The organism is Afipia broomeae ATCC 49717 (assembly GCF_000314675.2).
GTDB classification, from domain to species: domain Bacteria; phylum Pseudomonadota; class Alphaproteobacteria; order Rhizobiales; family Xanthobacteraceae; genus Afipia; species Afipia broomeae.
In genome coordinates, this window is the sequence record NZ_KB375284.1 from 113839 (window position 1) to 228162 (window position 114324).

Annotated in this window: 107 protein-coding genes (2 of these 107 cut by a window edge); 54 read left to right on the forward strand and 53 right to left on the reverse strand. The window is 62.0% G+C overall.

The genetic code is table 11. The annotated features are described in order from the left end of the window. Both infA and HMPREF9695_RS20070 read left to right on the forward strand, forming a co-directional pair. Positions 1-36: the 3' portion of a translation initiation factor IF-1 gene (gene infA, locus HMPREF9695_RS20065; protein ID WP_006022729.1), read on the forward strand. Its footprint begins 252 nt before the window's first position; the window shows 36 of its 288 coding nt (coding positions 253-288); the start codon falls outside the window, past its left edge; the stop codon is at positions 34-36. Between the two features lie 276 nt (positions 37-312). Further along, positions 313-525 carry a cold-shock protein gene (locus HMPREF9695_RS20070; protein WP_002714433.1) on the forward strand — a complete coding sequence of 71 codons (213 nt, stop codon included), beginning with the start codon at positions 313-315 and terminating at the stop codon, positions 523-525. Positions 526-638: 113 nt separating this feature from the next. On the opposite strand, the gene HMPREF9695_RS20075 is transcribed toward HMPREF9695_RS20070, so the two are convergent. From HMPREF9695_RS20075 to HMPREF9695_RS20085, 3 genes are all read right to left on the reverse strand, one after another. Then, complete coding sequence (locus HMPREF9695_RS20075; RefSeq protein ID WP_006022730.1) at positions 639-1241, reverse strand: TadE/TadG family type IV pilus assembly protein; 603 nt, start codon at positions 1239-1241, stop codon at positions 639-641. A 13-nt stretch (positions 1242-1254) separates the two neighbouring features. Next, positions 1255-1812: a TadE/TadG family type IV pilus assembly protein gene (locus HMPREF9695_RS20080; RefSeq protein WP_006022731.1), complete on the reverse strand. Its 558-nt coding sequence runs from the start codon at positions 1810-1812 to the stop codon at positions 1255-1257. A 137-nt stretch (positions 1813-1949) separates the two neighbouring features. Next, positions 1950-2444 carry a pilus assembly protein N-terminal domain-containing protein gene (locus HMPREF9695_RS20085; RefSeq protein ID WP_006022732.1) on the reverse strand — a complete coding sequence of 165 codons (495 nt, stop codon included), beginning with the start codon at positions 2442-2444 and terminating at the stop codon, positions 1950-1952. Positions 2445-2790: 346 nt separating this feature from the next. On the opposite strand from HMPREF9695_RS20085, the gene HMPREF9695_RS20090 reads away from it, so the two are divergent. From HMPREF9695_RS20090 to HMPREF9695_RS20130, 9 genes are all read left to right on the forward strand, one after another. Continuing rightward, positions 2791-2955: a Flp family type IVb pilin gene (locus HMPREF9695_RS20090; RefSeq protein WP_006022733.1), complete on the forward strand. Its 165-nt coding sequence runs from the start codon at positions 2791-2793 to the stop codon at positions 2953-2955. Between the two features lie 399 nt (positions 2956-3354). Beyond that, positions 3355-3879: an A24 family peptidase gene (locus HMPREF9695_RS20095; protein WP_006022734.1), complete on the forward strand. Its 525-nt coding sequence runs from the start codon at positions 3355-3357 to the stop codon at positions 3877-3879. Between the two features lie 202 nt (positions 3880-4081). Then, positions 4082-4867, forward strand: a complete 786-nt coding sequence (gene cpaB, locus HMPREF9695_RS20100) for a Flp pilus assembly protein CpaB (protein WP_006022735.1) — start codon at positions 4082-4084, stop codon at positions 4865-4867. A gap of 17 nt (positions 4868-4884) precedes the next feature. Next, on the forward strand, positions 4885-6378 hold the full coding sequence (locus HMPREF9695_RS20105; protein ID WP_006022736.1) for a type II and III secretion system protein family protein: 1494 nt from the start codon (positions 4885-4887) through the stop codon (positions 6376-6378). A gap of 21 nt (positions 6379-6399) precedes the next feature. Continuing rightward, the gene (locus HMPREF9695_RS20110; RefSeq protein WP_006022737.1) at positions 6400-7137 is read left to right on the forward strand and encodes a CpaD family pilus assembly protein; all 738 of its coding nucleotides are present in this window, start codon (positions 6400-6402) and stop codon (positions 7135-7137) included. Further along, on the forward strand, positions 7134-8396 hold the full coding sequence (locus HMPREF9695_RS20115) for a CpaE/TadZ family protein (protein ID WP_006022738.1): 1263 nt from the start codon (positions 7134-7136) through the stop codon (positions 8394-8396). The genes HMPREF9695_RS20110 and HMPREF9695_RS20115 overlap by 4 nt, the downstream gene beginning before the upstream one ends. Positions 8397-8417: 21 nt before the next feature. Beyond that, a complete protein-coding gene (locus HMPREF9695_RS20120; RefSeq protein ID WP_006022739.1) occupies positions 8418-9872 on the forward strand; it encodes a TadA family conjugal transfer-associated ATPase in 1455 nt (484 codons plus the stop codon). A gap of 8 nt (positions 9873-9880) precedes the next feature. Beyond that, complete coding sequence (locus tag HMPREF9695_RS20125) at positions 9881-10852, forward strand: type II secretion system F family protein (RefSeq protein WP_006022740.1); 972 nt, start codon at positions 9881-9883, stop codon at positions 10850-10852. A 9-nt stretch (positions 10853-10861) separates the two neighbouring features. Next, positions 10862-11839: a type II secretion system F family protein gene (locus HMPREF9695_RS20130; RefSeq protein ID WP_006022741.1), complete on the forward strand. Its 978-nt coding sequence runs from the start codon at positions 10862-10864 to the stop codon at positions 11837-11839. A gap of 65 nt (positions 11840-11904) precedes the next feature. Here HMPREF9695_RS20130 and HMPREF9695_RS20135 read toward each other — a convergent pair whose 3' ends face one another. Continuing rightward, on the reverse strand, positions 11905-12711 hold the full coding sequence (locus HMPREF9695_RS20135) for a tetratricopeptide repeat protein (protein WP_006022742.1): 807 nt from the start codon (positions 12709-12711) through the stop codon (positions 11905-11907). 215 nt (positions 12712-12926) lie between these two features. On the opposite strand from HMPREF9695_RS20135, the gene HMPREF9695_RS20140 reads away from it, so the two are divergent. Together HMPREF9695_RS20140 and HMPREF9695_RS20145 are read left to right on the forward strand one after the other, a co-directional pair. Next, the gene (locus tag HMPREF9695_RS20140; RefSeq protein WP_006022743.1) at positions 12927-14303 is read left to right on the forward strand and encodes a leucyl aminopeptidase family protein; all 1377 of its coding nucleotides are present in this window, start codon (positions 12927-12929) and stop codon (positions 14301-14303) included. Beyond that, positions 14296-15153: a C40 family peptidase gene (locus tag HMPREF9695_RS20145; protein ID WP_006022744.1), complete on the forward strand. Its 858-nt coding sequence runs from the start codon at positions 14296-14298 to the stop codon at positions 15151-15153. Before HMPREF9695_RS20140 ends, HMPREF9695_RS20145 begins: the two co-directional genes overlap by 8 nt. A 4-nt stretch (positions 15154-15157) precedes the next feature. Here the strand turns inward: HMPREF9695_RS20145 and HMPREF9695_RS20150 are convergent, their stop codons facing one another. From HMPREF9695_RS20150 to HMPREF9695_RS20170, 5 genes are read right to left on the reverse strand one after another with little or no spacing between them, the layout of a single operon-like run. After that, complete coding sequence (locus HMPREF9695_RS20150) at positions 15158-16795, reverse strand: ABC transporter ATP-binding protein (protein ID WP_208856412.1); 1638 nt, start codon at positions 16793-16795, stop codon at positions 15158-15160. 6 nt (positions 16796-16801) lie between these two features. Continuing rightward, the gene (locus HMPREF9695_RS20155) at positions 16802-17980 is read right to left on the reverse strand and encodes an ABC transporter permease (protein ID WP_006022746.1); all 1179 of its coding nucleotides are present in this window, start codon (positions 17978-17980) and stop codon (positions 16802-16804) included. Then, a complete protein-coding gene (locus tag HMPREF9695_RS20160; RefSeq protein WP_006022747.1) occupies positions 17977-19086 on the reverse strand; it encodes a microcin C ABC transporter permease YejB in 1110 nt (369 codons plus the stop codon). Before HMPREF9695_RS20160 ends, HMPREF9695_RS20155 begins: the two co-directional genes overlap by 4 nt. A 3-nt stretch (positions 19087-19089) precedes the next feature. Next, entirely contained in the window at positions 19090-20985 is a 1896-nt protein-coding gene (locus HMPREF9695_RS20165; RefSeq protein ID WP_041712980.1) for an extracellular solute-binding protein, read from the reverse strand. Further along, positions 20982-22865: an extracellular solute-binding protein gene (locus tag HMPREF9695_RS20170; protein ID WP_006022749.1), complete on the reverse strand. Its 1884-nt coding sequence runs from the start codon at positions 22863-22865 to the stop codon at positions 20982-20984. Before HMPREF9695_RS20170 ends, HMPREF9695_RS20165 begins: the two co-directional genes overlap by 4 nt. A gap of 1 nt (position 22866) precedes the next feature. Here HMPREF9695_RS20170 and HMPREF9695_RS26465 point away from each other — a divergent pair, with 1 nt between their 5' ends. Further along, entirely contained in the window at positions 22867-23040 is a 174-nt protein-coding gene (locus HMPREF9695_RS26465) for a hypothetical protein (protein WP_167540062.1), read from the forward strand. A 27-nt stretch (positions 23041-23067) separates the two neighbouring features. Here HMPREF9695_RS26465 and HMPREF9695_RS20175 read toward each other — a convergent pair whose 3' ends face one another. Next, positions 23068-23616, reverse strand: a complete 549-nt coding sequence (locus HMPREF9695_RS20175) for a c-type cytochrome (protein WP_006022750.1) — start codon at positions 23614-23616, stop codon at positions 23068-23070. A gap of 211 nt (positions 23617-23827) precedes the next feature. Between HMPREF9695_RS20175 and HMPREF9695_RS20180 the strand changes: the two genes are divergently transcribed. From HMPREF9695_RS20180 to HMPREF9695_RS20190, 3 genes are all read left to right on the forward strand, one after another. Then, a complete protein-coding gene (locus HMPREF9695_RS20180; protein WP_006022751.1) occupies positions 23828-24574 on the forward strand; it encodes a 3-deoxy-manno-octulosonate cytidylyltransferase in 747 nt (248 codons plus the stop codon). Next, complete coding sequence (locus tag HMPREF9695_RS20185; RefSeq protein WP_006022752.1) at positions 24571-25434, forward strand: prephenate dehydratase; 864 nt, start codon at positions 24571-24573, stop codon at positions 25432-25434. The genes HMPREF9695_RS20180 and HMPREF9695_RS20185 overlap by 4 nt, the downstream gene beginning before the upstream one ends. 77 nt (positions 25435-25511) lie before the next feature. Next, positions 25512-26138, forward strand: a complete 627-nt coding sequence (locus HMPREF9695_RS20190; RefSeq protein WP_006022753.1) for a glutathione S-transferase family protein — start codon at positions 25512-25514, stop codon at positions 26136-26138. A gap of 25 nt (positions 26139-26163) precedes the next feature. Here HMPREF9695_RS20190 and HMPREF9695_RS20195 read toward each other — a convergent pair whose 3' ends face one another. Next, a complete protein-coding gene (locus tag HMPREF9695_RS20195) occupies positions 26164-27183 on the reverse strand; it encodes an LLM class flavin-dependent oxidoreductase (RefSeq protein WP_006022754.1) in 1020 nt (339 codons plus the stop codon). Between the two features lie 434 nt (positions 27184-27617). Here HMPREF9695_RS20195 and metF point away from each other — a divergent pair, with 434 nt between their 5' ends. The 3 genes from metF (at position 27618) to HMPREF9695_RS20210 (ending at position 33112) form a co-directional block, all read left to right on the forward strand. Further along, positions 27618-28529 (forward strand): methylenetetrahydrofolate reductase [NAD(P)H], encoded by a 912-nt coding sequence (gene metF, locus HMPREF9695_RS20200; RefSeq protein WP_006022755.1) that lies wholly within the window; start codon positions 27618-27620, stop codon positions 28527-28529. Between the two features lie 4 nt (positions 28530-28533). After that, on the forward strand, positions 28534-32388 hold the full coding sequence (gene metH, locus HMPREF9695_RS20205) for a methionine synthase (protein WP_006022756.1): 3855 nt from the start codon (positions 28534-28536) through the stop codon (positions 32386-32388). A 175-nt stretch (positions 32389-32563) separates the two neighbouring features. After that, a complete protein-coding gene (locus HMPREF9695_RS20210; protein WP_006022757.1) occupies positions 32564-33112 on the forward strand; it encodes a hypothetical protein in 549 nt (182 codons plus the stop codon). 69 nt (positions 33113-33181) lie between these two features. On the opposite strand, the gene HMPREF9695_RS20215 is transcribed toward HMPREF9695_RS20210, so the two are convergent. The 8 genes from HMPREF9695_RS20215 to HMPREF9695_RS20250 form a co-directional block, all read right to left on the reverse strand. Continuing rightward, a complete protein-coding gene (locus HMPREF9695_RS20215; protein ID WP_006022758.1) occupies positions 33182-33808 on the reverse strand; it encodes a glutathione S-transferase family protein in 627 nt (208 codons plus the stop codon). A 23-nt stretch (positions 33809-33831) separates the two neighbouring features. Next, positions 33832-35340, reverse strand: a complete 1509-nt coding sequence (gene glpK, locus HMPREF9695_RS20220; RefSeq protein ID WP_006022759.1) for a glycerol kinase GlpK — start codon at positions 35338-35340, stop codon at positions 33832-33834. Between the two features lie 239 nt (positions 35341-35579). Continuing rightward, positions 35580-36353: an SDR family NAD(P)-dependent oxidoreductase gene (locus tag HMPREF9695_RS20225; RefSeq protein ID WP_006022760.1), complete on the reverse strand. Its 774-nt coding sequence runs from the start codon at positions 36351-36353 to the stop codon at positions 35580-35582. A 182-nt stretch (positions 36354-36535) separates the two neighbouring features. After that, a complete protein-coding gene (gene pimD / locus HMPREF9695_RS20230; RefSeq protein ID WP_006022761.1) occupies positions 36536-37678 on the reverse strand; it encodes a pimeloyl-CoA dehydrogenase small subunit in 1143 nt (380 codons plus the stop codon). Between the two features lie 145 nt (positions 37679-37823). Next, the gene (gene pimC, locus HMPREF9695_RS20235; RefSeq protein WP_006022762.1) at positions 37824-39011 is read right to left on the reverse strand and encodes a pimeloyl-CoA dehydrogenase large subunit; all 1188 of its coding nucleotides are present in this window, start codon (positions 39009-39011) and stop codon (positions 37824-37826) included. Positions 39012-39078: 67 nt separating this feature from the next. Continuing rightward, the gene (locus HMPREF9695_RS20240) at positions 39079-40263 is read right to left on the reverse strand and encodes an acetyl-CoA C-acyltransferase (protein ID WP_006022763.1); all 1185 of its coding nucleotides are present in this window, start codon (positions 40261-40263) and stop codon (positions 39079-39081) included. Then, a complete protein-coding gene (gene pimA, locus HMPREF9695_RS20245; protein ID WP_006022764.1) occupies positions 40260-41942 on the reverse strand; it encodes a dicarboxylate--CoA ligase PimA in 1683 nt (560 codons plus the stop codon). Before pimA ends, HMPREF9695_RS20240 begins: the two co-directional genes overlap by 4 nt. A gap of 178 nt (positions 41943-42120) precedes the next feature. Further along, positions 42121-44211, reverse strand: coding sequence for a 3-hydroxyacyl-CoA dehydrogenase NAD-binding domain-containing protein (locus tag HMPREF9695_RS20250; RefSeq protein ID WP_006022765.1), 2091 nt, complete (start codon positions 44209-44211; stop codon positions 42121-42123). Between the two features lie 126 nt (positions 44212-44337). Between HMPREF9695_RS20250 and HMPREF9695_RS20255 the strand changes: the two genes are divergently transcribed. From HMPREF9695_RS20255 to HMPREF9695_RS20300, 9 genes are all read left to right on the forward strand, one after another. Then, the gene (locus HMPREF9695_RS20255) at positions 44338-45219 is read left to right on the forward strand and encodes an IclR family transcriptional regulator (RefSeq protein ID WP_041712982.1); all 882 of its coding nucleotides are present in this window, start codon (positions 44338-44340) and stop codon (positions 45217-45219) included. Positions 45220-45527: 308 nt separating this feature from the next. Continuing rightward, the gene (locus HMPREF9695_RS20260; RefSeq protein WP_006022767.1) at positions 45528-46325 is read left to right on the forward strand and encodes an ABC transporter ATP-binding protein; all 798 of its coding nucleotides are present in this window, start codon (positions 45528-45530) and stop codon (positions 46323-46325) included. Next, positions 46322-47035 (forward strand): ABC transporter ATP-binding protein, encoded by a 714-nt coding sequence (locus HMPREF9695_RS20265; protein ID WP_006022768.1) that lies wholly within the window; start codon positions 46322-46324, stop codon positions 47033-47035. Before HMPREF9695_RS20260 ends, HMPREF9695_RS20265 begins: the two co-directional genes overlap by 4 nt. 10 nt (positions 47036-47045) lie before the next feature. Then, complete coding sequence (locus HMPREF9695_RS20270; RefSeq protein ID WP_006022769.1) at positions 47046-47924, forward strand: branched-chain amino acid ABC transporter permease; 879 nt, start codon at positions 47046-47048, stop codon at positions 47922-47924. Between the two features lie 2 nt (positions 47925-47926). Next, positions 47927-48943, forward strand: coding sequence for a branched-chain amino acid ABC transporter permease (locus HMPREF9695_RS20275; protein WP_006022770.1), 1017 nt, complete (start codon positions 47927-47929; stop codon positions 48941-48943). 216 nt (positions 48944-49159) lie between these two features. Continuing rightward, a complete protein-coding gene (locus HMPREF9695_RS20280; protein ID WP_006022771.1) occupies positions 49160-50389 on the forward strand; it encodes an ABC transporter substrate-binding protein in 1230 nt (409 codons plus the stop codon). Positions 50390-50561: 172 nt separating this feature from the next. Beyond that, positions 50562-51791 (forward strand): ABC transporter substrate-binding protein, encoded by a 1230-nt coding sequence (locus HMPREF9695_RS20285; protein ID WP_006022772.1) that lies wholly within the window; start codon positions 50562-50564, stop codon positions 51789-51791. Between the two features lie 219 nt (positions 51792-52010). Continuing rightward, complete coding sequence (locus tag HMPREF9695_RS20295) at positions 52011-53240, forward strand: ABC transporter substrate-binding protein (RefSeq protein WP_006022773.1); 1230 nt, start codon at positions 52011-52013, stop codon at positions 53238-53240. 168 nt (positions 53241-53408) lie between these two features. Then, entirely contained in the window at positions 53409-54692 is a 1284-nt protein-coding gene (locus tag HMPREF9695_RS20300) for a glycerate kinase type-2 family protein (protein WP_041713219.1), read from the forward strand. Positions 54693-54815: 123 nt separating this feature from the next. Here the strand turns inward: HMPREF9695_RS20300 and HMPREF9695_RS20305 are convergent, their stop codons facing one another. Beyond that, complete coding sequence (locus HMPREF9695_RS20305; RefSeq protein ID WP_006022775.1) at positions 54816-55337, reverse strand: MarR family winged helix-turn-helix transcriptional regulator; 522 nt, start codon at positions 55335-55337, stop codon at positions 54816-54818. Between the two features lie 186 nt (positions 55338-55523). Between HMPREF9695_RS20305 and HMPREF9695_RS20310 the strand changes: the two genes are divergently transcribed. The 4 genes from HMPREF9695_RS20310 (at position 55524) to HMPREF9695_RS20325 (ending at position 60351) form a co-directional block, all read left to right on the forward strand. After that, positions 55524-56564 (forward strand): branched-chain amino acid ABC transporter permease, encoded by a 1041-nt coding sequence (locus HMPREF9695_RS20310; protein WP_006022776.1) that lies wholly within the window; start codon positions 55524-55526, stop codon positions 56562-56564. A 3-nt stretch (positions 56565-56567) separates the two neighbouring features. Further along, positions 56568-58340, forward strand: coding sequence for a branched-chain amino acid ABC transporter ATP-binding protein/permease (locus HMPREF9695_RS20315; protein WP_006022777.1), 1773 nt, complete (start codon positions 56568-56570; stop codon positions 58338-58340). Next, on the forward strand, positions 58337-59068 hold the full coding sequence (locus tag HMPREF9695_RS20320; RefSeq protein WP_006022778.1) for an ABC transporter ATP-binding protein: 732 nt from the start codon (positions 58337-58339) through the stop codon (positions 59066-59068). The genes HMPREF9695_RS20315 and HMPREF9695_RS20320 overlap by 4 nt, the downstream gene beginning before the upstream one ends. 275 nt (positions 59069-59343) lie before the next feature. Beyond that, positions 59344-60351: an adenylate/guanylate cyclase domain-containing protein gene (locus tag HMPREF9695_RS20325; protein WP_006022779.1), complete on the forward strand. Its 1008-nt coding sequence runs from the start codon at positions 59344-59346 to the stop codon at positions 60349-60351. Positions 60352-60542: 191 nt separating this feature from the next. Here the strand turns inward: HMPREF9695_RS20325 and HMPREF9695_RS20330 are convergent, their stop codons facing one another. Beyond that, positions 60543-61688 (reverse strand): ABC transporter substrate-binding protein, encoded by a 1146-nt coding sequence (locus tag HMPREF9695_RS20330; RefSeq protein WP_006022780.1) that lies wholly within the window; start codon positions 61686-61688, stop codon positions 60543-60545. A gap of 257 nt (positions 61689-61945) precedes the next feature. Here HMPREF9695_RS20330 and pobA point away from each other — a divergent pair, with 257 nt between their 5' ends. Then, the gene (pobA, locus tag HMPREF9695_RS20335) at positions 61946-63115 is read left to right on the forward strand and encodes a 4-hydroxybenzoate 3-monooxygenase (protein WP_006022781.1); all 1170 of its coding nucleotides are present in this window, start codon (positions 61946-61948) and stop codon (positions 63113-63115) included. A gap of 269 nt (positions 63116-63384) precedes the next feature. Beyond that, a complete protein-coding gene (locus tag HMPREF9695_RS20340; protein ID WP_006022782.1) occupies positions 63385-63813 on the forward strand; it encodes a PaaI family thioesterase in 429 nt (142 codons plus the stop codon). 146 nt (positions 63814-63959) lie between these two features. Here HMPREF9695_RS20340 and HMPREF9695_RS20345 read toward each other — a convergent pair whose 3' ends face one another. Further along, on the reverse strand, positions 63960-64859 hold the full coding sequence (locus HMPREF9695_RS20345; RefSeq protein WP_041712987.1) for a LysR family transcriptional regulator: 900 nt from the start codon (positions 64857-64859) through the stop codon (positions 63960-63962). Positions 64860-64983: 124 nt separating this feature from the next. On the opposite strand from HMPREF9695_RS20345, the gene HMPREF9695_RS20350 reads away from it, so the two are divergent. Further along, positions 64984-65535 (forward strand): carboxymuconolactone decarboxylase family protein, encoded by a 552-nt coding sequence (locus tag HMPREF9695_RS20350; RefSeq protein WP_006022784.1) that lies wholly within the window; start codon positions 64984-64986, stop codon positions 65533-65535. A gap of 78 nt (positions 65536-65613) precedes the next feature. Then, a complete protein-coding gene (locus HMPREF9695_RS20355) occupies positions 65614-66237 on the forward strand; it encodes a pyridoxamine 5'-phosphate oxidase family protein (RefSeq protein WP_006022785.1) in 624 nt (207 codons plus the stop codon). 90 nt (positions 66238-66327) lie between these two features. Here the strand turns inward: HMPREF9695_RS20355 and HMPREF9695_RS20360 are convergent, their stop codons facing one another. After that, positions 66328-67056: a glutathione S-transferase family protein gene (locus HMPREF9695_RS20360; protein WP_006022786.1), complete on the reverse strand. Its 729-nt coding sequence runs from the start codon at positions 67054-67056 to the stop codon at positions 66328-66330. Between the two features lie 104 nt (positions 67057-67160). Here HMPREF9695_RS20360 and HMPREF9695_RS20365 point away from each other — a divergent pair, with 104 nt between their 5' ends. The 3 genes from HMPREF9695_RS20365 to HMPREF9695_RS20375 all read left to right on the forward strand — a co-directional run bounded on the left by HMPREF9695_RS20365 (position 67161) and on the right by HMPREF9695_RS20375 (position 68441). Next, positions 67161-67862: a helix-turn-helix transcriptional regulator gene (locus HMPREF9695_RS20365; protein ID WP_006022787.1), complete on the forward strand. Its 702-nt coding sequence runs from the start codon at positions 67161-67163 to the stop codon at positions 67860-67862. 4 nt (positions 67863-67866) lie between these two features. Next, positions 67867-68190 carry a YkgJ family cysteine cluster protein gene (locus HMPREF9695_RS20370; protein ID WP_006022788.1) on the forward strand — a complete coding sequence of 108 codons (324 nt, stop codon included), beginning with the start codon at positions 67867-67869 and terminating at the stop codon, positions 68188-68190. Positions 68191-68258: 68 nt separating this feature from the next. After that, a complete protein-coding gene (locus tag HMPREF9695_RS20375) occupies positions 68259-68441 on the forward strand; it encodes a hypothetical protein (RefSeq protein ID WP_006022789.1) in 183 nt (60 codons plus the stop codon). 77 nt (positions 68442-68518) lie between these two features. On the opposite strand, the gene HMPREF9695_RS20380 is transcribed toward HMPREF9695_RS20375, so the two are convergent. From HMPREF9695_RS20380 to HMPREF9695_RS20425, 10 genes are all read right to left on the reverse strand, one after another. Then, on the reverse strand, positions 68519-68923 hold the full coding sequence (locus tag HMPREF9695_RS20380; protein ID WP_006022790.1) for a hypothetical protein: 405 nt from the start codon (positions 68921-68923) through the stop codon (positions 68519-68521). A gap of 377 nt (positions 68924-69300) precedes the next feature. Continuing rightward, positions 69301-70182, reverse strand: a complete 882-nt coding sequence (locus tag HMPREF9695_RS20385; protein ID WP_006022791.1) for a haloalkane dehalogenase — start codon at positions 70180-70182, stop codon at positions 69301-69303. A gap of 9 nt (positions 70183-70191) precedes the next feature. Next, complete coding sequence (locus tag HMPREF9695_RS20390; protein ID WP_006022792.1) at positions 70192-70611, reverse strand: nuclear transport factor 2 family protein; 420 nt, start codon at positions 70609-70611, stop codon at positions 70192-70194. Between the two features lie 109 nt (positions 70612-70720). Continuing rightward, the gene (locus HMPREF9695_RS20395; RefSeq protein WP_006022793.1) at positions 70721-71413 is read right to left on the reverse strand and encodes a nitroreductase; all 693 of its coding nucleotides are present in this window, start codon (positions 71411-71413) and stop codon (positions 70721-70723) included. 5 nt (positions 71414-71418) lie between these two features. Continuing rightward, a complete protein-coding gene (locus tag HMPREF9695_RS20400) occupies positions 71419-72663 on the reverse strand; it encodes an acyl-CoA dehydrogenase (RefSeq protein WP_006022794.1) in 1245 nt (414 codons plus the stop codon). A 14-nt stretch (positions 72664-72677) separates the two neighbouring features. Beyond that, a complete protein-coding gene (locus HMPREF9695_RS20405) occupies positions 72678-73805 on the reverse strand; it encodes an acyl-CoA dehydrogenase family protein (protein WP_006022795.1) in 1128 nt (375 codons plus the stop codon). A 124-nt stretch (positions 73806-73929) separates the two neighbouring features. Further along, entirely contained in the window at positions 73930-75834 is a 1905-nt protein-coding gene (locus HMPREF9695_RS20410; RefSeq protein ID WP_006022796.1) for an AMP-binding protein, read from the reverse strand. A gap of 180 nt (positions 75835-76014) precedes the next feature. Further along, positions 76015-76773 (reverse strand): SDR family NAD(P)-dependent oxidoreductase, encoded by a 759-nt coding sequence (locus HMPREF9695_RS20415; protein WP_006022797.1) that lies wholly within the window; start codon positions 76771-76773, stop codon positions 76015-76017. Between the two features lie 43 nt (positions 76774-76816). Then, the gene (locus tag HMPREF9695_RS20420; protein WP_006022798.1) at positions 76817-77941 is read right to left on the reverse strand and encodes a CaiB/BaiF CoA transferase family protein; all 1125 of its coding nucleotides are present in this window, start codon (positions 77939-77941) and stop codon (positions 76817-76819) included. Positions 77942-78039: 98 nt separating this feature from the next. Beyond that, complete coding sequence (locus HMPREF9695_RS20425; protein WP_006022799.1) at positions 78040-78765, reverse strand: TetR family transcriptional regulator; 726 nt, start codon at positions 78763-78765, stop codon at positions 78040-78042. Between the two features lie 139 nt (positions 78766-78904). Here HMPREF9695_RS20425 and HMPREF9695_RS20430 point away from each other — a divergent pair, with 139 nt between their 5' ends. Both HMPREF9695_RS20430 and HMPREF9695_RS20435 read left to right on the forward strand, forming a co-directional pair. Further along, positions 78905-80077 (forward strand): acetyl-CoA C-acetyltransferase, encoded by a 1173-nt coding sequence (locus HMPREF9695_RS20430; RefSeq protein WP_006022800.1) that lies wholly within the window; start codon positions 78905-78907, stop codon positions 80075-80077. Positions 80078-80270: 193 nt separating this feature from the next. After that, positions 80271-81824, forward strand: a complete 1554-nt coding sequence (locus HMPREF9695_RS20435; protein ID WP_006022801.1) for an acyl-CoA synthetase — start codon at positions 80271-80273, stop codon at positions 81822-81824. Between the two features lie 134 nt (positions 81825-81958). Here HMPREF9695_RS20435 and HMPREF9695_RS20440 read toward each other — a convergent pair whose 3' ends face one another. After that, entirely contained in the window at positions 81959-82588 is a 630-nt protein-coding gene (locus HMPREF9695_RS20440) for a hypothetical protein (protein WP_006022802.1), read from the reverse strand. A 107-nt stretch (positions 82589-82695) separates the two neighbouring features. After that, positions 82696-83157, reverse strand: a complete 462-nt coding sequence (locus HMPREF9695_RS20445; protein ID WP_006022803.1) for an Lrp/AsnC ligand binding domain-containing protein — start codon at positions 83155-83157, stop codon at positions 82696-82698. A gap of 110 nt (positions 83158-83267) precedes the next feature. On the opposite strand from HMPREF9695_RS20445, the gene putA reads away from it, so the two are divergent. Further along, entirely contained in the window at positions 83268-86279 is a 3012-nt protein-coding gene (putA, locus tag HMPREF9695_RS20450) for a bifunctional proline dehydrogenase/L-glutamate gamma-semialdehyde dehydrogenase PutA (protein ID WP_006022804.1), read from the forward strand. Positions 86280-86383: 104 nt separating this feature from the next. Here the strand turns inward: putA and HMPREF9695_RS20455 are convergent, their stop codons facing one another. Genes HMPREF9695_RS20455 through HMPREF9695_RS20465 form a run of 3 tightly spaced genes read right to left on the reverse strand, consistent with a single transcriptional unit; the run spans position 86384 to position 88435 of the window. After that, positions 86384-86881 carry a TPM domain-containing protein gene (locus tag HMPREF9695_RS20455; protein WP_006022805.1) on the reverse strand — a complete coding sequence of 166 codons (498 nt, stop codon included), beginning with the start codon at positions 86879-86881 and terminating at the stop codon, positions 86384-86386. A 14-nt stretch (positions 86882-86895) separates the two neighbouring features. After that, positions 86896-87774, reverse strand: coding sequence for a TPM domain-containing protein (locus tag HMPREF9695_RS20460; protein ID WP_006022806.1), 879 nt, complete (start codon positions 87772-87774; stop codon positions 86896-86898). A 28-nt stretch (positions 87775-87802) separates the two neighbouring features. Continuing rightward, complete coding sequence (locus tag HMPREF9695_RS20465; protein WP_006022807.1) at positions 87803-88435, reverse strand: LemA family protein; 633 nt, start codon at positions 88433-88435, stop codon at positions 87803-87805. Between the two features lie 308 nt (positions 88436-88743). Here HMPREF9695_RS20465 and HMPREF9695_RS20470 point away from each other — a divergent pair, with 308 nt between their 5' ends. Further along, the gene (locus tag HMPREF9695_RS20470; RefSeq protein WP_006022808.1) at positions 88744-89595 is read left to right on the forward strand and encodes an enoyl-CoA hydratase; all 852 of its coding nucleotides are present in this window, start codon (positions 88744-88746) and stop codon (positions 89593-89595) included. 12 nt (positions 89596-89607) lie between these two features. Here the strand turns inward: HMPREF9695_RS20470 and HMPREF9695_RS20475 are convergent, their stop codons facing one another. After that, positions 89608-91488 carry an ABC transporter ATP-binding protein/permease gene (locus HMPREF9695_RS20475; RefSeq protein WP_006022809.1) on the reverse strand — a complete coding sequence of 627 codons (1881 nt, stop codon included), beginning with the start codon at positions 91486-91488 and terminating at the stop codon, positions 89608-89610. Positions 91489-91649: 161 nt separating this feature from the next. Between HMPREF9695_RS20475 and rpmE the strand changes: the two genes are divergently transcribed. Further along, entirely contained in the window at positions 91650-91877 is a 228-nt protein-coding gene (rpmE, locus tag HMPREF9695_RS20480) for a 50S ribosomal protein L31 (protein ID WP_002717151.1), read from the forward strand. 77 nt (positions 91878-91954) lie between these two features. On the opposite strand, the gene rcdA is transcribed toward rpmE, so the two are convergent. Beyond that, the gene (gene rcdA / locus HMPREF9695_RS20485) at positions 91955-92464 is read right to left on the reverse strand and encodes a protease adaptor protein RcdA (protein WP_006022811.1); all 510 of its coding nucleotides are present in this window, start codon (positions 92462-92464) and stop codon (positions 91955-91957) included. 355 nt (positions 92465-92819) lie between these two features. After that, on the reverse strand, positions 92820-93011 hold the full coding sequence (locus HMPREF9695_RS20490; protein WP_006022812.1) for a DUF1192 domain-containing protein: 192 nt from the start codon (positions 93009-93011) through the stop codon (positions 92820-92822). A 73-nt stretch (positions 93012-93084) separates the two neighbouring features. Here HMPREF9695_RS20490 and HMPREF9695_RS20495 point away from each other — a divergent pair, with 73 nt between their 5' ends. Then, positions 93085-94083: an NAD(P)H-quinone oxidoreductase gene (locus tag HMPREF9695_RS20495; RefSeq protein WP_006022813.1), complete on the forward strand. Its 999-nt coding sequence runs from the start codon at positions 93085-93087 to the stop codon at positions 94081-94083. Positions 94084-94226: 143 nt separating this feature from the next. Next, positions 94227-97211: a sensor domain-containing phosphodiesterase gene (locus tag HMPREF9695_RS20500; RefSeq protein WP_167540067.1), complete on the forward strand. Its 2985-nt coding sequence runs from the start codon at positions 94227-94229 to the stop codon at positions 97209-97211. Positions 97212-97225: 14 nt separating this feature from the next. Here the strand turns inward: HMPREF9695_RS20500 and HMPREF9695_RS20505 are convergent, their stop codons facing one another. After that, on the reverse strand, positions 97226-97813 hold the full coding sequence (locus tag HMPREF9695_RS20505) for a YqgE/AlgH family protein (protein WP_245258809.1): 588 nt from the start codon (positions 97811-97813) through the stop codon (positions 97226-97228). Between the two features lie 223 nt (positions 97814-98036). Here HMPREF9695_RS20505 and HMPREF9695_RS20510 point away from each other — a divergent pair, with 223 nt between their 5' ends. Together HMPREF9695_RS20510 and HMPREF9695_RS20515 are read left to right on the forward strand one after the other, a co-directional pair. After that, positions 98037-98903 (forward strand): protein-disulfide reductase DsbD domain-containing protein, encoded by an 867-nt coding sequence (locus tag HMPREF9695_RS20510; RefSeq protein WP_006022816.1) that lies wholly within the window; start codon positions 98037-98039, stop codon positions 98901-98903. Positions 98904-99019: 116 nt separating this feature from the next. Then, positions 99020-99505, forward strand: coding sequence for a peroxiredoxin (locus HMPREF9695_RS20515; protein ID WP_006022817.1), 486 nt, complete (start codon positions 99020-99022; stop codon positions 99503-99505). Positions 99506-99676: 171 nt separating this feature from the next. On the opposite strand, the gene rnhA is transcribed toward HMPREF9695_RS20515, so the two are convergent. The 3 genes from rnhA to ispH all read right to left on the reverse strand — a co-directional run bounded on the left by rnhA (position 99677) and on the right by ispH (position 102245). Continuing rightward, positions 99677-100126, reverse strand: coding sequence for a ribonuclease HI (gene rnhA, locus HMPREF9695_RS20520; protein ID WP_006022818.1), 450 nt, complete (start codon positions 100124-100126; stop codon positions 99677-99679). Next, on the reverse strand, positions 100123-101103 hold the full coding sequence (locus HMPREF9695_RS20525; RefSeq protein WP_006022819.1) for a homoserine kinase: 981 nt from the start codon (positions 101101-101103) through the stop codon (positions 100123-100125). The genes rnhA and HMPREF9695_RS20525 overlap by 4 nt, the downstream gene beginning before the upstream one ends. 170 nt (positions 101104-101273) lie before the next feature. Next, positions 101274-102245: a 4-hydroxy-3-methylbut-2-enyl diphosphate reductase gene (gene ispH, locus HMPREF9695_RS20530; protein WP_006022820.1), complete on the reverse strand. Its 972-nt coding sequence runs from the start codon at positions 102243-102245 to the stop codon at positions 101274-101276. A gap of 196 nt (positions 102246-102441) precedes the next feature. On the opposite strand from ispH, the gene HMPREF9695_RS20535 reads away from it, so the two are divergent. The 3 genes from HMPREF9695_RS20535 to HMPREF9695_RS20545 all read left to right on the forward strand — a co-directional run bounded on the left by HMPREF9695_RS20535 (position 102442) and on the right by HMPREF9695_RS20545 (position 105101). Continuing rightward, positions 102442-103143, forward strand: a complete 702-nt coding sequence (locus HMPREF9695_RS20535; protein ID WP_006022821.1) for a DUF1013 domain-containing protein — start codon at positions 102442-102444, stop codon at positions 103141-103143. Positions 103144-103265: 122 nt separating this feature from the next. Continuing rightward, positions 103266-103529: a hypothetical protein gene (locus HMPREF9695_RS20540; protein ID WP_006022822.1), complete on the forward strand. Its 264-nt coding sequence runs from the start codon at positions 103266-103268 to the stop codon at positions 103527-103529. A gap of 612 nt (positions 103530-104141) precedes the next feature. After that, the gene (locus HMPREF9695_RS20545; RefSeq protein ID WP_006022823.1) at positions 104142-105101 is read left to right on the forward strand and encodes a radical SAM protein; all 960 of its coding nucleotides are present in this window, start codon (positions 104142-104144) and stop codon (positions 105099-105101) included. A 35-nt stretch (positions 105102-105136) separates the two neighbouring features. On the opposite strand, the gene HMPREF9695_RS20550 is transcribed toward HMPREF9695_RS20545, so the two are convergent. The 8 genes from HMPREF9695_RS20550 to HMPREF9695_RS20585 form a co-directional block, all read right to left on the reverse strand. Beyond that, entirely contained in the window at positions 105137-105805 is a 669-nt protein-coding gene (locus tag HMPREF9695_RS20550; protein WP_006022824.1) for a DsbA family protein, read from the reverse strand. Between the two features lie 26 nt (positions 105806-105831). Beyond that, entirely contained in the window at positions 105832-106044 is a 213-nt protein-coding gene (locus tag HMPREF9695_RS20555; RefSeq protein WP_006022825.1) for an alkylphosphonate utilization protein, read from the reverse strand. A 90-nt stretch (positions 106045-106134) separates the two neighbouring features. Next, positions 106135-106401, reverse strand: a complete 267-nt coding sequence (locus tag HMPREF9695_RS20560) for a hypothetical protein (protein ID WP_006022826.1) — start codon at positions 106399-106401, stop codon at positions 106135-106137. Between the two features lie 116 nt (positions 106402-106517). Then, a complete protein-coding gene (locus HMPREF9695_RS20565) occupies positions 106518-106724 on the reverse strand; it encodes a DUF6494 family protein (RefSeq protein ID WP_006022827.1) in 207 nt (68 codons plus the stop codon). A gap of 12 nt (positions 106725-106736) precedes the next feature. After that, positions 106737-108647 (reverse strand): propionyl-CoA synthetase, encoded by a 1911-nt coding sequence (locus tag HMPREF9695_RS20570; RefSeq protein ID WP_006022828.1) that lies wholly within the window; start codon positions 108645-108647, stop codon positions 106737-106739. A 127-nt stretch (positions 108648-108774) separates the two neighbouring features. Further along, entirely contained in the window at positions 108775-109464 is a 690-nt protein-coding gene (locus HMPREF9695_RS20575; RefSeq protein WP_006022829.1) for a DUF1850 domain-containing protein, read from the reverse strand. Positions 109465-109486: 22 nt separating this feature from the next. Beyond that, entirely contained in the window at positions 109487-111601 is a 2115-nt protein-coding gene (locus tag HMPREF9695_RS20580; RefSeq protein ID WP_006022830.1) for a TRAP transporter permease, read from the reverse strand. Positions 111602-111805: 204 nt separating this feature from the next. Next, positions 111806-112753, reverse strand: a complete 948-nt coding sequence (locus tag HMPREF9695_RS20585; protein WP_006022831.1) for a TAXI family TRAP transporter solute-binding subunit — start codon at positions 112751-112753, stop codon at positions 111806-111808. Positions 112754-113072: 319 nt separating this feature from the next. On the opposite strand from HMPREF9695_RS20585, the gene HMPREF9695_RS20590 reads away from it, so the two are divergent. Together HMPREF9695_RS20590 and HMPREF9695_RS20595 are read left to right on the forward strand one after the other, a co-directional pair. Continuing rightward, positions 113073-114074: a Bug family tripartite tricarboxylate transporter substrate binding protein gene (locus HMPREF9695_RS20590; protein WP_006022832.1), complete on the forward strand. Its 1002-nt coding sequence runs from the start codon at positions 113073-113075 to the stop codon at positions 114072-114074. Positions 114075-114317: 243 nt separating this feature from the next. Continuing rightward, positions 114318-114324, forward strand: the start of a protein-coding gene (locus HMPREF9695_RS20595) for a hypothetical protein (protein WP_006022833.1). Its footprint extends 428 nt past the window's final position; only the first 7 of its 435 coding nucleotides appear in the window; the start codon lies at positions 114318-114320; the stop codon falls past the right edge of the window.

Here is a 114324-nt window from a genome sequence, read left to right on the forward strand (position 1 = left end):
GGCACCCCCCCACGCGGACAGTTTCGCCGCAGATAAGCGGGTTTCTCCGCATCATACGGATCGCGCATGGCACGCGTCATGCGCGATCTCCTGCTTCTGGAGCACGCTGGACGGGCATCAAAAATCCGCACCCGTCAGGATTGTTTCGGGGCCCATTTTCACGTAATATTGAGATATCGATCTTCGGCCGGACGACATAGCTATCCACCGGTACAGCCGGTTTAGACGCTGACGACCTCATCCAAATTTCGATCTCACCAGCCCATTTAGACGTGGGCTTTGACTATATCTATCTTGAGAAGGACTACCTGCGTGAGCATGGGAACAGTGAAGTGGTTCAACGCGACTAAGGGTTACGGTTTCATTCAGCCTGACGATGGCGGAAACGACGTGTTCGTTCACATCAGCGCCGTCGAGCGCGCTGGTCTGGGAACGCTGCGTGAGGGCCAGAAGATCAGCTACGAAATCGTTGCCGATCGCCGTTCGGGCAAGTCGTCGGCCGACAATCTCCGCGCCGCCGGCTAACTGAATTTCTGCGGCTCACGCTGCGGGAGTTTCGGATAACGAGAACCAGAACATCCAAAGGCCGTGCGGTTCGCACGGCCTTTTTGTTTTACGTTGTTGGAAGGCGTTTGCGGTCAGCTTGTATAGGTGACCGTGTCGGACTGGCGAGGCCGGGTGTAGCAGTTCTCAGACAGCGGCACGGTGGTCTGGATGATGTATCCGGTGATCGGTGTGAAGGTGTAAGTCACCTCGCTCCAGATCAACTGCGTGTTCGCGACAAGAAGATCGGCCGGGATCGTTGTGATGACTGTATCCTTGGGATAGCCGGTCGTGACCGTGACAGAGCTGGCGCCGCTGACAGCGCCGGAGTAACTCCAGACCACCTTCGCATTCTTCGATGCATCGATGCTGACCGCGGAGATTCTCTGGGTCATCGTCGCCGGCGTGACGGCATAGGGCGTCATGATGGCGCTGCCCATCTTGAAGAAGTTCGAGATGTCCGTGGACGAAACTTTTGTGCCCTGCGAGACAAGGTCGGACAACGTGCGCGCGGTCAGCGTTACCTTGCGATCTACGGCCACGCCGCTTGAAACGTCGATCATTCCGAACAGCAGCGTCAGCATCAGCGGCACAATAAAGACGAATTCGACCGCAGCCACGCCGCGCTTGTCCTTGCCGAACCGGAATACAAGCTGCCGGCCGCTGCGGACGTATTTGAAAAGCGAAATCAGCTTCATGATCGTTCGTCCATCAAGGTTCGACGCGGAACGCAGCAGTCGCTGCCAGGAGGCGTTTGCTGTTGGACGTGTTGCGTCCGATATTCGCGATGTTGTAGCCGAGCCCGGTCACGAACATCGGCCACTGATAAAAGGCGCGAACGACAACCGTGGCCGCGCTACCGGCGGGCGCCGTCTGATAGGTGAAGTTGTTGACGAAATTTCCCGATCCATCGATCGGGTCGGTGATGTTGACTGTCGTGCCCTCGGCGTATGATTTCACATCGACGTAAACGTCGGTGCAGGTAAACATTATACTGACGCGGTTGCAGAGATCCTGCTTGAACTGGGCCTGGGTCATGCCGGCATCCTGCGCCTGGTGCGTCAACATCAGGCGCGCCGAATCCTGCGTGCCTGTCTCCAGAATCTGCGCAGCGAAAAACACCAGCGCCGTCTCAATGACAGCGAACAGCAACACGAAGAAGATCGGTGCGACGAACGCGAATTCGACGGCGGCGGAGGCTCGCCGGTCGCGGCGAAACCGGCGCAGTGCCTTGTTTATTGCGTTCATGGATGTCGCGGGCGGGCGCATCGGGCTATCCTCGGCATGCAGCGGGAAATAACTACCGCCGAGAATAGACGACAGAGATTGTCGAATGCTTGCTCCTGATCAGAACAACATGCGGCGCGGAGTTAACCGGTTGTTAACGAATCAGCCGGTGCCTGGTCTCAGGGGCGCGCGCCGGCGGTGGTGGCCTGGTTGTTCAGGACGTTGGTCTGGCCGAGAGCGGTCTCGAAGTAAGACCGCCCGTCGCCGAGGGTCACACGCCGCTGGCAGTCGGGCGTGCAACTGTAAGACTCACGCTCCAGACCGCGGTAGACAGTGACCATCTTGTCCGCAGGGCCTTCAACCTGGATGGAACGGCTGGCCAGAACCTCACCGGCACGATCCATGGCGATCATGTTGGTTGAGCCGTAACCCTTGCCGGTCACAACCACCATCCCGCCGGGCTGAACGTTAACGTCCGCGATCAGGGGGTTTCCGACCACGATGGTCGCAACCTTCTCGGGCAGCTTCACCACCTTTGCCTGATCGACGAAGACCGCAACGGATTCATCGCCGGTTCCGGCGAACGTCGCGATCGGACACATCAGGAAACCGGCAACGAGAAAGCGCAGCGCTACGGCTTTATGCGCGTAACGGTGCGAGACATTGATCGACATACTTTACTCCGGGGCGTGTACAAGCCGGCAAAAGCGATACGCAGCGGTGCCGGCGCCCGACATGGCAAATCTGACGTTAATTGATGAATGAACTGCAAACAGCGCATGAATGAAGATCGCGTGCCTTTACCGCGCCGGGCACTTAACAACGGGAAATCACCGCAATTTGCCCAGTGCCGTTAAACCGGCATTTACCGTCAGCAAGAAGATGCGGATACCTCAGGCTTTCAGCAATCGAATTAACTGCGTTGCAATTCCTGCTGCGTAGGTTGACGCCATGGTCACGGTGGTTTCCGCCCCCGCAACGGCCAGAGTTCTACAGCCACGTGTACAAATGGAGTTATAGATGACCAAGCTCGTTGCTCGCTTCGTCAAGGACGAATCCGGCGCCACCGCGATTGAGTATGGCCTGATTGCTGCGGGCATTGCGCTCGCAATCATCGCCGCCGTGAACGGCCTCGGCACCACCCTGAACACGAAGTTCACCAACATCAACGCCTCGATCAAGTAATTGATCGCGTCGGGATGAAGAAAAGGCTTCGGGAAACCGAAGCCTTTTTTGTGCCCGGATCATTCCGACGGAAGTCCAGTAAAGCGTATGAAGCCGTCTCCCGCCGAGAAACGCACTAATTTCGGGCACCTCTTCATGTCGCTTTCCCGCGATGAGCCGACCCGGCTGGTTTGTGGGGCCCTGGTCCTTGCCTTGTTCGCGGTTCTGTTCCGGATCGCCAGCATCTGGCCCGGCGCGTTTTAATATTGTTCATTTCTGCCGGTTAGCCTGCGGTGTCGCTCAATCGGACCGAGAGGAGCGGATTTGACATTCGCCTCCCATCCGGCCGCGAGTTCGCGATGCAATGTTAGAATCGGACCACCAATTCCCGCGGCTCAATCTGTCAGACCCGGCAAACCCATGATCCTTGATCTCGCGCGCGTCTTCCTGTTTCCCGCATTGATGGCCTTCGCCGCGGCAAGCGATCTCTTCACAATGACGATCCCCAACCGGATTTCGCTGCTGCTGGTGGCGGGCTTCTTTGTTCTGGCCGGTTTCAGCGGCATGCCGCTGTCCGAGATCGGCATGCATGTGGCGGCGGGCCTGACAGTGCTGGTCATCGCCTTCGCCTGCTTCGCTTTCGGCTGGATGGGGGGCGGCGACGCCAAGGTCGCAGCCGCAGCCGGGCTCTGGTTCGGGTTTCCGCCGCTTGCCAGCTATCTGGTCTATGCCTCCCTGTTCGGCGGCGCGCTGACGCTCCTGATGCTTCAGTTCCGGCAATGGCCGCTGCCGTACTCGCTCATTTCGCAGGAATGGCTGCAACGGCTCCACCGCAAGGACAGCGGCATCCCGTACGGCATCGCCCTCGCCCTCGGCGCGCTGATGATCTATCCCGAGACCGAATGGATGAAAGCCGTCGACCTCACCCGCTTCATCGGCCACTGAACCTTCGCCGTTCAGACTCGGCAAATCCGTTTCCGCCACACAACATGCTGGTGACACTTGCGGACTTGAGAGCCGCAGCACGTCGGCAACGTCTCATTAACGCGATTTAGATACGCCTCATTAACCATGCTTTGACGTTTAGCTGGTCAAATCCGACCACAGCGACAGGTCCGTCGCGGCGTGATGTGGAAAGTGAAAGCGTATGAATACCGCGCGGATTGTCGTCCTGGCCATTGCCGTCTGCGCCGGCGGCGCTGCTGCATATCTTGCAAGCGGCTCCGATCCGAAGCCGGTCGCAGCGCCAACGACAATGGACACCACCGACGTTCTGGTTGCCCGCATCGACATTCCGCTCGGTCAGACCGTCACGCCTAACGATATCGCATGGCAGGGCTGGCCTTCCGCGACGGCAAGCTCCAGCTTCATCCGCCGCAACGACCAGCCCGAGGCAATGACCCAGATCGTGGGATCGATTGCACGTTCGCCGTTCCTTGCGGGCGAACCGATCCGCGAAACCAAGCTCGTCAAGGGCAACGGCTCCGGCTTCATGGCGGCCATCCTGCCGAGCGGCATGCGCGCGATTTCAACGGAAATTTCGCCGGAAACCGGCGCCGGGGGCTTTATCCTGCCCAACGACAAGGTCGACGTCATTCTCACCAAGCGCGAGAGAGTCGCCAGCCGCAGTGGCACAAACGACGTCATCAACTCTGAAATCATCCTGAGCAACATCCGCGTTCTCGCCATCGACCAGACAGTCGGAGAAAAGGACGGACAGAAGGTCGTGGTCGGCAAGACCACCACCCTCGAGTTGAAACCCGATCAGGCCGAAACGCTGGCGCGTGCGCGCCAGGCGGGCACCTTGTCGCTCGCGTTGCGCAGCCTGGTCGACGCCAACCGCAACGACATCAACATCGACGACGGCACCAAGAGCGACAGCGTCAATGTCGTTCGCTACGGCGTCACCACGACAATGACGACACGGAAGTGATCGAGAGGACGGATACGATGAGGCGAGAGGGACATCAGGCACCTGTACGGACCTTCATGGTGCGTGCCCTGTCGTTTGCCGCGGTTTCCGCGCTGACGCTGAATCCGGCCCTGTCGCCGGTGATCGCGAGCGACTACCGCACGCCGGCAGCCGCGGCTGTCGCGTCGAATGGCGGCCAGTTGAATGCGCGCTTCCTGCCGCTCGGCATCGGAAAGTCCGTCGTTATCGACCTGCCGCGCGACATCAAGGACGTTCTGGTTGCGGACCCCAAGATCGCCAACGCCGTGGTCCGATCAGCGCAGCGCGCCTACATCATCGGCGCCGCCGTCGGTCAGACCAACATCGTTTTCTTCGACACGTCGGGTCAGCAGATTGCCGCTTACGATATCGCGGTGACGCGCGATCTCAACGGTGTCCGCGCCGCACTGAAACAATCGTTCCCGCTGTCCGATATCCGGATTGAAGGCGTCGGCGACGGCGTCGTGCTGTCGGGTTCGGCAGCCAGCCCTGTCGAGGCGCAGCAGGCGCAGGAAATGGCGGCACGTCTGGCCGGCGGCCCGGACAAGGTCGTGAACAGCATCGCGGTTCGCGGGCGCGATCAGGTGATGCTCAAGGTCACCGTGGCTGAAGTTCAGCGCGACATCATCAAGCAGTTAGGCGTCGATCTCAGCGCCACGATGAACTACGGCACCGCGGTCGTGAACTTCAACAACACCAATCCGTTCACCGCATACGGCCGCCCGCTGGTCGCCGGCAACAGTCTGGTTGGCGCGGCCGGTTCGGCGACAAATCTGCTTGGACAGCGCGTTCCGGCTGTCACCGCGACGCTGCGCGCAATGGAAAGCGCCGGCGTCGTCCGCACGCTGGCGGAACCGAACCTCACCGCGATTTCCGGCGAATCGGCGACCTTTGTCGCGGGCGGCGAATTCCCGCTTCCCAAGGGTTATACCTGCGACCCAGTCTCGCGGGCCTGTACCACTCAGATCGATTTCAAGAAGTTCGGTATTACCCTGAACTTCACGCCGATCGTGCTGTCCGAAGGCCGGATCAGCCTGCGCGTACTGACCGAAGTCTCCGAACTGTCGCCCGACAACTCGATCACCCTCGATCAGTCGGGAAACACCCTGACCATTCCGTCGGTCAAAACCCGCCGCGCCGAAACCACGCTTGAAATTCCGTCGGGCGGCTCGATGGCGATGGCCGGCCTGATCCAGGAACAGACCAAGCAATCCATCAACGGGCTGCCCGGACTGGCGCAGTTGCCGGTGCTCGGAACGCTGTTCCGCAGCCGCGACTACGTCAACCGCAACACCGAACTGATGGTGCTGGTGACGCCCTTCGTAGTCCGCGCGGTCGCGCAGAAGGATCTGTCGCGTCCTGACGACGGCTTCGCCGACGCTGCGGACCCGCAGTCGGACCTTCTCGGCAACATCAACCGCATCTACGGCGTTCCCGGACGCGCGGAGCCCGGCCGCAAGTATCGCGGCACTTACGGCTTCATCACCGACTGAGATGGGACAAGGATAGTAACGATGACGATGCGAGTACCCAATCTCAAGCACAGCCTGCGCGTCGCGGTCGCCCTTCTCGGGGCGTCTGCCGCGTTGGGAGCCTGCACGCACACCGATCAGGATACGCCGACGAGCAGCATCCCGAACGATTACCGCCAGCGCCATCCCATCGTGGTTCAGGAAGCGAACCGCACGACCGAAGTCTTCGTCGGCACCGGCCGCGGCGGCCTCACGGCTGCGCAGCGCTCGGATATTGCCGGTGTCGCCGAGACCTGGCTACGCGAAGGCACCGGCGGCATCATCATCGATATGCCGGCGAATACGCCGAACGCACGCGTGGCGAACGATTCCTTGCGTGAGATCCAGGGCATCCTGGCTGCCGCCGGTGTGCCGCCGCGCGGCATCACCGTCAGGAGTTATCGTCCGGCCGATCCCCGGCAGTTTGCGACAATCCGGGTCAACTATCCACGGATCGTCGCGGATGCCGGTCCGTGCGGCGTTTGGCCGGAAGACCTCGGCCCTTCCATCAAGAACAAGAGCTATTACGAAAACCGGCCGTACTACAATCTGGGCTGCGCAAGTCAGCGCAATCTTGCAGCGATGGTCGACAATCCGTCCGATCTCGTTCAGCCGCGCGCCGAAACGCCGGCCTATACACCTCGTCGCAACGTCGCCTTCGACAAGTACCGCAAGGGTAACACGACGACGACCGCATATCCTGAAGCCGAGAAGGCCAAACTGAGCGAAGTGGGCAAATGATTAGTTACGCGCGCCAGGATCAGGAGGACGGGGCGGCCTCGACCGCCGCCGAGGAGCATATCGCGCCAGCGCCGCGCGTGTCCGTCCAGGCCTTCTGCGAAACTGTTGAAACCGCGGCAGCCGTACAGGCTGCCGGCGAAGACCGGCGGCTGGACAAGGCGCATCTCAAGATTCAGATGGGCGGCATGGCGGCTGCCATTGAGGCGTACCGCACCGCGCCGACTCCCAACGTGATCCTGCTCGAGACCGAGGGTCGCAACGACATCCTTTCGGGCCTCGATCAACTTGCAACGGTTTGCGACGCCGGTACGCGGGTGATCGTGATCGGCAAAGTCAACGACGTCGTTCTCTACCGTGAACTCGTCCGCCGCGGCATCAGCGACTATGTCATCGCACCGGTTGCGCCGCTCGATGTCGTCCGCTCGATCTGCGGCCTGTTTTCGGTTCCGGAAGCCAAGGCCGTCGGACGGATCATTGCCGTGGTCGGCGCCAAGGGCGGCGTGGGCGCATCCACCGTGGCGCATAACGTTGCGTGGGCGATCGCACGCGATCTGGCGCTGGATTCGGTGGTCGCCGATCTCGATCTGGCCTTCGGCACCGCGGGCCTCGATTACAATCAGGACCCGCCCCAGGGGATCGCCGACGCCGTATTTTCTCCCGACCGCATCGATACGGCTTTTGTGGACCGGCTGCTCTCCAAGTGCACCGACCATCTCAGCCTGCTCGCCGCGCCTGCGACCCTCGACCGGGTGTACGATTTCGGGGCAGACGCGTTCGATTCGATCTTCGATACGCTGCGCACGACGATGCCCTGCATCGTTCTCGACGTTCCGCATCAGTGGTCCGGATGGACGAAGCGCGCGCTGGTCGGCGCCGACGATATCCTGATCGTCGCGACCCCCGATCTCGCCAATCTGCGCAACACCAAGAACATGTTCGATACGTTGAAGGCTGCGCGGCCTAACGACAGGGCACCTCTGTACTGCATCAATCAGGCCGGTGTTCCCAAACGGCCCGAGATCAACACCAGCGAATTCGCGAAGGCTATCGAAAGCCCGCCGATCGTGACCATTCCGTTTGAGCCGCAAATCTTCGGCGCAGCTGCGAACAATGGACAGATGATCGCGGAAATCGCCGCCAATCATCGCACATCCGAGATGTTCTTGCAGATCGCGCAGCGCCTGACCGGCCGTGGCGAAGCCAAGAAGCCGCGCAATTCGTTTCTGGCACCTCTGCTCGGAAAGCTCCGGGCCAAATAGACTTTCGCGTGGAGTACCGTCGTGTTTGGTAAGCGTAGCGGATCAGAAGCCGATGGCCGGGGGACTCAGCCCGCGGACCGTGGGCATGTGACAACACCGGCCGCCGCAAAGCCGGCGGTGGCGAACGTCACATCACCGCCGCTGTCGCCTGCCCGCACCTCCACACCCGCTCCTGTCGTCGAAGCACGGCGCTCGGATACCTACTATCAGGTCAAGGCCACGATCTTCGGGGCGCTGATCGAGGCCATCGACCTCGCACAGCTCGCAAAGCTCGACGTCGAGTCCGCGCGCGAGGAAATCCGCGACATCGTCAACGAGATCATCGCGATCAAGAACATCGTGATGTCGATCGCCGAGCAGGAAGAACTGCTCGACGACATCTGTAACGACGTTCTCGGTTACGGCCCGCTCGAGCCGCTGCTCGCCCGCGACGACATCGCCGACATCATGGTGAATGGCGCCGGCACTGTCTTTATCGAAGTCGGCGGCAAGATCCAGAAGACCGGCATCCGCTTCCGTGACAACCAGCAGCTTCTCAACATCTGCCAGCGCATCGTCAGCCAGGTCGGCCGCCGCGTCGACGAATCCTCGCCGATATGCGACGCCCGTCTCGCCGACGGGTCGCGCGTCAACGCGATCGTGCCGCCGCTGGCCATCGACGGCCCCGCGCTCACCATTCGTAAGTTCAAGAAGGACAAGCTGACGCTTGATCAACTGGTCAAATTCGGCGCGATCACGCCCGAAGGCGCTCAGATCCTGCAGATCATCGGCCGGGTGCGCTGCAACGTGCTGATCTCCGGCGGCACCGGCTCAGGTAAAACCACGCTGCTGAACTGTCTAACCAACTACATCGACGAGGACGAGCGCGTCATCACCTGCGAAGACGCAGCAGAACTTCAATTGCAGCAGCCGCATGTCGTGCGCCTCGAAACGCGTCCGCCGAACATCGAAGGCGAAGGCCAGGTCACCATGCGCGACCTCGTCAAGAACTGCCTGCGTATGCGGCCGGAACGTATCATCGTCGGCGAAGTCCGCGGACCCGAGGCGTTCGACCTGTTGCAGGCGATGAACACCGGCCACGACGGATCGATGGGAACGCTGCACGCCAACAATCCCCGCGAAGCCCTGTCGCGCTGCGAATCCATGATCACCATGGGCGGTTACTCTCTGCCGTCGCGCACCATCCGCGAGATGATCTGCGCCTCGATCGACGTGATTGTACAGGCAGCCCGCCTGCGCGACGGCTCGCGCCGTATCACCCACATCACCGAAGTGATGGGGATGGAAGGCGACACCATCATCACCCAGGACATCTTCCTCTACGACCTGATGGGCGAAGATCTGAACGGCAACATTATCGGCCGACATCGCTCGACCGGCATCGGACGTCCGAAGTTCTGGGAGCGTGCCCGCTACTACAATGAGGAAAAGCGGCTCGCCGCGGCGCTCGATGCCGCCGAAGTTGCAGAGGTATAGGAGCGCCCATGAACATGCAGGCGCTGGCACTGGCTTTCCTCTCCGCCGTCACGGTGGGCGGTCTCGCATGGGTTTTCATCTATCCGCTACTCTCCGGCGAGAAGCAGACCGAGAAGCGCGTCCAGTCCTTTGCGCGCGCCGAACCTGCATTGCGCATCGACGACCGGTCGCGCACGCGTCGCGTAGCTGTCGAAGACTCGATCAAGGAGCTTGAACAGCGGCTCGCCGAGTCCAAGAAGATTTCGATCGAGAACCGGATCTCCCAGGCGGGCATGAGCTGGACCAAGCAGCAGTTCATGATCGGCTCGGGGGTTCTCGGCGCGGCCGCTCTGATCGGGTCCTATATTGCCGGCGCGCCCCCACTCGCATCGCTTGGGTTTGGCTTGGGCGCAGGCTTCGGATTGCCGCGCTGGGTGCTGGGCTTTCTCAAGAAGCGCCGTGAAACCAAGTTTCTCGATGCCCTGCCGGACGCCGTCGACGTCATCGTCCGGGGCATCAAGGCCGGCCTTCCGCTGTTCGATTCGATCAAGGTGGTTGCCGCCGATGCGCCGGAGCCGCTGCGCAGCGAATTCAATGCGATCATCGAAACCCAGACCATCGGCATGCCGCTTGGCGACGCCTGCCAGCGTCTTTACGACAGAATGCCGCTGCCGGAAGCCAACTTCTTCGGCATCGTGATCGCGATTCAAACCAAGTCGGGCGGCAACCTGTCGGAGGCTCTCGGCAATCTCTCGAAGGTGCTTCGCGATCGCAAGAAGATGAAGGCCAAGATTCAGGCGATGTCGATGGAAGCCAAGGCCTCGGCCGGCATCATCGGCTCGCTGCCGCCGCTCGTGATGCTCATGGTCTACATCATGACGCCCGAATACATCTCACTGCTCTGGACCCATCCGACCGGACGGCTGATGCTGGCGGGCTGCGTGCTCTGGATGTCGACCGGCATCTTGGTCATGAAAAAAATGATCAACTTCGATTTCTGACGAGGAACCATGGTCGATCTTCTCATCGAAAAGTTCCACGACGCCAGGTTCATGACGATGCTGATGGCGGCGATCGCCGCCGCAGCAGCAGCCTACGCAGTTGTGGCGCCGATGTTCGCCGGCGACGGACTGGCCAAGCGCATGAAAGCCGTCGCCAGCGAACGCGAGCGGATGCGCCAGCGCGAACGCGACCGGCTCAACCGCAACGAGAAAGTTTCGCTGCGCCAGACGCCGAAACAGGTCGTCCAGCGGGTGGTCGACGATTTCAACCTCGGCAAGTGGGTGGCTCAGGAGGAAGCACGCGACAAGCTGGTGATGGCCGGCTATCGCGGTCAGGCGCCTTACGTCACGTTTCTCTTCTTCCGCCTTGTCATGCCGATCGTGTTCCTGATCTGCGCCATTCTCTATGTGTTCGTGATCTCGAACATGCAGCAGCCGACGGCGATGAAAATCGGCATGTGCCTGGGCGCGACATGGCTTGGCATGCAGGCGCCCATGCTGTTCCTGAAGAACGCCATTACCAAGCGCCAGTTGTCGATCCGGCGCGCATTTCCGGATGCGCTCGACCTGCTGCTGATCTGCATCGAATCCGGCATGTCGATCGAAGCGGCATTTCGCCGGGTGAGCCAGGAGATCGGCAGCCAGTCGATCGCGCTGGCGGAGGAATTCTCGCTGACGACCGCTGAGCTCTCATATCTCCAGGACCGCAAGATGGCCTACGAGAACCTCGCCAAGCGGACCGGAACCGAGGGCGTGAAGTCCGTCTGTCTGGCCCTGCAACAGTCGGAGCGCTATGGCACGCCGCTGGGACAGACGCTGCGCGTGATGGCTCAGGAAAATCGCGACATGCGCATGAATGAGGCCGAGAAGAAGGCGGCCGCCTTGCCGCCGAAACTGACCGTGCCGATGATCGTGTTCTTCCTGCCCGTGCTGTTCGTGGTCATTCTCGGCCCGACCGGCATCAAGGTCTCGGAATACATGAAGTGATGTGAGCGGCGCCGGTCAGGCGCCGCGGCATCGTTCAGCCTCAAGACACAGAAATAAACCGTGACTTATGAACGGCTGGGCTCTGCCACGGCCGTTGTGCGCGGACCTCGTCCGCCGCCATCGCGGCTGAGCATCTGCTTCAGATAGGCGACATTGGCTTCCGCCTCTTCAGCGGGAAGGTCTGCCTTCACGATGGTTTCGGCTTCCGCGAATCGTCCCTGAAGCCCGACCACCAGTCCGAGATTCTGGCGAACGCGGGAATCCGCCGAGCCGCGATTATAGGCCCTGCGCAGCACCGACTCGGCCTTGGGCAGATCCTTGGACAGAACATAGGACATGCCGAGATTCGACAGCACCGATGGCTCTTCCGGGGCAATCTTGAGCGCGCTCGCGTAATAGCGGCGAGCCTCCTCGTGATTGCCGAGCTGATCGAGCGTCGTTCCCTGCACCGACAGAATGCGCCAGTCAGGATTTGCCGGCGTATGGGCACGGGTCAGGATGTCGAACGCCTGCTGGAAATTTCCGTTGTCCGCCAGCGCGCGGCCATAGGCTGCCAGCAACGATTTGTTCCCGGGGTTGGCGATGGTCGCCTGCTCCAGCACGGCAACGGCCTGCTGGCGCTGCCCGTTCAACCGCAGGGACTGGCCATATTGAAGCGCGGCCGCGGCGTCGCGCGGATTGGCACGGTAGCGTTCGCCGTAAGCCTCGATCTCATCGCGCGAAGCAACACCCGGCCCTGCTTCGGCACGGGCATTGAGCGATCCGGTAATATCGGGCGAGCGCGCGGTCTGGCAGCCGCCAAGGCTGGCCGCGAGGAGCGCTGCGACCGCGGCGGACCCAAAGTACCTGGCGAAACGGGATGGATTACGCATGACGCTTGGACTCGCTATCGAGGTTTGGCGAAGCCGGATGACGCCAGCAATAGACTGTTAACCCTAATGGCTGGTTAATTCCCCCGAGCGGCGACGGTGCCCGCCCCTGCGCCTCCCGATCGGAAAGACATGTAAAAACACGATCTTGGGCCTGCTGCGCAGTGCGGCCGCGCTGCTATAGTGAGCATCTGTCACGCACCCTGTCCGGGAATTCCATGCATCCAGCCTTCCAGAACGCCTCATCCGCCGTCCCCATTACCTTTGCCACCAAATCGACCTGGGACACCGTCAGCGCTACCCTTCCCGCCGCGGCCCGGCGGTTCGCAGCGGCCAATGCCTTCACCGCAAAGCCCGGCCAGTATCTCGCGCTCCCGGCGGAGGATGGATCGCTCGCCCATGTCGTGTTCGGCATCGAGGATACCTCCAGCGAGTGGCGCGATCTTTTCCGGCCGGGACAATTGCCCGGCCTGCTGCCCGCGGGCACCTACAGTTTTACGAATCAGCCGCACGACACCCGGCTTGCAGCGCTTGCCTTTGCGCTCGGCAGCTACCGGTTCAATCGCTATCGCAAGAACGACGTGCCCGGCGCACGGCTCGTCCCGCCCGACGGCCTCGACATGGTTGAACTGACGCGCATGGCGGACGCCGCGGCACTGGCGCGCGACCTCATTAACACGCCCGCCAACGACATGGGGCCGGACGAACTCGCGCAAGCCGCACAGGCGCTCGCCGAAAAGTTCGGCGCGGCCTATAGCTGCATTATCGGCGACGACCTGCTGAAACAGAATTTCCCGCTGATCCATGCGGTCGGCATGGCCTCGACCCGCGCGCCGCGCCTGATCGACATCACGTGGGGCGACGCATCGCATCCGAAAGTGACGCTGGTCGGCAAGGGCGTCTGCTTCGACACCGGTGGGCTCGATCTCAAGCCGTCGAGCGGCATGCTGATCATGAAGAAGGATATGGGCGGCGCAGCCAACGTGCTCGCGCTCGCTCAGATGATCATGGATGCGAAACTCAAGGTTCGCCTGCGTGTTCTGATTCCTGCTGTCGAGAATTCTGTCGCGGGGAATGCCTTTCGCCCGCTCGATATTTTTCCCTCGCGCAAGGGCGTTAATGTCGAGATCGGCAACACCGATGCGGAGGGACGCCTCGTGCTCGCCGACGCACTGGCGCTGGCTGACGAGGAGAAGCCCGATCTGCTGATTGATCTTGGCACACTGACCGGTGCTGCGCGCGTCGCGCTGGGGCCTGACCTGCCGCCGTTCTACACAAACGACGAAACGCTCGCAGCCGACGTCGCGCGCCATGCCCGCACCGAGAACGATCCGCTGTGGCGGATGCCGCTGTGGATGCCGTACGATTCGTGGCTGGATTCCAAGACCGCCAATCTCAACAATGCGCCGGGCGGCGCATTCGCAGGGTCGATCACCTGCGCGCTGTTCCTGAAGCGCTTTGTTGAGAGCGCGACGAGCTGGCTTCACGTCGATATCTACGGCTGGACGCCCTCGGCGAAGCCCGCCCGTCCCGAAGGCGGCGAATGCCAGGCCGCGCGCGCGATCTACAAATTGTTGAGCGAGCGGTATGGCTGATCTCCCCCGCGACCCCAGGCTCACACCCGCACGGCCTGATCTTGCCGCGAAGCATCTCGAAGGCAAGGTGACGGCGGCGCGATTCGCCGAAGGGATCGAGCTTGAAGTCTTCGATCCCGTTGCGCCGGTCCGGCGCGAACCCTCGCACGACGCAGCATTGGACACCGAGGCGCTGAAGGGCGAGCGCGTCGTCATCTACGATCGCGATGCGGAAGGATGGGTGTGGGGCCAGCTCAAGGCCGACGGCTACGTCGGATGGCTCCCCGACAATGCACTGGTTCAGACGCGCTCGACACCGACGCACAAAGTCACGGCGCTGCGCACCTTCGCGTTTCCGGGACCTTCGATCAAGCTGCCGCCGGTAGAAAGCCTGCCGCTCGGCGCACTTATCGAAGTCGTGAAGACCGAGGGCGGCTTCGTCATCACCAGCCAGCGGCATTATCTGCCTGCGCAGCATGTGGCGCCGCTTAACACCAATGAGACGGATTTCGTTGCCATTGCGGAACGCTTCGTCGGCACGCCCTATCTGTGGGGCGGCAGGACAAGCCTCGGCATCGATTGTTCGGGACTGGTGCAGACCTCGCTCGCCGCCGCCGGCATCGCCGCGCCGCGCGACAGCGACATGCAGGAAGGCGCTCTGGGAACGGCGTTGCCACCGTCGCAGTGGCATGATCTCAAACGCGGCGATCTGATCTTCTGGAAGGGCCATGTCGCAATCGTGCGCGATGGCAGCACCATCGTCCACGCCAACGCGCACCACATGGCGACAGCCATCGAGCCGACAGACGCAGCCATCGTGCGCATCAAGGCCGCAGGCAGTGACGTGACCAGCGTTAAGCGGCTGCGTTGAAGACTTATAGATCCGGCACGATGTTCGGCGCGGCTTCGATATTGAACGCCGCCGCGAACAGCGCGCGCGTATAATCGGATTTCGGATTCTTGAAGATATCCGCCGCGGCACCTTCTTCCACCACCTTGCCGTGACGCATCACGATCAGGTTGCTCGCCAGTGAAGCCACCACGCGCAGGTCATGCGAAATGAACATGTAGGTCAGGTCGCGCTTGCGTTGCAGCTCGCGGAGCAGATCGACCATCTGCGCCTGAAACAGCATGTCGAGGGCGCTGGTCGGCTCGTCCAGCACCACGAAGTTCGGCTCCAGCACCACGGCGCGTGCGATACTGATGCGCTGACGCTGGCCGCCGGAGAATTCATGCGGATAACGGAAGCGCGTCGCGGGATCGAGGCCGACATCCTTCAGCGCCTTGATCACCCGCGCCTCGCGTTCGGTCTCGCTCAGCGACGGCTGATGCACGCCCAAGCCCTCAGCAACGATGTCGCCGACCGACATGCGCGGGCTGAGCGCCCCGAACGGGTCCTGAAACACGATCTGCATGTCACGCCGGACCGGGCGCATCTCCTTGAACTTCAGGCCCTGAATATCCTTGCCGAGAAACACGATCGGCCCGTTCGATGAAATCAGGCGCAGCAACGCGAGGCCGAGCGTGGTCTTGCCCGAACCGGACTCGCCGACCACGCCGAGCGTTTCACCCTTGCGCACCCTGACACTGACGCCATCGACCGCCTTGATGTGGCCGACGGTCTTGCGCAGCAGGCCGCGCTTGATCGGAAACCAGACCTTCAAGTCATCGGACGACATCACCACCGGAGATTCCGGCCGCGGCGGCGCGGGATCAGGCTTCGGCTCCGCCGCCAGCAGCGCCTTGGTGTAAGGATGCTGGGCCGCGGTGAAGACCTGTTCCACCGGCCCCTGCTCGACAATCTTGCCGTTGTTCATGACACAGACCACATCGGCGATGCGCCGCACGATGCCGAGGTCGTGGGTGATGAACAGCATGCTCATGCCGAGGCGCTCGCGGATATCGGCGAGTAGCTTGAGAATTTGCGCCTGCACAGTGACGTCAAGGGCCGTGGTCGGCTCGTCGGCGATCAAAAGGTCAGGCTCGTTTGCCAGTGCCATCGCTATCATCACGCGCTGGCGCTGTCCGCCAGACAACTGATGCGGATAGCTGGCGAGGCGCGTTTCCGGTTCCGGAATGCCGACCTGCGTGAGGAGCTCAAGTGTTCGTGCCCGTGCCGCCGCGCCGCGGACGCCGCTGTGCAGATAGATCACTTCGCTGATCTGCGCCTCGATGGTGTGCAGCGGATTAAGGGACGTCATCGGCTCCTGGAAAATGATCGAGATGTCGTTGCCGCGGATGCCGCGAATCTCGTTCTCGCTCATCTCGAGCAGGTCCTGCCCCTTGAAGCGGATGCTTCCGCTCGGATGATGCGCCGTGGGATACGGCAGCAACTTCAGCACAGACAGCGCGCTGACGGATTTGCCCGAACCGGATTCCCCGACCAGCGCCACGCACTGTCCGCGCTCGATCGAGAACGAAATCTTGTCGACTGCAATACTTTCATTGCCGCCCTGACGGAACGCCACAGACAGGTCGCGGACATCGAGAAGAGGCTGGTTGATGGAATCCAACATGGCCTACCTGAACGTCTTGCGCGGGTCGAAGGCGTCGCGAACGCCCTCGCCGATGAAAATCAGAAGCGACAGCATGATCGCGACCGAGAAAAAGCCGGTGAAGCCGAGCCACGGCGCCTGCACATTCGATTTGCCCTGCGACAACAATTCGCCGAGCGACGGCGAACCCGGCGGCAGACCGAAGCCGAGGAAATCCAGCGCCGTCAGCGTCATCACTGACGACGAGACGATAAACGGCAGGAACGTCATGGTCGCCACCATGGCGTTCGGCAACAGATGCCGGAACATGATGGTGGCATTCGAGACACCCAGTGCCCTTGCCGCCTGAATGTACTCGAAGTTGCGCCCGCGCAGGAACTCCGCGCGCACGAGGCCCACCAGCGACACCCAGGAGAACAGCAAAAGAATTCCGAGCAACACGAAGAAGCCGGGCACCAGCACCGATGACAGGATCAAGAGCAGATACAGCGACGGAATCGCGGTCCACACTTCGATGAAGCGCTGGAAACCAAGATCGACCCATCCGCCGAAATAGCCCTGCACACCGCCGGCCGCGATGCCGATCACGGAGGAAATGATCGTCAGCGTGAGGCCGAACAGCACCGAAATCCGGAAGCCGTAGATCAGGCGCGCCACCACATCGCGGCCCTGATCGTCGGTGCCGAGCCAGTTATACTCAAGGTCGCGGCAACCGCGCAGGCCCTTCTTCTCGACCACCGCCTTGCATTGAGCCTCGGTGAGCATCCATGTCGGCTTCGACGGCGCCGGCGTCGGCAGATCGAGATTATGCGTGCTGTAGGAATAGCGGATCAACGGCCAGATCACCGTGCCGTTCTTTTCCTTGATCAGTTTCTGCAGATACGGATCGCGGTAGTCGGCAGCCGTCTCAAAGTCCCCGCCGAATGCGGTTTCGGGATAGGTCACGAAGGCCGGGAAATACAGTTTGCCGTCGAACTTGATCAGGAACGGGCGATCGTTGGCGATCAGTTCTGCGAACAGCGAGACAAGAAACAACAGTGCGAAAATCCAGAACGACCAGTAGCCGCGCCGGTTGGACTTGAAATTGCGCCAGCGGCGCTGGTTGAGCGGCGATATGCCGAGCGGGTGGCGCGACGGCGGCACGGCTTCCCCCATCGGCGACAAGGCCGTGGTCTCGACGGGCGGGACGGGGGCGATCGTCATACCTCGCGCGCCTCGAAATCGATCCGGGGGTCGATCCACATATAGGCAAGATCAGAGATCAGATTCACCACAAGACCGACCAGAGAGAAAATGAACAGCGTACCGAACACCACCGGATAATCGCGGTTCAACACGCTCTCGAAACCAAGCAACCCGAGGCCATCGAGCGAGAAGATCGTCTCGATCAGCAGCGAGCCGGAGAAAAACGCGTGAATGAACGCACTCGGAAAGCCGGCGATTACGATCAACATGGCATTGCGGAAGATGTGGCCGTAAAGCACCTGCGTTTCGCTGCACCCTTTGGCGCGCGCGGTCATCACATACTGCTTGCGGATCTCATCGAGAAACGAGTTCTTGGTCAGCAGTGTCATGGTCGCGAAAGCGCCGAGCGCCATCGAAACCAGCGGCAGCGTGATGTGCCAGAAATAATCGGTGATCTTCTGGTACCACGGGAATTGCGACCAGCCGTCCGAGGTCAGCCCGCGCAGCGGGAAGATGTCGAAGAACGATCCGCCTGCGAACAGGATGATCAGCAGAATTGCGAACAGGAAGCCCGGGATCGCGAAGCCTATGATAATGATGCCCGATGTCCAGGTATCGAATTTCGAGCCGTCCCGAATGGCTTTGCGGATTCCGAGCGGAATCGAGATCAGATAGGTCAGCAGCGTCATCCAGATGCCGAGAGACATCGAAACCGGCAGTTTCTCCTTGATGAGCTGGATCACACTGACGTCACGAAAGTAGCTCTTGCCGAAATCGAAACGCGCGAAATTCCACAGCATCAGCGCGAAGCGTTCCGGCGCAGGCTTGTCGAACCCGAACTGCTTTTCGAGACTCTTGACGAAATCCGGATCGAGCCCCTGCGCACCGCGATACTTTGAAGACACCGCATCAGCCGACGCCCCGGCCTGCGGCCGCGAGGCGAAATCGCCGCCGGACGATCCCGAAATGCGCGAGCTGGCTCCGGTGTCCGAGCCGGAAAGCTGAGCGATCACCCGCTCAACGGGGCCGCCGGGGGCGAACTGCACCACAACGAAAGACACGAACAGGATTCCCAGCAGTGTGGGAACCATCAGCAGAATGCGGCGGGCAATATACGCGGTCATGGATTACTTCGCCTGCACGGGCTTGGCCTGCTCGGGCTTCTTGGCTTTTGCCTCATCGAACCACCACAGGTCAGGCGCGCCGACGCCAGTGGCGTAACGCGGAATGTTCGGAGGATGGGCGAAGACATCCCAATAGGCAATGCGATGGCTGGCGGAATACCATTGCGGCACCCAGTAGCGTCCGGCGCGGAACACGCGGTCGAACGCGCGGCAGGCGATGCGCAATTCGTCGCGATTCTCGGCCGCGATGATGCGCTCGATCAGCGCATCGATGGCGGGATTCTTGATGCCCGACAGATTCTGCGATCCCTTGACGTCGGCGACCTGTGACGAAAAGAACGTCCGCATCGCATCACCCGGCGTCGATGACATACTGAAGCGCTGTATCGCGACATCGAAATCGAAATCATCGACCCGTGCACGGAACTGCACCGGATCGACCAGCCGCACGCTGGCGTCGATGCCGAGGACGCCGAGGTTCTTGATGTAGGGCGCGTGGTGCGCCTGAAACGCAGGCTCTTCGAGCAGAAACTCGACCCGGAAAGCATCGCCATTCGGCAGCCGGCGCTTGCCGTCCTTGATGACGCATCCGGCGTCCTGCAACAGCTGCGACGCCTTGCGCAGCAGGGTCCGATCCTGCCCCGATCCGTCGGTGATCGGGGGCAGGAACGGCGCGCCGAACACCTCGTCAGGCACCTGACCGCGGAACGGCTCAAGCAGTTTGAGCTCTTCCGGCGGCGGCGGCCCCTCCGCCATCAGGTCAGAGTTCTGGAACGGCGAGACAGTGCGCACATAGGCGCCGTACATGATGGTCTTGTTGGTCCATTCGAAATCGAACGCCTGGATCATGGCTTCCCGAACGCGCGGGTCCTTGAACTGCGCGCGGCGCGTGTTCAGGAACCAGCCCTGCGCGCCCGACGGTGTGTCGTCCGGCAGCAGCTCCTGCTTGACGCGGCCGTCCTTGATGGCGGGGAAATCGTAGCGCGTGTTCCAGATGCGTGCCGTGAATTCCTCGCGATAAAGATAATTCCGGCCGGTGAAGCCTTCGAACGCGACATCGCGGTCGCGGTAGAACTCGTAGCGCACGGCGTCGAAGTTGAAGGCGCCGCGCGACACCGGCAGATCCTTCGCCCACCAGTCCTTGACGCGCTCGTATTCGATATAACGTCCCACCTCGAAGCGGCCGACCTTGTAAGGCCCGGAGCCGAGCGGAATATCGAGAGTGGATTCGTCGAACGCTTTCCTGTCGTAGTACGCCTTCGAGAAGATCGGCAATCCCGCGGCATATAGCGGCACATCGCGGCCGCGCTTTGCCGCGAATGTGACCGTCAGCGTGGCGTCGTCGCCAGCTTCCGCTTTGATCATGTCGCGGAGCTGCTGCTGAATGATCGGATGACCTTTCTCCTTGAGGATCGTCAGGGAGAACGCGGCGTCCTTCGCGGTGATTTTGCTGCCGTCGTGGAATCGCGCCTCAGGCCGCAGCGTGAACCGATATGTCAGCTTGTCCGGCGAAATCCGCACCGACCGCGCGACCAAGCCGTACATTGCGTCCGGCTCGTCGCTGGCGCGTACCATCAGCGCCGCGAAGGTCTGATCCATGCCGATCGCGCCATCCCCCTTGAGGATAAAGCTGTTCAGCGAGTTGAACGTAAAGAACGACTGATTGTAGGCGCGCGACGACGGAACGGTCGAGAACACGCCGCCCTTCGGTGCGCCGACATTGACGTAATCGAAGTTCTTGAAGTCCGCCGGATATTTCAGATCGCCGAAGGCCGACATGCCGTGGCTATCGGGGGCGGCCTCGATGCCGGATTGAGCCATGGCCGACAGCGGCGACCACGCCGCAGCCATCGCGCTGCCGCCAAGGACCAGAACCCGCCGCCGCGAAAGGCCGCTCAAGAACGCTTGCCGATCTTGTCGGCCTTCTCTTTGTCGAACCACCAAAGCGCCGGCAGACCGGAGCGGCCGTATTTCGGAAGCTCCGCGTGGCTGAAGCGATCCCAGCGCGCATAGCGCGAGAACCCGTAGGTGAATTGCGGCACGACATAATAGTGCCAGAGCAGCACACGATCGAGCGCCTTGGTCGCCGCAACCAGCGTCTCACGGTCCTTCGCGAAAATGATCTTGTCGATCAGCCTGTCGACGACAGGATTCTTGATGCCGACGGTGTTGCGCGAGCCGGGAATGTCGGCCGCCTGCGAGCCCCAAAAATCGCGTTGCTCGTTGCCCGGCGAGAGCGATTGCCCCCAGATGTCCGAGATGATGTCGTAGTCGAAATTCCGCACGCGGTTCTGATACTGCGCGTCATCGACTGTACGCACATTCACGGTGATGCCGAGCCGCTCCAGCGACGGCTTGTAGAACAGCACGATGCGCTCGAACGATGGATTATCCAGCAGAAATTCGACCGCGACCGGCGTACCGTCTTTTTTGACCAGCTTGCCCTCGCGGACTTCATAGCCGGCTTCGCGCAGAAGCCTTGTAGCGTTGCGAAGATTATCGCGCACCTTCTCCGGATCGCCGCCCACCGGATTTTCGTAAGGCTTGGCGATCACTTCCGGCGGAATGTCGCCGTAGACCTCCTTGAGAATTTCAAATTCTCTCTGAACCGGAACGCCGGAGCTGGCGAGTTCAGTGCCTTCGAAGTAGCTGTTGATGCGTTTGTACTGGCCGTAGAACAATTGCTTGTTCATTTCCTCGAAATCGAACGCATAATTGAAGGCGCGGCGCACGCGCTTGTCCGCGAACAGTTCACGGCGGATGTTGAACGCAAAACCCTGCATCCGCCCGGAATCGTTGATCGGAAATTCTTCAAGGACCACGCGCTTCTCGGTCACGGCGGGAAAATTATAGGCCGTTGCCCAGCTCTTGGCGGAGGACTCGATGATCCAGTCCGCCTGGTCGGCCTTGAAAGCTTCGAGCGACACCGTCGTGTCGCGGAAGAACTCAAACCGCATCTCGTCGAAATTGTTCTGGCCAACGCGCGTCGGCGCCTTCTCGCCCCAGTAATTCTTCACCCGCTCCAAGGTGACGGAGCGGCCCGCGACAAAATCCTTGATGGCATAGGGCCCGGAGCCGAGCGGCTTCTCCAGCGTCGTCGCGCCGATGTCGCGCTTGCGGCCTTCGCTGTCCTTGCCTTCCCACCAGTGCTTCGGAAGCACCGTCAGTTCACCGACGATGGTCGGAAGCTCGCGATTGCCGGGCGCGTCGAACGTGAACTTGATGTCGTGCGAGCCGACCTTTTCCGCCTTCACCACATGCTTGTAGTAGGACGAATACATCGGACTGTATTTCTTCAGCGACTCTAGCGAGAACAGCACGTCTTCCGGAGTCACCGGCTTGCCGTCATGCCACTTCGCGTCCTTGCGAAGACGATAGATCACCCACGAATGATCGTCGGGATGCGATACCGACTCCGCCAGCAGACAATATTGGGTGGTCGCCTCATCCAGAGACCGCGCCATCAGCGTCTCGTAGATCAGCCCGACCGCGGGCGCGATCGTTCCCTTCACGCCGGCGACAGCGAGATTGAAGTTGTCGAACGTGCCGATCGAAATCTGCCGGGCGATACCGCCCTTCGGCGCATCCGGATTGACGTAGTCGAAACGCTTGAAGTCGGCGGGATATTTGATGTCGCCGAACAGCGACAACGCATGTTTCCATTCCGGAGCGGTCTGGGCCTGCGCGGAAGCCACCACGTCCAGCCCTGCCGCTTTCAGCATCGGAAACGTGGCAACAAACGCACCGCTCTGAAGAAGATCGCGTCGGGAAATGCTCAAATTGAATGTTCCTGTTGCTGATCGAAAAACAGATGCCGAGGCAACGTCTTGGCCGATTATGTCGGTTTTTGGATATGACGCCAGCCCGTTGCGGCGCGTTCTTTGCGGCGAAATGTCCGGCTCAAAAATAGCAGCAATTGCAACGCAAAACGGCCAGGCGAACCTGGCCGTTTGAGGATTAAATTTCTGTCACGCGCCGAGCTTATTTGCTGGCGGTCGGCAGCGGCACCGGGGTGTCGGCCAGCGTGCGCAGGTAGGCGATCAGATCCGCGCGCTCGCTGTCCTTGCTGATGCCCGCGAAGCCCATCGCGGTGCCGGGGATAAAGCCCTTCGGGCTGGCGATGAACTTGTTGATGGCATCGTAGGTCCACTTGCCGCCCTTGCCCTTCATGGCAGCGGAGAAGTTGAAGCCGTTACGGCCATGGCCGATCTCGTCGTCGATGACGCCGTAAAGATTCGGACCGACCTTGTTCGGGCCGTTCTTCTCGAAGGTGTGGCAGGCGGCGCACTTCTTGGCCGCGGCAGAACCCTTCTCGACAGAGGCGGTCTGGAGCAGTTTCTCGATCGGCTCGCTCGGCGCAGCCGCGGCAGCCGGACCGGCGCCTTCAGCTTCCTTGATCGCGATTTCAAAGCCGGGCTTTTCTGGCTTCTTCGGCGAGAAAATCGCGTTGGCAGCCATATTCATGGAGAGCAGAACGAGGCAGGTGGCGAGCACCGCACCCATGATCTTGTTGAGTTCGAAGGAGTCCATTTTCGATCAGGCCCCGAGCCGGAAAGTCGATACATTTAGCCGCGCAGAGCGACCTTGGATTGCTACCGGGAACAGGCGTGCAGCGCAATACAGGCAGCGGGATCGAGATAACGGTTTGCCTGCCTTCTGGCAACCCGTATAAACGCGCCGACCCCTTGAAAACACCGTCATTTTCCTCGCCAACCCGGCCGTCCCGAGCCCAGCGTCCCCCATGAAAGAAACCCGCGCCCTGGTGCTGATTCCCGCCCGCATGGCTGCGACCAGGCTGCCGGGAAAGCCCTTGCTGGACATTTCCGGCCTGCCCATGATCGTCCATGTCGTGCGCCGTGCGGACGCCGCGCGAATCGGCCGCGTGGTTGTGGCGACCGACGCACCGGAGATCGCCGAAATTGTCACGGCGCATGGTGGCGAGGCCGTCATGACCCGCGCAGATCATCCGTCCGGGTCCGACCGGATTTTCGAGGCGCTTCAGACCATCGATAGTGCAGGACAGATCGACACCATCATCAATGTGCAGGGCGATCTGCCCACTATCGCGGCCGAGGACATTCGCGCCGTGCTGGCGCCGCTTGCCGATCCCGAAGTCGATATCGCCACGCTGGCCGCCGTGATCGCCAAGGACGAGGAACACACCAATCCGAACGTGGTGAAGGTCATCGGATCGCCGCTGAGCGTTGCCCGTTTACGGGCGCTGTATTTCACGCGGGCGACGGCTCCCTATGGAGACGGCCCGCGCTATCATCACATCGGGCTTTATGCCTATCGCCGGAGCGCGCTGGCGCGGTTCGTCGCCCTGCCGCCCTCGCCGCTGGAGACCCGGGAAAAGCTCGAACAGCTTCGCGCCCTCGAGGCCGGCATGCGGATCGACGTGACGGTGGTTGACACGGTGCCGCTGGGCGTCGATACGCCTCACGATCTTGAGACCGCGCGGCAAATGCTGGCAGGCAAAGCACAATGACCAAATCGATGAAAATCGCCTTCCAGGGCGAGCCCGGAGCCAACTCGCACATCGCGATTGCGGAAGCCTTTCCAGACGCCACGCCGCTGCCTTGCGCCACCTTCGAGGATGCACTGGCGGCGATCTCGTCGGGCGAAGCCGGCCTCGGCATGATTCCGATCGAGAACTCGCTGGCTGGCCGCGTCGCAGACATTCATCACCTGCTGCCGCAGTCGGGACTGTTCATCGTCGGCGAATGGTTTCTGCCGATCCGCCATCAATTGATGGGTCCGCGCGGCGCAAAGCTTGACGGCATCAAAACGGTTGAAAGCCATGTCCACGCCATCGGGCAATGCCGCAACATCATCCGCAAGCTCGGCATCAAACCGATTGTCGCGAGCGACACAGCGGGCGCAGCGCGCCTTATCGCGGAGCGCGGCGATAAGAGCTGCGCGGCAATTGCCTCGCGTCTTGCTGCGGACATCTATGGTCTCGACATTCTGGCCGAGGACATCGAAGACGAAGCTCACAATACCACGCGCTTCGTCATTCTGGCGCGCGAGCAGCTCTGGGCCGCGCAGGGCTCCGGCCCGCTGGTGACGACTTTTGTTTTCCGGGTGCGCAACCTTCCGGCGGCGCTCTACAAGGCGATGGGCGGCTTTGCCACCAACGGCGTCAACATAACCAAGCTCGAGAGCTACATGGTGGAAGGCAACTTCTTCGCCACGCAGTTCTATGCCGATGTCGACGGTCACCCGGACGACAAAAATCTCGCCTATGCACTGGAAGAACTTAAATTCTTCTCGAAAGAACTGCGGATCGTCGGGGTCTATCCGGCGCATCCGTTCCGCGTCGCATTCACGGAAAAGGCTGCGGAATAAGCAAACACGTGCGCTCGCGCTGACGAACAGCCAAACGCAAAACGCCGTAACCACGCGCATCCGGGAGGCAATCGCCTATGCTACGCATTTGGGGCCGCGCCAATTCGGTCAATGTGCAGAAAGTTCTGTGGTGCTGCGCAGAGCTCAACCTGCCCTTTGAGCGACTCGACGCTGGAATGCAGTTCGGCGTCAACGACAAGCCTGCTTATCTCGCAATGAATCCCAACGGCCGCGTGCCTACAATCGAGGACGGCGATTTCCAGCTTTGGGAATCCAATGCCATCATACGCTACCTGGTTCTCCAGTATGCGCCGACAAATTCTATTTATCCTGCCGCGCCGAAGGACCGGGCCCGCGTCGAGCGCTGGCTTGATTGGGCGCTCACGACATTACAGCCGGCCGAACGGCCTGTATTCTGGGGCTATATCCGCACGGCACCCGCTCTGAGGGACAGCGCCGCCTTGCAGGCGAACGTGGACGCAGTCGCTGCCCTGTGGGCCATGCTTGACCGGCACCTCGCAAGCCGCAGCTTTGTCGAGGCGGAGCAGTTCACCCTCGCAGATATCGTGCTCGGAGCCTATGCGCGCCGATGGTTCGGAATTACAGAAATTAACCCGCCGCCGATGCCGAACCTGGAGCGTTGGTATGGCAACCTGCAAGAACGCGACGGCTTTCGGCGGTACGTCTCGCCGCCTCTGAGTTAAGGCGTCTCAAAACAGAATCGCCGTCTCAAGCCGCCGCCTGTTTGCCGATGCCGAACGCGTCCGCCAGCAGACTGTATGAACGCTTGCGTGCATCGTGATCGTAGGTCGCAGTGATCACCATCACCTCGTCGGCCTTGCAGGTCTCGATCAGCGGCGTGATTTTCTCCATCACCGTCTGCGGTGAGCCGACGAACAGCCGCGAGCGATTGCGCGCAATGCTGGCGCGCTCGGCGTCCGAGTAGGGATAGGCCTGCGCCTCCTCGATGCTCGGCAGCGGGCGATACTGCCCGCGATCGCGCAGCAGACGATTGAGATCGGCGGACGATGCCAGCCGGTCTGCCTCTGCATCCGTCTCCGCCATGATCACGGCAATCGCAAGAATGGCATACGGCGTTTCGCGCCAGTTCGACGGCTTGAAATGAGCACGATAGTGAATCATCGCATCGGCCGCATCGTGCGAGGCGAAGTGATGCGCGAACGCGAAGCCCATGCCGACCTGAGCTGCAAGCTGCGCGCTGTAGTCGCTCGATCCCAGCAGCCAGATCGGCGGCAGCGGCGCATCCTCGGGCATCGCAATCACGTTGTGATAGGGATGGCCGTCGGGGAAGTTGCGCGTCTCCCATAACGTCAGTTCGACAAGGCGCTCGATGAAATCGTCGCCGCCGCGCGGATCGAACCGCTGACGCAGTGCATGCATCGTCGTCTGATCGGTGCCGGGCGCACGGCCGAGGCCGAGATCGATGCGGCCTGGAAACAGCGCTTCCAGCATCTTGAACCGCTCGGCGACCATCAGCGGCGCGTGGTTCGGCAGCATCACGCCGCCGGAGCCGACACGGATGCGCTGCGTCGCCGCTGCGATCTGCCCGATCATGATCTCGGGCGCGGGGCTCGCAACCGAGGAAAGACTGTGATGCTCCGCCAGCCAGTAGCGCGTGTAGCCGAGGCGGTCGGCATGCTTCGCCAGATCGATGCTGTTGCGCAGCGACTGGGAAGGTTTGGTGCCGGTGGTGACGACCGAAAGGTCGAGAACGGAAAGCGGGGTCATGAAGCCAAATTAGTCACTCGCAGGCGCCTGACAACGCGTCGCCCGGGCATGCCATCGAGCCGGTTGCCAAAACCGAGTGGGCAAATATATGACAGATTGATTAGGCCCATGAATATCTGCCCACTACAAACACGCTGTTTTATCCGAAAAATGCGCTAAATTGCCGGTTTCGTTGGAAAAATATCGAATCTTTTGCCTCTACGGCATTCGCCGGCGGCCTTCATCCTTTCGGCAAATGGCATACATTGGGCAATTTCCCACAGCCAAAGCCTAACGGATGGGCTGTCGGAAACGCGGTCTTTCGCATATTTTGTCCGGAATGGCGAAACGGTGACGAAGTCCGGCCCAAAGGGCGGAATGAAGGCGCACCCAGTTCGCAGAGGCCGCTGCCCATTCCGGCCCCGCGCCGCCATCGAGATGTGGAGTTGAGAAGCGTGACGAGCGAAGCAACCGCCCCGGCCGGATCGCAGGGGCAAAAACGTCCGGCGATTTCCTTCGAGTTCTTTCCGCCCAAGACGGAAGAGATGGAGCGCAATCTCTGGGAAGTCATCAACCGGCTTGCACCGCTGACGCCGAACTTCGTTTCGGTGACCTACGGCGCCGGCGGCTCGACCCGCGAACGCACCCATTCCACCATCGCGCGCATCCTCTCCGAGACCAAACTCACGCCCGCCGCGCATCTGACCTGTGTCGACGCCACCAAGGCGGACATCGATGACGTTGTCGCGCGCTATCATGACGTCGGCGTCCGCCACATCGTGGCGCTGCGCGGCGATCCGGTGAGCGGCATCGGCAATGCCTACACCGCGCATCCCGAGGGCTATCAAAGCTCCGCCGATCTCGTCGCCAGCATCAAGCGTCATCATCCCGATATGGAAGTCAGCGTCTCGGCGTATCCCGAGAAGCATCCCGAAAGCGCTACGCTCGAGGCCGATATCGACGCGCTGAAAGCCAAGGTCGATGCCGGCGCGACCCGCGCCATCACCCAGTTCTTTTTCGATAACGATCTCTACTTCCGTTATCTCGACCGCGTCCGCGCCGCCGGCATCACGATTCCGATCGTTCCCGGAATCCTGCCGGTGCAGAACTTCAAGATGGCGTCCAATTTCGCCAAGCGCGCCGGCGCAACAATGCCGGAATGGCTGTCGGCAAAATTCGAAGGACTCGACGACGATGCCGACACGCGCCGTCTGGTCGCGGCGACTGTCGCCGCCGGTCAGGTGCAGAAGCTCGCCAAACACGGCGTCGAGAATTTTCACTTTTATACGATGAACCGTGCGGATCTTGTGTTCGCCATCAGCCACCTTCTGGGAATTCGTCCCAACGGTGCGCAGAAAGCCGCGTGATCCCATGACGAAAAAAACATCTCCGGTCGCCGAACAATTCCGCGCGCTTGCCCGCGAGAAAATCCTCGTGCTCGACGGCGCGATGGGCACCATGATCCAGGGGCTTCAGTTCGACGAAGCGGCCTTCCGCGGCGAGCGCTTCAAGGACTTCCATCGCGACGTCAAAGGCAACAACGATCTTCTCATCCTCACCCAGCCGCAGGCGATCGAAGACATCCATTTCGCCTATCTCGACGCCGGCGCGGACATCGTCGCGACCAACACCTTCTCGTCGACCTCCATCGCGCAGGCCGACTACGACATGGTCGACCTCGCCTATGAACTGAATCGCGACGGCGCCAGGCTGGCGCGCAACGCCGCCAACCGTGCGACTGCGAAGGACGGCAAGCCGCGTTTCGTCGCAGGCGCTCTCGGCCCGACCAACCGCACCGCGTCGATTTCGCCGGACGTCGCCAATCCCGGCTACCGCGCCGTGACCTTCGACGACCTGCGCATCGCCTACAGCGAACAGATCAACGGATTGCTCGACGGCGGCGCGGATATCCTGCTGGTCGAGACCATTTTCGACACGCTCAACGCCAAGGCGGCGCTCTACGCCATCGCCGAGATCACCGAAGCGCGCGGCATCCATGTGCCGGTGATGGTGTCCGGCACCATCACCGATAAATCAGGCCGCCTGCTGTCGGGCCAGTTGCCGGAAGCATTCTGGTATTCGGTGCAGCACGCCAATCCGATCACCATCGGCTTCAACTGTGCGCTGGGCGCGGAAGACCTGCGCGCGCATATCGCCGATATCGGCCGCGTCGCGGACACGCTTGTTTGTGCTTATCCGAACGCGGGCCTGCCGAACGAATTCGGCCAGTATGACGAGAGCCCGGACTACATGGCGCGCCTGGTCGGCGAGTTCGCGCAGGCCGGCCTGGTCAATGTGGTCGGCGGCTGCTGCGGCACCACGCCCGCACACATCAAGGCGATTGCCGAGGCCTGCGCGCCGCACAAGCCGCGCATCGTTCCCGAAATTCCGCCGCTGCTGCGATTGTCAGGATTGGAGCCATTCAACCTCACCTCCGACATTCCGTTCGTCAACGTCGGCGAGCGCACCAACGTCACAGGCTCGGCCCGCTTCCGCAAGCTGATCAAGAACGGCGATTACACCGCCGCCCTTCAGGTCGCGCGGGATCAGGTCGAGAACGGCGCGCAGGTCATCGACGTCAACATGGACGAGGGCCTGCTCGACTCCAAGCAGGCGATGATCGACTTCCTCAATCTGGTCGCCTCGGAGCCGGACATCGCCCGGGTGCCGGTGATGATCGACTCGTCGAAATTCGACGTGATCGAGGCCGGCCTGAAATGCGTTCAGGGCAAGCCGATCGTCAACTCGATTTCCATGAAGGAAGGTGTCGACAAATTCCTGCATGAAGCAGGAATCGCACGCCGTCACGGCGCGGCTGTGGTCGTGATGGCCTTCGACGAAGTCGGACAGGCCGATACCTTCGAGCGCAAGATCGAAATCTGCAAACGCGCCTACGACCTCCTGGTCGAGAAGCTCGATTTCCCGCCGCAGGACATCATCTTCGATCCGAATATCTTCGCCATCGCCACCGGTCTCGAAGAGCACAACAATTACGGCGTCGATTTCATCGAAGCCACGCGCTGGATCCGCCAGAACCTGCCGCATGCGCATATTTCCGGCGGCGTCTCCAACCTGTCGTTCTCGTTCCGCGGCAACGAGCCGGTGCGTGAGGCGATGCATTCGGTGTTCCTGTATCACGCCATCAAGGCCGGCATGGACATGGGCATCGTCAATGCCGGGCAGATGGTGATCTATGACGACATCGATCCCGAACTGCGTCAGGTCTGCGAGGACGTCATCCTCAACCGCGATCCCGGCGCATCGGAGCGATTGCTTGAACTTGCGGAAAAATTCCGCGGCCAGGGCAAGCAGGTCAAGGAACAGGATCTCGCCTGGCGCGAATGGCCGGTGGAGAAGCGCCTGAGCCACGCGTTGGTCAACGGCATCACCGAATACATCGACGTCGACACCGAAGCCGCGCGCCTCACGGTGGAGCGGCCGCTGCATGTGATCGAAGGCCCGCTGATGGACGGCATGAATGTCGTCGGCGACCTGTTCGGCGCCGGAAAGATGTTCCTGCCGCAGGTGGTGAAGTCCGCCCGCGTCATGAAGCAGGCGGTCGCCTATCTGATGCCGTTCATGGAAAAGGAAAAGGCCGACAACCTTGCCGCCGGCATTGCCGGTGACGGCCGTAATTCCGCCGGCAAGATCGTGCTCGCCACCGTGAAGGGCGACGTCCACGACATCGGCAAGAACATTGTCGGCATCGTGCTTCAGTGTAACAACTTCGAGGTCATCGACCTCGGCGTCATGGTGCCCGCTGCCAAGATCATCGAGACGGCGAAGGCCGAGAACGCCGATATCATCGGCCTTTCCGGCCTGATTACGCCCTCGCTGGACGAGATGGTGTTCATGGCCTCCGAACTGGAGCGTCAGGGGCTCGACCTGCCGCTGCTGATCGGCGGCGCGACCACCAGCCGCGTGCATACCGCGGTGAAGATCGATCCCGCCTACAAGCGCGGCCCGGTGGTGCACGTCAACGACGCCAGCCGCGCGGTCGGCGTGGCGTCCTCGCTCCTCTCGGCCGAGAAGCGCGAGGACTATGCCCGCGAGGTGCGCGCCGATTACGCCAAGATATCGAATGCGCATTTCAAGGCGCAGCAGAACAAGAACCGGCTGTCGCTCGACGCCGCACGCGCCAATGCGCATGTCATCGACTGGACGAAGACCCAGCCAAAGAAGCCGGCGTTCATCGGCATCAAGAGCTTCAGCGACTATTCGCTTGAAGAACTTGCGGAGTACATCGACTGGACGCCGTTCTTCCAGACCTGGGAACTGACCGGGCGCTTCCCGGCCATTCTCGACGATCCGAAGGTCGGCGAAGCCGCACGCGCGCTCTATGACGACGCCCGCAAGATGCTGGCGCGTATCATTGAAGAAAAATGGTTTACCGCCCGCGCCACCATCGGCTTCTGGCCCGCGAATGCCGAAGGCGACGACATCGTTCTCTACAGCGACGAGGCGCGCACCAGGCCGCTGACCACGCTGCATACCCTGCGCCAGCAGCTCGAGAAGCGCGAAGGCCGCAAGAACGTCGCGCTGTCGGACTTCATCGCGCCGGTCACAAGCGGCGTACCCGATTACATCGGCATGTTCGTGGTCACCGCGGGCATCGGCGAGGACGTGATCGCGGATCGTTTCAAGAACGCCAATGACGACTACTCGTCGATCCTGGTGAAGGCGCTGGCGGATCGTCTGGCGGAAGCCTTTGCCGAGCGGATGCATCAGCGCGTGCGCAAGGAGTTCTGGGGCTATGCGCCGGACGAGACATTAAGCACCGACGAACTGATCCTCGAACAGTACGCCGGCATCCGCCCTGCGCCGGGCTATCCGGCCCAGCCCGATCACACCGAGAAGGCGACGCTGTTCCGCCTGCTCGATGCAGAGCGCACCGCAGGCGTGACACTGACCGAGAGCTTTGCAATGTGGCCGGGTTCGTCGGTCTCCGGTCTCTATTTCAGCCATCCGGAAAGCTATTATTTCGGTGTCGGCAAGATCGAACGCGATCAGGTCGAGGACTATGCCGAACGCAAGGGGATGACGCCGGAGGAGATCGAGCGCTGGCTGGCGCCGATCCTCAACTACATTCCATCGCGTGATGCACGGCCCGAGTCTGACGAGGCTGATGTCGCGGAATTGCCGCTGGCCAAGCATCCCCCGGGCTGCGGCTGCGCGATGCATCTGCGGATGAACGGCAAGCCGGTGGCGGATGCCGTCGCGCGCTGAAGTTGATTCAACTTCGCTGTATCTACCGCTTGATGTCGCGCGGCCTGCGATCGCGTTATATTGATATGTTCCCGGAACTCACGCGCGTGTGACATCAACTGTTGCAGAACCTGGAACCCCCTCCCGCATGAGGCGTTGGTGCGCCGCAAGCTTCAACCTCACAAAAGGAGAGATCATGAGCAAGGTGAGCTTTTTCGCCGCCGCTGCGGCTGTAACCGCTTTGGTCGCCACTCCGGCCCTCGCGCAGGACACGGCAAAGCCGCGCGCTGCGATGCAAGGCAAGAGTGACAAAGCCAAACAGATCAAGCCTATGAAGCACAGTGCCATGCACAACAAGCATATGAAGCACAGCGCCCGTATGCACGGCCGTCACGAGGCCTACATGCGCTCCGCCGCCGTGGACAATCGGAATGATTGGGATCGCGGCTGGGATAACCGCGGCTTCTGGCCGGGTGCCGTTGCCGCCGGCGCAGTGGGAACCGCGGGTGCCGTCGCAGCCGGTGCCGTGAATACTGCAGGCGCCATTGCCACCGCGCCGTTCGGCGGACCGTATCGCGAGGGCTATGCCTATCGTGACACTTACGCCTTTGGTCCGGGCTATGTGGACACCACCTACACCTACAACGGCATAGCGATTCCGCAGTCGTCGAATTATGCGGCGCGAAATGGCTTCATGTGTCAGCCGGGCACCTTCATCAAGGGCACGCGGAACATCTGCCAGTAACGTTTGATCGCGATTTAAATTGAACCAACAAGCGGTGGGCGGAATCACTCCGTCCACCGCATTGGCGTGTCAGTTCGGCGGCGCCAGGGGCTGCACGATATCCTGGAACGGCTGCAACGCTTCGCAGGTCTCCGCATGACGATCGAGCGCCGGATAGCGCGCCGCATCGAACATCCCGGCATGGGCTTCCCGCGTGAAACGGATGACGCAGGCCACCGCAATGTCGGCGTGGGTAATGTTGTCACCAAACCAGTATTGCGTCTTGTGCCGCGCGCGGTCCTCCTCGAGGCTCGCGAATACACCGGCGATCTGCGAGCGGCAGCGCTCGACCCAGCGTTTCGATTCCTCGCCGCGCAAGACACGCTCGTAAAGCAGGCTGACAGCCTTGTCGCCGAGGCCCGTGGCCAGCGCGCAGATGTGCAACACCTCGCGCCGGACGTGAGCGCAATCGGGAATCAGAGCGCGCGACGGGCCTGATATCTCGTCGAGATAATCCAGGATGGCCGTGCTCTCGATCAGCACCTCGCCGTCGTCCAGCACCAGCGTCGGCGCCCGCATCAGCGGATTGTAGAGCGCGATCTTCTCGGCATCGCCGAAAGTCGACCACGGCGTGTGCTCGAACGGAATGCCATAGAACCGCAGTGCGAGCGCGACCCGGCGCACAAAAGGAGAGTCGTACTGGCCGATCAGATTCATCAGGTGATCTCCGCCTCGCGATACTAGTCTGCTTCCGAATCGGAGGCGAGCACGCCCTTCACCGCCTGTGACCAGCCCTTGAGTTTGCGCGTGCGCGTCGCGTCCGACATGTTCGGCTTGAATCGCCGCTCCAGCCGCCATGAATCGGCAAACCGCGCGGGCTCCGGATAGACGCCGGCGCCAAGTCCCGCGAGATAGGCCGCGCCCAGCGCCGTGGTTTCCTGAATCATCGGCCGGTCCACCGGCGCGTTGAGCAGATCGGCGAGGCGCTGCATGGTCCAGTCCGACGCCGTCATGCCGCCATCGACGCGCAGCACGGTGTTGGTCTCTTTCGCCTCCGGCCAGTCGGCGCGCATCGCTGCCCACAGGTCGTAGGTCTGGTAACACACGCTCTCCAGCACGGCATGCGCCAGCTCAGCGGGGCCGGTGTTGCGGGTCAGGCCGAACAGCGCACCGCGCACCCGCGGATTCCAGTACGGCGCGCCGAGCCCGACAAACGCCGGCACCAGATAGACCGACTGCATGGTATCGTTTTCATCCGCGAGCGGTCCCGTCTCGCTCGCGTTCTTGATCAGACCGAGACCGTCACGCAGCCACTGCACCGCCGAGCCTGCGACAAAGATCGAGCCTTCCAGCGCATAGGTGCGCTGGCCGTTCAACTGATAGGCGATGGTGGTCAGCAGCTTGTTCTTCGAGGCGACCGCGGTGGTGCCGGTGTTGAGCAGCGCGAAGCAGCCGGTGCCGTAGGTCGATTTCATCATGCCCGGCGTGAAGCACGCCTGCCCGATGGTGGCGGCCTGCTGGTCGCCGGCGATGCCGCGAATGGCGATCGATCCGCCGAGCAATTCAGGAACGGTGGTGCCGAAGCTTGCGGAGGAATCGCGCACATCCGGCAGCATCGAACGCGGCACGCGCAGCAGCTTCAGCAGATCGTCGTCCCACTCACCCGTGTGGATGTTGAACAGCAGCGTGCGCGAGGCGTTGGTGGCGTCGGTGGCGTGAACCTTGCCGCCGGTCAGCCGCCAGAGCAGATACGAGTCCACCGTGCCGAACATCAGTTCGCCGCGCTCGGCCCGCTCGCGCGCGCCGGGAACATGGTCGAGAATCCACGCCACCTTGGTGCCCGAGAAATACGGATCGACAATGAGCCCGGTCCGCGCGCTGATCAGCGGCTCATGGCCGTCGGCTTTCAGTCTGGCGCAGATCTCCGCGGTGCGCCGGTCCTGCCAGACGATGGCGCGATGCACGGCATGGCCGGTGGCGCGGTCCCACACCACCGTCGTCTCGCGCTGGTTGGTGATGCCGATGGCGGCGATGGCGGACGCCGTGACATTGGCCCTGCTCATCGCCTCGCGGCAGGTCGCGAGCGTCGAGGTCCAGATGTCTTCCGGCTCGTGCTCGACCCAGCCGGACGCCGGGAAATGTTGCTGGAATTCCTGCTGGGCCTGGGCGGCGATGGAGATGTCGGAACGGAAGACGATGGCGCGCGACGATGTCGTGCCTTGATCGATCGCGAGAATATGGGACGCCATGCCGTTTCCTCGAATGCTTTTCGTTTTGGTTTCGAAACGCCAAGAAAGCGATTGCGCGGGCGGGCGTCAATATGGAGCACGCTTCTTCCCCTCTCCCCTTGTGGGAGAGGGTGGCGAGAATGAGTGAAGCGAATTCGAGCCGGGTGAGGGGTGACATTCCATCCGTAAGAAACCCCTCACCCGCTTCGCGGCTTTGCCGCTCAGCACCCTCTCCCACAAGGGGAGAGGGTAGGAAGACGTTACACCGCCGCCGTGGTGACGCCGCCGTCGATCACGATGGTCTGGCCCGTCATGAAGGTCGAGGCGTCGGAGGCGAGATAGACCACCGCGCCCGCGATCTCGTGCGGCTCGCCGATCCGGCGCAGCGGCGTGGTCGCGGTACGGCGCTTGAGATTCTCCTGATCCTCCCACAGCGCGCGGGCGAAATCGGTTTTGACGAGTCCGGGCGCGATGCAGTTGACCCGCACGTTCTTCGGACCCCACTCGCCGGCCAGACTGCGCGCCAGCGAAAAGTCCGCCGCTTTGGAAATGCCGTAGGCGCCGATCACGGTCGAACCGCGCAGGCCGCCAATGCTGGAAATGATGACCACCGAACCGCCGCCGCGCTCGGCCATGTGCGGCATTGCCTGTTTGCAGAGCCAGATGTTGCTCTTGATGTTGGCGCCCATGATCTTGTCAAAGGCGTCATCCGTGATGTCGAGCAGCGGGCCGTAATACGGATTCACCGCCGCGTTGCAGACCAGAATATCGATCTGGCCATAGTGCTTCACGGTGCCGGCAATCAGCGCGTCGACCTCCTCGCGCCTCGAGATATTGCAGGGAATGACGTGGGCGTCACCGCCCTCCTTGCGGATGGCTTCTGCAACGCTCTCGCAGGCGTCGGCCTTGCGGCTGGAGATGACAACCTTCGCTCCCATCCGCGCCAGCAATTCCGCCGAAGCGCGGCCGATGCCGCGGCTCGAACCGGTGACGACGGCGACTTTTCCGGTGAGATCGAATGGTGAGGTTGTCATGGCCGCGTCTTCCCCTCTTGCTTGCTGACTAAAATAGTAACACGACCGCGATCTGCTCCCTCTCCCCGCCTGCGGGGAGAGGGTTGGGGTGAGGGGGAATAATTTCGATGAAGGAAAGGCCCCTCACCCGGATCGCAAAAGCGATCCGACCTCTCCCCGTAAACGGGGAGAGGTAAGGGGCGTCAGACCAGATTGCCCGCTTCGCTGACGCGGCGCAGGTGATAGTCGGTGTCGCCGAAGGTGCTCTCGATCATGGTCAGCCGCTTGAAGTAGTGGCCGATCTTGAGCTCCATGGTCATGCCGACGCCGCCGTGAAGCTGGATCGCCTGCTGCCCGACGAACTTCGACGACTTGCCGATCTGCACCTTCGCCGCAGCGACCGCCTTCTCGCGCTCCTTGGCATCCTCGAAACTGGAGGCCATGGAGGCGAAGATCGACATGCTGCGCGCCTGCTCCAGCGCCACGAACATATCCGCCGCGCGGTGCTGCAAGGTCTGGAACTGGCCGATCGCAACGCCGAACTGCTTGCGGGTCTTGAGATACTCGACGGTCGATTTCAGCGACTCGTCCATCGCACCGATCGCCTCGGCGCACAGGGCGACGCGCGCCTCGTCCACCACACGCTCGACCAGCGGCAAACCGTTCTCCGGATCGCCGATCGCGGCGTCCGCGCCGACCTCGACGCCCTCGAACCGGATATCCGCAGCGCGCAAGCCGTCCTGGGTCGGATAACCCTTGACGGTGACGCCCTTGGCGTTCGCCGGCACCAGGAATACGCCGATGCCGCTGCGATCGCGCTGGCCGCCCTTGGTGCGCGCGGTCACGATCAGCGTGTCCGCCGTTTCACCCTGCAGCACGACGAACTTCTCGCCGTCGATGACCCAGCCTGCGCCCTTCTTCTTCGCAGTCGTGGTGACGTCCGCCAGATTGTAGCGCGAGTTCTTCTCGAGCTGCGCGAAAGCGAGCGTCTTGCTGCCGTCGATGATCGAGGGAATGTGCGCGGCCTTCTGTTCGGCGGAACCGCCGTGACGAAGGAAGCCGCCGCCGAGCACCACGGTGGCGAGATACGGCTCAAGCAACAAGGCCCGGCCCAGCGCTTCCATCACGATGGACGTTTCCACCGCGCCCGCGCCGAAGCCGCCATCTTCTTCCGAGAACGGCAGGCCGAGCAGACCCTGCTCCGCCAGCTTGTTCCAGACCGCCTTGCTCCAGCCGCCCTTTTCCTTGGCGTACTTCTTGCGCTGATCGAAATCGTAGGAATCGGCCAGCAGGCCCTCGACGCTATCTTTCAGGAGCCGCTGCTCCTCGGACAAATCAAAATCCATTTTACAATCCCTGTGCTCGACGCATTCGCTTGATGACTTTGCCGGTCATTCCGGGATGCGCGCAGCGCGCAGGCCCGGAATCCACACAGCAAGCCTTGATAGAGATCCCGGGGTCGCGCTTCCGCGCGCCCCGGAATGACAACCGTTACAGACCCAGCACGGCCTTGGTGATGATGTTGCGCTGAATCTCGTTCGAGCCTCCGTAGATGGAGACCTTGCGGTAGTTGAAGTAGCCCGGCGCAACTGTCGTCGCCCAGCTCGCCTCTTCATTGCTCTTGTCGTGCTCGTCCGCGTAAGGCAGCGCGAACGGTCCGGTGATTTCCAGCAGCAGTTCGGTGATGGTCTGCTGAATTTCCGAACCCTTGATCTTGAGGGTCGACGATGCCGGATCGGGCTTGCCCTTGCCGTTCTTGCTTTCGTTGGCGACCACGCGCATCTGCGTCAGTTCGAGCGCCTTCAGCTCGATTTCCACGGCCGCGAGCTTATCGCGGAAACGGGAATCCTGAATCAGCGGCTTGCCGTCCGACTCGACCTTGGAGGCGAGATCGCGGATGCGGCGGACACGCTCTTTCGACATACCGACGCGTGCAATGTTGGTGCGCTCGTTGCCGAGCAGGAACTTGGCGTAGTCCCAGCCCTTGTTTTCCTGGCCGACGAGATTTTCGACCGGCACTTCGACGTCATCGAAGAACACTTCGTTGACCTCAAAGCCGCCATCGATGGTCTGGATCGGCCGCACGGTGACGCCGCGCGACTTCATGTCGAACAGGATGAACGAGATGCCTTCCTGCTTCTTCGCATCGGGGTTGGTGCGGCAGAGGCAGAAAATCCAGTCGGCGTGCTGGGCCAGCGTGGTCCAGGTCTTCTGTCCATTGATGACGTAAACATCACCCTTGCGCTTGGCGGTGGTCTTCAGCGAGGCAAGGTCTGAACCCGCGCCCGGCTCGGAGAAGCCCTGACACCACCAGTCGTCGAGATTGGCGATGCGCGGCAGATAGTGCTTCTTCTGCTCTTCGTTGCCGAAGGTGTAGATCACCGGTCCGACCATGTTGACGCCGAACGGCAGCGGCGACGGCGCGGGCGCCGACTGCAACTCTTCGAGGAAGATATACTGCTGCACCGGCGACCAGCCCGTGCCGCCGTATTCCTTCGGCCAATGCGGCACCGCCCATCCCTTCTTGTTCAGGATGCGCTGCCAGGTGACCATGTCTTCCTTGCTGGTATGGCGGCCTTCCACCAGTTTCTGGCGGATGTCGGCGGGGAGACTCTCCTTGAAGAAGGCCCGCACTTCATCGCGAAACGCCAGTTCTTCCTTGCTGAAGCTGAGATCCATCGGACCCTCCTGTTCGGAATTTATCTTGGCCACCTCCCCTTTTCAGGGGAGGTGAAAGCTGTCGGATTTACTGCAGGATTTCGAACAGGCCGGCAGCGCCCTGACCGCCACCGATGCACATGGTGACGACGCCGTACTTCGCCTTGCGGCGGCGGCCTTCGATCAGGACGTGGCCGGCAAGACGCGCGCCGGTCATGCCGTACGGATGGCCGACCGCAACCGAACCGCCGCTGACATTGAGCTTCTCGGGGTCGATGCCGAGCTTGTCGCGGCAATAGATCACCTGCACGGCAAAGGCTTCGTTCAGTTCCCAGATGTCGATGTCATCAATCTTGAGGCCATGACGCTGGAGCAGACGCGGAATCGCGAACACCGGGCCGATGCCCATTTCATCGGGCTCGCAGCCGGCGGCGACGAAGCCACGGAAGATGCCGAGCGGCTTGAGGCCACGCTTGGCGGCTTCCTTGTCGCTCATGATCACGGTGGCGCTGGCGCCGTCCGACAACTGGCTGGCGTTGCCGGCGGTGATGGAGCCGCCTTCGCGCACCGGCTTCAGGCTTGCGAGGCCTTCCGCGGTGGTGTCGGGACGCGGACCTTCATCCTGCGACAGGGTGATGTCCTTGTAGGAGACTTCCTTGGTGTTCTTGTCGACGACAGCCATCTTGGTGGTGATCGGCGCGATTTCGTCCTTGAAACGGCCGCCCTGCTGCGCGGCAGCGGTGCGGCGCTGGCTCTCAAGTGAGTACTCATCCTGCTTCTCGCGCGAAATGCCGTAGCGCTTGGAGACGACTTCGGCGGTGTCGAGCATCGCCATGTAGACGTCGCCCTTGATCGCCTTCAGCGCGGGATCGACCGCATGGAACATGTTCATATGCTCGTTCTGCACGAGGCTGATCGACTCGCCGCCGCCGCCGACCGCGACCTGAACGCCGTCAAAGATCACCGAGCGCGCGGCGAGCGCGATGGCCTGAAGCCCCGAGGCGCACTGGCGGTCGATGGTGGTGCCGCCGACCGTCACCGGAAGACCAGCGCGCAGCGCGGCCTTGCGGGCGATGTTGCCAGCGGTGGCGCCCTGCTGCATGGCGGCGCCCATCACCACGTCCTCGATCTCCGCAGGATCGACACCGGCGCGCTTGACCGCCTGTTCGATGGCGTGGCCGAGCAGCGTCGCGCCTTCGGTGTTGTTGAGCGCGCCGCGATAGGCCTTGCCGATCGGCGTGCGGGCGGTGGAAACGATAACGGCTTCGGTCATGAACGACCTCCTGTTGCAAGTTTTGGTTGTTGAGATTGGTTGCGTTGCTGGTTGCGTAATTCGTGGCGAGAGAGTTTTCCGACGCTGGTGCGCGGCAGTTCCTTCATGAACTCGACCGCGACCGGCAATTCGTGCTTGCCGAGCTTGCCGGCGAGGAACGCGCGCAGTTCCTCGATGGTGAACGGCTCGGCGCCGGCGCGCAGCGTCACGAACGCCTTGGACGCTTCGCCGCGATAATCGTCGGGAATGCCGATCACGATGACTTCCTGAACCGACGGGTGGGTGTAGATCGCCTGCTCGATCATCTGCGGATACACGTTGAAGCCGCCGGAGATGATCATGTCCTTCTTGCGGTCGACCAGATAGAAATAGCCGTCGCTATCCATATAGCCAATGTCGCCGGTCAGGAAGCGGTCGCCGACGAAGGCCTCGGCGGTTTCCGCCTCGCGATTCCAGTAGCCCCTAGTGACATTCGGGCCGCGGATGCGGATTTCACCGGTTTCGCCGACCGGCATCACTTTTTTCGGATCGTCGAGCGAAACCACATCCATCTCGATGCCGGGCAGCATGAGGCCGATCGAACCGGGCTTCTCCGGGCCGTCCGGCGGATGGCCGGTGCCGGGTGAACAGGTCTCGGTCATGCCCCACCCGCTTTTCAGCGCGAGCTTGGTCTTGCGCTCGAACACCTTCGCCACTTCCACCGGCAACGGGGCGCCGCCGGAGCCGGCAAACGCCAGCGACGACAGGTCGCGCTTGTCGAGATCGGGCAGGCTGGCGATGGCGATCCACATGGTCGGCACGCCGGGGAACGCAGTGGCGCGTTTCACTTCGATGTCGCGCATCACGGCTTCGAGATCGAACCGCTGGTGCAGCGAGATCAGGTCACCGTTCTTCAGCGTGCGCAGCAGGACGACGGTCAGCGCATAGATATGAAACAGCGGCAGCACGAGGATGACGCGCTCGGTGGTGTTGCGCTCGGCCTTCTGCTTCGCGCCCCACACGTCATAGATCGAGACCGCCGAGGTCAGATTGCCGTGGGTGAGCATCGCGCCCTTGGGCAAGCCGGTGGTGCCGCCGGTATATTGCAGCAGCGCGATGTCGTCGGCGCTGACCTCAGGCCACTTTGCGGGCGGCTGCGCGCCTTTGACGAAATCCTTGAACGTAACGATCGCCGGATTCGCCGGGATCGCAGCCCGCGGATTGCCGACATCGCCCCAGGTCTCGTCCTCGCAGACGATCAGCCTGTCGAGCAGCCCCTTCTCGAAGAATTTCAGCGCGGTGGGCAGCAGCGTCGCCAGGTTGCTGGTGACGAGAATGCGCGCGCCGGAATCCTTCAGCTTGTGGGTGAGCGCGATCTCGCCATCGAGCGGTGAGAGATGCACCACGCGCGCGCCGGATTTCAGCGCGCCGAAGAAATTCACCGGATGATCCGGCGAGTTTCCCAGAAACAGTGCGATCGACGATCCCCTGCCATAACCGGCGCGGAGAAAGGCCGATGCGGCGTCATCCACCATTCCTTGCAGCTCAGTGAAGGAAATGGGCCGGTCGCGGAATTCGATCGCCGTGCGCGAACCGAAATCCGCGGCCGCCTTCGACAACAAATCCGGCAGCGTGCCGCGTGGGATCGGTGAATCCCAGCGCACGCCCTCCGGATAGTACTGTTCGCCGGGATGGGTCATGGACAGCGCATCCTGATTAACGAGACACTCTCAGCGCCTCTGTTCCCTCCCCCCTTGCGGGGGAGGGTTAGGGAGGGGGGTGAGCTGCAGACATTGAAGTCGCGATACCCCCACCCCCGACCCCTCCCCGCAAGGGGGAGGGGTGCAGAGGGAGGTTGCAGCTCGCTCGGTGATAACATCACGCGCCTTTGGCGAGGGACGCGAATGTCTTGCCTTCGTCCGCCAGACGCTTGAGCAGCGGGGTCGGCTCGAGCGACGGATCGTTGGTCTGCTTGGCGTAGAACGACAGGCGCTCCGCGATCGTCTTCAGACCGACCTGGTCGGCGTAGAACATCGGGCCGCCGCGATAGATCGGCCAGCCGTAGCCGTAGAGCCAGACCACATCGATGTCGCTCGGACGCGCCGCGATCTTCTCTTCAAGGATGCGCGCACCCTCGTTGATCATCGGATACATCAGGCGCTCGAGGATTTCCTGATCGTCGATCTGGCGGCGCTTGAGGCCGAGCTTGGCGGTGGTTTCCTCGATCAGCTTTTCGATTTCAGGATCCGGCAGCGGCGAGCGCGAGCCGGCTTCGTACTTGTAGTAGCCCTTGCCGGTCTTCTGACCGAAGCGTCCGGCCTCGCAGATCGCGTCGGCAATTTCCGACTTGATGCCGCGGTCCTGGCGCGAGCGCCAGCCGATATCGAGACCGGCGAGATCGCCCATCGCGAACGGGCCCATCGGCATGCCGAACTTGGTGAGCACGGCGTCGACCTGCTGCGGCAGCGCGCCTTCAAACAGGAACTTCTCGGCCTGCTTGCCGCGGGCGGCGAGCATGCGGTTACCGACGAAGCCGTCGCAGACGCCAACCACCACCGGCACCTTGGCGATGCGCTTGGCGACAGCCACCGCGGTCATCAGCGCGTCAGGCGCGGTCTTTTCGCCGCGCACGATCTCGCACAGCTTCATCACGTTCGCCGGCGAGAAGAAGTGCATGCCCAGCACGTCCTGCGGACGCTTGGTCATGGCGGCGATCTGGTTGATGTCGAGATACGAGGTGTTGGTGGCAAGAACGGCGCCCGGCTTGGCGAACTGGTCGAGCTTGCCGAACACGTCCTTCTTGATGGCCATGGTCTCGAACACGGCCTCGATGATGAGGTCAGCATCCTTGACGTTTTCGATGCCGACCACGCCCTTGATCAGGCCCATGCGCTTGGCCGGTGCGTCGGCAGGAATGCCGCCGCGTGCAGCGGTGGCTTCATAGTTTTTCTGCATAACGCCGAGGCCGCGCTTGAGCTGCTCGCCGCCGGTCTCGATCAGGGTGACCGGAATGCCGGCATTGGCGAACGACATCGCGATACCGCCGCCCATGGTGCCGGCGCCGATAATGGCGACCTGCTTCACGTCACGCGGCTTGGTGCCTTCTGGCACACCAGATACCTTGGCCGCTTCACGCTCCGCGAAGAATGCATAGCGCTGCGCCTTCGACTGATCGCCGTTCATCAGCTTGATGAACAGGTCGCGCTCAGACTTGAGCGCCTGATCGAACGGCTGGTCGAGCGAGTGGCTGACAGCTTCTGCGGCGGCGAGCGGAGCTTCCAGACCGCGGTTGCGCTTATTTGCCGCAGCAGCCGCGTTGGTGAAGATCGACTTGTCCGCCTTGGCGGCAGCGAGCTTAGAATCGTCATCGCGCAGCTTGCGCAGCGGACGCTTCTCGGCGAGCACCTTGCGCGCGAAAGCTTCACCGCCGACTGCGGGTTCGCCCTCGACGACCTCGTCGATCAGGCCGTTCTTGAGCGCATCGGCCGCACCGATCGGATCGCCGCCGACAATCATCTTCACGGCAAGCTCGGGACCGACTGCGCGCGGCAGGCGCTGGGTGCCGCCGGCGCCCGGCAGCAGGCCGAGCTTCACTTCGGGAAGGCCGAGCTTTGCGTCCTTGGTGGCGACGCGGAAATGCGCGCCGAGCGCGAGTTCAAGGCCGCCACCGAGCGCGGTGCCGTGAATCGCGGCAACCACCGGCTTGGAGGAATTCTCGATCACCTCGATCACTTCATGAAGGCTGGGCGACTGCGGCGGCTTGCCGAACTCGGTGATGTCGGCGCCCGCGATGAAGGTGCGGCCGGCGCATGCAATGACAATCGCTTTGACCGATGCATCGGCTTCGGCGCTCTTCACGCCGTCGGCGATGCCCTTGCGCACCGCGGCGCTGAGCGCATTCACGGGAGGGCTGTTGACGATGACAATTGCAACCGCGTCGCGACGTTCAACCTTGACCACTTCGCTCACACAACTCTCCTTGCAGCGCTGTTTTTTGAATATTTCGCAGTGCGGAATTAAATTCCACATCTTGACACGGAGGGATATTTTGAAGCACGTCCTTTGTCAACGAAGACCACATATGCGGTTTGACGAATGAAACGCCCGCCGAAGAAATCTGCGACGGATCGCAGTTTTGTTATCGCGTTGTCGCGAGGGCTCGATGTGTTGCGCGCATTCCGTCCAAGCGATGGCCTTCTGGGAAATCAGGAAATCGCAGCGCGAACGAATTTGCCGAAGCCGACGATTTCGCGGCTCACCTACACGCTGACGAAACTCGGTTATCTCACGCCCGTTCCGCGTTTCGAAAAATACCAGCTTGCACCTGCCGCGATGGCGCTCGGATATTCCGCGCTCGCCAACATGGGCGTGCGCCATGTGTCCGATCCGTATCGCGATCAGTTGATGCGCGAGACCGGAGGCGCGGTCGCCATCGGCGCGCGCGATCGTCTCAGCATGATCTACTTCGGACAGAGCCGCAGTGAGTTGACTGTCGGCGTGCTGCTCGATGTCGGCTCCAAGGTCCCGATCGCAACGACGGCGATGGGCCGCGCCTATCTGTGGGCGCTGCCGGAGGACGAGCGCGCCAACCTGATGCGCGAAATCAAGGAACACGCCGGCGCCAACTGGCCGAAGGTCCGCGAAGGCATCGAGCGCGCCGGCGAATGCGTTGCGAAGCACGGCTTCGCCATGTCCGCCGGAGAATGGCACAGCGACATCCACGCGGTCGGCGTTGCGCTAAAGCTGAACGATGGAACCGGCCCCTATGCCTTCAACTGCGGCGCGCCGGCCTTCAAATTCAGCGAAGTTCTATTAAAGAACGATATTGGCCCTCGCCTGGTCGCGATGGTAAGAAATATCGAGATCGCGATGACCGGCAGCGTCGGGCGCGGTCCGCAAACCAAAGAAAATACGAGCATCAAAAAAATCAAAACAGCAGGGGGAAAAGTAACACGTGTTGCCGAGGGAATCCGCTAGCCGCCACCGTCGCGGTGGTATGCCAGATAACCTGGGCCTGGCGACACCGTCCCGGCCCTGAAACTGGAATCCTTTCAAGTTCGAAAAAAGAACTTTGTTGGATTCTGTCCGGCGACAGTGCTAAGGGAAAACTCGAAATCGCGCCCGCCCACGGCGTTGCGCGCGGATCGCAAAACAAAGAAACTGCCGACACCAAGAAAATGAAACCGCCAGGAGGAAAAGTTGCACGTATTGAGGGGATCGGATAACCGCGCGCGTTGCGGTTACATGCAGGCGGGAACTTCCCGGCCTTGCGTGGACATCAACACATGATGCAGGCACAGGTTGCGCAGGGGAATGCCCCCTTGCTCGCGGTTCGCGACGTCTCTGTCGTGTTCGGCGGCATCATCGCGTTGAACGGTGTTTCGTTCGACATGAAGAAGGGCCAGATTCTCGGCCTCATCGGTCCGAACGGCGCCGGCAAAACGACGCTCTTCAATTGTCTCAGCAGGCTTTATCAGCCGAGCAAGGGCGAGATCCTGATGGAAGGCCAGAGCATTCTGGTCCACCAGCCGCAGAAGATCGCCGAGGTCGGCATCGGCCGCACGTTCCAGAACGTCGCGCTGTTTCCGCGCCTGACCGTGCGCGACAACATCCGCATCGGCGGACATTGCCGCACCAAGAGCGATTTCATCAGCGATGCGGTGAAACTGCCGTGGGTTCGCGAGGAAGAGCGCAAGCTCAACGCGAAGGTCCATGAAATCCTCGATTATCTCGACCTGCACGACGTCGCCGACCGCGAAGTCTCGGGTCTTCCGTTCGGCACGCAAAAGCGGGTCGAGCTTGGCCGCGCACTCGCCGCCGAGCCGAAGATCCTGCTGCTCGACGAGCCCGCCGGCGGCCTCAATCACGAGGAAGTCTACGTTCTCGGCGACCTGATCTGCCGTATCCGCGACCAGCGCAACATCACGGTTCTGCTCGTCGAACATCACATGGGATTGGTGATGAAGATCGCCGATCACGTCGTCGCACTGAATTTCGGCAAGAAGCTCGCTGAAGGCACCCCGTCTCAGGTGCAGTCCGACCCCGACGTCATCAAGGCCTATCTGGGGAGCAAGGACCAATGAGCACGATGCTGACAATCAAGGACCTGCGCGCCTATTACGGCCAGGTGCAGGCGCTGCACGGACTGGAATTCTCCCTCAACGAGGGTAGCGTCACCACCCTGCTCGGCGCCAACGGCGCCGGCAAGACCACGACACTGCGGGCGATCTGCAACATGATCCGCTCCACGGGCAACATCGAGTTCGACGGCAAGTCGCTCGCCGGCGTGTCCACCGAGAACGTGGTGCGGCTCGGCATCGCCCATGTGCCGCAGGGCCGCGGCACCTTCACCAACATGACGGTCGAGGAAAACCTTCAGCTCGGCGCCATCTCGCGCAGCGGCAAGAAGGATATCGAGAACGACATCGAGCAGATGTACGGATTCTTCCCCGTGCTCAAGCAGCGCCACACCCAGCAGGCGGGAACGCTGTCGGGCGGCGAACAGCAGATGCTCGCGGTCGCCCGCGCGCTGATGCTGCGTCCCCGGCTGATGCTGCTCGACGAGCCCTCGTTCGGTCTGGCGCCGCTCATCGTCCGCGACCTCTTCGGAATCCTCGGCCGCATCAACCGCGAGCACAAGGTGACGATCCTGGTGGTCGAACAGAACGCCCAGCTCGCGCTCGAACTGGCGGAACAGGCCTATGTGATCGAAACCGGACGCATCGTGATGTCGGGAAGCGCGAAGGAAATCGCGAACAACGAAGACATCCGCAAATCCTATCTCGGATACTGAGGACCAAGCCATGGAACTGTTTACCAACCAAGTCCTGGCTGGCATTGCCACAGGCGCGATCTACGCCTGCATGGCGCTGGCCGTGGTCATGATCTATCAGGCCATCGACCACCTGAACTTCGCCCAGGGCGAAATGGCGATGTTTTCCACCTTCATCGCCTGGCAGTTGATGCAGTGGGGCCTGTCGTTCTGGCCGGCCTTCCTGCTGACGCTGGTGATCTCGTTCATCGGCGGCATCGTCATCGAACGCGCGCTGTTCAAGCCGCTGACCAATGCGCCGGTGCTGGTGCATGTCGCCGGATTCATCGCACTGTTCGCGATCCTCAACAGCGTCGCGGGCCTGACCTGGGACTTCACGATCAAGCAGTTCCCCTCGCCGTTCGGTTCGTCCGGCTTCCTGGGCAGCCAGCTGATCTCGACCCACCAGGCCGGCATGATCGGCGTCACGCTGGTCCTGCTTCTGCTGCTGTTCTTCTTCTTCCGCTTCACGCGTATCGGCCTTGCCATGCGGGCAGCGGCGTCGCTGCCTGAATCGGCGCGTCTTGTCGGCATCAACACGAGCTGGATGATCGCGCTCGGCTGGGGCATGGCCTCCGCCATCGGCGCCATCGCCGGTCTGCTGATCGCGCCGGTGGTGTTCCTCGAACCCAACATGATGGGCGGCATCCTGCTGTACGGCTTCGCAGCCGCGGTGCTCGGCGGCCTCACCTCGCCGTTCGGCGCGGTGGTCGGCGGCTTCCTGGTCGGTGTCTTCGAAAATCTCGTGGGCACCTACATTCCGGGCGTCGGCAACGAACTGAAACTTCCGATCGCGCTGGCACTGATCATCGTCGTGCTTGTCATCAAACCGTCCGGTCTGTTCGGCCGCGCCATCGTACAGCGAGTTTAATCATGAGCACCGTTCAGGACTCCGTTTCGCAAGCTCCAGCGGTCGCCGCGCCATCGAAGAAGTCGATGACGGTCGGCACCACCACGACCCTCGTGATGCTCGCGCTGCTGATCATCACGCCGCTGTTCGTGAAGAACTTCATCATCTTCCAGATGACGATGGTGCTGATCTACGCCATCGCCATCCTGGCCCTCAATCTGCTCACCGGCGGCAGCGGGCAGTTCTCGCTCGGCCAGAGCGCGTTCTACGCGGTCGGCGCCTATACCGCCGGCATTCTGATGGAGCATCTCGGCGTCAACTATGTGCTGACGATTCCCGCCGCGGGCCTCGTCTGCTTCATCTTCGGGTTCCTGTTCGGATTCCCGGCGTTGCGGCTCTCGGGCGTCTATCTCGCGCTCGCGACCTTCGCGCTCGCTGTGGCCATGCCGCAGATCCTGAAGCTGAACGTGTTCGAGCACTGGACCGGCGGCGTGCAGGGCCTCGTCATCACCAAGCCGGACGCGCCGTTCGGCCTCAAGATGTCGCAGGACATGTGGCTGTACTACTTCACGCTGTTCGTCTCGGGGATCATCTACCTCCTGGCCGTGAACCTGCTGCGAAGCCGTTCCGGACGCGCGCTGATGGCGATCCGCGACAATCCGATCGCCGCCTCGGCGATGGGCGTCGACCTGCCGCTGTACAAGACCCTGGCATTCGGTGTCTCCGCTGCGTTCACCGGCATCGCCGGAGCGCTCGGCGCCATCGTGGTGCAGTTCGTGGCTCCCGACAGCTTCACCATCCAGCTCGCAATCGCGATCTTCGTCGGCATGGTGGTCGGCGGCGTCGGCTGGCTGCCGGGATCGCTGGTCGGTTCCGCCTTCATCGTGTTCGTGCCCAACGTCGCGGAACACATCTCGAAGGGCCTGTCCGGCGCGGTGTTCGGCGTCTTCCTGTTCGCCGTCATCTTCCTGCTGCCCCACGGCGCCCGGCAGGTCGCCTACTACATCGAGGCTTTGTTCCGCAAAAAGAGCAAATCCTAAGGGTAGCCATAAGTTTGATTTAACGACGTTAAATCAGGCTTGTCGGCATCTGATTGTTTGCGCATGGTGCTTCCGGAAATCGGTTTCCGGACCAGGTGACAGGGGTCTGATTCAGTTCATCTGAATCAGACCCCTCATTTTAGCCTCTCGGGGTATAATGTCTTTCCGGAGCCGATTTCCGCTAGGCGGAATACCGCATCTCAGGGAGAGACTACGATGTTATCCAAACTCAAGCTCAACGTAGCGGCAGTGTCGGCCGTCGCCGCGCTCGCGATGACGAGCGGCCATGCGCTCGCGCAAAAAAAATACGACACCGGCGCGACCGATACTGAAATCAAGATCGGCAACATCATGCCCTACAGCGGCCCCGCGTCCGCGTATGGCGTCATCGGGAAGATGGAAGAAGCCTACTTCAAGATGATCAACGATCAGGGCGGCATCAATGGCCGCAAGATCACCTTCATCACCTATGACGACGGCTACAGCCCTCCGAAGGCGGTTGAGCAGGCGCGCAAGCTGGTCGAGAGCGACGAAGTCCTGCTCATCTTCGGACCGCTCGGCACGCCGTCGAACTCCGCGATCCAGAAGTACCTGAACGCCAAGAAGGTGCCGCAGCTGTTCGTGGCCACCGGCGCCACCAAGTTCGGCGAGCCGAAGGAATTCCCCTGGACCATGGGCTGGCAGCCGGCCTACCAGAGCGAAAGCCGCGTTTACGCCAAGCATCTGCTCGCGACCAAGCCGGACGCCAAGATCGCAATCCTCTACCAGAACGACGACTTCGGTAAGGACATGCTGAAGGGCCTGAAGGACGGTCTCGGCGCCAAGGCGTCGCAGATCATCGCCGAGGACAGCTACGAGGTGTCCGAGCCGACCATCGACTCGCACATCATCAAGCTGAAGGCCTCCGGCGCCGACGTGTTCGTCAGCTTCACCACGCCGAAGTTCGCCGCACAGGCGATCAAGAAGGTCGCCGAACTCGGCTGGAAGCCGATGTACATCCAGAGCAACGTCGGTGCATCGGTCGGCAGCGTGCTCAAGCCGGCCGGCTTCGAGAACGCGCAGGGCATCCTCTCGGCGGCCTACGCCAAGGACGGCGCGGACCCGCAGTGGGACAACGACGAAGGCATGAAGAAGTTTTACGCCTTCCTCGCCAAGTATGCCCCCGACATGAACAAGGCCGACGGCTCGGTCGTCTATGGCTACGGCCAGGCGCAGACGCTGGTTCAGGTGCTCAAGCAGGCCGGTGACAACCTGACCCGCGAGAACATCATGAAGCAGGCCGCAAACCTGAAGGACTTCGTCCCCGACACACTGCTGCCGGGCGTGAAGATCAACACCAGCCCCACCGACTTCTACCCGATCGACCAGCTGCAGATCATGCAGTTCAAGGGCGAGAAGTACGAGCTGCAGGGACCGATCATCACCGGCGGAATGGGCGGAAGTTAACCTTTCGCGCTGCGAAACAGACTGCCGCAAAAACGAGCCCTCCGCGACCCCGTCGCGGAGGGCTTTTCGTTGTGCGGGGCCTGCAAAGGGTATTGAATATTGCTGAGCCGCAAAGAGCTCAAAAATCAAAAAACACAACGAAGACACAAACACGATTCCAAGGAGGAACGTAATGTCAGCTATCTATTCGCGAATAGCGATCGCTTCGGCCGCCGTGGCCCTGCTCGCCGCGACAAGCACCGGCGCACTTGCCCAAAAGAAATACGATCCCGGCGCATCCGATACCGAAATCAAGATCGGCAATATCATGCCCTACAGCGGACCGGCCTCCGCCTACGGCGTCATCGGCAAGACCGAACAGGCCTACTTCAACAAGATCAATGCCGAGGGCGGCATCAACGGCCGCAAGATCAACTTCATCTCGTACGACGATGCCTACTCGCCGCCGAAGGCTGTCGAACAGGCGCGCAAGCTGGTCGAAAGCGATGAAGTCCTGCTGATCTTCAATTCGCTCGGCACGCCGTCGAATTCGGCGATCCAGAAATACATGAACTCCAAGAAGGTGCCGCAACTGTTCGTCGCCACCGGCGCGACCAAGTGGAACGACCCGAAGGAGTTTCCCTGGACCATGGGCTGGCAGCCCAGCTACCAGAGCGAAGGCCGCATCTACGCGAAGTACATGATGAAGGAAAAGCCAAACGGCAAGATCGGCATCCTCTATCAGAACGACGACTACGGGAAGGACTACCTCAAGGGCATCAAGGACGGTCTCGGCGCCAAGGCGGCTACGATGATCGTCGCCGAGGAACCCTATGAGACCAGCGTTCCGACCGTCGACTCGCAGATCGTCGCGCTCAAGTCGAAGGGTGTCGATATCTTCATCAGCATCACCACGCCGAAGTTCGCCGCCCAGTCGATCAAGAAGGTCGCCGAACTGCAGTGGAAGCCGATGTTCATCCTGAACAATGTCGGCGCCTCGACCGGCACCGTCATGAAGCCCGCGGGCTTCGAGAACTCGCAGGGAATCATCTCCGCGGCTTACGCCAAGGATGCGACCGACCCGCAATGGAAGGACGATCCAGGGATCAAAAACTTCGATGCCTTCCTCGCCAAGTACTTCCCCGATGGCAATCGCGCCGACGGATCGGTGATGGTCGGTTACGATGTGGCGCAGACCCTGGTTCATGTTCTCAAGGCGTGCGGCGACAACCTCACCCGCGAAAACGTCATGAAGCAGGCGGCGAGCATCAAGAACCTGCAAATCGACGGCTTGTTGCCGGGCATCAAGATAAATACCAGCGCGACCAACTTCGCACCGATCAGCCAACTGCAACTGCAGAAGTTCGAGGGAGATCGATGGGTGCTGTTCGGCGATGTGATGAGCGGTGAGGTCGGCGGCTAGGACCTTCGCACTGCAAAAGGCAGATCTTAGTCTTTAATGCTCTGCCTCATATTCCGCCTGATGAAACATTGAGCCCTCTGCGACGCTATCGCAGGGGGCTTTTCGTTGAACGAACCGGCGAAACGGTATTGAATGACAGCGAGCCGCCAAGAGCTCTCAAAAGCCAAAAGAGCTTTCAAAAAAACGACCGAGGACACGAACAAAATCAGGGAGCAAATAATGTCCATGACCACGTCTCGACTTGCCACTGCTGCTGCGACCTTCGCTTTTGTCGCAGCGATGAGCAGCGGCGCACTGGCCCAAAAAAAATACGACCCCGGCGCAACCGACACCGAGATCAAGATCGGCAGCATCATGCCCTACAGCGGACCGGCTTCCGCCTACGGCATCATCGGCAAGACCCAGGCCGCCTACTTCAACAAGATCAACGCCGAAGGCGGCATCAACGGCCGCAAGATCAATTTCATCTCCTATGACGACGGCTATAGCCCGCCCAAGGCGGTGGAGCAGGCCCGCAAGCTGGTCGAGAGCGATGAAGTCCTGCTGATCTTCAACTCGCTCGGCACGCCGTCGAATTCGGCGATCCAGAAATACATGAACTCAAAAAAGGTGCCGCAACTCTTCGTCGCCACCGGCGCGACCAAATGGAACGATCCGAAGAACTTTCCCTGGACCATGGGCTGGCAGCCCAACTACCAGAGCGAGGGAATCATCTATGCGAAATACCTGATGAAGGAAAAGCCGGACGGCAAGATCGGCATTCTTTATCAGAACGACGACTTCGGCAAAGACGTGCTGAAGGGCCTGAAGGATGGTCTCGGCGCCAAGGGCGCGTCGATGATCGTGGCCGAAGAGCCTTACGAGACATCGGTGCCTACGGTGGACTCGCAGATCGTCGCGCTGAAATCGAAGGGCGCCGATGTGTTCGTCAGCATCACCACGCCGAAGTTCGGCGCGCAGTCGATCAAGAAGGTCGCTGAACTCGGATGGAAGCCGCTGTTCATCCTGAACAACGTCGCCTCATCGACGGGATCGGTCATCAAGCCTGCCGGTTTTGAAAATGCGCAGGGCGTGATCTCGGCCACCTACGGCAAGGACCCGACCGATCCGCAGTGGAAAGACGATCCGGGCGTGAAGAACTTCGATGCGTTCCTTGCGAAGTATTTCCCCGAAGCCAACCGCGCCGACTCGTCGGTCGCGTACGGCTACAGCTCGGCGCAGACCATGGTGCATGTATTGAAGATGTGCGGCGACAATCTCACCCGCGAGAACGTCATGAAGCAGGCCGCCAGCATCAAGGACCTGCAACAGGAAATGGGCCTGCCGGGCATCAAGATCAACACCAGCCCGACTGACTTTGCTCCGATCGAGCAGTTGCAGATGATGAAGTTCAAGGGCGAGCGCTGGGAACTGTTCGGCCCGATCATCAGCGGCGAGATCGGCGGCTGACAATCAGCAGGAAAGGAGCCGGATTTCCAGCCCGGAAATCCGACTTCCCCGCTCCAGACAGGCACTTCTGAAAACATTTCCGCCCTCCGCAATAACCTTGCGGAGGGCCTTTTAACGTCCGGCCGATCATGCCATGTCTTGAATCCTTTTATGACAAGCGATGACCTGATGACCGACAAACGCCCTTTGCTGCGTGCCATTTTCGACGCCGCTGTCGCCGCAGCCCATCCCGACCGGATACTTGCCGGGCACCTGCCGCCGCCGCCGCGCGGGCGGATTCTCTGTCTGGCCGCGGGCAAGGCCGCCGGTGCGTTGGCGCATGCTGCGGAACGGCACTATCTCGACGGCGGTCATATTGATCCGGCGCGGCTGTCGGGGCTTGCCACCACGCGCCATGGTTACGGCATGCCCACCAAACGCATCGAGGTTGTCGAGGCGGGACATCCGGTTCCCGATGAAGCGGGCATGAAGGCCGCGGCGCGAACGCTCGAACTGGCCGAAGCGGCGGGCGAAGACGATCTCGTTCTGGTGCTGTTGTCCGGCGGCGGTTCGGCGAACTGGGTCGCACCGGCGGACGGAATTTCGTTCGCGCAGAAACAGGCGATGAACAAGAGCCTGCTCCGATCCGGCGCGCCGATCGGCGAGATGAACACTGTCCGGAAACATCTGTCGCGCATCAAGGGCGGCCGGCTCGCCCGCGCCGCCGCGCCCGCGCAGGTTCTGACCCTGGCGATCTCGGACGTGCCGTTCGACGATCCCGCAACCATTGCATCGGGACCTACGGTGCCGGACACCACCACGCTGGCCGACGCGCGCGAGATCGTCGCCCGTTATCAAATCAAGGCGGATGATGCCGTGGCCGCGGCGCTGAACGATCCGCGCAACGAAAGCTGCAAGCCCGGCGACGCCGCGTTCGCGCGCGCGGACTTCAAAATCATCGCGCGGCCGCAGGAATCGCTGGATGCCGCGGTGGCTGTTGCGCGAAACGCCGGCTATGAGGTCGTTGCACTCGGCGCCGATCTTGAAGGCGAAGCGCGCGATGTCGCCGCCGCCCATGCGCAAATCGCGCTGAAGGCGCACGCAGAGGGCAGGAAGCTCGCGGTGCTGTCCGGCGGGGAACTCACGGTCACCGTGCGCGGCAACGGACGCGGCGGGCCCAACCAGGAATACGTGCTCGCACTTGCAAGCCTGTTCGCCGATACGGCGGGCATTTGCGTGCTGGCCGGCGACACCGACGGCGCGGACGGCGGCGCCGGACATCCGACCGATCCGGCCGGTGCGATCCTCGATCAGCGCACCTTTGCAAAGATGCGCGAGCTCAAGCTCGATCCGAAGGCCTATCTCGCCAATAACGATGCGACAGCGTTCTTTGAGGCCACCGGCGATCTTCTCATGACCGGGCCCACGCTGACCAACGTCAACGACATCCGCATCATTCTGGTGGATCCGTAAGCCACCGGCGTCATTCCGGACAGACCGCGCAGTGGGCTGATCCGGAATCCAGATAGGTTCGTCGAACGGTCGTCGGTGGATTCCGGGCTCGCTCGCAAAAAGCTCGCGCCCCGGAATGACGACTTAAAACTCCTGTGCGATCTTGCCGAGCATCGCCAGCAGCAGATCGCGGTTCTCGTTGCCGAGCAGTTCACGAAGCCGCGCCTCGTGCCGGGTCTCGATCAGTTTGCGCGCCCGCGACAGAACCGCGCGGCCTTTGTCCGTCAGTTTTAGAATGTGCGAGCGGCGATCGCTGCTGGAGCGGACGCGGACACAGAGATCCCGGCTTTCCAGTTCATCCAGCAGGGCAACGAAATTCGGCCGCAGAATGCCGAGGGTCGAGGCGATCTCGGTCTGGTTTCGTCCGGGATTCGTGTCCACCAGCATCAGGACGGAAAATTGTGCCGGTGTCAGTTGCAGCGCCGCGACGCAGCCGATGAAGTCGTCGAAAATCCGAAGTTGTGCGCGCTTGAGCGAATAGCCGAGGAAATCCGACAGATCCCCTATCCGGATCGGGGCGACAGGAGATACCGTCCGCGTGCGCGCCGCGGCCGGGCGCTTTTTGGCTTTGGCGGCAGCGGTGCTCGCGGTCCTGGAAACAGCCATCGTGCGCTTCCTGTCGTCGGTCTGCTCTTGCTATAAGGGCGCCTCGATGTTCAAAGGCGGCCAAGTCTTGTGATTATACTCAATAATCGTTATGAAACATATCAAACAGCGACGGCGGAATTCAACCGCCGCTTTCGGTGCGCCGGGCGCTTCAACCCGTCTGCACACGACGCTTGAGGGGACGCCTTGGATAGCACGATCCTTCTGTTCCTGTTGCAGGACGGAATAACCAGCGGCGCGATCTACGCGCTGCTCGGGCTCGCGCTCGTTCTGGTGTTCGCCGTCACCCGCGTCATCCTGATCCCGCAGGGCGAATTCGTCACCTTCGGCGCGCTGACCTTTGCCGTGCTGGCCACGGGCAAGGTGCCCGGCACGACCCTGCTCGCACTCGGCATGGGCGTGGTTGCGTTCGCATTCGACATGATCGCCGGGCGCAGCACGATGAACGGACGCAGGTTCGTTCACTCACTGGCGCTGAACATCCTGCTGCCGCTCGCAATCTGGGGACTGGCCACGCTGCTCGCGGGCCGGCAGAACAATGTGATCGTCAACTTCCTGCTGTCGATCGTGATCGTCGCGCCGATCGGGCTTTATCTCTATCGCATCGCCTATCAGCCTATCGCCCATGCGTCCGTTCTGGTGCTGCTGATCGCATCGGTCGGCGTGCATCTCGCCTTGCAGGGGCTGGGTCTGGTGTTCTTCGGCCCTGAAGGCCTCCGCGCGCCGGCGATTGCCACCGCCGCCTTTACCATCGGCCCGCTGCGGTTCACCGGCCAGAGCATCGCCATCTACGCCATCACTATCCTCCTGATCGTCGGGCTGTGGCTGCTGTTCGGCTACACGCTTTACGGCAAGGCGCTGCGTGCCACCGCGGTCAATCGCCTCGGCGCCCGCATCGTCGGCATCCGCACCACGCTGTCGGGACAGGTCGCGTTCCTGCTCGCCGCCGTGATCGGCACGATCTCCGGCATCCTGATCGTGCCCATTACGACGATCTATTACGACACCGGATTCCTGATCGGCCTGAAAGGCTTCGTCGCCGCCATTATCGGCGGACTTGTCAGCTATCCCCTCACCGCCACCGCCGCGCTGGTGGTCGGCATCGTCGAGGCGTTCTCGTCGTTCTATGCCAGCAACTTCAAGGAGGTCATCGTCTTCACGTTGCTGCTTCCGGTCCTGATCCTTCGCTCGCTGGCGACGCCAGAGGTCGAAGAGGAAGGGGATTAGGCGATGACACAGCGTTGGGGCATGATCGTGTTCGCGCTGGTGATGGCGGTCATCCCGTTCATTCCCGGCATGCCGCCGTTCTGGATCGTGCTGCTCGACAATATCGGGCTGGCTGCACTGGTGGCGATGGGCCTTGTGCTGCTGACCGGCGTCGGCGGCCTCACCTCGTTCGGCCAGGCCGCGTTCTGCGGCTTTGGCGCTTACACCACCGCGATCCTCACCACATCTTACGGACTGTCGCCGTGGCTGACATTGCCGCTGTCGCTGATGGTCAGCGGCGTCGCCGCCGTCATTCTCGGCCTCATTACCGTGCGACTGTCGGGCCACTACCTGCCGCTCGGCACCATCGCCTGGGGCATCAGCCTGTTCTACCTGTTCAGCAAGCTTGAGCTGGTCGGACGCAACGACGGCATTTCGGGCATTCCGCCGCTGGCCATCGGCGGATTGCAACTGACCGATCCCGGCAAGATTTATTTCGCGATCTGGTTCGCGGTGATCGTCTGCGCGCTGCTGACGGTGAATCTGCTCGACTCGCGGACCGGCCGCGCGATCCGCGCGCTGCGCCGCGGTCACATCGCCGCGGAAGCTTTCGGGGTGCAGACCGCGCGCGCCAAGCTGCTGGTCTTCATCTATGCCGCCGTGCTCGCCGGTCTGTCCGGCTGGCTCTATGCGCATTTCCAGCGCGCGGTGAATCCGACGCCGTTCGGCCTGAACGCCGGCATCGAGTATCTGTTCATCGCGGTGGTCGGCGGCGCGGGTTACGTCTGGGGCGCAGTGCTTGGCGCAGGCATTGTCGTCGTGCTCAAGGAATTCCTGCAGAGCTTCCTGCCGGTGGTGTTTCATGGATCGGCGCAACTCGAAACCGTGATTTTCGGCATTCTTCTCGTGGCACTGTTGCAGGTCGCGCCCGGCGGCATGTGGCCGCGCCTCGCCGCCCTGCTGAAACTCGACACCGCAAAACTTCCGGTACCAAAGGATGCAGCCACGCTGCCGCCGCGCAGCAAGGCGGTTCCGGCGTCGGAAACGCTGCTGGACATTCAGGCCGCGCGCAAACAGTTCGGCGGCGTGATCGCCGTCAACGACGTATCGTTCGACGTTCAGGCCCGCGAGATCGTGGCGCTGATCGGCCCCAACGGCGCAGGCAAGAGCACCACCTTCAATCTCATCACCGGCGTGCTGCGCTCGTCGGGCGGAACGATCTCCGTTCTCGGCCACAACGTCGACAACGCGCCGCCGCAGGACATCGCCAGGCTTGGCGTCGCCCGCACCTTCCAGCACGTCAAGCTGGTCCCGGACATGACCGTGCTGGAAAACGTCGCCATCGGCACTCATCTGCGCGGCCATGCCGGTGCGATCGCCAGCATGCTGCGGCTCGACCGCAGGGATGAAGCCGCGCTGCTCGCCGAAGCGGCAACGCAGATCGCGCGGGTCGGCCTCGCCGACCAGATGCATCAGCTTGCGGGCAGCCTTTCGCTCGGCCAGCAGCGCATCGTGGAAATCGCCCGCGCGCTGTGCGTCGATCCGATCCTGCTGCTGCTGGACGAGCCGGCCGCCGGTTTGCGCCACATGGAGAAACAGAAGCTGTCGGCGCTGCTGCGCCAGTTGCGCTCCGAGGGCATGTCGGTCCTCCTGGTCGAGCACGACATGGGCTTCGTGATGGATATCGCGGACCGCATCGTCGTGCTGGAATTCGGCACCAAGATCGCCGAGGGCACGCCAATGGCCATTCGCGCCAACCCCGATGTGATCAAGGCCTATCTGGGGACGGCATCATGACCAGGCTGCTGTCCGTCGAGAATGCGCACATCGCCTACGGCAAGGTCGAAGCCGTGCGCGGCGTCTCGCTTGACGTCAACGCCGACGAGATCGTGACCATTGTCGGCGCCAACGGCGCGGGCAAGACCACGCTGCTCAATGCCATCATGGGAATTCTGCCGCTCTCCGGTAGCGTGGTTTTCTCCGGCCAGCAGATCTCGCGTCTCGACATCGAGGACCGGGTCGCGGCAGGACTTTGCATCGTGCCCGAGCATCGCGAGTTGTTCGGCACCATGACCGTCGAGGAGAACCTGCAACTCGGCGGCTTCCGTGTGCCGCGCGCAAAGGCCGCCAGCGAACAGGAGCGCGTCTTTGCGCTGTTCCCGCGCCTGAAGGAGCGCCGCACCCAGCTTGCGGGCACGCTCTCCGGCGGCGAGCAGCAGATGCTGGCGATGGGCCGCGCCCTGATGAGCCAGCCGCGACTGCTGATGCTGGACGAGCCCTCGCTCGGCCTCGCGCCGCTGATCGTTGCGGATATTTTCCGCACCATCGGCGAGTTGCGGCAGGCTGGCGTCTCGGTGCTGCTGGTGGAACAGAACGCCCGCGCCGCGCTCGAGATCGCCGACCGCGCCTATGTGATGGAGCTTGGCGAATTCATCATGAGCGGCTCGGCGAAGGAGATCAGCGGCGACCAGCGCGTGGTGGCGAGCTATCTCGGCTTCCAGCACGGCGAAGAGAGCAGGCTGTAGCGCGGGAACGAGCTGTTCTCACCTCTCCCCACGGGGGAGAGGTCGCGAGCAAAGCGAGCGGGTGAGGGGGTTCGAATTTTCGATTGAGGATTTGGTACCCCCTCACCCCAACCCTCTCCCCGACGGGGAGAGGGAGTCCATTATCGCTTGATGCCGATGCCGGACCTTCGCGAAGACGACACCGTGTCTGTGGTGAAAGCCAAAACCATCTAACAATCTTCTCCGTTCTGGCTGATACTCGCGTCCGCAAAATCTTCGTGCGGGGCACTTCGGTCATGGACGCGCGCTCACAGCGAAAGCTGCGTTTTTTAACGGCAATTCTCGGAACCGGCGCGCTTGGCGGAATCATCTTTGTTGTCGCCCGCGTCGGCTTTTCGCCGTCGCAACTTGCCATCGGCATCATTTACGGTGTTCTGATCAGCGGCGCGATCGGCACATTCGAGCTTCTCGCCTCGTCGGGACCGCTGCGCGACTGGCTGGGAAGCCTGCCGCTCACTGCAAACCTTGCAATCCGCAGCGCGTTCTATGCCGCCGTGATCATTCCGGTGCAGTATTTCGATCTCGGCGTTCTGATCGCCGGCCTGACGCCGGATCCCAATCAGAATGTCTGGACGCCCATTATCTTCTCGGCCGTGTTTGCAATCGCGCTGAACCTGCTGTTCGCGATCAGCAACATCATCGGGCCGCGCGCCTTCCTCCATCTGGTCACCGGACGATACCACACACCGGTCGAGGAAAGCCGGTTCGTCCTGTTCGTCGACATTGCAGGCTCGACGGCTCTCGCCGAACGCCTCGGCGGCCTTGGAATCCATAGTTTTCTGGACAAGACGTTCCGGAGCCTGACCGGACCGATCATCGATAGCCGGGGCGAGGTGCTGAACTATGTCGGCGACGAGATCATCGTGACCTGGTCAGAAGCCTCGGGCGCGATCGATTGCCGGCCGCTGCGCTGCTTTCTGGCCATGCGCGACACCTTGCAAAAACTTCAAAGCCGTTTTGAGAAAGAATTCGGCGTCGCGCCGAGAATCCGCGGCAGCCTGCATTTCGGTCCGGTCATTGTCGGCGAAATCGGAGATATCAAGCGCGCCATCGTGTTCAACGGCGACGTAATGAATACCGCCGCCCGGCTGGAAGAGCTCAGCCGCAATGTGGACGGCGGCTTTGTCGCCTCGCGCGCAGCGATCGAGCAGTTCAAGTCCCCTCTCCCGGCTCCGCTGCACGATCTCGGAGTCCGTGACATTCGCGGCAGGTCCGACGGGCTGGCTGTGATGGGTCTCGCCTAACAGGCGTCAAATAATATGCCGGCATCGCAGACACGTTTACACAGTCGACGACTGCGATGACCGGGCCATCTCCCTCTCCCCGTTTACGGGGAAAGGGTCGGGGTGAGGGGCAAGTTCGGATGATTGATTAGCCCCTTACCCCGCTCGCTTTGCTTGCGACCTCTCCCCGTCAGAACGGGGAGAGGTGAAAACTACTTCACGACTTCATACTTGCCGTTCTTCACGGTGAGAATGAGACGCGAACGGTCGTCGGTGCCGAAGCGGTTGGTCTCGGTGAAGTTATAGACGCCCTGGCTGGCGGCGATTTCCTTCTCGGAGAGCAACGCCTTGCGGATCGCTTCGCGGAATTCCGGCGTGCCGGGCTTCGCCGTCTTCAACGCCACCGGCACGACACGCTTCAGAACCTCGAAAGCATCGTACATATGGCCCGCGAACTGGCTGCGGGTGTCGGCGCCGTACTTCTTTTCGTAGGCGGTGTTCAGCGCCATGCCGGGCTTTTTGGTCAGCGCGCTGTCCGGCTGGCCTTCCGGAGCCATCACCGGGCCAGCGGCCATGATGACGCCTTCAGCCGAAGAACCGGCGATACGAATGAAGTCCATCGCGGCCGCGCCATGGGTCTGATAGATCAAGCCCTTGTAGCCGCGGTCGCGCAGCGCCGCCTGCGGAAGGGCCGCTCCTGTGCCCGAGGCGCCAATCAGGATCGCGTCGGGATTGGCCGCAACCAGCTTCAGCACCTGACCAGCCACCGACGTGTCCGGACGCGCATAGCGCTCTTCCGCCACAACGGTGATGCCGCCCATGGCGCCGGTCTGGGTCTTCAGATCATTGAGCCAGAGGTCGCCGTAGGAATCGGAGAAGCCGATATAGCCGACGGTCTTGATGTTGTTCTTCTTCATGTGCTCGTAGAGCACCTTGCCCATGATCGGCACCGGCTGCGGCATCACGGCGGTCCACTTTTCGCGGGCCGGCGTGATCGGAAGCGGCGCGAGGCTGAGCTGCGGTACGCCGACTTCGTTGGCGACCGTCGAAATCGCGATCGACGGCGGCGTGGTCGACGAACCGATCATGATGTCGGCGTTGGATTCGGTCACAAAGCGGCGCGCGTTGGTGGTCGCCGCGGTCGGATCGCCGGCGTCGTCCAGCAGGATGGTCTTGATCTTGGCGCCGCCGATTTCGGTCGGGACGAATTCGAGCGCGTTCTTTTCAGGAATGCCGAGCGCAGCCGCAGGACCGGTGGTGCTGATGCTGATGCCGATGGTGATGTCCTGCGCGAGCACGGCGCCCGGCAAAGCCATCGCGGCGGCAAGAACCGCGGCGGTCCATGTGAAAGTCTTCATGTGGTCCTCCCTTGAAAGTCTCTTTTGACGTTTCTGACAGTCGTTAACGATTGACCGGACGACGAAACTATTTGCGGTGCACCATCCGGTTTCGATTGCCGTCATTCAGATAGAAGTTAGCGGCCATTTGCAATGCTTTCCGCATGTACATTGGTATGATGCGCCAGCCTTCGAACGGCCTTTTCGGATATTGTTATCTGGTATAATCAATTTTAGCGATGCGCAAACCATATTCGCGCGGCCAGGAGAGACACAGATTGCGGACACAGGTGGCCATCATCGGCGGAGGCCCGGCGGGTTTGCTGCTCGGACAGTTGCTGCACCGCTACGGCATCGACAACGTTATCTTCGAGCGCAAGGATCGCGACTACATCCTCGCGCGAATCCGGGCGGGCGTGCTCGAACAGGGCACCGTCGGTCTGCTGGAACAGGTCGGTGTCGCAGAGCGGCTGCACCATGATGGCCTGATCCATCACGGCATCGAACTGGCGTTCAACGGTGCGCGTCACCGCATCGATATGACGCAGGCCACCGGCAAGACGGTAACCGTCTACGGGCAAACCGAAGTCACCCGCGACCTGATGGATGCGCGGATCAAGGCCGGGCTCACCACTGTCTATGACGCCGGCGATGTGAGCCTGCATGACTTTGCGAGCGGCCAGCCGCGGGTGCGTTACGTCAAGGACGGCACCACACACGAGATGGCGTGCGATTTCATCGCAGGCTGCGATGGTTTCCACGGCGTCAGCCGCCAGAGCGTCAAGCCGGACGCGCTGAAGCTGTTCGAACGGGTGTATCCGTTCGGCTGGCTCGGACTGCTGTCGGAAACGCCGCCGGTCTCGCCCGAACTGATCTACAACAATCACGAGCGCGGCTTCGCGCTGTGCTCGATGCGCTCGGCGCATCGCAGCCGCTACTATCTGCAATGCAAGCTCGACGACCATGTCGACAACTGGCCGGACGACAAGTTCTGGGAGGAGCTGAAGCGGCGGCTGGATCAGGAAGCGGTCGATCACCTCGTCACCGGACCGTCGATCGAAAAGAGCATCGCACCTCTGAGGAGCTTCGTCGCCGAGCCGATGCGGTTCGGCCGGCTGTTCCTGGCCGGCGACGCCGCGCATATCGTGCCGCCGACCGGCGCCAAGGGACTGAACCTCGCTGCCAGCGACGTGCACTATCTCTCCGTCGCCTTGCGCGAGTTCTACGCCGACAAATCCTCGGCGGGTATCGACGATTATTCGCGGCGCGCGCTGAGCCGGGTATGGAAGGCCGAGCGCTTCTCCTGGTGGATGACATCGATGCTGCATCGATTCCCCGGCACCGATGAATTCAGCTCGCGCATCCAGATCGCGGAGCTGAACTACCTGATCGAATCCGACGCCGCGAAGATGTCGCTTTCGGAAAACTATGTCGGCTTGCCGTACTAAACCTCGAGGCAAACACGATCAGCCCCCTCGCCCCGCTCTTGCGGGGAGAGGGTTGGGGTGAGGGGCACGCCTCAATGAAAGGAAACCGCCCCTCACCCGGATCGCAAGAGCGATCCGACCTCTCCCCGTAAACGGGGAGAGGTGAAGTACGCCGCCGTTGTTTCAAACATCGCAGCGATATCGTGTTTCAAACTTGATTTCGAATGATCGCGCGCGACGCCGGCTTTATGATGCAGACAACCGAACCGTGCAGCATTTGAAAGAGAAACATGGGAACGACCGAAACACTTGCCGCCGTCCCAGCAGGCTTCGCGCGCCATCCACGGCGCAGTCCGCTCACCGAGCCCTGGGAGCCGATCTATTTCAAGGCGACGCCGGAAGCCTACATTCTCGGGCTTCGCCTCGCCGAGGCACACACCAATTCACGCGGGCTGATCCATGGCGGGCTGATCGCGGCGCTTGCCGACAATGCAATGGGACTGAGCTGCAGTCTCAAAGCCGGCAATCTTCTCGGGCTGGTCACCATCAACCTCTCCGTCGATTATCTCGGTTCGGCGAATATCGGGCAGTGGCTTGAGATCGACACCAACTTCATGAAGATCGGCGGTTCGATCTGCTTCGCGCAATGCCTGGTCACGGCCGACGGGGAACCTTGCGCGCGCGCCAACGCAACCTTCAAGATTGCGCGGAAGAAATAGCGACCGTGATTGCGAGCCAACGGCTCCGCTTCGCCGGCCCCATTACAAACTCCGCCAAGCAACCCATTCTCGGAAAGAAAAACCGGATTGCTTCGCAGCGGCGTTCCTCGCAATAACAACCTCTGCAATCTGACGGCTCTTCGCCGCTACTTCGTCCCGAACCGCCAGTCAGTTTGCGCTACAACGAGATCGATGAACGCGCGGACCTTCGCGGACAGCAGCCGCGAGGTCGGATACACCAGATGGATCGGCATCGGGGGCAGTTCGTATTTCGCCAGCACGATCTTGAGCCGTCCTGCCTTGAGCGATTCCGCCACCTGATAGGCCAGGACACTGATGAGGCCTCCGCCCTGCTCGGCATGGAGCACGGCGGCATCGGTGCTGTTGGTTGCAAAGCGCGACGTATTCGGCACGCGGATTTCGCGCCCGTCTTCGACAAAGCGCCACTCCACCAGCGCACTGCTGCCCGAGAACTGGATCACCTCATGATCGGCGAGGTCAGACAGTTTCTGCGGCGTACCGTGCGCCTTGAGATAGCGCGGCGATGCCACCACAACCCGCCGCATGTCACCCACCGCACGCGCGATCACACTGGAATCCACCAGATGGCCGATGCGCACGGCAAGGTCGATCCCTTCATCCACGAGACTGACCGTCCGGTCCGACAGCCGCAGTTCGGCGCTGACATCAGGATACTGTTTCAGATAGGCCGACATCACCGGGCCGACATGCAACCGTCCGAACATCAGCGGCGCTGAGACGATCAGCCGGCCCGATGGCTTGCTGCGTTCGGCCTGGACTGAACTTTCGGCCTCCTCAAGATCGCCGAGAATCCGCCGTGCCCGCTCCAGATAACGCGCACCGACATCGGTGAGAGTCACCGAGCGCGTGGTGCGCTGGAGCAGCCGCGCACCGAGATGATTTTCCAGACTCGCGATCAGGCGCGTCACCGCAGACGCCGACAGGCCAAGCTTGCGCGCAGCGGGAGCAAACCCCTCAAGGTCTGCCACCGAAACAAACGCGCGCATGGCGTCGATCCTGTCCATGGCATTATTTCATATCGTGCAATTATGTACTGTCAATTCCATTAATTGTCCCGAAACAGGAAACAACACATCTTTCACACGACGAGCGGCAACGGGCCGGCTCGCCACGAAAAAGGATGACGTGATGTCCCTGATCCCAACCCCCACCTCGATCGAAGCTGCCCCGGCGGAATCGCGCCCCCTGCTGGAGGCGGTGAACAAGCAGATCGGCAGAGTGCCGAACCTGTTTCGCCTTGTCGGCGTCAGTCCCGCCAGCCTTGAAGCCTACCTTGGCATGAACGGCGCGCTCGGCAAGGGCACACTCGATGTCAGAACGCGCGAGCGGATCGCCCTCGCTGTCGCAGAGATCAATGGCTGCGGCTACTGCCTGTCGGCGCATTCCTATTTCGGCAAGAATCTCGCCAAGCTGAGTGACGATGAGATTCTCGCCAACCGGAACGGCGGCTCGACCGACGTCAAGGCCGATGCCGCAGTGCGCTTTGCGGCGCAGTTGGCGAACGCGCGTGGTCAGGTCGGCGACGACGCCGTGCAGGCAGTCCGGCAAGCGGGTTACACCGATGCGCAGATCATCGAGATCATTGCCCATGTCGCGATCAACACGTTCACGAACTACGTCAACGAGTCGCTGAAGACCGAGATCGACTTTCCTGTCGTGTCGCGCCGCGCCGCGGCCTAGTCTGCATAGAGGCCGCCGGGTGGGACTACGTCTCATCCGGCGGGCAATCGAACGCCGGCCCAATCAACGAGGTGTGAGATGACAACCACCCAGTCCTATTCGAGCGACGTTGCCTTTACGCCGGCCGTGAAAGCCATTCAGGCCCGCAAGGGATCGCGCGGCGGCTACGCGCATATGGAAGACGGCGGCGGCTTTCGCACCGAGATCGATGAAGCGCTGGCCGCCTTCATCGGCGAGCAGACCAGTTTCTTCCTGGCGACCGCGAACGCCGAGGGACAGCCCTATATCCAGCATCGCGGCGGCCCGGCGGGCTTCATCAGGATTCTCGACAAGACCACGCTGGCCTTCGCGGATTTTCGCGGCAACCGGCAGTACATCACGCAGGGCAATCTCAGCGAGAACCCGAAGGCCTATATTTTCCTGATCGATTACGTCAATCGCCGCCGGATCAAGATCTGGGGCGAGGCGCGGGTGGTCGAGGACGATCCGGCGCTGATCGCCACACTGATGCCGAAGGATTACAAGGCGAAGCCCGAACAGGCGATCCTGTTCAAGATCACCGCATGGGACAGCAACTGCCCGCAGCACATTCCCATGAAGTTCGACGCCGCCGACGTCGCGGCAGCGATTGCCGAGCGCGACGCGCGGATTGCGGAGCTTGAGGCGGAAGTAGCGCGGTTGAAGCAGAAATCAGCGAGTTAAAGCTTGTCATTGCGAGCGAAGCGAAGCAATCCACTCTTCAAAAAAGTATGGATTGCTTCGTCGCTTCACTCCTCGCAATGACGATTGGAGTTACGCCGCCATCAGCAACCGCTGCCAGGGATGCTCGGGATAGTAGCGCGCCATCATCCGGTCCACGTAGGCGACCAGATTGGAGAACTCCAGCGCGCGCTGGCGCAGCGGTGAATCGAAGAACGGCGTCATCAGGCCGGCCAGTGATGCAAAGGCCGTGGCGTCCGTACCGCATGGCTTGTCGCCCATCAGATAAGGCTTCCATCCGAGCAGCATCGACAGCGCGGAAAGCGTGCGGGCGCCGAGTTCGGTAATCTCGTCGGGCGTATGGCGTGCGAGACCCGCGATCCGCATGTTCTCCGCAACCCGGCCGAGCACATCCTCGCGGATCGCGTCGCGGAGGTGCTCAGGCGCGCCGTCGAAGAAATGCGCCGGTCCCTTGGCGAAATTGTCGGGGATCAGCCAGCGCGTATAGCCCGAAGCCCAGTTGAAATGATTCTCGATCATCCGCTCGATCGCCCAGGCTTCGGCGCGCTGGCGCTCGTCGAGCACCTCGTCGAAATCAAAACCGTGTTTCGCTTCCAGATGCAGACGGATGAAGGTGGAATCGGCGATCCGCTCCTCGGCGTCATCGATATAGGGCAGTTGCCCCTTCGGCGAGGTGTCCGGCATCGCCTGTTGCTTGACGTATTTCAGGCCGGCCATCTTGAGCTGGACCTCGGACTTGGTGACGTAGGGGCTGATTTCCGGGAGGCCGAAACCGGGGCCGATGCCATAGAGGGTGATCATGGGGAGCATCCTTGCGCGTTGAAAAGATGCCCGTTTGTAGATACCCCCTGCTGCCACCATACTGTCAGCAGCAAGCGACCCAAGAGACCCATAAGAGACCCTAAATGAGGCGCGCCGACCGGCTGTTTCAGATCATCCAGGTGCTCCGGCGCACCCGCAAGCCGCTGACCGCCGAGGCGATTGCGAAGGAGCTGGAAACCTCGAAACGCACGATCTACCGCGATATCGCCACGCTCATTGGCCAGCGCGTGCCGATCCGCGGCGAGGCCGGCACTGGCTATGTGCTGGAAAAAGGCTTCGACATGCCGCCGCTGATGCTGACGCCCGACGAGATCGAGGCCGCAGTCCTGGGCGCGCAATGGGTGGCCGGGCGGGCTGACCCGGTGCTGGCAAAGGCGGCGCAGGACCTGATCGCCAAGATCGTCGAGACGATACCCGAGCGGCTGCAACCGCTGGCACTCGAGCCCGCCAGCCGGACGCCGCCGAAATGGGACGCGACGCCCGACAGCATCGATATGACGCAATTACGGGCGCATATCTACGCCAGCAAGAAAGTCCTGCTGCATTACCGCGACGAGCAGGGCCGGGAGAGCAAACGCACGGTCTGGCCGATTGCGGTCGGCTATCTGGAAACCGTGCGAATGCTGGCGGCGTGGTGCGAATTGCGAAGGGACTTTCGCAGCTTCCGGATCGACCGCATGACCGATGCCGTGTTTCTCGACGAAAAATATCCGGAGCGCCGCGCCGCCTTGCGGACGAAATGGATGAAGACCTTTGCGCTTCACAACAACATGCACGAACGCTGACATCATGACTGCAACCGACAATCCCTGCCAGAGCTGCGGAGCCTGCTGCTCCTATTCGAGCAACTGGCCACGCTTCACAGTGGAAGACGACGCCGCGCTCGATCTCATTCCCGAGAAGTTCGTCAACGACCGGCTGTCGGGTATGCGCTGCGACGGCGACCGGTGCTCGGCCCTGACCGGCAAGGTCGGAACCGCGACCGCCTGCGGGATCTATGATGTGCGGCCCGAAGTCTGCCGCACCTGCATGCCGGGCGATCCCGAATGCGGCATGGCGCGCCGGCGGTTCGGACTGCCGGAAATCGCCGGTTCCATACCCGGCGATCAGTAATCCGGGAACCAAGTCGCATCGTCCGGCGTCAATACTGTCAGCACCTCTCAGAACGGGAGCAGGACGCCATGCGCGAAATGGAAATTCATGACTATGCGCGCCAACTGATGGAAGCGCACGGTCCTCGGGCCATTGCGGAGGCCGCACAACGGGCGACCGAGTGCGAGGCGGAAGGCAAGCTGGAGCAGGCCAGGGACTGGCGGCATGTCGAGGACGCGCTGAAGCTTATGCGCGGGCCGCATCAAAGCTGAAATGATTCAGACCGCAACCGGTTTGCGGACGACCATCACTATCGTGGCTGCGCGGAAACGCAGCCGGCGAAAGTCGCTTACGCCGGCATCGCCGCAAGATCGCTTTCGTCGTCGATTTCGTCGGCAATCGGGGCGAACGTGCTGAGCGGCTTCGTCGAGAGCGTGATATTGCGACGGTTGCCATAGGACGATGGCGACGGACCCGACGACGGCGCTTCCCGCGACATCGCGAACAGGGTCGAACCGACGATCCCGCCTTGCTCGACCAGATCGCGTTCCGAGCATGTCGCCGCGATCGCAAGGCTCATGCCGTGCAGATGGGCGCGCCGGTAGCAGAACAGAGCGAGCATCGCCCTGACATCCGCCGACACCGATTCCACAAGTTGAGGAAGACCGTGTTCACTGGCTCGGTAAAGGCTTCCGAGCATCTCGTCGCCGACCGGGCAGACGTCGTTCTCAAAGGCTTCGCGGCTGGACCACATTGAAAATCTCCCCAGCTACATGACCCGCCAGTATGGGCGGCTTGGCGGAAAAATCATGCGCCACTTCATTCCGGGAAGATGCAATGCAATTTCCTAACGCAAGGTTAACCACGCCCTCGTGTTCGTGCGCGCGTTCATTGAATGTTAGAGAGATGGAACCGGACCGCGCGCGCCGCGAATCAACCGGTGATTCGGCGGGGCACAGGAGACAGATCTGATGGACACCACAAGCAGACGCAGGCTTGCCGGACAATGCTTCTGCTGAGAGACGATCCTGCTATCGGTCCCACCGCATACATCTTCGTCGGCTCGAAGGCCTTGGTTCACCATCACCGACGACCTGCCGCAATACGACCAGCATAGGTGACAACGAAGGTCTAGACGCGCTTGTCCTTGATCCAGCTAGCGATGGCGCGGCCGATGGCCGGGCCGGAATCTTCCTGGATGAAATGGCTGCCGGGAACGGTGACCTCGGTCTGGTTCTTCCAGCCGCGGCAGAACTCCCGCACCTTGCCGATCAGGATCGCGCCCGGTTCGGCGTTGACGAACAGCTTCGGCAGATCGTTCTCCGCCATCCACTTGGCGTAGGCATCGACGATGGCGACCACATCGGCAGGTTCGCCGCCGATCGGAATCTGGCGCGGCCAGGTCAGCGTCGGCCAGCGGTCCTCGCGATTGAGAAACGGCTTGCGGTATACCGCCATCTCGGCGTCCGACAACTTGCGCAGCACCGAGCCGGGCAACACCCGCTCGATGAACAGGTTGCGGTCGAGGATCATCTGCTCGCCCTTGTCGGAACGGAAACCCTGAAACACCGGCGTCGCCGCCTCGCTCCACTCGTCCCAGTCGGCGACGGGCCGCACAATGCCTTCCATGTAGGCGATGCCGCGCACACGATCGCGATGGTGGTTGGCCCAGTCGAAGCCGAGCGCCGAGCCCCAGTCGTGAATCACCAGCAGAATTTTTTCGCTTCCGCCGATCACCGCGTCGATGAAAGCCCAAAGATGATCGCGGTGCGTGGTGAAGCGATAGGTATCCGGCTTCACATCGGGCAGCTTGTCGGAGTCGCCCATGCCGATCAGATCCGGCGCAATCAGACGTCCCAGCCCTTCAAGCTCGGGAATGACGTCACGCCAGAGATAGGACGAGGTCGGATTGCCATGCAGGAACAGGATCGGCGGGCCCTCACCGCGCTCGTGATAGGCCATGCGATGACCGAGGACATCGACAAACTTCTTCGACAGCGGCGCTTCGCTCATGGCGTATCCTCACGATAATAGTTTATCGATCAAGGCCTGATCCTGATCGTAGACCCAGCATTCATGGAGTCTGTCGTGGAGGATCGAATACACCAGGAGCCGCTGCACGTCCGTGGTTTTCTCGTCATGGCTGAACTGCTCGCGCGCCAAAACCGCGCCGCGCTCCGGACCGGCCATGATGTGATCGACGCTGAGCAGCTTGCGGCGGGTGCGCTTGCGGAATTCTTCCAGCACCGCAAGACATGCGGCTTTGCCTTTATGCACGCCGGACAGCGGATTGTTGCCGCCATAATGGAGCGTGAACTGCTCGTGATAGCAGTCGCGGATTGTCGGCACGTCTCCGGCAGCCCAGGCTGTGGCGTAGCGCATAATCACACGGCGGACCTGCTCAGTGGCCGCCGCGTCATCGGTTGCCTTCATGTCCGCCATAAACTCTCCGCTCTCCGCTCGTCCCCGCGAAAGCGGGGACCCACCCGACATTTTTGGAGTGCTGGATTCCCGCTTGCGCGGGAATGAGCGGGTTAACATCCAGATCGATCTAGCCGATAAACGTCACTGCCTCGGGAATGCTCGCACGGCTGGTGCGATAGCTGTTGGCGGGATGCGTCGTGTCGGCATAACCGAACGAAATACCGCACACCACGCGGCGATCTTCCCCGACGCCGAGATGCTTGCGCACCACGTCGGCATGCCCGGCCAGCGCCGCCTGCGGAATCGTCGCGAGACCCGCAGCCTGCGCGGCGAGCATGAAATTGCCGACATAGCCGCCGCAGTCGATCGCGCCGTAGGTCCCGAGCGCTTCGTCGCTGGTGATGATGGCCACGTGCGGCGCGCCGAAGAAGCGGAAGTTTTCCAGCATCTGCTTGTTGTAGGCGGCCTTGTCGCCGCGCGCTATGCCGAGTGCATTGTAAAGCTGGAAGCCGCTTTCGCGGCGGCGATCCAGATAGACGCCCTTGTACTCGCGCGGGAAGTCGAAATCCGTGACAGGCGGCGCGCGTTCGCTCGCCGCCTTGTACATCGCCTCGCCGAACGCCTTCACGGCATCGCCGGAGAAAATCGCGACCTGCCAAGGCTGGCTGTTGCACCATGACGCGGTTTTCTGCGCGGCTGCCAGCACGCGCTCGATAATCTCGCGCGGCACAGGGTCCGGCTTGAACGCGCGGCAGGAATACCGCTCGGCAAGCAGCTTCTCCACGACCTCGATGTCGCGGCTGTCGGGTTGTGCAAGCATGGCGCTCAGCGTCCCTTGGTCGGAATGGCGTTGAAAGGAACATCCTTGTCGACGCGGATGTCGCCCGGCAAGCCTAGCACCCGTTCGGCGATGATGTTGCGCAGGATTTCGTCGGTACCACCTGCTATGCGATCCGACGGCGAACGCAGCAGGATCGACTGGAACTGGCCGCCGACGGACGGGCTGTCCGCATCGGTCAGTGCGCCAGATGCACCCTGAAGATCCATCGCGAACATCGCAATGTCCTGCAGCATGGTGCCGGCCACGAGCTTGCCGATGGAATTTTCCGGGCCCGGACGCTCGCCGCGCGACAGCGCCGAGATCGAACGATAGCTGGTGTACTTGAGGCCGCTGGCCTTGACGGCCCAGCTTGCCAGCTTCGAGCGGACGTTCTTGTCGTCGATGGCAAGGCCGTCTTCAAGCATCAGCTCGTTGCAGAACGCGAACAACTCGGGGAAGCCGGTGGACTGCCGCGCGCCGATCGACATGCGCTCGTTCATCAGCGTGGTCAGCGACACGTTCCAGCCGTCGCCGACCTTGCCGAGCCGCTGCGAGTCCGGGATCTTCACGTCGGTGAAGTAAACCTCGTTGAATTCCGACTGGCCGTTGGCCTGCTTGATCGGCTTGACCACGACGCCCGGCGATTTCATGTCGAGCCAGAACATGGTCAGGCCCTTGTGCTTGGGCTGGGTCGGATCGGTGCGGGTGATGACGATGCCGTAGTCGGAGAAATGCGCGCCGGTGGTCCAGACCTTCTGGCCGTTGATGATCCAGTCGTCGCCCTTCTTTTCAGCGCGGGTGCGCAGACCGGCGACGTCGGAGCCGGCGGACGGTTCGGAGAACAACTGGCACCAGACATGTTCGCCCGAGGCGAGCGGCGGCAAATACTTCTGCTTGTCGGCATCGCTGCCGAACGCCATCAACGTCGGGCCGCACATGCCCTGCCCGATCAGGAACACGCCCTCCAGCTTGCCGTAGAAGCCCTCTTCCTGCTGCCAGATCACGCGCTCGATCGGGGACGCGCCGCGTCCGCCGTATTCCTTCGGCCAGTGCAGGCAGGCCCAACCGGCTGCGGCCTTCTTCTTCTGCCACTTCTTGGATTCCTCCAGGATGTCGCGGTTCTTCAGCTTGATGCGGCCGACGGTCGGCTGTGACAGTTCGGCTTCCAGTTCCTTCGGCGCATTGGCCTGTATCCAGGCGCGCGCCTCGGCACGGAACGCGGCTTCCTGCGGGGTGTCATCGAAATTCATGGGAATGATCCTTCTTAAGAAGCGTTGCGGAAGCGCAGGCGGTCGATCAACTGGTTCTCCCAGTACGACAGGCTTCCGAGCGACAGCGCGAGCACATTGGCGCGCCGGTAATACAGGTGGCAGTCGAACTCCCAGGTGAAGCCCATGCCGCCGTGCACCTGGATGTTGTTCTTCGAGCAATGCTGGAACGCCTGCGTGGCGCTGATGCGGGCGGTCGCCGCCGCTTCCGGCAACTCCGCGGCGTCGGTCGAGAGTGCCCACGCGCCGTAGTAGCAATTGGAGCGCGCCAGCGTCGCCGAGACATACATGTCCGCGAGGATGTGCTTCACCGCCTGGAACGATCCGATCTGACGACCGAAGGCAATGCGATCGAGCGCGTAGTCGCGGCCCATCTCGAGTGCGCGGTCGGCGCCGCCAACCTGCTCGAACGCCATCAGCACGGCTGCGCGATCCAGCACGCGGGTCAGGATGCTCCAGCCTTCGTTCGCCGCGCCAAGCGGCTCCGCCTTGGCGCGGTCGAACGTGATCGCGGCCTGGCCATGCGCCTGATCGAGATTGGCGAGCGCCTTGCGCGTCACGCCTTCGCCGTTCAGATCGACAATGAACAGTCCGATGTCGGTCTCGCGGCCGGTCGAGCCCGTGCGCGCGGCAACGATCGCAAAATCCGCAATCGCGCCGTCCGCCACCGGCGTCTTGGTGCCCGAAACCGCACCCTGCGCGGCCGAGACCTTGATCGCCTTGTGCGACGGATTGCCGACGCCCTCGAACAGCGCAAGCGTGCCGATGGCTTCGCCGGAGGCGATCTTCGGCAGCCACTTCGCCTTCTGTTCGGCGCTGCCCGCGAGCATGATGGCTTCGGCGGCGAGATAGATCGTGGACGAGAACGGCACCGGCGCCAGCGCGCGGCCCATTTCCTCGGCGATCACACACAGTTCAAGATGTCCCGCGCCTGCGCCGCCGAATTCTTCCGGAATGGCGACACCGAGAAAGCCCATCTCCGCAAGGCCTTTCCACAGCGCCTTGTCGTAGGGCGCCTTGCCTTCCAGCACGGCACGCACCGCCTTCGGCGGCGAATGTTCCGCGAGATAGCGCCGCGCCTGATCGCGCAATTGCTTCTGGTCGTCCGAGAATTCAAAGTTCATGAGTTTCGCCTTTTCTCATTCATGTTCAGTCAACACATTCGTCATTGCGAGGAGCGAAGCGACGAAGCAATCCATCTTGTTATCTCCAAAAAAATGGATTGCTTCGCTTCGCTCGCAATGACGATTATCGATCCAGCATGATCACGTCCGGCCCCGGCTGGTCTGCGTAAAGCTGTTCGACCAGCGCGGCGCGGCGTTCCAGGCCCGCGCGTTGGTTGATGTATCCCTTGTCGGTGAGTTCGTTACCATCGATGGACGGCGGCTCGGCCATCAGCATCGCGCGCACAATGCGGCGGCTGCTCGTGTTGTTGCACGCCTGGTTATGCGCCAGCAATCCATCGCGCATATGTGCGCGCACCTTGGGGTGATTCACCACCGTATCCATCGACGCATTCATGTCCTCGATCAGCCGGCGGCAGGAATCGAGATTGGGCCATGCCAGCAGTCCGATGAAAGGACGATCCTGCCCCGCGACCAGCGCATCCTGAACAACCGGCGTTGCTGCGGCGATCGCATCGGTGCGCAGCGCGCCGACAAGAACGAATGTTCCCGTGGTGAGCTTGAAGTCCTCGACCACGCGGCCCGAAAAAATCAGGCCCTGCGCCGGGTCCTGCGGATCGACGAACACGCCGGCATCGCCGATGCAGTAGAAGCCTTCCTCGTCGAACGCCTTTTGCGTCAATTCAGGCTGGCCGTAATATCCCGGCGTGACATTGACGCCGCGCAGCCGCAATTCGTACTGTGCGCCGCACGGCACCATCTTCAATTCCACACCGGGAAACGGCAGGCCGATCAGGCCGACGCGCTCGGTGTCCCAATAGGTGCCGGTGGAGGTTGGCGCGGTCTCGGTCGAGCCCCAGCCGGTGTAGAACACAAAACGCTCGCCGGTGGTGCGCACCGCGAGTGTCTGGAAGCGATCGTAGAGATCATCCGGGAGCCGCGCGCCGCCGTAGGCGAGTAATCCAAGATTCCTGAAGAACGAGCGGCACAGCGCATCGTCCTTTTCCATCACCGCCGCCAGCGCCGCGTAGCCGGCTGGCACGTTGGCATAATAGGTCGGCGAAATCTCACGCAGGTTGCGCAGGGTTTCCTCGAACTGGCCGGGCACCGGACGGCCATCGTCGATATACAGTGTGCCGCCTTCGGTCAGCGCCACATTGAACAGCGCATTCCCGCCCATGGTGTGGTTCCACGGCATCCAGTCGAGATAGACACCGTCCGGCGCATCTTCGGGGCGCGGCCGCACCTGCATCATCATGCGGGCGTTGGCGCACATCATCTTCTGCGTGTTGATGACGGCCTTGGGCATGCCGGTAGAGCCCGACGTGAACAGCAGCTTGCCGACAGTGTCCGGCGTGATCTGCGCGATGGATTCGTCAACTGCCGATGTGACAGGTGTTGCAGCAAGATCCGCGTAGGCCACGCTTTTGATGCTCGCGGGCGCGCGATCGACATGGATGACCGTGATGCCATCGAGATCGAGCGCGGCCAGCGCCTTCTCGAAGGTGGGGCCATCCTGCACCATCACCACCGCAGGCTTCACAAGGCCGAACAGGTATTTCAGCTTGGCGTGATCCTGGCTCATCAGCGAATAGGCAGGAGATACCGGCGCCGCCGGAATCCGCGCCTGCATCGCCGCCTGCGTCATCAGTGCGTGCTCGATGGAATTGCCGCTGAGGATCGCGACCGGACGCCCGGCAGGCAGCTTCATGTCTAGCAGCGCCTGTGTCAGCGCATCGATGGTCCTCTTGGCCTCGCCGTAGGACACCTTGTGCCATTGCCGCTCGGGGCCCCGGCGCTGCGCCAGCCAGATGTGATCGGGCCGCGCGGCGGCCCACTTCGCGACCGAGGCCGGAATGTACGGCTCATAGGGATCGAGCGGAAACCGGGACTTCAGGACGATCACGCCGTCGTCCCGGCGCTCCACCGCGATGTCGCGCGGCAACCAGTCGATCTTCCGGAATGCGGGCTTCGACGGCACGGTGTCCGCGCTTGTCCCGGCCAGACTTGAAGTCACACTCGCGCTCATCGCAGCCTCTCCCTCAGAGAAACGGCGGGGGCATTCTTGTGATGCGCCCCTCGCCGGCCGATTACGCTTTGAACCATCAACCGTCATTGCGAGCGAAGCGAAGCAATCCAGAGAATGCTTCAACCAAAAAGGAATGGATTTGCTTCGTCGCTTACGCTCCTCGCAATGACGATGTGGCCCCTACCGCGGCGCCATGCGGATCGCGCCGTCGAGGCGGATCGTTTCGCCGTTCAGCATCGGGTTCTCGACAATGGCGACGGCTAACTGAGCATATTCGCTCGGATCGCCGAGACGCGCCGGATGCGGCACCTGCGCGCCGAGGCTCTTCTGTGCTTCTTCCGACAGGCCCATCAGTAGCGGCGTCAGGAACAGGCCCGGCGCGATGGTCATGACACGGATATTGAGCGAAGCGAGATCGCGCGCCACCGGCAGGGTCAGGCCGACGATGCCGCCCTTCGACGCTGAATACGCCGCCTGACCGATCTGGCCGTCAAAGGCGGCGACGCTGGCGGTGTTGATGCAGACGCCGCGCTCCTCGCCGATCGGCGGGGCGGTCTGCATGCGCTCGGCGACGAGACGAATGCAGTTGAAAGAGCCGATCAGGTTGACCTTGATGATGCGCGAGAAGTGATCGAGCGGATAGGCGCCGTTCTTGCCGACGGTCTTTACCGCGCCGCCGATGCCGGCGCAGTTCACCAGCACGCGGATGACGCCATGGGCGGCTTCGGCCTTCGCGATGGCTTCCTTGACCGGCGCTTCTTCCGAGACGTCGCCGACCAGCGCGAGACCCTTGATCTCCTTGGCGACGGCTTCTGCGCCGTCCTTGTTCATGTCGATGACGGCGACCTTCGCGCCCTTCGCGGCCATCGCGCGCGCAGTTGCCGCGCCCAGACCCGAACCGCCGCCGGTGATGAGAACTGAAACATCCTTGAGCTGCATAAGTCGTTTTCCTCGTGTGACGGATTGTTAAGTCGTGATGACTTCAGGATGCTTTCGCCGCGGTCTTTTGCGACCACTGCGAAAGAATTTCGGCGGCATCGACCGGCGGCACCGCCGGCGATCCCTGAATGTTTGACGGTGTGCGCGAGAACCGCGGCGCGGGCGCGGGCTGCAAATGGCCATCGACGTTAACGAAGGTTTTGCGCGCGGCGAGATGCGGATGGGACGGCGCATCGAACAGTCCGCGCACAGCGGCCGCGCAGGCGTCCGAGCCTTCGAGAATCGCGGCCCATTCGTCGCGCGTTTTGGTCTTGAACAAAGCCGTCATCTTCTCGTGCAGATGCGGCCAGCCCTTGCGGTCCATCTGCGCGTCGTAACAATCCTCGCTGAGCCCCGCGAGCTTGCGCAGTTCCGCATAGAACTGCGGCTCCAGCGCGCCGATCGCCATGAAGCCGCCGTCCTTGCATTCATAAGTGCGATAGAAAGGTGCGCCGCCATCGAGCAGATTGGTGCGCGGCTGATCGGTCCAGCGCCCGGTCGCCTTCATGCTGTGGAACATGGTCAGCATGCTGGAGACGCCGTCGCACATCGCAGCATCGACGACCTGACCCTTGCCCGACGCACGGGCTTCGATCACCCCTGCGAGCACACCGACCACGAGATACATCGCGCCGCCGCCGTAATCGCCAACGAGATTCAGCGGCGAAACCGTTTCACCATTGGCGGCGCGGAAGGAATCGAGTGCGCCGGTGATGGCGATGTAATTGATGTCATGACCCGCCGCCTGCGACAGCGGGCCTTCCTGGCCCCAGCCGGTCATGCGGCCATAGACCAGTTTCGGATTGCGCTTCAGTACGACATCCGGCCCGAGACCGAGCCGCTCCATTACCTGCGGGCGGAAACCTTCGATCAGCACATCCGCTGCGCCGATCAGATCCAGTGCCTTGGCAATGTCAGCGGGATTCTTCAGATCCAGTTCGATGACACGGCGGCCGCGATTGACGAAATCGCGCACATCGCGCTTGCCCTGTCCGGGCCGCGCGATCGACACCACGTCCGCGCCCATGTCGGACAACAGCATCGATGCGAACGGACCCGGCCCGATGCCTGCGAATTCGATGACGCGCACGCCACGCAATGGTCCTGTTGCAGCCGAACGCTCCGTCATACGCTTCTCCCAAACTCAACGTCTTCTTGTTTATCGGCGCGCCCATTTTTGTTTCGAGGCCGGACGCGTCGCTCATTATTTTAATTGCTACCGTTCTATCACGCCTTGGTGACGGACGACGACTTCTCCGTGTCAAACGACATGGCAGCCCTGTCGGTCAGCAATCCACCGAGGAACAGCGTCGTCATATGCTTGATGTACTGCCGCCGCACTTCGTCGGAGATGCCAGTCGGCCCGAGAAACCGGGCATTCATCTGGCGGCCGTAGAACAGGTTGTCACAGGCGCCGTTGAGGCTGATGTAGAACAGCGCCGGATCGACCTTGCGGAATTCGCCTGCCGCCACGCCATCGTCGAGCAGCTTGCGCACAAAGCCGAACAGCGGATCGATAAAGAAGCGATGAACTTCCTTTGAAGTCGCCTCGCTGCCCTGATGCAACAACAGATGAATCAGCCGGCTCAGATACGGCACGCGATAATAAGCGTTGATGATGCCGGCAATGTGCCGCCGCATCTTCTCCGTCGGAGAGATCGGCTGATCGAGCACGAAAGCGAGATTGGTCATTTCAGCGGCGGCATCGCGCGCCAGCAGCGCCAGCAGCAAACCGTCCTTGTTGCCGAAATGATATTTCACCAGCGCCGCGTTCACGCCGGACTTCTGCGCGATCTCGCTCAGCGACACCTCGGTCGAGTTCCGCTCGATCATCAGATCGCCCGCGGCCACCAGCAATTTCGCAGCGGTTGCATTCATCGGCGCGGTTTCCTTTTCGGGAACCTGCTTCGATGGCAGCCGGCGCGGCTTTTTGGCGGTCAGGGTCGGTGACATGCGCGGTCTCGGGACATGATGGACCACCAGCTAACCCGATGATCGGGCCGCGCTCAAGAGTTAATTGACCGATTGACTAAATCCCGCGCCGCGCCTTTAATCCCGCCCAACCGAAAACAATCCATCAGGGAGCACCACCATGGCTGAAGCCTATATCGTTGCCACCGCCCGCACCGCAGGGGGACGCAAGGGAGGCCGCCTTGCCGGCTGGCATCCGGTCGATCTCGCAGCTTCGGTGCTGGATTCACTGGTGGACCGCACCGGCGTCGATCCCGCCCAGATCGAAGACGTTATTATGGGCTGCGTGATGCAGGCCGGCGAACAGTCGAACAACGTCGCCCGCAACGCGGTGATGGCGTCCAAGCTCCCGGAGAGCGTGCCCGGCACCTCGGTGGATCGCCAGTGCGGTTCGTCGCAGCAGGCGCTCCACTTCGCGGCGCAGGCGGTGATGGCCGGTTCGATGGACATCGTGATCGCCGCAGGCGTCGAGGGCATGACCCGCGTGCCGATGGGACTTCCGGCCACGCTGGCCGCCAAGAACGGCTTCGGCAATTATTACAGCCCGAACATCCAGCAGAAATATCCGAACATCCAGTTCAGCCAGTTCACCGGCGCTGAAATGATGGCGGAAAAGTATGGTCTCGCGAAGGAAGAGCTCGACCAGTATTCCTACCAGAGTCACCAGAAGGCAATTGCCGCCACGCAGGCCGGGGCGTTCAAGGACGAGATCGTTCCGCTCAAGTTCACGCGCGAGGACGGCTCCAGCGACATCCACAACATCGACGAAGGCATCCGCTTCGACGCGACCATCGAAGGCATCCGCGGCGTCAAGACCATTGCGGAGGGCGGCAAGCTCACCGCCGCCAGCGCCAGCCAGATCTGCGACGGTGCGTCGGGCGTCATGGTGGTGAACGAGCGCGGCCTCAAGGCGCTTGGCATCGCGCCGCTTGCCCGCATTCATCACATGACCATGATCGGCGGCGATCCCGTCATCATGCTGGAAGCGCCGCTGCCTGCGACGCACCGCGCGCTGAAGAAGGCCGGCATGAAGATCGACGATATCGATCTGTTCGAGGTCAACGAAGCTTTCGCTTCGGTGCCGACCGCATGGCTCAAGGACACCGGCGCCGATCCGGCCAAGCTAAACGTCAACGGCGGCGCGATCGCGCTCGGCCATCCGCTCGGCGGCTCCGGCACCAAGCTGATGACCACGCTGGTCAATGCGCTCAGGCAGCGCAACAAGCGCTATGGCCTGCAGACCATGTGCGAAGGCGGCGGCATGGCCAACGTGACCATCGTCGAGCGTCTGTAAAAAAGATGAACCGGTCGTCCCCGCGAAAGCGGGGACCCACCTGCCAATCAATTGTTTCGGCCCGAAGCTACATCGGGCGATTTCATTCCCTTCAGGAGTTATGAATCCCTGCTTTCGCGGGGATGACCGGAAATTCTATCGCCAAGAGCGGACCAATCCGCCGGTGTCTTTGAGGAAACGCCCAGGGAGCGCCATGTCTCATCCATCGATTCACGCCCAGTCGACGCCAGACAAGATCGCCTACCAGATGGCGAGGAGCGGCGAAGCCGTCACCTATCGTGAACTCGACCGCCGCTCCAATCAGGGCGCGCAACTGTTCCGCTCTCTCGGCCTGAAGAAGGGCGACCACATCGCGCTTCTGATGGAAAACAACATCGCATTCATGGAAATCTGCTGGGCCGCGCAGCGCAGCGGGCTCTATTACACTGCGATCAGCCGTTATCTCACCGCCGACGAGATCGCCTATATCGTCAAGGATTGCAGCGCCAGGGTTGTCATCACCACGCCGAAGTGCGTCGAGTCCGTCGCGCCGCTGGTGACCAAAGCGGCTGACGCGCCGGTGTTCTTTATTGTGGGCGGCTCGCATCCCGGATTTCGCTCGTGGGAGGATGCACTGGCGACACAGCCGGCCACGCCGATCGCCGATGAGGCCGCCGGTTACGACATGCTGTATTCGTCCGGCACGACCGGACGGCCAAAGGGCATCAAGCGCCCGCTGACCGAACCATCCATCCTTGTGCCCAATCCGCTGCTCAAGCTGCTGTGTTCGACCATGTGCGGCATGAACGAGACCAGCGTGTATCTGTCGCCTGCGCCGCTGTATCATGCGGCTCCGCTGCGCTTCAACATGATGTGCGGCGCGCTTGGCGGCACCTCGATCATCATGGAGTCGTTCGACACCGAGGAATTTCTGCGGCTGGTCGAGAAGCACAAGGTGACGCAGTCGCAACTGGTGCCGACCATGTTCGTGCGCATGCTCAAGCTGCCGGACGATGTCCGCGCCAAATACGATATATCGACATTGAAAGGCGCGGTGCACGCCGCCGCCCCGTGCCCCGCCGATGTCAAGGCGAAGATGATCGACTGGTGGGGCCCGATCCTGATCGAGTATTACGCCGGCTCCGAAGGCAACGGCGTCACGGTGTCCACGTCGAAAGACTGGCTGACGCATCGCGGCACCGTCGGCCGCGCCGTGGTTGGCGAGGTGAAAATTCTCGACGATGATGGCGCTGAGCTGCCGGTCGGCGAAACCGGCACGGTGTATTTCGCCGGCGGACCCCAGTTCGCCTATCACAACGACACCGACAAGACGCAGCGCGCCTACAACGATCGCGGCTGGTCCACGCTCGGCGATGTCGGCTATCTGGACAATGACGGCTTTCTCTACCTCACCGACCGCAAGGCCTACATGATCATTTCCGGCGGCGTGAATATCTACCCGCAGGAAACCGAGGACGCGCTGATCTCACATCCGGCGGTTGCGGATGTCGCGGTGTTTGGCGTCCCGAACGAGGAAATGGGCGAAGAGGTCAAGGCTGTGGTGCAGCCGCACGACATGTCGCGCGCGGGCAAGGAGCTAGAAGCCGAGCTGATTTCGTTTTGCCGCCAGCATCTGTCACCGATCAAGTGTCCGAAGAGCGTGGACTTCGAAGCCGAACTGCCGCGCACGCCCACCGGCAAGCTGGTGAAGCGGCATCTGCGCGACAGGTACTGGGCGAAGGTGAAAAAGACGCCGGCTCAGGCGTGAGAAGCAATCGCCACCTGCCGCCACCGTCATTGCCGGGCCTGACCCGGCAATCCATCTTAACGAGGCTCCTTGAAAAGGATGGATGCGCGGGTCAAGCCCGCGCATGACGTTCAACGCATGGAAACAACTTCGGCTCAGTCTTCCTTGAGCCACTGCTCGACGAGCATGACGTCCGGCGGCTGAAGATACTTGGTCGTCCACATGTCGACGGACCACTCGATCCGGCTTTCCTTCTCGACAATCACCGCGGTGTTGTGGGGCAACTGCATCGTGAAAAGGTTGCCGCGATAGCGCGGATTGCCAACCGTGTGATGCTTGAACAGACCCCATTCCTGCAGAACCAGCAGCAAACTCGAGACATTACGGGTGGAGTCCCAGCAGTCGTAATTATTGGCGTCGGCACGGTTGCGGATATCCGCGCGCGCCACGCGTTTGGACGTGCCGATCTCAGGCCCCATCCGCTTGTCGAACCAGACCACCGCCTTCTGAATGGCGGCTCGCTCGGCTACGGCATTCGCCTTGCCGGACGCCAGGATCTGCGCAAGCGTTTTCCTGTCGGCAGCCGAGAAATCGAGGATCGCGCGGCGGCGGCAGACGAAGCCGTAACACACCGTCATTTCCGACGCCGACGGCGGATTGATCGACACCGAAGTATAGAGTTCGTTTTGCTGCGGACTGAGCTGCATGGCAGACGCAGGCGACATCGCGGACATGAATCCAAGTGCTGCTGCGATTGCGATGGCCGGGAAAATCGGTTTGAACAACGCGGAAACCCTGACAGTTAGGCCAGCAGAACTATGGCGGATTTCGCGCGCAATCAACAGCCGTCTCGCAGCCGCTTCCGCAATCGCAGGAACGTGAGGCGGTTCCGTCACACCGGCAGCGGAGCGTCGCGCTTTACTTCTTCCATCACGGCATAAGTTCGCGTTTCACGCACGCCGGGCAGCGCGAGCAGCGTCTCACCGAGGAACCGCCGGTAAGCCGCCATGTCGGAAAGACGCGCTTTCACGAGATAGTCGAACCCCCCCGCCACCATGTGACACTCGAGCACTTCCGGTGCGAGTTTTACGGCTTCTGCGAAACGCTCGAACACATCAGGCGTGGTTTTGTCGAGCAGCACCTCAACGAACACCAATAGCCCGAGCCCGAGCCGATGCGGATTGAGCCGCGCACCGTAACCCTCAATGAAGCCGTCGCGTTGCAGCCGCTTCAACCGCTCCCCGATGGAGGTCGGCGACAGGCCGATGCGCTCCGCCAGTTCGACATTGGCAATGCGCCCGTCAGACTGCAGGATTTCGAGGATTTTCCGGTCGATCTTATCTGTTTCGCTCATTTATTCGGAATTTTCTGCTATTTTCCGTATTTTGTAAGCTAAAACTCTGAATTTGTCTATCGAACCACGGCAGGTGTTGGATGTAGGATTTGGCAGCCCAAGAGGATGCCATGCTCGACAATCCTGGCCCCGGCCAACTCTTTTCAGCACCCTATGCGCCCGACGACAGCGAGATCGCTGCGCGCCTGCTCGCGATGCCGCCATTGTCCGCCGAACAGAATGCCCGCATCGACCGCACCGCCACGCGTCTGATCGAGGCCGTGCGTGCCGAAGATGGCGGCTTCGGCGGCGTCGAAGACATGCTGCGCGAATTCGCGTTGTCGACCAAGGAAGGCCTTGCTCTGATGGTGATGGCGGAGGCGCTGCTGCGCGTCCCCGACGCCGCCACTGCCGACCGCTTCATCGAGGACAAACTTGGTCAGGGCGACTTCGCGCATCACCGCACAAAGTCCAGCGCACTGCTGGTCAATGCATCGGCGTGGGCGCTCGGCCTGTCCGCGCGGGTGATCCAGCCCGGCGAGACACCGCTTGGCACCGTCGGGCTGATCGCCAAGCGGATCGGCCTTCCTGCAGTGCGCACCGCGACCCGGCAGGCGATGCGGCTGATGGGCAATCATTTCGTGCTGGGTGAAACCATCGATACCGCGCTCGCGCGCGCATCGGACGACGATGGCCCCACCCATCATCATCGCTATTCCTTTGACATGCTTGGCGAAGGCGCCCGCACCGCAGCCGACGCCGCGCGCTATTTCGAATCCTATGCCGCAGCTATCGAGGCCATCGGCCGCACGGCGGGAAACAACTCTCACCCGGACCGTCCCGGAATCTCCGTGAAGCTATCGGCACTGCATCCGCGCTACGAGGCGCTCAGCCGCACGCGGGTGATGGCCGAACTGGCGCCGCTTGCGCTCGATCTCGCGCGCCGCGCCATGGCGCACCACATGAACTTCACCATCGACGCTGAGGAAGCCGACCGGCTCGAACTGTCGCTGGATGTGATCGGCGCGGTGTTTGCGGATCCTTCGCTCACAGGCTGGGAGGGATTCGGGCTTGCCGTGCAGGCCTATCAGAAACGCGCCGAGGCGGTCATCGATCACGTCCATGCGCTCGCGGAGCGCCACGACCGCCGCATGATGCTGCGCCTTGTCAAAGGCGCCTATTGGGACACCGAAGTGAAGCGCGCGCAGGAACGCGGGCTTGACGGCTATCCGGTCTTCACCCGCAAGGCGATGACCGACCTGAACTACATCGCCTGCGCGCGAAAGCTGCTCGGCTTGCGCCCCCGCATCTTTCCGCAGTTCGCCACCCACAACGCGCTGTCGGTCGCAACCATTTCCGAACTCGCAGGCGATGATACCAGCTTCGAATTTCAGCGGCTACACGGCATGGGTGACGCTCTCTATGCGCAGTTTCATGCCGACAAGCCGGATCTCGCCTGCCGCATCTATGCGCCGGTCGGCAGCCATCGCGACCTGCTGGCCTATCTGGTGCGGCGGCTTCTGGAGAACGGCGCCAATTCATCCTTCGTCGCACAGGCGGCGGATGACAGTGTTCCGGTCATAACACTGCTGCAGCGACCGGAGCAGATTATCGCAGCGCCCGATCAGGCCCGTAACGCACGCCTGCCGCTGCCGCCTGAACTGTATCTGCCGCGGATCAACTCGAAAGGCATCGAGTTTGGAGAGCGCGCTGCACTGGACGCATTGCTGACATCGGTTGACGATGCAGTGACACCTTCAAACAGCGTCAAGGAGGCGAGCGAGGACGACGCCGCGATCGCTGTTGCACTGGCGCGCACCGGCTTCGCCTTCTGGAGCCGGACGACCGCCGACACCCGGGCCATAGCGCTGGAGCGCGCCGCGGATCTTCTCGAGCAGCGGATGCCGCACTTCATCGCATTGCTGCAAACCGAAGGCGGCAAGACCATCGACGATGCCGTCTCCGAAGTGCGCGAGGCGATCGACTTCTGCCGCTACTATGCCATCGAGGGCCGCAGGCTGTTCGGCGACGGCCTGCCGCTCCCCGGCCCCACCGGCGAGAGCAATACGCTGCGACTGCGCGGACGCGGCGTCATTGTCGCGATCTCGCCGTGGAATTTTCCGCTGGCGATTTTTCTGGGCCAGGTCGCCGCCTGCCTGATGGCGGGCAACGCAGTCGTCGCCAAGCCCGCCGAACAGACGCCGCGCATTGCCGCGGAAGCCGTGGCGCTGCTGCATGACGCAGGAATTCCGGATTCGGCGCTCCATCTCGTGCAGGGCGACGGCAAGATCGGCGCGGCGCTGGTCGCGCATGACAACATCGCCGGCGTCGTCTTCACCGGGTCCACCGATGTGGCGCGCTCGATCAACCGCACCCTCGCCGCGAAAGACGGCCCGATCGTGCCGCTGATCGCCGAGACCGGTGGCATCAACGCCATGATCGTCGACGCGACCGCGCTGCCCGAACAGGTCGCCGACGACGTGGTGAGATCGGCCTTCAGATCGGCCGGTCAGCGCTGTTCGGCCTTGCGGCTGTTGTTCGTGCAGGACGATGTCGCGGACCGCATGATCGAAATCATCGCCGGCGCCGCAGCGGAACTGAAAGTCGGCGATCCGCGTGATCCGGCAATCCAGGTCGGGCCGGTGATCGACGCCGAGGCGAAGGAACGTCTCGATGCGCATATCGCGCGGATGAAAGCCACCGCGCAGGTTCATTTCGCGGGCGAAGCGCCGGCATCGGGCAACTTCGTCGCCCCGCATATCTTCGAACTGGAGAACGCGGAGCAACTCACGGAGGAAGTGTTCGGTCCGATCCTGCATGTGGTGCGCTACAAGGCGGCAGATTTCGAGCATGTGCTGCAATCGATCGCCACCAGCGGCTATGGCCTGACGCTCGGCATCCATTCGCGCATCGACGACACCGTCGACACCACGATCGAGCGGCTGGCGGTGGGCAACGTCTACGTCAACCGCAACATGATCGGCGCGGTGGTCGGCGTGCAGCCCTTCGGCGGACACGGATTGTCAGGAACGGGACCCAAGGCCGGCGGGCCGCATTATCTTCCGCGCCTCGCCACCGAGCAGACGGTGACGATCAACACCGCGGCCGCAGGCGGCAATGTCGGGCTGATGACGGAAGAGTGAGGCCGCAGACGCCGCTATTCGTCATCGCGAGCGAAGCGAAGCAATCCATCCTTGAATCATGGATTGCTTCGTCGCTTCGCTCCTCGCAATGACGCCATGCGATACTACAGCAACACCGGCTTGTCGGGCAGTTCGTTGCGATGTGCGTCGCTGGCCGGAAAATGCTTCGCCAAAACCTTCGTCACGGCTGCAATGCCTTTCAGCACGCCGCCCTCGAAATTCTTGGCGCGGAATTCGGTTTCCATCAGGCGGCAGATCTTCTCCCATTCCGCCTGGGTAACTTTGTCATTGAAGCCGCGATCGGCGACGATCTCGACGTCGCGATCGGCGAGCAGCAGATAAATCAGCACGCCGTTGCTTTGCGCGGTGTCCCAGACCCGCAAATGCCCGAAAACATCGATGGCGCGGGCGCGGGCGGGCTGGTTCCTGAACAGCGGCACGCCATCGAGCGCGCCTTCCACCACAAAGCGGATCTGGCCGGCATGGGTCGCTTCGCTGGCCTTGATCGCCTTTTCGATGTTCGCGAGCGCCTGCCGCGGGAACGCGCGGCGCACCCGCCAGCGGTTGAGAAGAAGATGCTTGCCGATGCGTTTGATGCCCATTGCTGTGCTCTCGGCTACCAACTGCCCGACGCGCCGCCGCCGCCGAAGCTGCCGCCGCCTCCGCTGAACCCGCCGCTGGAACTGCTCGATCCCCCGGAACTGAATCCACCGCCGTAGCCGCCGCGGCCTCCGCCGCCGCCGGACGACACGAGCGTGTCGCCAATCAGCGTCACGACAAACGCGATCATTCCCCCGATGGCGGCAATCGGCAACACGCCGAGGAAGAACCAGATGAAGGCCGCGACACCGCCGCCGGCAATAAGGGAGCCCAGCAGACGGCCGAAGATGGCCCGGAAGATTCCGCCGCCGACCAGCACGACAATGAAGAGGAACGGGAAATACTCGCCGATCGCGCTCAGGTCCGGCATCTCGCCTTCAGGCTTCGGCGGCGGCAGCGGCTCGCCGTCGATCACTTTCAGGATGCGGTCCGCGCCATCCGAAATGCCGCCGGCGAAGTCGCCGCTTCTGAATTTCGGCGTGATAATCTCGTCGATGATGCGCTTGGAGGTCGCGTCGTTCAACGCGCCTTCAAGGCCGTAGCCGACCTCGATGCGCAGCTTGCGGTCGTTCTTAGCGATGATCAGAAGCGCGCCGTCATCGACCTTCTTGCGGCCAAGCTTCCATTGTTCGGCCACGCGCAGCGAATACTGCTCGATGGTTTCCGGCTGGGTGGTCGGCACGATCAGCACCGCAAGCTGGCTGCCCTTGCGATCCTCGAACGCTTTCAGTTTCTGTTCGAGACTTGCCGCCTGATCGGCCGACAGCGTTCCCGTCAGATCGACCACGCGCCCGGTCAGCGGCGGCACTGCGACGTCGGCCCGCGCAACAAATGCCGCGCCGGCAAACGCCCAGCACAGCATGAACGCGAGAATGACCGCCTTTACCGCTTTCATTGCGGATGTCCGCTATTCCCCTGTTCCCTTACTTGGCGGGCGCGGGTGCCGGGGCAGGCGCTGCCGGAGACGGCGCGTTGAAATCGACCTTCGGCGCGGTGGAAATCGACTTCTCGTTCTCCACGGTGAAGTTGGCCTTTTCCTTGTAGCCGAACGCCATCGCCGTCAGGTTGTTCGGGAAGGTGCGGATGCCGACGTTATAGTCCTGCACCGCCTTGATATAGCGGTTGCGCGCCACCGCGATGCGGTTCTCGGTGCCTTCAAGCTGCGCAACCAGATCGCGGAACAACTGGTCGGACTTCAGCTGCGGATAGTTTTCCGTCACCACAAGAAGGCGCGACAGCGCACCGGTGAGTTCGCCCTGCGCCGCCTGGAATTTCTGCAAGGCCGCCGGATCGTTCAGCACTTCAGGAGTCACCTGCACGCCGCCAACCTTGGCGCGTGCATTGGTCACGCCGAGCAGCACATCCTTTTCCTGCTGCGCAAAGCCCTTAACGGAATTGACGAGGTTCGGCACCAGATCGGCGCGGCGCTGATACTGGTTCACGACTTCTGACCATGCCGACTTCACCGATTCATCGTTCTGCTGGATCGCATTGTATCCGCAATTGGTGAGGCTCAGCGACGCGAGCGCTGCAAGGACGGTCAAAATCTTGCGCATGAATATCTCCAGTAAAACGCCGAACGGCGGAAGAATGAGAGCAGGCGAACGACCCTAACGTGGCCGTGTGACGGCAAGCATACACGCCCTGTCTGCCCCGGTCATCTTGCCTCGCCTGTTCGTTTTTTAGCGACTTTGCTCTTGAACCATCGATGAACGAAACCGCTGTGTACGGATGAGGGATATTCGTATGATGGCCACAAAAATCTCATGCAACATGACTGCGTTGCGCGAGGTTTCACTGGAAATTGGCTGCGGCAGAGTACACAGTTCCAATTCGAAACCAACTCGACCCCGGAACAGCGACCATGACCGCCACTGCGATGACCTCATCCGAAACCGTGATCGACACCGGCACGGACGAACTTCTCTGCGAGATCCGCGACCGCGTCGCCGTCATCACGCTCAATCGCCCGCAGGCGCGCAATTCGCTTTCCGACAATCTGACACCGGCGCTTCGCCGCATGATCAAGCAGTGCGGCGAAGACCCGAATGTCGGCGCTCTTCTCATCACCGGCGCAGGCGACGCGTTCTGTGCCGGCGGCGACGTCAAGGGCATGGGCGGCAAGCCGGGTAGCAGCAATGCACCGGAGCTGACACTCGATCAGAAAATCGCACGCTTGCAGGAACGCCAGCGCACCCTGACCGGCGCACTGGTCAATGTCCGCAAGCCGACCATCGCGGCGCTGCCCGGCCCCGCCGCAGGCGCTGGACTGTCGCTGGCGCTGGCATGCGACCTGCGCATCGCCGCAGAGTCCGCTTTCGTCACCACGGCCTATGTGAAGATCGGGCTCAGCGGCGACTATGGCATGTCGTGGCTGCTCACCCGCCTCGTCGGCACGTCGCGCGCGCGCGAACTGATGTTCTTCGGTGAGAAGATCGATGCGAAGCGTTGCGAAGCGCTCGGCATCGTCAACCGCGTGGTGCCGGACGACAAGCTGCGTGAAGAGGCGTTTGCGTGGGCGAAGAAACTGGCCGAGGGACCAACCACCGCACTGCGTTTCCTGAAGGACAATCTCGACGAAGCGCTGATGAACGATTTTCTGACCTCGCTCGATCACGAAGCCGAGCGCATGGTGCGATCCGCGGGGACCGCCGATCACAAGGAAGCGGTGAAGGCCTTCGTCGAAAAGCGCAAGCCGGTGTTCAAGCGCAGCTAACTCGCGGGAAAATCAGACGCCCTCGAACTGCAACCGTGCGAGGCGCGCATAGAGACCGTTGGCCGCGACCAGCGAGGCGTGGGTGCCCTGCTCGACAATGCGGCCGTTCTCCATCACCAGAATGCGGTCGCAGGACAGCACGGTGGCGAGACGATGCGCGATCACCAGCGTGGTGCGATGCTTCATCAGCTCTTCCAAAGCGGTCTGCACCAGCGTCTCGCTCTCGGCGTCGAGCGACGACGTCGCCTCATCGAGCAGCAACAGCGGCGCATCGCGCAGGATCGCGCGCGCAATCGCAATCCGCTGGCGCTGGCCGCCGGAGAGTGTCACACCACGCTCGCCGAGTTGCGTGTCGAAGCCGAGTGGCAGACGGGTAATGAACTCGGTGGCATGAGCCAGATCGGCGGCGCGCGCGACTTCCGCATCGCTGGCGTCGGGACGGCCGAACCGGATGTTCTCGCGGGCGCTGGTGGCGAACACAGCGGAATCCTGCGGCACCAGCGCAATGCGCGACCGCACAGCGGACGGATCGGCTTCGCGGACCGGCACGCCATCGACCGAGATCACGCCAGAGGCAGGATCGTAGAACCGCAACAGCAGATGAAACAGCGTGCTCTTGCCGGCGCCTGACGGTCCGACCACCGCAACCTTCTCGCCGGCCTTCACCGCGAACGACACGCCATCGACTGCGAGATGATCCGGCCGTGTCGGATAGGAAAACCGGACATTGTCGAACATTACGTCACCGCGCGGCGGCATCGGCAGCGCGCGCGGGTTCGCAGGCGCGGCGATGTCCGGCTTGATGCGCAGGATTTCGAACAGCCGCTCGGACGCGCCGGAGGCTTGCGAGATCTCACCCCACACCTGGCTGAGTTCGCCGAGCGCGCCGGCTGCGAACGCCGCATAGAGAATGAACTGGCCGAGACGCCCGGCGCTGATCTGGTTGGTCAGCACGTCATGCGAGCCGATCCACAGGATCGCCACGACGCTGGCGAAGATCAGGAAGATCACGGTGGCCGTGAGAAATGCGCGGGCGCGTGTCGAGTTGCGCGCCGCGACGTAGGCCCGCTCGACTTCGCCGCCGAACCGCGCTTCCGCGAGGCGCTCATTGGTAAAGGCCTGCAGCGTGCGGATCGCGCCGATCAGTTCAGAAGCATAGGACGAGGCGTCTGCCAGCGTGTCCTGCGCGCCGCGCGACAGTTTCTGCACGCGGCGTCCGAAGGCGACCAGCGGCAGCACGATCAGCGGGATCACCGCAAGCACGATGCCGGATAGCTTGGGGCTCGTGACCACCATCATCGCGGATGCGCCGACGAACAGCACGAGATTGCGCAGCGCGATCGAGACCGACGCGCCGACCGCCGACTTGATCTGCGTGGTGTCGGCGGTCAGGCGCGAGACCAGTTCGCCACTATGCGCGGTGTCGAAGAACGACGGCGACAGCGACGTGAGATGTTTGAACACATCGCGGCGCAGATCGGCGACGATGCGCTCGCCCAGCGTGATGACGAGATAGTAGCGCGAGGCACTGGCGCAGGCGAGCACCGCCACCACCGCGATCATCACCGCGAAGTAGCTGTTGATCAGCGCGATGCCCTCGGGGCTGAAGCCGAAATCGATCATGCGGCGCACGGCGAGCGGCACCACCAGCGTCGCGGCGGATGCGATGATCAGCGCCACCAGCGCCGCGAGAGCCTGCCCGCGATAACGCGCCACGTAAGGCGCCAGCGCCAGCAGCGGACGCAGTTTCACGCCGCGGGATTTCTTCGGCGCCGGTTCGGGCGCGTCCGGCGAAGGCCCGGTGGCATTGGCAGAGACCCCTTTGACGGCGGCCACCTCACGCGCCAGCGCGGATGGCAACCTCGGGTCTTCAACGCGTTCCACTGCACTCATTCTTCGGCCGCCGTGTTGCTTTCAGGCCCTCCAATAGGCCCCCAATAAGGGGCTGGCAAATGACGTCGCTGCTTGTTTCCGGGCCGTTCCTGCGGTATAGAGCGCCCAAATTCGTCCCGAACATCATTGATCTGTGGGCGCGCGGCGCCAGAGGATTTGCCATGAAAGCCGAAATTCACCCGGATTATCATACAATTAAGGTCGTCATGACCGACGGGACCGAGTACCTGACCCGCTCGACCTACGGCAAGGAAGGCGACACGCTGAACCTCGACATTGACTCAAAGTCGCACCCGGCCTGGACCGGCGGCACCCAGCAGATCCTCGATCGCGGCGGCCGCGTTTCGCGCTTCCAGAAGAAGTTTTCGGGCTTCCTCAAGAAGGACTGATCCTTCTCAGGTTTCCGGCCATCGATACAAAAACGCCCCCGCTTTCGCAGGGGCGTTTTTTGTTTCTGGCTGAACGCTTACCGCCGCTCGAATGCAGCCTTCAGCATGTTCATTTGCGGCACCAGCGGATTGCCGATCGCCAGATGCTCGGAGGCCGGCGTGTGGATTGTCGCATCCAGCCGGCGCACCTTCGATTGCAGCGCCATCGAGCGCGTGACGAGTTCCTGCAAGCGTGCCGGCAGCTTGGAAACGATATCTTCCGGACCGGGATCGGCGGCGGTCAGCTTGACCTTGGTCTTCTCCCGATTGGCCTGGTGCAGCGTCATCTCACCTTCCTTGACTGCGCGATGCAGCAACAGCCAGGACGCCAACTGCATGAGCCGCGTGGTCAGCCGCATGCTTTCGGTGGCATAGCTCAGGCTCACGGAGCGCTCGAGCGCCTTCGCCTCGGTGCGACCCGGTCCGTCCAGATAGGCCGCGGTCTCCTCGACGAGATCCATGCCTTCCCTGAACAAGGTCCCGAAGGCTGGTGAATTTGTGATCCGCTCGCTCAAGAGAACGAGATCGGCTTCGCCCTGGTCGGACATGGTTAACGCCTCACGCTGCTGGTTCGCTGATTTTTTTATGATGAACAAATCATTGCGCGCCCGGGACGGAGAGTCCAGCCACGCTGCGTAACAATGAGGAGATATGGTTTCCAGCGGGATGCCGGGCGCAGGAAAAGGGCCCCGGCCAAAGTATAGAAAGCCCGGCAAAAAAAGAGCCGCCGTTTCCGGCGGCTTTTGAAAGTTGATAACAGGGAGGCGTCAAACAGAGTGACAGGAGCCACTCGGTGTCCAAACAAGGACAATTGCAGTCATAATCCCGAAAGCTTAATACGTCGTAAATGAACGGTTCTTTTTACGGTTCCTTTGCAATTGTCCCGGAACTGCGTTCACGAATTCACGACTTGAAGAAGGCGTTGGCGGCGTCGCGGCTGGCGCGTTTCTTCGCGGCATCAGCTTTCAGCCGCTCGATCTCGGCTGTGAGTGCTGCGATGCGATCTTCGATATCCTCGAACGACAACAGCGACAGATCCTGCCCCAGTTCGTGGGTGACTTTCTTCCTCGGCTTGTCGTCGTCATCGCTGGCCATGCTTCCCTCCTCACGTTCACCCGATTATAGCTGACATCTTTCCTTCCCCGCCCATCCGCCGCAAGGACACATCATGGACAAGCTGCCCGCACAAATGACCGCCATCGCGATTTCCAAACCCGGCGGACCCGAGGTGCTCGTGCCTGAACAGCGGCCGGTGCCGAAGCCGGGACCGAATGAAATTCTCATCAAGGTTGAAGCGGCGGGCGTCAATCGGCCCGACGTGTTGCAGCGCATGGGACTGTATCCCGTGCCTCCCGGCGCGAGCGATCTTCCGGGCCTCGAAGTCGCAGGCGAAGTGGTCGCGCTCGGCGAGGGCGTCACCAAGCGCAAGATCGGCGACAAGGTGATGTCGCTGGTCGCAGGCGGCGGTTACGCCGAATACTGCCTCACCCATGAGAGCCACGCGATGTCGGTGCCGAAAGGGTTTTCGATGACCGAGGCCGGCGCAGTCGCCGAGACGCTGATGACGGTCTGGCACAATGTGTTCGAGCGCGGCGGATTGAAGCCGGGCGAAACGCTGCTGATCCACGGCGGCTCATCCGGCATCGGCACCATGGCGATCCAGATGGCGAAGGCGCACGGCGCGAAAGTGTTCGTCACCGTCGGCGGACAGGACAAGGTCGATGCGTGCCTCAAGCTCGGCGCGGATGCCGCGATCAACTACAAGACCGAGGATTTCGTCGCCAGGACGAAGGCGCTGACCGACGGCGTCGGCGTCGACGTCATCCTCGACATGGTCGGCGGCGATTACATCGACCGCAACTATGAAGCCGCGGCCGTCGAAGGCCGGATTGTCCAGATCGCATTCCTCGGCGGCTCGAAGGCGACGCCGAACTTCGCCAAGCTGATGATGAAGCGGCTGCACCATACGGGCTCGACGCTGCGCCCGCGCACTGTCGCGGACAAGGCGGCGATGGTCAGCGCAATTGAGGCCAAGGCGATGCCCTGGCTCGCCAGCGGCCGCGTCAAACCCCTGATGGACAGCACATTCCCGCTGAAAGAGGCCTCAAAAGCCCATGCGCGGATGGAATCCAGCCAACATATTGGCAAAATTGTGCTGACGGTTTAAGGCCGGGGAACCCATCGAAACCCTTTGATTTGCTTCATATTCGTGGCATTTATCGCGTTCCTACCGGCGGGTCTCGTGAGCCCCGCTGGTCCCCACGCGGAGAGCTGACTTTGCGCTCGATCAGAGGCTTCGCGCTGCTGCAAGTGCTCCACAATCGAAGTTCGCTTCGGGCCGCAGCGCTCTCATTTTTGCTGAGCTTGATCCTGTTCGCCGCCGTTCAGCCGGCGCATGCGCTCGACGCGATCAGCGTCCGCAGCGACGCGCCGGCGATCGACCTGACCGGCGTGCTTGAATTCCAGCGCAGCGACACCGACCGTATCCAGGTTTCCACCGCGCCCGGCACCGACGGCATCGTCCGCCGCATCGAGGTGCGTGCGCGCGAAGGCGGCCAGAACTGGATTGTGTTCGCGCTCACCAACAACACCGACGATCAGCTCGATCGTCTGATTGTCGTGCCCCATTACCGCATCGTGTCGTCGGGATTGCTCTGGCCCGATCTCGGCCTGTCGCGCATCGCCTCGATCACGCCGTCGACCGGCGACCGCCCCGAGCGTCAGGAGAACCCGACTGCGGACGTCTTCCGCATCACCCTCGACCCCGGCGCGGTCATCACCTTCGTCGCCGAACTGCGCACCGACAAGATTCCGCAGCTCTATCTCTGGGAGCCGGAAGCCTACAAGGACAAGGTCAACTCGTTCACCCTCTATCAGGGCATCGTCATCGGGATTTCCGGATTGCTGGCGCTGGTGCTGACCATCCTGTTCGTGGTCAAGGGCAGCATCATGTTCCCGGCCGCGGCGGCGCTGGCTTGGGCGGTGCTGGTCTACATCGGCGTCGACTTCGGATTCTGGGGCAAGGTGTTCGACATGTCGGCCGGCGCGGAGCGCGTCTGGCGCGCGTCCGGCGAGGCCATGCTGGCGGCGACGCTGCTGGTGTTCCTGTTCGCCTATCTCAACCTCTCGCGATGGCATGTGCGCTATTCGCACATCACCATGGGCTGGCTGCTGTTCCTCGGCGCACTGGTCGCGCTCGCCTTGTTCGATCCCGCCGTCGCATCCGGCATCGCGCGCATCTCGCTGGCGCTGATCGCGGTGTTTGGCTTTGCGCTGATCGTCTATCTCTCGACCCACGGCTTCGACCGCGCGGTGCTGCTGATCCCGACCTGGTTCCTGCTGATGGTCTGGGTCGCCGCCGCCGGCATGACCATCGCCGGCGCGGTCACCAACGACATCGTCGGACCTGCACTGCTCGGCGGCCTTGTGCTGATCGTGATGCTGATCGGCTTCACGGTGATGCAGCATGCCTTCGCAGGCGGCGGCGCGACCAGCGGCGTCGTCTCCGACGTGGAGCGCCGCGCGCTGGCGCTGACCGGCTCCGGCGACCTGATCTGGGACTGGGACGTGTCGGCGGACAAGGTCTTCACCAGCCCCGAAACCGAAGTGCTGCTCGGCCTCAAACGCGGCACGCTGGAAGGCCCCGCCGCCAAATGGCTCGAGGTGCTGCATCCGCTCGATCAGGATCGCTTCCGTGCTGCGCTGGACAGCGTGCTCGATCAGCGCCGCGGGCGTCTGGTGCAGGACTTCCGGCTGCGCACGCCCGACGGACACTTCATGTGGTTCGCGCTGAAGGCGCGCCCGGTGGTCGGCTCCGACGGAGAAGTCTCGCGCGTGGTCGGCACGCTGACCGACGTCACCGACATCAAGAATTCGGAAGAACGTCTGCTCCACGATTCGGTGCACGACAATCTCACCGGCCTGCCGAACCGGCAACTCTTCATCGATCGCCTCGGCGCGGTGTCGATGTTCGCCAAGACTACGCCGAACCTGCGTCCCACCGTGATGGTGATCGACCTCGACCGCTTCAAGCAGGTCAACGATTCCGTCGGCATCGCTGTCGGCGACTCGATCCTGCTGACACTGGCGCGCCGTCTCGCGCGCATTCTCAAGCCGCAGGACACGCTGGCGCGTCTGGCCGGCGACCAGTTCGGCCTGATCCTGACCTCGGAGCACGAGCCGACGCGGATCACCGCGTTCGCCGAAACCATCCGCAAGACGATCCGGGCCCCGATCGCATTCGACGGCCGCGAGATTTTCCTTACCGCATCGATCGGCCTCGCGCTGAGCGATCCGCAGGTCCCGCTGACCGAGGAGATCATCAAGGACGCCGAGCTGGCGATGTATCATTCCAAGCGTATCGGCGGCGACCGCATCGACGTCTACAAGCCCGCCATGCGCGCCCGTAAGACCGACCGTCTCGCGCTGGAATCCGAACTGCGCCGCGCCATCGAGCGCCAGGAAATCACCATTCTCTATCAGCCCATCGTGCGGCTGGAAGACCGCAGCATCGCGGGCTTCGAGGCGCTGGCGCGCTGGGATCATCCCAAACTCGGCCGGATGTCGCCGTCGGAGTTCATTTCGATCGCGGAAGAAATCGGCCTGATCGTCGAGCTCGGTCTGTTCGTGATGGACACGACGGCGAAGCAGCTTGCGATCTGGCAGCGCACCGTGCGCTCGCGCCAGCCGATCTTCGCCAGCGTCAATGTCTCGTCTCGGCAACTGCTCCGTCACGATCTGATCCATGACGTGCGCGGCGTGATGTCACGCTCCGCCGTGGCGCGCGGCTCGCTCAAGCTGGAATTGACCGAGTCGCTGGTGATGGAAAATCCCGAGCACGCCGCGCAGATGCTGCACCGGATCAAGGAACTCGGCGTCGGCCTGTCGCTGGACGACTTCGGCACCGGTCACTCGTCGCTGGCCTATCTGCAACGCTTCCCGTTCGACACCATCAAGATCGACCAGTCGTTCGTGCGCACCTCCAGCCGCGGCGCGCGGCCGGTGCTGCTCAAGTCGATCATTGCGCTGGCGCACGATCTCGACATGGAAGTCGTGGCCGAGGGTGCGGAAACCGATTCCGACGCCGTCGAGCTGTTCCAGCTCGGCTGCGAATATGCGCAGGGCTTTGCCTTCGGCGAGCCGATGGACGCCGACGCCAGCCTCCGCCTGCTGACCGGCGAAAAGGTTCAGCAGCCACGCAACCGCCGGCAAAGCATCCGCAACATCACGACGCCGACACCGCCACCCGCGGCAACGACAGCGCCTGCTGCCATGCCCGGACCCGAAACGGCGTAAAAGGGTTTTTGCGCTTAGGCGTGTCCGGCTTCGTTCGACAACATCGCCAGATCGATGCCGATCTTTTCGAGCGCGCGCTGATACTTGTCCTCGGCGTCGGGCCCGAAAATCAGATCGGGATCGGCGGGACAGTGCAGCCAGCCGTTGTGCTGGATCTCGTTCTCTAACTGGCCGGGCGCCCAGCCGGCATAGCCCAGCGCCAGAATGGCATGCTTGGGTCCGGCGCCGGCCGCGATGGCTTTCAGGATGTCGAGGGTGGCCGTGAGGCAGATTCCGTCGTCGATCGGCAGCGTCGCATCCTTGATGAAGAAGTCGCTCGAATGAAGCACGAAGCCGCGGCCGGTATCGACCGGGCCGCCTTTCAGCACCTTCATCTCCTCGGCGCTGCCGGGCAGCTTGATCTGATCGGCCTTGTTGATGATGTCGAGCTGCACCAGCAGTTGCGGGAAGTCGATGCTGCCGGCCGGGCGGTTGACGATGATGCCCATGGCGCCTTCAGATGAATGGGCGCACAGATAGATGACCGAGCGGGCAAAGCGCTCATCGTCCATTACTGGCATGGCGATCAGCAACTGACCGTCGAGATAACCGGCGCCCGACATCTCGCCTTCGGCCAGGATCTGGCCACCGGCAGTCTTTTCGGTCTTATTGCGCGTGGCCTTCATCGCAACGACTCTCGTACTGTCCATCCATCCTGATATTGGGTGCCAGTTCTGTCAATCAAGCGGCGCAGCGCGGTTGCAGCATGCTGCATTTGGTCGCGAAAAAGACCGGATCACAGGCAATTCAATGGTTCACAGGGATACCACCCTGTAAGGACGTCTGATGACACTCTTGGTTCCCGTTCGTACAGTCTCCAGCATTGCCTTCGCCGCAATTGCCTGCCTCGCTCCGGTGCACGCGCGCGCGGATGACGCCTCGCCCTGGATCAAGGACACCTACTCGGCGGTCCGGCTGATTGCCGGTTCGCGCAGCGGCAACGTGCTGCTCGGCGGCATCGGCTTCCAGCTGCAACCGGGATGGAAAACCTACTGGCGCACGCCGGGAGATTCCGGCGTGCCGCCGCGGATCGATTTTTCGAAGTCCGACAACATCGACTCCGTCAAAATTCTCTGGCCGGTACCGATGAAATTCCCCGACGGCGCCGGAGGAATCTCATTCGGCTATAATAACCAGTTGCTGCTGCCGCTGCGGATCATTGCAAAGAGTCCTGACAAGCCGGTGACGCTGCGTGCGTCGATCAGCTACGCGGTGTGCGAAAAAATCTGCATCCCGGTCGAGGCAAATGCCGAGCTTGCATTTGTCAGCGTCGCCAGCACCGAAGACAGCGCCATCGCCGCGGCGCTCGAAACCGTCCCGAAGCCAGCCAAGATCGGCGACGCGACGCCGATCGCGATCCGCGGCGTCCGGCGCGACGGCAAGCTGGTGCTGGTCGACGTGGCTCTGGACGAGAAGAATGCAACCCATAAGGACAAAGAGGTCCAGCTCTTTGCCGAAGGCCCGACCCCGGACTGGGCGTTGCCGGTCCCCAAGCTCATCCAGCGCGAGGCGGACGGCGTCCTGCGCTTCGCCTTCGAACTCGACGGGCTTCCTCCGGGCGCGACTGCCGACGGCGCGATCCTGAAGCTCACGGTCGCCGGACCTGGCGGCGCCTATGAGGTGAACGCCGCCGTGCCGCCCAAGACGGATTGAGATCGCACCGCAGCAAGCCGCCGGCCGGCAAATTGCGCGTCTCCCATTCGCAAAACCGGTTCACACCTTTGCGGAAACCGCGCTATGACACTGCACCGATTTCACGGAGAGCACCGATGACCATTAAAGTTGGCGACAAGCTGCCCGAGTCCAAGTTTCGCGTCATGACCGCGGAAGGTCCGCAGGTCAAAACCACCGATGACATTTTCAAGGGCAAGAAGGTCGCACTGTTCGCCGTCCCCGGCGCCTACACCGGCACCTGCCACAAGATGCACATGCCAAGCATTTTCCTGAACGCCTATGCCCTGAAGGCCAAGGGCGTCGACACCATCGCCGTCGTGTCGGTCAACGACGCCTTCGTCATGAGCGCCTGGAAGCGCGACACCGACCAGCGCGACGAGGCGACTTTTCTTGCGGACGGCAACGCCGACTTCACCAAGGCGATCGGAATGGAGCTGGACGCTTCCGGCAACGGACTCGGCATCCGCTCCAAGCGCTATTCGATGCTGGTGGAAGACGGCACGGTGAAGATTTTCAATCTCGAGACGAACCCCGGCAAGGTGGAAGTGTCCGGCGGCGACACCCTGCTGTCGCAGCTTTGAGCCAAGCGTCTTTCCCCGAGAGCCGAAACACACGAGATGTCGTCCCCGCGAAAGCGGGGACCCATACTCCCTAAGCGGGCTATCAGGATCCTGTCTTCGATAACCTTCGGTGGTTATGGGTCCCCGCTTTCGCGGGGACGACGCCGGGAAAAACTACACTTCCCTTGACCCTCAACGATTTTCCGCCAGCCCATCGCGCGCGAGCTGATCGGCACGCTCGTTCTCGGCGTGACCGGCATGGCCCTTGATCCAGTGCCAGCGAACCGTGTGAGCCTTCAGCGCCGCATCGAGCCGCTGCCACAGATCTGCATTCTTGACCGGCTTCTTGTCCGCGGTCTTCCAGCCGTTGCGCTTCCAGTTGTGAATCCACTGCGTGATGCCCTGACGGACATACTGGCTGTCGGTGGTGAGATCGACCAGCGCCGGCTTCTTCAGCGCTTCAAGCGCCGAGATCGCCGCCATCAACTCCATGCGGTTGTTGGTGGATGGATTTTCGCCGCCCTTCAATTCCTTTTCGACGTCGCCGAACCGCAGGATCGCGCCCCAGCCGCCCGGCCCCGGATTCCCGGAGCATGCGCCGTCGGTGAAGATCGTGACATGCGGAAGTTTTGCGTCGCTCACGCCACCATCCCGGACTGCTCGACGCCGTAGTCGCGCATGCTCTTCACGCTCTGGTGGAAGCGCAGCTTGCGGACATATTCCAGCGGATCCTTCGGCCTGACCAGCGCGCCGGGCGGCACGTTGAGCCAGTCCACCAGCCGCGTCAGCAGGAAGCGCATCGCGGCGCCCCGCGCCAGCAGCGGCAGCGCGTCCTGCTCTTCGGCGGAGAGCTTGCGCTCGCGGGCATAGGCATTGAGGAACGCCCGCGCCTTGGTGACGTTGAACGAGTGATCGGGCTCGAAACACCACGCATTCACGCAAATCGCGACATCGTAGGCGAGCATGTCGTTGCAGGCAAAGTAGAAGTCGATCAGTCCCGACAGCTTGTCGCCGAGGAAAAACACGTTGTCGGGAAACAGATCGGCGTGGATCACGCCGCGCGGCAACGCACTCGGCCACGCGCCTTCAAGAAAATCCAGTTCGGCGCGCAGAAAATCGCGCAGCCCGCTTTGCACGCTGTCGGCGCGTTCGGCCGCCTGATCGAACAGCGGACGCCAGCCGGACACCGACAGGGAATTGCCGCGCGACATTTTGAAATCCGCGCCGGCCAGATGCATCTTCGCCAGCGCCGCACCCACACCCGCGCAATGCGTTGCATTCGGCCTGCGTGGCCACACGCCTTCCAGAAAGGTGATGATCGCAGCCGGGCGACCGGCGAGCATGCCCAGCGCTTCACCCTGCTGATTCACGACAGGCTGCGGGCAAGTGATGTTGTGGGACGCAAGATGGCCCATCAGCCCGAGAAAGAACGGCAGATCGCCCTTGGCGACCCGCTTCTCGTACAGCGTCAGAATGAAAGAGCCGCCACTGGTGTGCAGAAGATAGTTGGAATTCTCCACGCCCTCGGCGATGCCCTTGTAGGAGAGCAGGTCGCCTATTCCGTAAGGGACGAGAAAATCCGCAAGCTCTTCGGCGGTGACGTCGGTGTAAACCGCCATCTAGTGTCCCGATTCCGAAGTTCGCATGTGTTTGCAGTACCCCTTAATGCGAACTTCGGAATCAAAGGGACACTAGGATGATCATGATTCCGGTGCGGCTTTGGATTTGAAGTTCCTAAACGGACCCGCGGCCAATTGATAGGAACTTCAAATCCGCCACACCGAGAGGTTTACTCCGCCGCGTCGTTCCGCAGCGGGCGCGGCAGCGGGAAGAATTCGTTCTCCATCGCCGCCGACACGGTTTCCACCTTCAGATGATAGTGGGCCGCGAACGCATCCATGATTTCTTCGACGATCACTTCCGGCGCCGAGGCACCTGCAGTAATTCCAAGGGTCTTGATGCCTTCGAACTTCGACCAGTCGAGTTCGGACGCGCGCTGCACCAGCACGGAGACCTTGCAGCCTTCGCGCTCGGCGACTTCGCGCAGGCGCTGCGAGTTCGAGGAATTCGGCGAGCCGACCACGATCATGGCTTCGACCTGCGGCGCGACCTTCTTCACCGCGAGCTGGCGGTTGGTGGTGGCGTAGCAGATGTCTTCCTTGTGCGGGCCGTCGATGTCCGGGAATCGTTCCTTGAGCACGGCAACGATTTCCGCGGTGTCGTCGATCGACAGCGTCGTCTGCGTCACGAAGGCGAGCTTGGAAGCATCCTTCGGCTGGAAGGTCCGCGCCGCGTCCATGGTCTCGATCAGGACGACCGCGCCCTTCGGCAACTGGCCCAGCGTGCCGACCACTTCCGGATGACCGGCATGGCCGATCAGAATGATTTCACGGCCGCGCTTGAAATGGATCGCCGCCTCGCGATGAACCTTGGTCACCAGAGGGCAGGTCGCATCAAGGGTGAAGAAATTGCGCTTGTCGGCCTCGTTCGGAATGGCCTTCGGCACACCATGGGCGGAAAACACCACCGGGGCATTGGTCTGCGGAATCTCGTCCAGTTCCGCGACAAAAATCGCGCCCTTTTCACGCAGGCTTTCCACCACATAGCGGTTATGCACGATTTCGTGACGGACATAGACCGGTGCGCCATAGAGCTTCAGCGCGCGTTCCACCGTATCGATGGCCCGGACCACCCCGGCGCAAAAGCCTCGGGGGGAACAAAGCACGACTGAAAGCTGCGGTTTTTGAGCGTCAGGGGTCATTTTGAGCCGGAATCAAGGGTTTTCGGAACCAATAAAGGGGACTTGGGGCTGCCTTCCCCGTTCTGTCAAGGGCGATCAAAACCATTGAATGGTCCGCCCTCGGCAGACTATATAGGGACGAATTCCCGTCATCACCGATGACCAGACGGCTTTACCCCCCAAAAATCTGGCGGGCGAAGCGTAAAGGAGATTTGCCATGAGCAATGCACCGCTGATGCCGAAGGCGACTGCCGTGTGGCTGGTTGATAACACCGCGCTGACGTTCGACCAGGTGGCCGAGTTCACCAAGATGCATCCGCTCGAAATCCGCGCCATCGCCGACGGCGACGCCGCGCAAGGCATCAAGGGCATGGACCCGATTTCGACCGGCCAGCTTTCCCGCGAGGAGATCGAGCGCGGCGAAGCCGACCCGGACTATCGGCTGAAACTCGGCGAGTCCAAGGTAATCCTGCCTGAGGCCAAGAAGAAGAAGGGCCCGCGCTACACGCCGGTCTCGCGCCGCCACGAACGGCCGAGCGCGATCCTGTGGCTGGTGCGCAATCATCCGGAACTCAAAGACAGCCAGATCATGCGCCTCGTCGGCACCACCAAGACGACAATCGCCAGCGTTCGCGACCGCACCCACTGGAACGCCTCGACTCTGACGCCGATGGACCCTGTGACCCTCGGCCTGTGCTCGCAGATCGAACTCGATTTCGAGGTGCAGCGCGCGGCCAAGGAAAAGCCCGCAGCCACGCAGTATGGCGGCGCGACCCTGCTGCCGGCCTCCGAAACCACCCGCAAGGACGCCGAGCACGAGGCTGCCACCACCACCGAGAAGCAGCGCGACGACATGAATGTCGACGCCGTGTTCGCCAAGCTGAAGACCATCGGCGGCAAGAAGGCCGAAGACGAATAAGTTTTTCGGGATCATGCCTCTATTAAATGGGCATGATCTTTCCGAAAACCGGCTTCCACTTTTCGGGATCATGCCCCAGACGGGGCATGTCCTAACCGCCGGATGAGTGGTATAGGAGTGTGATGCGCAACCGTGTCACGCTCCTTTTTCTTGTCGCGGCCCTGACCGCCCTCGGCTCCGCCTTCAGCGGCCCACCGGCGCGCGCCGAGAAGGTTGTCGATCCCAGCACGGTTGCGCCGGAGTTTCGCGAGGCTGCCGAAAAGCGCCGTGCCGAGCAGGTCAAGCTGATCGAATGCAACAACGCCGCGAAGATCGCGAAAATTCAGAAGCGCGAACTGCCACAATTTGTCGCCGAGTGCTTCGACAAGCCCGCTGACAAGCCGTAACCGGCTCGCACCCCACAAGCACATTCGTCGCCCCCGCGAACAATTTCGTCGTCCCCGCGAAAGCGGGGACCCAGACTCTCTGACTTTTCGATCGATCCGAAATAGCGGCATCGACTCTTCGCGGACAAAAACTCGTTCGGTGATTATGGATCCCCGCCTTCGCGGGGATGACATCGAATGTTTGGCCGCATTCAATCTTCAGATGCCAACAACTTTACATGCCGACACGATCTCGCGGCGCGATTCAACGCGTCCGAGATGTGACGTGCTCCGCGCAAATGCGCGAAGGCGATGGAGCCTCGGGAGGCGCCGGGGTGCTTGCGAGACACCCGTAAGGCGAACCTTGCGATCGGCCCGCCTGCGCGGTCTTGCGAGGACCGCGCGCGCCAAATGACTTTGGCGCTGCGCCTCCCGGCGCTCCACCGTCGTCACTTCGCGAGCCGTTCCGAATGGCGATCAATCAGCCGGAACAGCGATAGGATTATATTCCGTATATCGTGATATAGTCAAGCCGGGGCCACCTGCGTCTTTGACTATCGTCATCCGCCTTCAGCAGGTAGGTTTCGATATTCAGACAAGACCCGTTTTTCGCGCCGCACGGCAAGGCATTTGATGCAATACGATATCGAGGCCGACTGGCATTTGCTGTACACCTGCAACTACCGTTGCGGTTACTGCTTTTTTTCATCTGACGTGCTCGGCCAGAAATTACAGACTTACGCATCGCCGCAGCAATGGCAGTCGGCTTTCGATGCCACGGGTTATACTTGGCTGCTGCACCTCACCGGGGGTGAACCGAGCATCTATCCTTCGTTCACCGACTTATGCGAAGCGCTGACCAAACGGCATTTCATTTCGCTCAATTCCAATCTCAGCCGGCCGTTTCAATCTTTCGCGGAGCGTATCGATCCGGCCCGCGTCAGCTTCATCAATTCGGGATTTCATTTCGAGGAGCGCGAGCACAGGTCCGACAATTCCGCCTTTTTCCGGAACGTGGAGCTGCTTCGATCAAGAGGCTTCCCGGTTCTGGTGTCGATCGTCGCCAGCCCAAGCACACTCGCGCGCTTTCAGGAAGCGAGCGACCTTCTCGCGCAGATCGGGATTGTCCCCATCCCCAAAGTGATGCGAGGAGCCTACAACGGTCAGGTTTTCCCCGAAGCGTACACAGAGCCCGATCGGGAAAGGTTTCGCAGGTTCGCGGCCCTGGCGCGCGACTTTTATGAGCCCTCGCTGGCGAACGCAGCGGAGCGGCCGAGTATCGACATGTTCAGGGATGACGATCTGCTTTATGGCGAGCCATCGTTCGCCGGGCAGTCCTGCGAAGCGGGACGCCGGTTCGTGAAACTGGAACCGACGGGAGAGATCATCCGCTGCGGCGGGCCGACGGTCTATGGAAATATTCTCGCCGGCACATTCAAACGCGCGCGCGGGCCGAAACCTTGCAACACGCAGGCTTGCGTCTATTTCTGCCAGAAATATGCAAAACCGGGTGCGCCGCGCCCACGCAGCTTCGCTCCCGAATTTCTCACCCGGTTTTCGGATTTTATCGGCGCGACCGGAAAACCAAATTAAGTTCGGCTTTGTAAAGCTGCTTCAGGAGCAAATCCCTACTTCCCCGCTCCGTCCTTCGCAGCTTTCCTTGCATCGGCGATCGCGAGCTTGAACTGCTCCGCGGTCAGGCCGCCGGGGATGCGGAACGTCCCGACAATGAAGACGGGCGTGCCGCGGAAGCCGAACGCCTGCGCCTGCTCGCTGTTGCGCTTGAGCAGCGCATCGATCGAAGCCTTGTTTGTTGCGAGATCAGCCTTCGCCTTGGCGACATCAACGCCGGCCTGTGTCAGCGTTTCGTCGATGGCGGCTTCGGTCAGGCGGCCGACCTTGACGATCAGCGCGCGGTGCGCGGCCTCATACTTGTTCTGATACTTCGCAGCCAGCACCAGACGCGCGGCATATCCCGACGGATCGCCGAGAATCGGCCAGTCCTTCAGCACCAGCCGCACATTCTTGTCGTCGCTGATCACCTGATCGAGCACCGGCGAAATCTTCTTGCAGTAGGGGCACTGGTAATCGAAATACTCGACGATGGTGATGTCGCCCTTCGGATTTCCGAGCACCGGATTGTCGGGATCGCGCAGCACCGCATCCTTGCTCAGCACTTCGGAGGCACCGCCCTGCTCCTGCGCCGGCGCGGTTTGCGCGGACTCGAAGGCCAGGAACGTCAGCACGAGCATTGCGGCGGCAAGGCCGGGAATATATCGCTTTGCGAAACTCTTCATGTTCAACTTTCAAAACGCGCGCAGGATCACGCCTTCTTGAGAAATTCAGTGCGCAGCACGAGGCCCTTGATCCTGTCGGTGCGGCCTTCGATCTCGCCGTCATTGTCGGTGAGATGAATGTTCTTCACCACGGTGCCGCGCTTGACGCCGCTGGATGAGCCTGTCACCTTCAGATCCTTGATGACGACGACGGTGTCGCCCTCTTTCAGTTCGTTGCCGTTGCTGTCCCTGACCGCCATGACTTTTCCTTGGTGAAGCGCGGCATCATGCGGCGCGGCTGGTGTCCCATATCCGGCGTTTGCTTCTCAGAACCGGATCGCCGTGCAGCCTTAGCGCGGATTATTGAGCATGTCTTCCGCGAGATTGCGATGGGAACGCTCGATCCGCGAATTGCCCGACGCGCGGCTGCTCTGGACGTCGCGGTTCTTGCGGCAGGCCACATAGGCCGGCGATCCCGGCTCCCCTTCTGCCCGGCAGAGCGCGTCATCATCCACGGTGGCCTGTGGCGCGGTATTGCGCTCGAACTGGGCGCAGCCTCCCAGCAGAAACGCGGCGGCGGCGAAAGCGAGCAGATAGGCTGGTTTTGTTGCGGGCATCCGCGATCCTGTTGTTGCCGGCGCAGCCGGATTTGGCCGCGACCTTCGGTCCGGAATGCGCGATTTACAAGCCCACAATGGCGCCCTCGCGGCAGAAACGGCACATCAGACCGGAATTATCCGAGTTCGATGTCGCCATCGACCGTAAAGGAGAGCGCGACCCCGCCCACCGTGAGCACCATTTTGGCGGGCAGCTTTTCATCGCCCTTCAGGCGCCCGGCGGCGACCGCATCGCGGACCGCCTTTTCGATCTCACGCTGTGAGGTGACGCCGACCTGCTTGAGAAACTTCCGCACACTGGTGTTGAAGACGTCTTCGTTCATTGTCGTCTCCTGTTACGTTCGGCCCTGCAGCGCCGACTTGATTTCGTCCAGCACCGCCGGGTCTTCGATGGTCGCGGGCATGGTCCACGGTTCGTGATCGGCGATCTTCTTGATGGTGCCGCGCAGGATTTTTCCCGAGCGGGTTTTCGGCAGCCGCGCCACAGTGATCGCGAGTTTGAATGCTGCGACGGGACCGATCTTCTCACGCACCAGCGCAACGATTTCCTTCTCGATCTCGGCGACGGGGCGCGTCACACCGGCCTTGAGCACGAGGAAGCCGCACGGCACCTCGCCCTTCACCGAGTCCTTGATTCCAAGCACGGCGCATTCGGCGACATCGGGATGCGAGGCCAGCACCTCTTCCATGCCGCCGGTGGAGAGACGATGTCCCGCGACATTGATGATGTCGTCGGTGCGGCCCATCACGAAGATATAGCCGTCCTCGTCCTTGTATCCGGCGTCGGAGGTTTTGTAGTAGCCGGGGAATTCCGTGAAATAGGCTTCCTTGCAGCGCTCGTCCTGCTGCCACAGCGTCGGCAGGTTGCCGGGCGGCAGCGGCAGCTTGATCACGATCGAGCCCATGGTGTTCGGCGGCAGCGGCTTCGCGGCCTCGTCCACGACATCGACCTGATAGCCGGGCATCGGCACCGTCGGCGAACCATGCTTCACCGGCAGCGTGCCGAGGCCGACGGGATTGCCGGCGATGCACCAGCCGGTTTCCGTCTGCCACCAGTGATCGATCACCGGCACCTTCAACTGCTGCTCGGCCCACTCGACCGTCGGCGGATCGGCGCGCTCACCGGCCAGAAACAGCGTGCGGAATTTCGACAGGTCATACTTGCGGATGAAGTCGCCGCTCGGATCGTCCTTCTTGATGGCGCGGAATGCCGTCGGTGCGGTGAAGAACGCAACCGCATTGTGCTGCGAGATCACGCGCCAGAATGCGCCGGCATCCGGCGTGCCGACCGGCTTGCCTTCGTACATGATCGAGGTCGCGCCATGAAACAGCGGTGCGTAGATGATGTAGCTGTGTCCGACCACCCAGCCGATGTCGGAGCCGCACCACCACACCTCGCCCGGCTTCACGCCGTAGAGATTGAACATCGACCATTTCAACGCGACCAGATGCCCGCCATTGTCGCGCACAACGCCTTTCGGCTTTCCGGTCGTGCCCGATGTGTAGAGAATGTACAGCGGATCGGTCGCCAGCGCCGGGACACAGGGAGCGGCCTTCTTCGCCTTGATCGCAGCCTCGCGCAGTTCGTTCCAGTCATGATCGCGGCCGGGGATCAGATCGCAGGTTTGCTGCGGACGTTGCAGGATGATGCAGGCCTGCGGCTTCACGCTTGAGAGGTTAATCGCCTCATCGAGCAGCGGCTTGTACTTGACGATACGGCCCGGCTCGAGGCCGCAGCTCGCGGACAGAATGAGCTTCGGCTCGGCGTCCTCGATGCGCGTCGCAAGTTCCTTCGCCGCGAACCCGCCGAACACCACGGAGTGAATCGCGCCGATGCGCGCGCAGGCCAGCATCGCCACCATCGCCTGCGGCACCATCGGCATGTAGAGAATGACGCGGTCGCCCTTGACGACGCCGAAATTCTGCATCACGGCGGCGAGCGTCTGCACTTCATGCAGCAGCTCCGCGTAGGTGAATTTGGTGACAGTATCGGTTAGCGGCGAGTCGTGAATCAGCGCAAGCTGATTGGCGCGCCCGCCCGCGACATGACGATCCAGCGCGTTGTAGCAGGTGTTGACCACGCCGCCCGCGAACCAGCGGCCGTAAAGCCCCATCGAAGGATCGAAGACCTTTTTCGCCGGCTCGATCCAGTCGATCTCGCGCGCAGCCTCGGCCCAGAAGCCTTCCGGATCGCGCAGCGAACGCGCATGAACTTCAGCGTAGCGGCTGTTGGATATGGCACTCATTTACGATCACTCCTGGACGCCAAATTGTAGCGGACTTTTCTTGTTGTCGGCACCAGCATTGTCAGCCTGATGCCACAAGTTCAAGCGGCAACGGCTGCGACATTGTGCTGAGGGCCTTGCAGAAAACCTACTTCCTGGCGGGCTCCTTCAGCGGCATCTGCGCGCCGAGGCGCTCGATCTCGCTGAACAGGCTTTTCCGGTTGGCCCGCGCGGCCTGATAGTCCGGCTTGAGCTTGAGCGCGGCATCGAAATCCGACAGCGCGCGGCGGCGGTCGCCCTTGGCCCGCCAGGCCATGCCGCGGCTGTTGAGCGCCTCGGCAAACGCCGGATCGGCCTTCAGCGCCGCATCGTAGTCGGCGATGGCGCGCTCAAACTCGCCCTTGATGTTGAAATCGTCACCGCGCGCGAGAAGCGTCTTTGCATCCAGCGCCTTTGTGACCTGATCCGGCTTGCACACGCTCATGGTCGTAACGGCAGTGCCGATCGGACGGCCGAGAATGGCGGACAGATCCTGACAAGCCCCGTCGCGGCAGACCCGCCACTCGCCCGCCAGTCCGGAATTTCCCAGCGCGACTTCAGGCAGGATCGGGAGCTGCGGCTTCCAGCGAAACCAGCCATCGGCCAGCCGCGCCTCGGGCGGCGGCTCCATGCCCGCACCCGAGCCCTTGACGCGGGCCTCGATGATTTCGAGTCCCTGCGGCGTGACGCGCCAGTCCTCCTGCCAGTCGATCTTTTCGACCGAATGGGTCCACGACAGTGTGAAGGCCGCCACCGCCAGCGACTTCACGACGCCCGCGGTGGCAAGACACAGACTCACATCATCACCTCAGAGGAGGTTCTCAAGCAGCTATCGGGGCCGGCACAGGCTTCTTGCGCCACTGCCAGATCACCGCGCCGATCGCGATCGCAAAGCCGACCCAGTCACTGTACTGGAATTCACCCAGCAGACACAGAGCTGCGATGAACGACACCACGCGCTCGGCCACCGTCATCCGCGTGAACAGGAAGCCGATGGCGACCATCCCGAACAGACCGATGGCGACAACCGCCTTGACGAAGGCATAGGCCACCGCGCCGTAGAAGCCGAGCTGCGCCTGCATCGGATCGCCGTTCTGCAACATGAGCGCGGGCGAATAGACCGCAATGAACGGGATCACGTAGCCGGCGAGCGCGATGCGCATCGCTTCCCAGCCGATCTTGTCGGGATTCTCTTTCGCAATCGGCGCAGCAGCCAGCGCCGCTAGCGCAACCGGCGGCGAGAGATCCGCCATGATGCCGTAGTAGAACGCGAACATGTGGCTGATGATCAGCGGCACGCCAAGCTTGGCGAGCGCAGGCGCCGCCAATGCAGCGACGATGATGTAGGTCGGGATCGTCGGAATGCCGGTGCCGAGCAGGATCGACAGCAGCATGGTCATGATCAGCGCGAGGAATAGGCTTTTCTCGCCGAGACCGATCACCCAGCTTCCGAAAATGGTGCCGACGCCGGTCTGGGTCATCATGCCGATGATAGTGCCGACGATGGCGCAGGCCATGCCGACCGTGAGTGCCGACTTGGCGCTGTCCGCCAGCGAGTCCCGGCAGGCTGCGAGCGTCGCACGGCCGCCCTGCGTGAGTGCGGCGATGAGAACAAGCACGCCGACGATGCCCGCGACATAACGGATGTCGACCGAGCTGCCGTTGCGGAACAGCGATCCCGCGACCAATGCAAGGCCAATCCAGAAGACATAGCGCAGCGCGATGTTGGAAAAGCCGAGCACAATGCTGGCGCCAAGGATCAGCGCCACCGTCAGCGCGAGGCCCATGCTGCCTGCGTACAGCGGCGTGAAGCCCTCGAACAGCATGAACACCAGAGCAGCCAGCGGCAACACCAGGAACCAGCCATTGGTCAGCGCCTTGATCGCGCTCGGGATCTCGTCCTTCTTCATGCCGGTGAGGCCGTACTTGCCGGCCTCGAGATGCACCATCCAGAACGCCGAGGCGAAGTAGAGAATCGCCGGAATGACGGCGGCCTTCACGATCACCGAGTAGTCGACGCCCAGCGTTTCCGCCATGATGAAGGCGACCGCGCCCATCACCGGCGGCATGATCTGGCCGCCCATCGACGCGGTGGCTTCGACGCCCGCCGCGAACGCGCGGCGATAGCCGAACTTGATCATCAGCGGAATCGTGAACTGGCCGACGGTGACCACGTTGGCGACACCGGAGCCGGAGATTGTGCCCATCATGCCGGAGGCGACCACGGCCACCTTCGCCGGACCGCCGCGCGTGCCGCCGAACATGCCGAGCGACACGTCGGTGAACAGCTTGATCATGCCGGCGCGCTCGAGGAACGAGCCGAACAGAATGAAGAGGAAGATGTAGGTCGCCGACACATAGATCGGCACGCCGTAGAAGCCTTCGGTGCCGTAGGACAGATGAGTGACGACCTGGTCGAAGTCATAGCCGCGGTGATTGAGCGGCGCAGGCAGATACTGCCCGAAGAACCAGTAGAGCAGACACGCGCCGCACATCAACGGCAGCGCCAGACCCATCATGCGCCGCACGCCCTCGAAGATCAGGACAGCGAGCACGGTGCCGACCACGAGATCGAGCCGGGTCGGATCGCCGTCGCGCTGGATCAGTTCGGCGTAGAACAGATACTGATAGAGGCCGCAGAAAAATCCGACGCCGCCGATGATCCATCCCACGGCGCGCTGGAAATTGGTCCTGGCGGTGAAGTTGGCGATCAGACCGAATGTCAGCAGCAGCAGGAAGCCGACATGGATTCCGCGCACCGCCTGGCTGGGCAGGAAATTCCACGCCGCGATGATGAGCTGGAACACCGCGAACGCAATTCCGATCACGTAGGCCAGATGGCCCCACATCCCCGGACCGAAACCTTCGGGAAATCCATGCTCGAAATTGTCGAGTTCGACTTTGACTTTTTCTTCGGTGCCGTGCTCGTGCAACATCTTGAATCCCCGCGCCTTACAGAGTCTCAGCCCATATATCCCAACTCGTCATTGCGAGCGAAGCGAAGCAATCCATTCGAGGTAAAAGCTGGATTGCTTCGTCGCTCACGCTCCTCGCAATGACGAAAACACGGATTGCCGGGTCAAGCCCGGCAATGACATCTTTTGAATAACCGCGAGCAACAGTCGTTGCCGGACCAGACCTTACTTGATCAGGCCCTTTTCCTTGTAATAGCGGATCGCGCCCGGATGCAGCGGCGCCGGGCTGCCGGTCGCCGCGGTTTCCAGCTTGATGTCCTTGCCGGCGACATGCGAGTTCGCCAGTTCCGGCAGCGACTCGAAGATCAGCTTGGTCATCTGGTAGGCGAGATCGTCTGACACGGCCGAGCTGGTGACGAGATAGTTCACCACGGCTGCCGTCGGCACGTCTTCCTTCTGGCCGGTATAGGTTCCGGCCGGAATGACGACGGAGACGAACGGAGGCCCGATCTTGTCGACAACGGCCTTCGGCACCGAAACCACGTTGATTTCGGTCGAGCTCGACAGATCTTTCAGCGATGCGACGCCAAGGCCCGCCGACTGCAGCGTGGCGTTGAGCTGACGGTTCTTCATCAGGTCGACCGACTCGGCGAACGGCAGATACTCGACCTTGCCGAGATCCTTGTAGCTCAGGTCCGCCGCCTTCAGGATCGCGCGCGCGTTGAGTTCCGTGCCGGATTTCGGCGCGCCGACCGACAGCGTCTTGCCCTTGAGGTCGGCGAGCGTCTTGATACCGCTGTCGGCGGTCGCCACAATCTGGATGTAGTTCGGATAGATCGCACCGATGGTGCGCAGCTTCTCCAGCTTCTTCTTGAAGCCCGCCTCCTCGTCGCCGTCGACCGCCGCCTTCAGCGAGTCGCCGAGGGTGAACGCGAGTTCGCCGCGGCCCTGCTCGATCAGGTTGAGATTCTCGACCGACGCCTTGGTGGCCTGCACCTGCGTCTTCACGCCGGAAATCTTGTCGCCATAGATTTTTCCGATGGCGACGCCGAGCGGATAATAAACGCCGGAGGTGCCGCCGGTCAGAATGTTGATGAATTGCTGGGCATGAGCGGCAGGAGCGGACAGCGCGGTTACAGAAAGAACAGCGGCCGCAAGGACAGTCTTTTTCATTCCATCTTCCTTTTTGAATTTCGCGGGAAAGTGGACGGATGAGCGGTCGCGGTCAACCCGCTGAAGAGCGGAAGTGGCGCGTTCTGCCTCGCAGTTAGACGTAGGTATGAGGAACCGGCTGGGCGGCCGTTCGTGCGCCTGAACAACCGTCACACAAATTTGCTGCATTGCGAAAAATCGCGACGCTCGCAGACTCCTCTCCAACCGTCGCACAATAGGCAACGCGCCGAGCTTGCTCTAGAACCTTGTGCGTTGGCCGGCCAGCGGCGATCAAAGAACAAGACCCGCACAGCGGGTTAAATCGGGAGACTTTATTGATATGACGAAACGACCTGCTTCCGCGCACCTCACCCGCCGCACGGTTCTTGCCGGCGCCGCAGCGCTGGGCGCGACACCGTTCCTGAGCCGCGCCTCGAAGGCCGCCGCCTGGCCGGACCGCCCGGTCAAGTTCGTCGTGCCGTTCGCCGCCGGCGGCACCACCGATATTCTGGGACGTCTCGTTGCGCAGAAGCTTTCGGAAGACTACGGCCAGCAGTTCATCGTCGAGAACAAGCCGGGCGCGGGCGGCAACATCGCCGCCGATTTCGTCGCGAAGGCCGAGCCCGATGGCTACACCTTCATTGTCGGCACGCCCGGCACCCACGCGATCAACAAGTATGTTCAGAAGAACATGCCCTACGATCCGATCAAGGACATCCAGCCGGTCACCATCATCGCCCGCGTTCCGAATCTGATGTCGGTCAATCCGGAGGTGCCTGCGAAAACGGTCGCGGAATTCATCGCGCTTGCGAAATCGAAGCCGGGGCAGTTGTTCTACGGCACCCCCGGCCTCGGCAGCACGGCACATCTTGCCACCGAACTGTTCAAGTCGATGACCGGCATCGACATCGTGCATGTCCCTTATAAGGGCAGCGCACCGGCGCTCACCGATCTGGTGGCCGGCCGCGTCCATGTCATGATCGACAACCTGCCGGCGGTTCTGCCCTTCGCAGAAAACAACAATGTGCGCGCGCTGGCCATCAGCACCGCGGAACGCTGGCCGCTGCTCCCCAACATCCCCTCGATCGGCGAAACCGTGAAGGGCTACGACGCGGCCGCCTGGTTCACCGTGGCCGCCCCGGCGAAGGTGTCGAAGGACATCGTGATGAAGCTCAACGCGAGCATCATCAAGTACATCAAGTCGCCCGACGGCATCGACCGTATCCGCAAGCTCGGCGGCGAACCGATCGGCAACACGCCGGAGGAAATGCAGGCGTTCGTCATCGCGGAGACAGAGAAGTGGGGCAAAGTCGCCGAGTTCGCGAAGATCAAGCCTGAGTAATCGCTGTGCCCTGACGCCGTGGCAGGTTTTGATCCGCTGCGGCGTCGGGGAACATTCCCGTCGGCAACACCAGTGATCCGGTTCTGACATTCGTTTCACATCTTTCGCACACACATTTACGAATGTCAGAACCAAAGGATCACTGGAATCATCATTTGCTAGTGTCCTTTCGTATCCGACGTTTGCACGGAAGGCGCCGCAAAATGAGGCAAACGTCGGATACGGGACACTAGCGTCGAGTTCATGCCGC

Excerpts from the sequence above, each read along its gene's own strand:
- HMPREF9695_RS20305 (WP_006022775.1), bottom strand. The coding sequence starts at position 55,337 with ATGGCTGTTTCCAGGACCGCGAGCACCGCTGCCGCCAAAGCCAAAAAG.
- HMPREF9695_RS20405 (WP_006022795.1), bottom strand. The coding sequence starts at position 73,805 with ATGAACTTTGAATTCTCGGACGACCAGAAGCAATTGCGCGATCAGGCG.
- HMPREF9695_RS20295 (WP_006022773.1), top strand. The coding sequence starts at position 52,011 with ATGTCCATGACCACGTCTCGACTTGCCACTGCTGCTGCGACCTTCGCT.
- HMPREF9695_RS20180 (WP_006022751.1), top strand. The coding sequence starts at position 23,828 with ATGAAAGAAACCCGCGCCCTGGTGCTGATTCCCGCCCGCATGGCTGCG.
- HMPREF9695_RS20590 (WP_006022832.1), top strand. The coding sequence starts at position 113,073 with ATGACGAAACGACCTGCTTCCGCGCACCTCACCCGCCGCACGGTTCTT.
- HMPREF9695_RS20280 (WP_006022771.1), top strand. The coding sequence starts at position 49,160 with ATGTTATCCAAACTCAAGCTCAACGTAGCGGCAGTGTCGGCCGTCGCC.
- HMPREF9695_RS20550 (WP_006022824.1), bottom strand. The coding sequence starts at position 105,805 with ATGAAGAGTTTCGCAAAGCGATATATTCCCGGCCTTGCCGCCGCAATG.
- HMPREF9695_RS20140 (WP_006022743.1), top strand. The coding sequence starts at position 12,927 with ATGCATCCAGCCTTCCAGAACGCCTCATCCGCCGTCCCCATTACCTTT.
- HMPREF9695_RS20490 (WP_006022812.1), bottom strand. The coding sequence starts at position 93,011 with ATGGCCAGCGATGACGACGACAAGCCGAGGAAGAAAGTCACCCACGAA.
- HMPREF9695_RS20570 (WP_006022828.1), bottom strand. The coding sequence starts at position 108,647 with ATGAGTGCCATATCCAACAGCCGCTACGCTGAAGTTCATGCGCGTTCG.
- pimD (WP_006022761.1), bottom strand. The coding sequence starts at position 37,678 with ATGGATTTTGATTTGTCCGAGGAGCAGCGGCTCCTGAAAGATAGCGTC.
- HMPREF9695_RS20380 (WP_006022790.1), bottom strand. The coding sequence starts at position 68,923 with ATGTGGTCCAGCCGCGAAGCCTTTGAGAACGACGTCTGCCCGGTCGGC.
- HMPREF9695_RS20240 (WP_006022763.1), bottom strand. The coding sequence starts at position 40,263 with ATGACCGAAGCCGTTATCGTTTCCACCGCCCGCACGCCGATCGGCAAG.
- HMPREF9695_RS20420 (WP_006022798.1), bottom strand. The coding sequence starts at position 77,941 with ATGACGGAGCGTTCGGCTGCAACAGGACCATTGCGTGGCGTGCGCGTC.
- HMPREF9695_RS20110 (WP_006022737.1), top strand. The coding sequence starts at position 6,400 with ATGACGATGCGAGTACCCAATCTCAAGCACAGCCTGCGCGTCGCGGTC.
- HMPREF9695_RS20505 (WP_245258809.1), bottom strand. The coding sequence starts at position 97,813 with ATGTCGGGCGCCGGTTATCTCGACGGTCAGTTGCTGATCGCCATGCCA.
- HMPREF9695_RS20160 (WP_006022747.1), bottom strand. The coding sequence starts at position 19,086 with ATGACCGCGTATATTGCCCGCCGCATTCTGCTGATGGTTCCCACACTG.
- HMPREF9695_RS20115 (WP_006022738.1), top strand. The coding sequence starts at position 7,134 with ATGATTAGTTACGCGCGCCAGGATCAGGAGGACGGGGCGGCCTCGACC.
- HMPREF9695_RS20460 (WP_006022806.1), bottom strand. The coding sequence starts at position 87,774 with ATGAAAGCGGTAAAGGCGGTCATTCTCGCGTTCATGCTGTGCTGGGCG.
- HMPREF9695_RS20400 (WP_006022794.1), bottom strand. The coding sequence starts at position 72,663 with ATGAATTTCGATGACACCCCGCAGGAAGCCGCGTTCCGTGCCGAGGCG.
- HMPREF9695_RS20185 (WP_006022752.1), top strand. The coding sequence starts at position 24,571 with ATGACCAAATCGATGAAAATCGCCTTCCAGGGCGAGCCCGGAGCCAAC.
- HMPREF9695_RS20355 (WP_006022785.1), top strand. The coding sequence starts at position 65,614 with ATGACAACCACCCAGTCCTATTCGAGCGACGTTGCCTTTACGCCGGCC.
- HMPREF9695_RS20330 (WP_006022780.1), bottom strand. The coding sequence starts at position 61,688 with ATGAAGACTTTCACATGGACCGCCGCGGTTCTTGCCGCCGCGATGGCT.
- HMPREF9695_RS20270 (WP_006022769.1), top strand. The coding sequence starts at position 47,046 with ATGGAACTGTTTACCAACCAAGTCCTGGCTGGCATTGCCACAGGCGCG.
- HMPREF9695_RS20075 (WP_006022730.1), bottom strand. The coding sequence starts at position 1,241 with ATGAAGCTGATTTCGCTTTTCAAATACGTCCGCAGCGGCCGGCAGCTT.
- HMPREF9695_RS20510 (WP_006022816.1), top strand. The coding sequence starts at position 98,037 with ATGACACTCTTGGTTCCCGTTCGTACAGTCTCCAGCATTGCCTTCGCC.
- HMPREF9695_RS20350 (WP_006022784.1), top strand. The coding sequence starts at position 64,984 with ATGTCCCTGATCCCAACCCCCACCTCGATCGAAGCTGCCCCGGCGGAA.
- HMPREF9695_RS20135 (WP_006022742.1), bottom strand. The coding sequence starts at position 12,711 with ATGCGTAATCCATCCCGTTTCGCCAGGTACTTTGGGTCCGCCGCGGTC.
- HMPREF9695_RS20260 (WP_006022767.1), top strand. The coding sequence starts at position 45,528 with ATGATGCAGGCACAGGTTGCGCAGGGGAATGCCCCCTTGCTCGCGGTT.
- HMPREF9695_RS20390 (WP_006022792.1), bottom strand. The coding sequence starts at position 70,611 with ATGGCGGACATGAAGGCAACCGATGACGCGGCGGCCACTGAGCAGGTC.
- HMPREF9695_RS20475 (WP_006022809.1), bottom strand. The coding sequence starts at position 91,488 with ATGAGTGCAGTGGAACGCGTTGAAGACCCGAGGTTGCCATCCGCGCTG.
- HMPREF9695_RS20365 (WP_006022787.1), top strand. The coding sequence starts at position 67,161 with ATGAGGCGCGCCGACCGGCTGTTTCAGATCATCCAGGTGCTCCGGCGC.
- HMPREF9695_RS20430 (WP_006022800.1), top strand. The coding sequence starts at position 78,905 with ATGGCTGAAGCCTATATCGTTGCCACCGCCCGCACCGCAGGGGGACGC.
- HMPREF9695_RS20285 (WP_006022772.1), top strand. The coding sequence starts at position 50,562 with ATGTCAGCTATCTATTCGCGAATAGCGATCGCTTCGGCCGCCGTGGCC.
- HMPREF9695_RS20155 (WP_006022746.1), bottom strand. The coding sequence starts at position 17,980 with ATGACGATCGCCCCCGTCCCGCCCGTCGAGACCACGGCCTTGTCGCCG.
- HMPREF9695_RS20585 (WP_006022831.1), bottom strand. The coding sequence starts at position 112,753 with ATGAAAAAGACTGTCCTTGCGGCCGCTGTTCTTTCTGTAACCGCGCTG.
- HMPREF9695_RS20080 (WP_006022731.1), bottom strand. The coding sequence starts at position 1,812 with ATGCGCCCGCCCGCGACATCCATGAACGCAATAAACAAGGCACTGCGC.
- HMPREF9695_RS20085 (WP_006022732.1), bottom strand. The coding sequence starts at position 2,444 with ATGTCGATCAATGTCTCGCACCGTTACGCGCATAAAGCCGTAGCGCTG.
- HMPREF9695_RS20495 (WP_006022813.1), top strand. The coding sequence starts at position 93,085 with ATGGACAAGCTGCCCGCACAAATGACCGCCATCGCGATTTCCAAACCC.
- HMPREF9695_RS20455 (WP_006022805.1), bottom strand. The coding sequence starts at position 86,881 with ATGGGCATCAAACGCATCGGCAAGCATCTTCTTCTCAACCGCTGGCGG.
- HMPREF9695_RS20090 (WP_006022733.1), top strand. The coding sequence starts at position 2,791 with ATGACCAAGCTCGTTGCTCGCTTCGTCAAGGACGAATCCGGCGCCACC.
- HMPREF9695_RS20525 (WP_006022819.1), bottom strand. The coding sequence starts at position 101,103 with ATGGCGGTTTACACCGACGTCACCGCCGAAGAGCTTGCGGATTTTCTC.
- pimA (WP_006022764.1), bottom strand. The coding sequence starts at position 41,942 with ATGACCCATCCCGGCGAACAGTACTATCCGGAGGGCGTGCGCTGGGAT.
- HMPREF9695_RS20540 (WP_006022822.1), top strand. The coding sequence starts at position 103,266 with ATGCGCAACCGTGTCACGCTCCTTTTTCTTGTCGCGGCCCTGACCGCC.
- rcdA (WP_006022811.1), bottom strand. The coding sequence starts at position 92,464 with ATGTCCGACCAGGGCGAAGCCGATCTCGTTCTCTTGAGCGAGCGGATC.
- HMPREF9695_RS20095 (WP_006022734.1), top strand. The coding sequence starts at position 3,355 with ATGATCCTTGATCTCGCGCGCGTCTTCCTGTTTCCCGCATTGATGGCC.
- HMPREF9695_RS20105 (WP_006022736.1), top strand. The coding sequence starts at position 4,885 with ATGAGGCGAGAGGGACATCAGGCACCTGTACGGACCTTCATGGTGCGT.
- HMPREF9695_RS20255 (WP_041712982.1), top strand. The coding sequence starts at position 44,338 with ATGAAACGCCCGCCGAAGAAATCTGCGACGGATCGCAGTTTTGTTATC.
- HMPREF9695_RS20555 (WP_006022825.1), bottom strand. The coding sequence starts at position 106,044 with ATGGCGGTCAGGGACAGCAACGGCAACGAACTGAAAGAGGGCGACACC.
- HMPREF9695_RS20545 (WP_006022823.1), top strand. The coding sequence starts at position 104,142 with ATGCAATACGATATCGAGGCCGACTGGCATTTGCTGTACACCTGCAAC.
- HMPREF9695_RS20195 (WP_006022754.1), bottom strand. The coding sequence starts at position 27,183 with ATGACCCCGCTTTCCGTTCTCGACCTTTCGGTCGTCACCACCGGCACC.
- HMPREF9695_RS20145 (WP_006022744.1), top strand. The coding sequence starts at position 14,296 with ATGGCTGATCTCCCCCGCGACCCCAGGCTCACACCCGCACGGCCTGAT.
- HMPREF9695_RS20215 (WP_006022758.1), bottom strand. The coding sequence starts at position 33,808 with ATGAATCTGATCGGCCAGTACGACTCTCCTTTTGTGCGCCGGGTCGCG.
- HMPREF9695_RS20370 (WP_006022788.1), top strand. The coding sequence starts at position 67,867 with ATGACTGCAACCGACAATCCCTGCCAGAGCTGCGGAGCCTGCTGCTCC.
- HMPREF9695_RS20410 (WP_006022796.1), bottom strand. The coding sequence starts at position 75,834 with ATGAGCGCGAGTGTGACTTCAAGTCTGGCCGGGACAAGCGCGGACACC.
- HMPREF9695_RS20375 (WP_006022789.1), top strand. The coding sequence starts at position 68,259 with ATGCGCGAAATGGAAATTCATGACTATGCGCGCCAACTGATGGAAGCG.
- HMPREF9695_RS20560 (WP_006022826.1), bottom strand. The coding sequence starts at position 106,401 with ATGCCCGCAACAAAACCAGCCTATCTGCTCGCTTTCGCCGCCGCCGCG.
- HMPREF9695_RS20445 (WP_006022803.1), bottom strand. The coding sequence starts at position 83,157 with ATGAGCGAAACAGATAAGATCGACCGGAAAATCCTCGAAATCCTGCAG.
- HMPREF9695_RS20125 (WP_006022740.1), top strand. The coding sequence starts at position 9,881 with ATGAACATGCAGGCGCTGGCACTGGCTTTCCTCTCCGCCGTCACGGTG.
- metH (WP_006022756.1), top strand. The coding sequence starts at position 28,534 with ATGACGAAAAAAACATCTCCGGTCGCCGAACAATTCCGCGCGCTTGCC.
- HMPREF9695_RS20340 (WP_006022782.1), top strand. The coding sequence starts at position 63,385 with ATGGGAACGACCGAAACACTTGCCGCCGTCCCAGCAGGCTTCGCGCGC.
- HMPREF9695_RS20435 (WP_006022801.1), top strand. The coding sequence starts at position 80,271 with ATGTCTCATCCATCGATTCACGCCCAGTCGACGCCAGACAAGATCGCC.
- cpaB (WP_006022735.1), top strand. The coding sequence starts at position 4,082 with ATGAATACCGCGCGGATTGTCGTCCTGGCCATTGCCGTCTGCGCCGGC.
- rpmE (WP_002717151.1), top strand. The coding sequence starts at position 91,650 with ATGAAAGCCGAAATTCACCCGGATTATCATACAATTAAGGTCGTCATG.
- HMPREF9695_RS20275 (WP_006022770.1), top strand. The coding sequence starts at position 47,927 with ATGAGCACCGTTCAGGACTCCGTTTCGCAAGCTCCAGCGGTCGCCGCG.
- HMPREF9695_RS20320 (WP_006022778.1), top strand. The coding sequence starts at position 58,337 with ATGACCAGGCTGCTGTCCGTCGAGAATGCGCACATCGCCTACGGCAAG.
- HMPREF9695_RS20565 (WP_006022827.1), bottom strand. The coding sequence starts at position 106,724 with ATGAACGAAGACGTCTTCAACACCAGTGTGCGGAAGTTTCTCAAGCAG.
- HMPREF9695_RS20415 (WP_006022797.1), bottom strand. The coding sequence starts at position 76,773 with ATGCAGCTCAAGGATGTTTCAGTTCTCATCACCGGCGGCGGTTCGGGT.
- HMPREF9695_RS20175 (WP_006022750.1), bottom strand. The coding sequence starts at position 23,616 with ATGGACTCCTTCGAACTCAACAAGATCATGGGTGCGGTGCTCGCCACC.
- HMPREF9695_RS20315 (WP_006022777.1), top strand. The coding sequence starts at position 56,568 with ATGACACAGCGTTGGGGCATGATCGTGTTCGCGCTGGTGATGGCGGTC.
- HMPREF9695_RS20130 (WP_006022741.1), top strand. The coding sequence starts at position 10,862 with ATGGTCGATCTTCTCATCGAAAAGTTCCACGACGCCAGGTTCATGACG.
- HMPREF9695_RS20225 (WP_006022760.1), bottom strand. The coding sequence starts at position 36,353 with ATGACAACCTCACCATTCGATCTCACCGGAAAAGTCGCCGTCGTCACC.
- HMPREF9695_RS20535 (WP_006022821.1), top strand. The coding sequence starts at position 102,442 with ATGAGCAATGCACCGCTGATGCCGAAGGCGACTGCCGTGTGGCTGGTT.
- HMPREF9695_RS20580 (WP_006022830.1), bottom strand. The coding sequence starts at position 111,601 with ATGTTGCACGAGCACGGCACCGAAGAAAAAGTCAAAGTCGAACTCGAC.
- HMPREF9695_RS20345 (WP_041712987.1), bottom strand. The coding sequence starts at position 64,859 with ATGGACAGGATCGACGCCATGCGCGCGTTTGTTTCGGTGGCAGACCTT.
- glpK (WP_006022759.1), bottom strand. The coding sequence starts at position 35,340 with ATGGCGTCCCATATTCTCGCGATCGATCAAGGCACGACATCGTCGCGC.
- HMPREF9695_RS20395 (WP_006022793.1), bottom strand. The coding sequence starts at position 71,413 with ATGCTTGCACAACCCGACAGCCGCGACATCGAGGTCGTGGAGAAGCTG.
- HMPREF9695_RS20190 (WP_006022753.1), top strand. The coding sequence starts at position 25,512 with ATGCTACGCATTTGGGGCCGCGCCAATTCGGTCAATGTGCAGAAAGTT.
- ispH (WP_006022820.1), bottom strand. The coding sequence starts at position 102,245 with ATGACCCCTGACGCTCAAAAACCGCAGCTTTCAGTCGTGCTTTGTTCC.
- HMPREF9695_RS20425 (WP_006022799.1), bottom strand. The coding sequence starts at position 78,765 with ATGTCACCGACCCTGACCGCCAAAAAGCCGCGCCGGCTGCCATCGAAG.
- HMPREF9695_RS20210 (WP_006022757.1), top strand. The coding sequence starts at position 32,564 with ATGAGCAAGGTGAGCTTTTTCGCCGCCGCTGCGGCTGTAACCGCTTTG.
- HMPREF9695_RS20360 (WP_006022786.1), bottom strand. The coding sequence starts at position 67,056 with ATGATCACCCTCTATGGCATCGGCCCCGGTTTCGGCCTCCCGGAAATC.
- HMPREF9695_RS20385 (WP_006022791.1), bottom strand. The coding sequence starts at position 70,182 with ATGAGCGAAGCGCCGCTGTCGAAGAAGTTTGTCGATGTCCTCGGTCAT.
- putA (WP_006022804.1), top strand. The coding sequence starts at position 83,268 with ATGCTCGACAATCCTGGCCCCGGCCAACTCTTTTCAGCACCCTATGCG.
- pimC (WP_006022762.1), bottom strand. The coding sequence starts at position 39,011 with ATGGATCTCAGCTTCAGCAAGGAAGAACTGGCGTTTCGCGATGAAGTG.
- HMPREF9695_RS20265 (WP_006022768.1), top strand. The coding sequence starts at position 46,322 with ATGAGCACGATGCTGACAATCAAGGACCTGCGCGCCTATTACGGCCAG.
- HMPREF9695_RS20515 (WP_006022817.1), top strand. The coding sequence starts at position 99,020 with ATGACCATTAAAGTTGGCGACAAGCTGCCCGAGTCCAAGTTTCGCGTC.
- HMPREF9695_RS20325 (WP_006022779.1), top strand. The coding sequence starts at position 59,344 with ATGGACGCGCGCTCACAGCGAAAGCTGCGTTTTTTAACGGCAATTCTC.
- HMPREF9695_RS20465 (WP_006022807.1), bottom strand. The coding sequence starts at position 88,435 with ATGCGCAAGATTTTGACCGTCCTTGCAGCGCTCGCGTCGCTGAGCCTC.
- HMPREF9695_RS20300 (WP_041713219.1), top strand. The coding sequence starts at position 53,409 with ATGACCGACAAACGCCCTTTGCTGCGTGCCATTTTCGACGCCGCTGTC.
- HMPREF9695_RS20470 (WP_006022808.1), top strand. The coding sequence starts at position 88,744 with ATGACCGCCACTGCGATGACCTCATCCGAAACCGTGATCGACACCGGC.